108 protein-coding genes and 3 pseudogenes (2 of these 111 running past the window's edge) are annotated in these 110111 nt (G+C 64.3%); 61 read left to right on the forward strand and 50 right to left on the reverse strand.

Annotated elements, in window-relative coordinates; translation table 11 throughout:
- Nucleotides 1–585, forward strand: partial view of a response regulator gene (locus ACM6UT_RS00570; RefSeq protein ID WP_416795432.1) — the 3' portion only. The gene continues 120 nt to the left of window position 1, outside the view; the window shows 585 of its 705 coding nt (coding positions 121–705); its start codon lies off the left edge, out of view; its stop codon occupies nt 583–585.
- 33 nt (nt 586–618) lie between these two features.
- Nucleotides 619–1998: an ATP-binding protein gene (locus ACM6UT_RS00575; RefSeq protein WP_416795433.1), complete on the forward strand. Its 1380-nt coding sequence runs from the start codon at nt 619–621 to the stop codon at nt 1996–1998.
- Between the two features lie 45 nt (nt 1999–2043).
- Here ACM6UT_RS00575 and ACM6UT_RS00580 read toward each other — a convergent pair whose 3' ends face one another.
- The 4 genes from ACM6UT_RS00580 to ACM6UT_RS00595 all read right to left on the reverse strand — a co-directional run bounded on the left by ACM6UT_RS00580 (nt 2044) and on the right by ACM6UT_RS00595 (nt 4464).
- On the reverse strand, nt 2044–2403 hold the full coding sequence (locus ACM6UT_RS00580; RefSeq protein ID WP_416795434.1) for a tRNA-binding protein: 360 nt from the start codon (nt 2401–2403) through the stop codon (nt 2044–2046).
- Nucleotides 2400–3212, reverse strand: coding sequence for a pyrroline-5-carboxylate reductase (gene proC, locus ACM6UT_RS00585; protein WP_416795435.1), 813 nt, complete (start codon nt 3210–3212; stop codon nt 2400–2402). The genes ACM6UT_RS00580 and proC overlap by 4 nt, the downstream gene beginning before the upstream one ends.
- 3 nt (nt 3213–3215) lie before the next feature.
- Nucleotides 3216–3716 carry a type III secretion system chaperone family protein gene (locus ACM6UT_RS00590; protein WP_416795436.1) on the reverse strand — a complete coding sequence of 167 codons (501 nt, stop codon included), beginning with the start codon at nt 3714–3716 and terminating at the stop codon, nt 3216–3218.
- Between the two features lie 487 nt (nt 3717–4203).
- Nucleotides 4204–4464 carry an accessory factor UbiK family protein gene (locus ACM6UT_RS00595; RefSeq protein ID WP_114361346.1) on the reverse strand — a complete coding sequence of 87 codons (261 nt, stop codon included), beginning with the start codon at nt 4462–4464 and terminating at the stop codon, nt 4204–4206.
- Nucleotides 4465–4660: 196 nt separating this feature from the next.
- On the opposite strand from ACM6UT_RS00595, the gene lgt reads away from it, so the two are divergent.
- From lgt to ACM6UT_RS00630, 7 genes are all read left to right on the forward strand, one after another.
- A complete protein-coding gene (gene lgt / locus ACM6UT_RS00600; protein WP_416795437.1) occupies nt 4661–5500 on the forward strand; it encodes a prolipoprotein diacylglyceryl transferase in 840 nt (279 codons plus the stop codon).
- Nucleotides 5501–5520: 20 nt separating this feature from the next.
- Entirely contained in the window at nt 5521–6621 is a 1101-nt protein-coding gene (locus ACM6UT_RS00605) for a class I SAM-dependent methyltransferase (RefSeq protein WP_416795438.1), read from the forward strand.
- Between the two features lie 123 nt (nt 6622–6744).
- Entirely contained in the window at nt 6745–7539 is a 795-nt protein-coding gene (gene pgeF / locus ACM6UT_RS00610; RefSeq protein WP_416795439.1) for a peptidoglycan editing factor PgeF, read from the forward strand.
- Between the two features lies 1 nt (nt 7540).
- Nucleotides 7541–8692, forward strand: a complete 1152-nt coding sequence (locus ACM6UT_RS00615; RefSeq protein WP_416795440.1) for a M24 family metallopeptidase — start codon at nt 7541–7543, stop codon at nt 8690–8692.
- 97 nt (nt 8693–8789) lie between these two features.
- Entirely contained in the window at nt 8790–9530 is a 741-nt protein-coding gene (locus ACM6UT_RS00620) for a hypothetical protein (protein WP_416795441.1), read from the forward strand.
- A gap of 113 nt (nt 9531–9643) precedes the next feature.
- A complete protein-coding gene (locus ACM6UT_RS00625) occupies nt 9644–10576 on the forward strand; it encodes a ribose-phosphate pyrophosphokinase (protein WP_416795442.1) in 933 nt (310 codons plus the stop codon).
- A gap of 142 nt (nt 10577–10718) precedes the next feature.
- Entirely contained in the window at nt 10719–12998 is a 2280-nt protein-coding gene (locus ACM6UT_RS00630) for a methyl-accepting chemotaxis protein (protein WP_416795443.1), read from the forward strand.
- Nucleotides 12999–13059: 61 nt separating this feature from the next.
- Here ACM6UT_RS00630 and ACM6UT_RS00635 read toward each other — a convergent pair whose 3' ends face one another.
- From ACM6UT_RS00635 to ACM6UT_RS00645, 3 genes are all read right to left on the reverse strand, one after another.
- The gene (locus ACM6UT_RS00635) at nt 13060–13449 is read right to left on the reverse strand and encodes a DUF779 domain-containing protein (protein WP_416795444.1); all 390 of its coding nucleotides are present in this window, start codon (nt 13447–13449) and stop codon (nt 13060–13062) included.
- Between the two features lie 163 nt (nt 13450–13612).
- Entirely contained in the window at nt 13613–15127 is a 1515-nt protein-coding gene (adh, locus tag ACM6UT_RS00640) for an aldehyde dehydrogenase (RefSeq protein ID WP_416795445.1), read from the reverse strand.
- Nucleotides 15128–15263: 136 nt separating this feature from the next.
- A complete protein-coding gene (locus tag ACM6UT_RS00645; RefSeq protein ID WP_416795446.1) occupies nt 15264–16223 on the reverse strand; it encodes a helix-turn-helix domain-containing protein in 960 nt (319 codons plus the stop codon).
- 373 nt (nt 16224–16596) lie between these two features.
- Between ACM6UT_RS00645 and ACM6UT_RS00650 the strand changes: the two genes are divergently transcribed.
- The 5 genes from ACM6UT_RS00650 (at nt 16597) to ACM6UT_RS00670 (ending at nt 21798) form a co-directional block, all read left to right on the forward strand.
- Complete coding sequence (locus ACM6UT_RS00650; RefSeq protein WP_416795447.1) at nt 16597–17199, forward strand: 50S ribosomal protein L25/general stress protein Ctc; 603 nt, start codon at nt 16597–16599, stop codon at nt 17197–17199.
- 225 nt (nt 17200–17424) lie between these two features.
- A complete protein-coding gene (locus ACM6UT_RS00655; protein WP_416795448.1) occupies nt 17425–19794 on the forward strand; it encodes a putative bifunctional diguanylate cyclase/phosphodiesterase in 2370 nt (789 codons plus the stop codon).
- 29 nt (nt 19795–19823) lie between these two features.
- The gene (locus ACM6UT_RS00660; protein ID WP_416795449.1) at nt 19824–20540 is read left to right on the forward strand and encodes a substrate-binding periplasmic protein; all 717 of its coding nucleotides are present in this window, start codon (nt 19824–19826) and stop codon (nt 20538–20540) included.
- A 78-nt stretch (nt 20541–20618) separates the two neighbouring features.
- Nucleotides 20619–21335 carry an aminoacyl-tRNA hydrolase gene (pth, locus tag ACM6UT_RS00665; RefSeq protein WP_416795450.1) on the forward strand — a complete coding sequence of 239 codons (717 nt, stop codon included), beginning with the start codon at nt 20619–20621 and terminating at the stop codon, nt 21333–21335.
- A 4-nt stretch (nt 21336–21339) separates the two neighbouring features.
- Complete coding sequence (locus tag ACM6UT_RS00670) at nt 21340–21798, forward strand: GNAT family N-acetyltransferase (protein WP_416795451.1); 459 nt, start codon at nt 21340–21342, stop codon at nt 21796–21798.
- Nucleotides 21799–21807: 9 nt separating this feature from the next.
- On the opposite strand, the gene clpS is transcribed toward ACM6UT_RS00670, so the two are convergent.
- On the reverse strand, nt 21808–22119 hold the full coding sequence (gene clpS / locus ACM6UT_RS00675) for an ATP-dependent Clp protease adapter ClpS (protein WP_416795452.1): 312 nt from the start codon (nt 22117–22119) through the stop codon (nt 21808–21810).
- A 230-nt stretch (nt 22120–22349) separates the two neighbouring features.
- Between clpS and ychF the strand changes: the two genes are divergently transcribed.
- Complete coding sequence (ychF, locus tag ACM6UT_RS00680; RefSeq protein WP_416795453.1) at nt 22350–23453, forward strand: redox-regulated ATPase YchF; 1104 nt, start codon at nt 22350–22352, stop codon at nt 23451–23453.
- Nucleotides 23454–23534: 81 nt separating this feature from the next.
- On the opposite strand, the gene ACM6UT_RS00685 is transcribed toward ychF, so the two are convergent.
- Together ACM6UT_RS00685 and ACM6UT_RS00690 are read right to left on the reverse strand one after the other, a co-directional pair.
- Nucleotides 23535–23741, reverse strand: a complete 207-nt coding sequence (locus ACM6UT_RS00685; protein ID WP_129332347.1) for a YgaP family membrane protein — start codon at nt 23739–23741, stop codon at nt 23535–23537.
- A 112-nt stretch (nt 23742–23853) separates the two neighbouring features.
- Entirely contained in the window at nt 23854–24510 is a 657-nt protein-coding gene (locus ACM6UT_RS00690) for a Crp/Fnr family transcriptional regulator (protein WP_416795454.1), read from the reverse strand.
- A gap of 66 nt (nt 24511–24576) precedes the next feature.
- Between ACM6UT_RS00690 and ACM6UT_RS00695 the strand changes: the two genes are divergently transcribed.
- Nucleotides 24577–25047 (forward strand): MaoC family dehydratase, encoded by a 471-nt coding sequence (locus ACM6UT_RS00695; RefSeq protein ID WP_416795455.1) that lies wholly within the window; start codon nt 24577–24579, stop codon nt 25045–25047.
- Nucleotides 25044–25535, forward strand: coding sequence for a MaoC family dehydratase (locus tag ACM6UT_RS00700; protein ID WP_416795456.1), 492 nt, complete (start codon nt 25044–25046; stop codon nt 25533–25535). The genes ACM6UT_RS00695 and ACM6UT_RS00700 overlap by 4 nt, the downstream gene beginning before the upstream one ends.
- 27 nt (nt 25536–25562) lie before the next feature.
- On the opposite strand, the gene ACM6UT_RS00705 is transcribed toward ACM6UT_RS00700, so the two are convergent.
- The 6 genes from ACM6UT_RS00705 to ACM6UT_RS00730 form a co-directional block, all read right to left on the reverse strand.
- Complete coding sequence (locus ACM6UT_RS00705; protein WP_416795457.1) at nt 25563–26105, reverse strand: adenine phosphoribosyltransferase; 543 nt, start codon at nt 26103–26105, stop codon at nt 25563–25565.
- Nucleotides 26106–26224: 119 nt separating this feature from the next.
- Nucleotides 26225–27103 (reverse strand): cytochrome c1, encoded by an 879-nt coding sequence (locus tag ACM6UT_RS00710; protein WP_416795458.1) that lies wholly within the window; start codon nt 27101–27103, stop codon nt 26225–26227.
- Nucleotides 27104–27126: 23 nt separating this feature from the next.
- On the reverse strand, nt 27127–28395 hold the full coding sequence (locus tag ACM6UT_RS00715) for a cytochrome b (protein WP_416795459.1): 1269 nt from the start codon (nt 28393–28395) through the stop codon (nt 27127–27129).
- Between the two features lie 13 nt (nt 28396–28408).
- Nucleotides 28409–28987, reverse strand: coding sequence for a ubiquinol-cytochrome c reductase iron-sulfur subunit (gene petA / locus ACM6UT_RS00720; protein WP_416795460.1), 579 nt, complete (start codon nt 28985–28987; stop codon nt 28409–28411).
- Nucleotides 28988–29327: 340 nt separating this feature from the next.
- Nucleotides 29328–31241: an ABC transporter ATP-binding protein gene (locus ACM6UT_RS00725; protein WP_416795461.1), complete on the reverse strand. Its 1914-nt coding sequence runs from the start codon at nt 31239–31241 to the stop codon at nt 29328–29330.
- A gap of 113 nt (nt 31242–31354) precedes the next feature.
- Nucleotides 31355–33214 (reverse strand): ABC transporter ATP-binding protein, encoded by a 1860-nt coding sequence (locus ACM6UT_RS00730; protein WP_416795462.1) that lies wholly within the window; start codon nt 33212–33214, stop codon nt 31355–31357.
- Between the two features lie 384 nt (nt 33215–33598).
- Here ACM6UT_RS00730 and ACM6UT_RS00735 point away from each other — a divergent pair, with 384 nt between their 5' ends.
- From ACM6UT_RS00735 to ACM6UT_RS00745, 3 genes are all read left to right on the forward strand, one after another.
- Entirely contained in the window at nt 33599–34066 is a 468-nt protein-coding gene (locus ACM6UT_RS00735) for a tRNA (cytidine(34)-2'-O)-methyltransferase (RefSeq protein WP_416795463.1), read from the forward strand.
- 78 nt (nt 34067–34144) lie between these two features.
- The gene (gene soxR, locus ACM6UT_RS00740; protein ID WP_416795464.1) at nt 34145–34609 is read left to right on the forward strand and encodes a redox-sensitive transcriptional activator SoxR; all 465 of its coding nucleotides are present in this window, start codon (nt 34145–34147) and stop codon (nt 34607–34609) included.
- A gap of 81 nt (nt 34610–34690) precedes the next feature.
- Nucleotides 34691–35830, forward strand: a complete 1140-nt coding sequence (locus ACM6UT_RS00745) for a cell envelope biogenesis protein OmpA (RefSeq protein WP_416795465.1) — start codon at nt 34691–34693, stop codon at nt 35828–35830.
- 34 nt (nt 35831–35864) lie between these two features.
- On the opposite strand, the gene ACM6UT_RS00750 is transcribed toward ACM6UT_RS00745, so the two are convergent.
- Both ACM6UT_RS00750 and ACM6UT_RS00755 read right to left on the reverse strand, forming a co-directional pair.
- Nucleotides 35865–36821, reverse strand: coding sequence for a flagellar hook associated protein (locus ACM6UT_RS00750; RefSeq protein WP_416795466.1), 957 nt, complete (start codon nt 36819–36821; stop codon nt 35865–35867).
- A gap of 143 nt (nt 36822–36964) precedes the next feature.
- On the reverse strand, nt 36965–37225 hold the full coding sequence (locus ACM6UT_RS00755; protein ID WP_416795467.1) for a hypothetical protein: 261 nt from the start codon (nt 37223–37225) through the stop codon (nt 36965–36967).
- Nucleotides 37226–37389: 164 nt separating this feature from the next.
- Here ACM6UT_RS00755 and hemF point away from each other — a divergent pair, with 164 nt between their 5' ends.
- The 3 genes from hemF to ACM6UT_RS00770 all read left to right on the forward strand — a co-directional run bounded on the left by hemF (nt 37390) and on the right by ACM6UT_RS00770 (nt 38978).
- A complete protein-coding gene (hemF, locus tag ACM6UT_RS00760) occupies nt 37390–38304 on the forward strand; it encodes an oxygen-dependent coproporphyrinogen oxidase (RefSeq protein ID WP_416795468.1) in 915 nt (304 codons plus the stop codon).
- 102 nt (nt 38305–38406) lie between these two features.
- Nucleotides 38407–38679, forward strand: a complete 273-nt coding sequence (locus ACM6UT_RS00765; RefSeq protein WP_416795469.1) for a hypothetical protein — start codon at nt 38407–38409, stop codon at nt 38677–38679.
- Nucleotides 38680–38789: 110 nt separating this feature from the next.
- Nucleotides 38790–38978 carry a DUF1059 domain-containing protein gene (locus ACM6UT_RS00770; RefSeq protein ID WP_416795470.1) on the forward strand — a complete coding sequence of 63 codons (189 nt, stop codon included), beginning with the start codon at nt 38790–38792 and terminating at the stop codon, nt 38976–38978.
- A gap of 6 nt (nt 38979–38984) precedes the next feature.
- Here the strand turns inward: ACM6UT_RS00770 and ACM6UT_RS00775 are convergent, their stop codons facing one another.
- From ACM6UT_RS00775 to ACM6UT_RS00790, 4 genes are all read right to left on the reverse strand, one after another.
- A complete protein-coding gene (locus ACM6UT_RS00775) occupies nt 38985–40067 on the reverse strand; it encodes a CCA tRNA nucleotidyltransferase (protein WP_416795860.1) in 1083 nt (360 codons plus the stop codon).
- Nucleotides 39952–40407 (reverse strand): hypothetical protein, encoded by a 456-nt coding sequence (locus ACM6UT_RS00780; protein ID WP_416795471.1) that lies wholly within the window; start codon nt 40405–40407, stop codon nt 39952–39954. Before ACM6UT_RS00780 ends, ACM6UT_RS00775 begins: the two co-directional genes overlap by 116 nt.
- Nucleotides 40404–41051: a CoA pyrophosphatase gene (locus ACM6UT_RS00785; protein WP_416795472.1), complete on the reverse strand. Its 648-nt coding sequence runs from the start codon at nt 41049–41051 to the stop codon at nt 40404–40406. Before ACM6UT_RS00785 ends, ACM6UT_RS00780 begins: the two co-directional genes overlap by 4 nt.
- The gene (locus ACM6UT_RS00790) at nt 41048–41665 is read right to left on the reverse strand and encodes a DUF1285 domain-containing protein (protein WP_416795473.1); all 618 of its coding nucleotides are present in this window, start codon (nt 41663–41665) and stop codon (nt 41048–41050) included. Before ACM6UT_RS00790 ends, ACM6UT_RS00785 begins: the two co-directional genes overlap by 4 nt.
- Nucleotides 41666–41823: 158 nt before the next feature.
- Here ACM6UT_RS00790 and ACM6UT_RS00795 point away from each other — a divergent pair, with 158 nt between their 5' ends.
- The 4 genes from ACM6UT_RS00795 to ACM6UT_RS00810 are packed head-to-tail and all read left to right on the forward strand — an operon-like array spanning nt 41824 to nt 48638.
- Nucleotides 41824–42837 carry an AAA family ATPase gene (locus tag ACM6UT_RS00795; RefSeq protein WP_416795474.1) on the forward strand — a complete coding sequence of 338 codons (1014 nt, stop codon included), beginning with the start codon at nt 41824–41826 and terminating at the stop codon, nt 42835–42837.
- A 13-nt stretch (nt 42838–42850) separates the two neighbouring features.
- Complete coding sequence (locus tag ACM6UT_RS00800) at nt 42851–43768, forward strand: DUF58 domain-containing protein (RefSeq protein ID WP_416795475.1); 918 nt, start codon at nt 42851–42853, stop codon at nt 43766–43768.
- Nucleotides 43765–46566 carry a DUF4159 domain-containing protein gene (locus ACM6UT_RS00805; RefSeq protein ID WP_416795476.1) on the forward strand — a complete coding sequence of 934 codons (2802 nt, stop codon included), beginning with the start codon at nt 43765–43767 and terminating at the stop codon, nt 46564–46566. The genes ACM6UT_RS00800 and ACM6UT_RS00805 overlap by 4 nt, the downstream gene beginning before the upstream one ends.
- A 2-nt stretch (nt 46567–46568) precedes the next feature.
- Nucleotides 46569–48638 (forward strand): hypothetical protein, encoded by a 2070-nt coding sequence (locus ACM6UT_RS00810; protein WP_416795477.1) that lies wholly within the window; start codon nt 46569–46571, stop codon nt 48636–48638.
- 32 nt (nt 48639–48670) lie between these two features.
- Here ACM6UT_RS00810 and ACM6UT_RS00815 read toward each other — a convergent pair whose 3' ends face one another.
- Nucleotides 48671–49012: a nuclear transport factor 2 family protein gene (locus ACM6UT_RS00815; RefSeq protein ID WP_416795478.1), complete on the reverse strand. Its 342-nt coding sequence runs from the start codon at nt 49010–49012 to the stop codon at nt 48671–48673.
- 57 nt (nt 49013–49069) lie between these two features.
- On the opposite strand from ACM6UT_RS00815, the pseudogene ACM6UT_RS00820 reads away from it, so the two are divergent.
- Nucleotides 49070–49189, forward strand: a pseudogene (locus tag ACM6UT_RS00820) (GNAT family N-acetyltransferase); the annotation flags it as partial.
- 96 nt (nt 49190–49285) lie between these two features.
- On the opposite strand, the gene ACM6UT_RS00825 reads toward ACM6UT_RS00820, so the two are convergent.
- A complete protein-coding gene (locus tag ACM6UT_RS00825) occupies nt 49286–49786 on the reverse strand; it encodes a GNAT family N-acetyltransferase (RefSeq protein ID WP_416795479.1) in 501 nt (166 codons plus the stop codon).
- Between the two features lie 263 nt (nt 49787–50049).
- Here ACM6UT_RS00825 and ACM6UT_RS00830 point away from each other — a divergent pair, with 263 nt between their 5' ends.
- Nucleotides 50050–51075, forward strand: coding sequence for a glutathione S-transferase family protein (locus ACM6UT_RS00830; RefSeq protein WP_416795480.1), 1026 nt, complete (start codon nt 50050–50052; stop codon nt 51073–51075).
- Here ACM6UT_RS00830 and ACM6UT_RS00835 read toward each other — a convergent pair.
- A complete protein-coding gene (locus ACM6UT_RS00835; protein WP_416795481.1) occupies nt 51041–51535 on the reverse strand; it encodes an NUDIX domain-containing protein in 495 nt (164 codons plus the stop codon). The two genes, ACM6UT_RS00830 and ACM6UT_RS00835, sit on opposite strands and share 35 nt — an antisense overlap.
- A 40-nt stretch (nt 51536–51575) precedes the next feature.
- Here ACM6UT_RS00835 and ACM6UT_RS00840 point away from each other — a divergent pair, with 40 nt between their 5' ends.
- The gene (locus ACM6UT_RS00840) at nt 51576–52484 is read left to right on the forward strand and encodes a metallophosphoesterase family protein (protein WP_416795482.1); all 909 of its coding nucleotides are present in this window, start codon (nt 51576–51578) and stop codon (nt 52482–52484) included.
- 18 nt (nt 52485–52502) lie between these two features.
- Here the strand turns inward: ACM6UT_RS00840 and ACM6UT_RS00845 are convergent, their stop codons facing one another.
- The 5 genes from ACM6UT_RS00845 to ACM6UT_RS00865 all read right to left on the reverse strand — a co-directional run bounded on the left by ACM6UT_RS00845 (nt 52503) and on the right by ACM6UT_RS00865 (nt 57896).
- A complete protein-coding gene (locus tag ACM6UT_RS00845) occupies nt 52503–53294 on the reverse strand; it encodes an alpha/beta fold hydrolase (RefSeq protein ID WP_416795483.1) in 792 nt (263 codons plus the stop codon).
- A 3-nt stretch (nt 53295–53297) separates the two neighbouring features.
- Nucleotides 53298–55010: a 2-isopropylmalate synthase gene (gene leuA, locus ACM6UT_RS00850; protein WP_416795484.1), complete on the reverse strand. Its 1713-nt coding sequence runs from the start codon at nt 55008–55010 to the stop codon at nt 53298–53300.
- Nucleotides 55011–55367: 357 nt separating this feature from the next.
- Nucleotides 55368–56564: a benzoate/H(+) symporter BenE family transporter gene (locus ACM6UT_RS00855; RefSeq protein ID WP_416795485.1), complete on the reverse strand. Its 1197-nt coding sequence runs from the start codon at nt 56562–56564 to the stop codon at nt 55368–55370.
- Between the two features lie 160 nt (nt 56565–56724).
- Nucleotides 56725–57306, reverse strand: a complete 582-nt coding sequence (locus tag ACM6UT_RS00860) for an ATP-dependent Clp protease proteolytic subunit (protein ID WP_416795486.1) — start codon at nt 57304–57306, stop codon at nt 56725–56727.
- A 158-nt stretch (nt 57307–57464) separates the two neighbouring features.
- Nucleotides 57465–57896, reverse strand: coding sequence for an Lrp/AsnC family transcriptional regulator (locus ACM6UT_RS00865; RefSeq protein WP_416795861.1), 432 nt, complete (start codon nt 57894–57896; stop codon nt 57465–57467).
- Nucleotides 57897–58021: 125 nt separating this feature from the next.
- Between ACM6UT_RS00865 and ACM6UT_RS00870 the strand changes: the two genes are divergently transcribed.
- Nucleotides 58022–59125, forward strand: a complete 1104-nt coding sequence (locus tag ACM6UT_RS00870; protein ID WP_416795487.1) for a saccharopine dehydrogenase family protein — start codon at nt 58022–58024, stop codon at nt 59123–59125.
- 147 nt (nt 59126–59272) lie between these two features.
- Here the strand turns inward: ACM6UT_RS00870 and ACM6UT_RS00875 are convergent, their stop codons facing one another.
- The gene (locus tag ACM6UT_RS00875) at nt 59273–60736 is read right to left on the reverse strand and encodes a protein adenylyltransferase SelO (RefSeq protein WP_416795488.1); all 1464 of its coding nucleotides are present in this window, start codon (nt 60734–60736) and stop codon (nt 59273–59275) included.
- 287 nt (nt 60737–61023) lie between these two features.
- Here ACM6UT_RS00875 and ACM6UT_RS00880 point away from each other — a divergent pair, with 287 nt between their 5' ends.
- The 5 genes from ACM6UT_RS00880 to ACM6UT_RS00900 all read left to right on the forward strand — a co-directional run bounded on the left by ACM6UT_RS00880 (nt 61024) and on the right by ACM6UT_RS00900 (nt 65059).
- A complete protein-coding gene (locus ACM6UT_RS00880; protein ID WP_129332307.1) occupies nt 61024–61536 on the forward strand; it encodes a hypothetical protein in 513 nt (170 codons plus the stop codon).
- A 219-nt stretch (nt 61537–61755) separates the two neighbouring features.
- Nucleotides 61756–62328 (forward strand): HupE/UreJ family protein, encoded by a 573-nt coding sequence (locus ACM6UT_RS00885; RefSeq protein ID WP_416795489.1) that lies wholly within the window; start codon nt 61756–61758, stop codon nt 62326–62328.
- Nucleotides 62329–62572: 244 nt separating this feature from the next.
- A complete protein-coding gene (locus ACM6UT_RS00890) occupies nt 62573–63346 on the forward strand; it encodes an amino acid ABC transporter substrate-binding protein (RefSeq protein ID WP_416795490.1) in 774 nt (257 codons plus the stop codon).
- A gap of 280 nt (nt 63347–63626) precedes the next feature.
- The gene (locus ACM6UT_RS00895) at nt 63627–64307 is read left to right on the forward strand and encodes an amino acid ABC transporter permease (protein WP_416795491.1); all 681 of its coding nucleotides are present in this window, start codon (nt 63627–63629) and stop codon (nt 64305–64307) included.
- Nucleotides 64304–65059, forward strand: a complete 756-nt coding sequence (locus tag ACM6UT_RS00900; protein ID WP_416795492.1) for an amino acid ABC transporter ATP-binding protein — start codon at nt 64304–64306, stop codon at nt 65057–65059. Before ACM6UT_RS00895 ends, ACM6UT_RS00900 begins: the two co-directional genes overlap by 4 nt.
- Nucleotides 65060–65086: 27 nt before the next feature.
- Here the strand turns inward: ACM6UT_RS00900 and ACM6UT_RS00905 are convergent, their stop codons facing one another.
- From ACM6UT_RS00905 to ACM6UT_RS00920, 4 genes are all read right to left on the reverse strand, one after another.
- The gene (locus ACM6UT_RS00905; protein WP_416795493.1) at nt 65087–67309 is read right to left on the reverse strand and encodes a putative bifunctional diguanylate cyclase/phosphodiesterase; all 2223 of its coding nucleotides are present in this window, start codon (nt 67307–67309) and stop codon (nt 65087–65089) included.
- Between the two features lie 190 nt (nt 67310–67499).
- Entirely contained in the window at nt 67500–67964 is a 465-nt protein-coding gene (gene queF / locus ACM6UT_RS00910) for a preQ(1) synthase (RefSeq protein ID WP_416795494.1), read from the reverse strand.
- Nucleotides 67965–67976: 12 nt separating this feature from the next.
- Nucleotides 67977–68879: a cation diffusion facilitator family transporter gene (locus ACM6UT_RS00915; protein WP_416795495.1), complete on the reverse strand. Its 903-nt coding sequence runs from the start codon at nt 68877–68879 to the stop codon at nt 67977–67979.
- Nucleotides 68880–69018: 139 nt separating this feature from the next.
- A complete protein-coding gene (locus ACM6UT_RS00920; protein ID WP_416795496.1) occupies nt 69019–71208 on the reverse strand; it encodes an anthranilate synthase in 2190 nt (729 codons plus the stop codon).
- Between the two features lie 291 nt (nt 71209–71499).
- Between ACM6UT_RS00920 and ACM6UT_RS00925 the strand changes: the two genes are divergently transcribed.
- Nucleotides 71500–72300 (forward strand): extensin-like domain-containing protein, encoded by an 801-nt coding sequence (locus ACM6UT_RS00925; RefSeq protein WP_416795497.1) that lies wholly within the window; start codon nt 71500–71502, stop codon nt 72298–72300.
- Between the two features lie 124 nt (nt 72301–72424).
- Nucleotides 72425–72868: a MarR family winged helix-turn-helix transcriptional regulator gene (locus tag ACM6UT_RS00930; protein ID WP_416795498.1), complete on the forward strand. Its 444-nt coding sequence runs from the start codon at nt 72425–72427 to the stop codon at nt 72866–72868.
- A gap of 9 nt (nt 72869–72877) precedes the next feature.
- On the opposite strand, the gene ACM6UT_RS00935 is transcribed toward ACM6UT_RS00930, so the two are convergent.
- Nucleotides 72878–73288 carry an ester cyclase gene (locus ACM6UT_RS00935; protein WP_416795499.1) on the reverse strand — a complete coding sequence of 137 codons (411 nt, stop codon included), beginning with the start codon at nt 73286–73288 and terminating at the stop codon, nt 72878–72880.
- A gap of 195 nt (nt 73289–73483) precedes the next feature.
- Between ACM6UT_RS00935 and ACM6UT_RS00940 the strand changes: the two are divergent.
- The 3 genes and pseudogenes from ACM6UT_RS00940 to ACM6UT_RS00950 form a co-directional block, all read left to right on the forward strand.
- Nucleotides 73484–73622 (forward strand): annotated as a pseudogene (locus ACM6UT_RS00940) (extensin family protein); the annotation flags it as partial.
- 203 nt (nt 73623–73825) lie between these two features.
- On the forward strand, nt 73826–74464 hold the full coding sequence (locus ACM6UT_RS00945; protein ID WP_416795500.1) for a TetR/AcrR family transcriptional regulator: 639 nt from the start codon (nt 73826–73828) through the stop codon (nt 74462–74464).
- Entirely contained in the window at nt 74461–74913 is a 453-nt protein-coding gene (locus ACM6UT_RS00950) for a cupin domain-containing protein (protein WP_416795501.1), read from the forward strand. Before ACM6UT_RS00945 ends, ACM6UT_RS00950 begins: the two co-directional genes overlap by 4 nt.
- 226 nt (nt 74914–75139) lie before the next feature.
- On the opposite strand, the pseudogene ACM6UT_RS00955 reads toward ACM6UT_RS00950, so the two are convergent.
- Nucleotides 75140–75265 (reverse strand): annotated as a pseudogene (locus ACM6UT_RS00955) (formate--tetrahydrofolate ligase); the annotation flags it as partial.
- 82 nt (nt 75266–75347) lie between these two features.
- Here ACM6UT_RS00955 and ACM6UT_RS00960 point away from each other — a divergent pair.
- Nucleotides 75348–76187: a hypothetical protein gene (locus ACM6UT_RS00960; RefSeq protein WP_416795502.1), complete on the forward strand. Its 840-nt coding sequence runs from the start codon at nt 75348–75350 to the stop codon at nt 76185–76187.
- Nucleotides 76188–76314: 127 nt separating this feature from the next.
- On the opposite strand, the gene ACM6UT_RS00965 is transcribed toward ACM6UT_RS00960, so the two are convergent.
- Both ACM6UT_RS00965 and ACM6UT_RS00970 read right to left on the reverse strand, forming a co-directional pair.
- Nucleotides 76315–77991 carry a formate--tetrahydrofolate ligase gene (locus ACM6UT_RS00965; protein WP_416795503.1) on the reverse strand — a complete coding sequence of 559 codons (1677 nt, stop codon included), beginning with the start codon at nt 77989–77991 and terminating at the stop codon, nt 76315–76317.
- Between the two features lie 190 nt (nt 77992–78181).
- A complete protein-coding gene (locus ACM6UT_RS00970; RefSeq protein ID WP_416795504.1) occupies nt 78182–78952 on the reverse strand; it encodes an SDR family oxidoreductase in 771 nt (256 codons plus the stop codon).
- A gap of 134 nt (nt 78953–79086) precedes the next feature.
- Between ACM6UT_RS00970 and ACM6UT_RS00975 the strand changes: the two genes are divergently transcribed.
- Nucleotides 79087–79992 (forward strand): AraC family transcriptional regulator, encoded by a 906-nt coding sequence (locus ACM6UT_RS00975; protein WP_416795505.1) that lies wholly within the window; start codon nt 79087–79089, stop codon nt 79990–79992.
- Nucleotides 79993–80085: 93 nt separating this feature from the next.
- On the opposite strand, the gene putA is transcribed toward ACM6UT_RS00975, so the two are convergent.
- Nucleotides 80086–83205 (reverse strand): bifunctional proline dehydrogenase/L-glutamate gamma-semialdehyde dehydrogenase PutA, encoded by a 3120-nt coding sequence (gene putA / locus ACM6UT_RS00980; protein ID WP_416795506.1) that lies wholly within the window; start codon nt 83203–83205, stop codon nt 80086–80088.
- A gap of 110 nt (nt 83206–83315) precedes the next feature.
- On the opposite strand from putA, the gene ACM6UT_RS00985 reads away from it, so the two are divergent.
- Nucleotides 83316–83777, forward strand: a complete 462-nt coding sequence (locus tag ACM6UT_RS00985) for an Lrp/AsnC ligand binding domain-containing protein (RefSeq protein ID WP_416795507.1) — start codon at nt 83316–83318, stop codon at nt 83775–83777.
- A 160-nt stretch (nt 83778–83937) separates the two neighbouring features.
- Nucleotides 83938–84654 carry a helix-turn-helix transcriptional regulator gene (locus ACM6UT_RS00990; protein WP_416795508.1) on the forward strand — a complete coding sequence of 239 codons (717 nt, stop codon included), beginning with the start codon at nt 83938–83940 and terminating at the stop codon, nt 84652–84654.
- Nucleotides 84655–84711: 57 nt separating this feature from the next.
- Here ACM6UT_RS00990 and ACM6UT_RS00995 read toward each other — a convergent pair whose 3' ends face one another.
- The 4 genes from ACM6UT_RS00995 to ACM6UT_RS01010 form a co-directional block, all read right to left on the reverse strand.
- On the reverse strand, nt 84712–85821 hold the full coding sequence (locus tag ACM6UT_RS00995) for a DUF2333 family protein (protein WP_416795509.1): 1110 nt from the start codon (nt 85819–85821) through the stop codon (nt 84712–84714).
- Nucleotides 85822–86084: 263 nt separating this feature from the next.
- A complete protein-coding gene (locus ACM6UT_RS01000; RefSeq protein WP_416795510.1) occupies nt 86085–86942 on the reverse strand; it encodes a hypothetical protein in 858 nt (285 codons plus the stop codon).
- A gap of 190 nt (nt 86943–87132) precedes the next feature.
- Nucleotides 87133–87516: a c-type cytochrome gene (locus ACM6UT_RS01005; RefSeq protein WP_416795511.1), complete on the reverse strand. Its 384-nt coding sequence runs from the start codon at nt 87514–87516 to the stop codon at nt 87133–87135.
- A gap of 128 nt (nt 87517–87644) precedes the next feature.
- The gene (locus ACM6UT_RS01010) at nt 87645–88226 is read right to left on the reverse strand and encodes a thymidine kinase (RefSeq protein ID WP_416795512.1); all 582 of its coding nucleotides are present in this window, start codon (nt 88224–88226) and stop codon (nt 87645–87647) included.
- Between the two features lie 231 nt (nt 88227–88457).
- Here ACM6UT_RS01010 and ACM6UT_RS01015 point away from each other — a divergent pair, with 231 nt between their 5' ends.
- The 7 genes from ACM6UT_RS01015 (at nt 88458) to ACM6UT_RS01045 (ending at nt 95742) form a co-directional block, all read left to right on the forward strand.
- Complete coding sequence (locus ACM6UT_RS01015; protein ID WP_416795513.1) at nt 88458–89414, forward strand: choline ABC transporter substrate-binding protein; 957 nt, start codon at nt 88458–88460, stop codon at nt 89412–89414.
- A gap of 89 nt (nt 89415–89503) precedes the next feature.
- Nucleotides 89504–90376, forward strand: a complete 873-nt coding sequence (gene choW / locus ACM6UT_RS01020) for a choline ABC transporter permease subunit (RefSeq protein WP_416795514.1) — start codon at nt 89504–89506, stop codon at nt 90374–90376.
- Nucleotides 90376–91422, forward strand: a complete 1047-nt coding sequence (gene choV / locus ACM6UT_RS01025; RefSeq protein ID WP_416795515.1) for a choline ABC transporter ATP-binding protein — start codon at nt 90376–90378, stop codon at nt 91420–91422. Before choW ends, choV begins: the two co-directional genes overlap by 1 nt.
- 118 nt (nt 91423–91540) lie before the next feature.
- Complete coding sequence (locus ACM6UT_RS01030) at nt 91541–92290, forward strand: HugZ family pyridoxamine 5'-phosphate oxidase (protein WP_416795516.1); 750 nt, start codon at nt 91541–91543, stop codon at nt 92288–92290.
- Between the two features lie 115 nt (nt 92291–92405).
- Complete coding sequence (locus tag ACM6UT_RS01035; RefSeq protein ID WP_416795517.1) at nt 92406–92723, forward strand: ArsR/SmtB family transcription factor; 318 nt, start codon at nt 92406–92408, stop codon at nt 92721–92723.
- 370 nt (nt 92724–93093) lie between these two features.
- Entirely contained in the window at nt 93094–94422 is a 1329-nt protein-coding gene (aptA, locus tag ACM6UT_RS01040) for an omega-aminotransferase AptA (protein WP_416795518.1), read from the forward strand.
- Between the two features lie 213 nt (nt 94423–94635).
- On the forward strand, nt 94636–95742 hold the full coding sequence (locus tag ACM6UT_RS01045; RefSeq protein WP_416795519.1) for a branched-chain amino acid ABC transporter substrate-binding protein: 1107 nt from the start codon (nt 94636–94638) through the stop codon (nt 95740–95742).
- Nucleotides 95743–95855: 113 nt separating this feature from the next.
- Here the strand turns inward: ACM6UT_RS01045 and ACM6UT_RS01050 are convergent, their stop codons facing one another.
- Nucleotides 95856–96653 (reverse strand): SDR family NAD(P)-dependent oxidoreductase, encoded by a 798-nt coding sequence (locus ACM6UT_RS01050; protein ID WP_416795520.1) that lies wholly within the window; start codon nt 96651–96653, stop codon nt 95856–95858.
- 234 nt (nt 96654–96887) lie between these two features.
- Here ACM6UT_RS01050 and ACM6UT_RS01055 point away from each other — a divergent pair, with 234 nt between their 5' ends.
- The 7 genes from ACM6UT_RS01055 (at nt 96888) to eglC (ending at nt 103494) form a co-directional block, all read left to right on the forward strand.
- Nucleotides 96888–97289, forward strand: coding sequence for a rhodanese-like domain-containing protein (locus ACM6UT_RS01055; RefSeq protein WP_416795521.1), 402 nt, complete (start codon nt 96888–96890; stop codon nt 97287–97289).
- 80 nt (nt 97290–97369) lie between these two features.
- Nucleotides 97370–98239: an aldose 1-epimerase family protein gene (locus ACM6UT_RS01060; RefSeq protein ID WP_416795522.1), complete on the forward strand. Its 870-nt coding sequence runs from the start codon at nt 97370–97372 to the stop codon at nt 98237–98239.
- A gap of 4 nt (nt 98240–98243) precedes the next feature.
- The gene (locus ACM6UT_RS01065; protein ID WP_416795523.1) at nt 98244–98681 is read left to right on the forward strand and encodes an SAM-dependent methyltransferase; all 438 of its coding nucleotides are present in this window, start codon (nt 98244–98246) and stop codon (nt 98679–98681) included.
- A gap of 162 nt (nt 98682–98843) precedes the next feature.
- Nucleotides 98844–99656 carry a cyclase family protein gene (locus tag ACM6UT_RS01070; RefSeq protein ID WP_416795524.1) on the forward strand — a complete coding sequence of 271 codons (813 nt, stop codon included), beginning with the start codon at nt 98844–98846 and terminating at the stop codon, nt 99654–99656.
- Nucleotides 99656–100072 carry a carboxymuconolactone decarboxylase family protein gene (locus ACM6UT_RS01075; protein ID WP_416795525.1) on the forward strand — a complete coding sequence of 139 codons (417 nt, stop codon included), beginning with the start codon at nt 99656–99658 and terminating at the stop codon, nt 100070–100072. The genes ACM6UT_RS01070 and ACM6UT_RS01075 overlap by 1 nt, the downstream gene beginning before the upstream one ends.
- A gap of 162 nt (nt 100073–100234) precedes the next feature.
- On the forward strand, nt 100235–101929 hold the full coding sequence (gene ade / locus ACM6UT_RS01080) for an adenine deaminase (protein ID WP_416795526.1): 1695 nt from the start codon (nt 100235–100237) through the stop codon (nt 101927–101929).
- Between the two features lie 137 nt (nt 101930–102066).
- Nucleotides 102067–103494, forward strand: a complete 1428-nt coding sequence (gene eglC / locus ACM6UT_RS01085) for an endo-1,3-1,4-beta-glycanase EglC (protein ID WP_416795527.1) — start codon at nt 102067–102069, stop codon at nt 103492–103494.
- 37 nt (nt 103495–103531) lie between these two features.
- Here the strand turns inward: eglC and aac(6') are convergent, their stop codons facing one another.
- Nucleotides 103532–104035: an aminoglycoside 6'-N-acetyltransferase gene (gene aac(6') / locus ACM6UT_RS01090; protein WP_416795528.1), complete on the reverse strand. Its 504-nt coding sequence runs from the start codon at nt 104033–104035 to the stop codon at nt 103532–103534.
- A complete protein-coding gene (gene bglA, locus ACM6UT_RS01095; RefSeq protein ID WP_416795529.1) occupies nt 103975–105639 on the reverse strand; it encodes a beta-galactosidase BglA in 1665 nt (554 codons plus the stop codon). The genes aac(6') and bglA overlap by 61 nt, the downstream gene beginning before the upstream one ends.
- 185 nt (nt 105640–105824) lie before the next feature.
- On the opposite strand from bglA, the gene ACM6UT_RS01100 reads away from it, so the two are divergent.
- Nucleotides 105825–106871: a glycosyltransferase family 4 protein gene (locus ACM6UT_RS01100; protein WP_416795530.1), complete on the forward strand. Its 1047-nt coding sequence runs from the start codon at nt 105825–105827 to the stop codon at nt 106869–106871.
- 3 nt (nt 106872–106874) lie between these two features.
- On the opposite strand, the gene der is transcribed toward ACM6UT_RS01100, so the two are convergent.
- From der to ACM6UT_RS01115, 3 genes are all read right to left on the reverse strand, one after another.
- A complete protein-coding gene (gene der / locus ACM6UT_RS01105) occupies nt 106875–108299 on the reverse strand; it encodes a ribosome biogenesis GTPase Der (RefSeq protein WP_416795531.1) in 1425 nt (474 codons plus the stop codon).
- A 34-nt stretch (nt 108300–108333) separates the two neighbouring features.
- Complete coding sequence (locus ACM6UT_RS01110; protein WP_416795532.1) at nt 108334–109005, reverse strand: tetratricopeptide repeat protein; 672 nt, start codon at nt 109003–109005, stop codon at nt 108334–108336.
- A gap of 106 nt (nt 109006–109111) precedes the next feature.
- Entirely contained in the window at nt 109112–109690 is a 579-nt protein-coding gene (locus tag ACM6UT_RS01115) for an NnrU family protein (protein WP_416795533.1), read from the reverse strand.
- Between the two features lie 219 nt (nt 109691–109909).
- Between ACM6UT_RS01115 and ACM6UT_RS01120 the strand changes: the two genes are divergently transcribed.
- Nucleotides 109910–110111, forward strand: the start of a protein-coding gene (locus tag ACM6UT_RS01120) for a polysaccharide deacetylase family protein (protein ID WP_416795534.1). The gene runs 800 nt beyond the window's last position; 202 of the gene's 1002 nt are visible here — the first part of the coding sequence; it begins with the start codon at nt 109910–109912; its stop codon lies off the right edge, out of view.

Raw genomic sequence — 110111 nt, forward strand, 5'->3', positions numbered from 1 at the left:
GTCGCGGCGGATGCCGGAGAGGCGCGGCGCAAGCTGGAGGGGCTGAATTTCGACCTTCTGGTCCTCGACGTGATGATGCCCGGTGAATCCGGGCTTTCGCTGACGCGCAGCATCGCCGACGAAAAAGACATCCCGGTGATCCTGCTGACGGCGCGATCCGAGGCGGAATCACGCATCGCCGGGCTCGAAGCGGGCGCCGACGACTATCTCGCCAAGCCCTTCGACCCGCGCGAACTGGTGCTGCGGATTAACAACATCCTGAGGCGAAACGCCGTCGCCGATGCGCCGAAGATCGAGCAGGTCATGTTCGGACCCTACACCTTCTCGCTCTCCCGGCGGGAACTGAAAAAAGCCTCGGAGCTCATTCGCCTGACCGACCGCGAACAGGAGATCATGGTACTCTTCGCCAGCCGCGCCGGCGACACCATCCCCCGCCACGAGCTCGTCGGCAACGACACCGAGGTCGGCGAGCGAACGATCGACGTGCAGATCAACCGGCTGCGCCGCAAGATCGAGGACGATCCGGCCAATCCGGTCTGGCTGCAGACGGTGCGCGGTATCGGCTACCGCCTCAGCATGGACTAGGCGCCGAACGACACGACGGCAGTAAAGGACATCATGGCCCTGTTCGAAACCATCCGGCGAGATCAAGAGCGCTCCGGCGGCAGCGGCTACCGAGCGTTCTCGCGCTGGCTGCGGCACCGGCTGCCGACGGGGCTCTATGCGCGGTCACTGCTGATCATCATCCTGCCGATGCTGATCCTGCAGACGGTGCTCGCCTTCGTCTTCATGGAACGCCACTGGCAGATGGTGACGGACCGGCTTTCGGCGGCGGTGACGCGCGACATCGCCTCCATCATCGAGTTCATCGAGCTCTATCCGGGCGAGCAGGACCTCCAGAACATCGTGCGCATCGCCCGCGAGAAGATGAACCTCACCATCTCGCTGGAGCCCGACGGCGAACTCCCCGCACCGCGTCCGAAACCCTTCTTCTCCATCCTCGATCAGATCCTCAGCGACCAGATCGAGCATCAGATCAACCGGCCTTTCTGGATCGACACCGTCGGCGATTCCCGCCTCGTCGAGATCCGCATCAAGCTCGAGGAACGCACGCTCCGCATCTTCGCCCGGCGCAATCAGGCCTATGCCTCGAACACCCACATCTTCCTCGTCTGGATGGTCGGGACCTCGCTGGTGCTGATCGTCATTTCGATCCTGTTCCTGCGCGGGCAGATCCGCCCGATCCTGGCGCTCGCCCGCGCCGCCGAGAGCTTCGGCAAGGGCCAGAAGGCGGAGAACTTCGTGCCGCGCGGCGCCGACGAGGTTCGCCGCGCCGGTCTCGCCTTCATCCTGATGCGCGAGCGCATCGAGCGCCAGATGGAGCAGCGCACCGCCATGCTGACCGGCGTCAGCCACGACCTGCGCACGATCCTCACCCGCTTCAAGCTGCAGCTTGCGCTCGCGGGCGACAATCCCGAACTCGAAAGCATGAACAAGGACGTCGAGGACATGCAGTCGATGCTCGAAGGCTACATGGCCTTCGCGCGCGGCGAGGCGGAGGAGGACGTCGGCTCCCTGCAGCTCAGCGTGCTGTTCGAGAAACTGCGCAACGACCTCGCCCGCGAAGGCAAGGCGCTTTCCTATACGATCGAGGGCGAGGACGACGTGACGGTACGCCCGAATGCCTTCGCCCGCCTCGTCGGCAATCTCGTCTCGAACGCCAGCCGCTACGCAAATCGTCTCGAAATCGATGCGAAGCACAGCGCCAAATGGCTGACGATCACCTTCGACGACGACGGGCCGGGAATCGCTCCGGAGATGCGGGAGGAGGTCTTCAAACCCTTCTTCCGGCTGGACAGTGCCCGCAATCTCGATTCGTCGGGAACGGGGCTCGGCCTTGCAATCGCCCTCGACATCGCCCGCAGCCACGGCGGCAACATCACGCTCGGCGACAGCCCGCTCGGCGGATTGCGTGCCACCGTGCGCGTTCCAGCCTGACGGATGAGAGAAGTGGCGTGCGGCCTTCCGGCGCGCACCGGCAGATTACATCAGCTTGCGGCCGTTCGGCACCGGCCGCTCGACGGCGGCGAGCACGACGGCGCCGCTCTCGTCTTCGAAGCCCAGCGTCAGGACTTCGGACCGGAACGGTCCGATCTGACGCGGCGGGAAATTGACGACACCGAGAACCTGGCGGCCGACAAGCTCGGCGGCGCCATAGTGCACGGTGATCTGGGCCGAAGATTTCTTCACGCCGATCCCGGGGCCGAAATCGATCTTGAGCTTCCAGGCCGGCTTGCGGGCTTCCGGAAACGGCTCGACCTCGACGATCGTGCCGACGCGGATGTCGACCTTCTCGAAATCGCCGTAGCTGATCGTTTCGCCTGGTCCGCCCGCCTCGCTCATTCGGCAAGCTCCTCGGCGCGCTTGCGCGCCGCCTCGACCGCCCGGTCGAAGAGCGGCTGCATGCCGTCCTCGGCCATCAGAACGGAAAGTGCGGCCGCAGTCGTGCCGCCCGGCGAGGTAACGTTCTGCCTCAGACGCTCAGCGTCGTCTGGGGACTGGTGAAGCAGTTCACCAGCCCCAGAGACAGTCTCCCGTGCAAGGCGCATGGCGAGGTCCGCCGGCAGGCCCGCTTTGCGGCCTGCCTCAGCCATGCATTCCACGAGATAGAAGACATAGGCAGGGCCGCTGCCCGACAGCGCTGTAACGGCATTGATGTCGGCTTCGGAAGAAACCCATTCGACCGGACCGGAAACCTTGAGCAATCCGTCGACAACCTGCCGCTGGGCCTCGGAGACGCCGGCATTGGCGAAAGCGCCCGTGATGCCGCGACCGACCATCGCCGGTGTGTTCGGCATCGCGCGCACCATCGGCGCGGCGCCGAGATGGCTTTCCATGAAGGAGAGCGTCTTGCCGGCCGCGACAGAGACCACCACGGTCTCGGGACCGACGAGCGATTTCAGCGGCGGCAGAACCGCACCCATGACCTGCGGCTTGACCGCCAGGAAAAGAATACCGACCGAAAGCCCCAGCGGCACCTCGCTGGTATAGGTGGCGCCCGCTTCCCGGATCCGCGCCAGCATGGCTTCGGACGGACCCGGATCGATGACCGTGATCGAGGAGCCCGGAATGCCGCTCTTCAGCCACCCCGCCAGCATGGCGCCGCCCATGTTGCCGGCGCCGACGAGAACGATGTTGCCGGTCGCAGCCATGACTCAGGCCTCTCCGGCGGTTTCGAAGAGAACCGCGTCCATCGCGCTCTTGGCATCCATCCCCGACCACACGACGAACTGGAAGGCCTGGAAATAGGCCTCGCAGGCATCGACCGCGCTCGAAAGCAGGACTTCCACCTGGCGGTTGGTCGGCTCGGCGCCGCCGGCGAGCAGCAACGACTGGCGGAAGATGATGACATCTTCCTGACGCCAGATGTCGAAATGCCCCATCAGCACCTGTCCGTTGATGTAGGAGAGAAGCCGGATGACCTCGTTCACGCGGGAATCGGGAATACGGATGTCGAAGGCGCTGGCGAGATGGAGCGCCTCGAACTCTTCCATCCACGAGAAAGACACGTGGTAATCCGCCCAGCGGCCCTCGACCGTCATGGCGATCTCGTCCTCGCCGGAGCGCTCGAACGACCAGTCGTTGTTCGCTGCAACGAACTCGATCATGTCAACCGGATTGGACTGACGTTCAAATTCCATTTCCATAAGGCTCATGCAGCACCTTCTTGACCGGAGCGAAAGGCGACAATTCGCGTGGAGGCACACAAACGAACAGACATCATCCTGCCGGAAGCAACACTGGGAATGATTCCCCCGCAGCCATCAGGACACCATAAGCACCCTGCCCGAAACTTGTGATGGCCCGTTTCGAATCATCATTTAAAATCAGTGTATAATGGCGAGTTTGAAGTACCAGCCCAGAAATGCGTTTCGGCCGACGGGACTGTGGACAGGCTCTGTTGCACAATCTCGGCAAGCAGGCTTAAGCGACTCTGCCGATTGGCTTTTCGGCCGCTGTCCACATGTGGACAACGAGAACGATTATTTTCGCTTGCAACGAGGGGCGAATCCGACGGTCGGCGCATCTCCCGCCAAAACGCCCCGCCTCAGACGCAACCGCCGCCGAATCCCGCTGGAAGTTCGGCGACTTCCGGAGATTCGGCGGCGGTGTCGATCGTCGGTCGTGGAGGAGCCGAACGGCTCACTTGTCCTTGGCGTCGAGGCGTGCCTCGAGGGCAGCGATGCGGGCGAGCAGCGCATCGTTTTCCTCGCGCGCCTTCACCGCCATTTCGCGGACGGCCTCGAATTCCTCGCGCTTGACCACATCCATGCTGTTCAGCCAGCGCTCGGCCTGTGCGTGGAAGGCGGTCTCCATTTCCTTGCGAACGCCCTGGGCGGCGCCGGCAGCATCGGTCATCAGCTTGGCGAATTCGTCCAGAATGCGGTTCGGTCCGGTGGACATCGGGATCGGCTCCTCTTTGGCGGTCGACGCCTCTGCCGGCGCCCTTGTTCATGGTGTTTGAGGTAGGCATTTGGCGGGAGCGATGCAAGCCATAATCTTGCCGGGAGGGCCGGGCAGCTTGCCGGCCGTCCAGAATCCATCTTGACCGCCCCATCTCAGAACGCCATTTTCCGCCGACAGTAACGAAGGTGCAACCGTGCAGTCAGCCGCCGCCCTCCTTTCCATCGTCAGCTTTCCGGCAATCGATCCCGTGGCCATCGCCGTGGGGCCGATCGCGATCCGCTGGTATGGCCTCGCCTATGTCGCCGGCATCATGCTCGGCTGGTTCGTCGCCCGCCGCATGCTCGCCAACACGGCACTCTGGCCGAACGGCACGCCCCCCTGCACGCCCGCACACCTCGACGACTTCCTCGTCTGGGTCGCACTCGGCATCGTGCTCGGCGGCCGCATCGGCTACATCCTCTTCTACGATCTCGATGCCGTGCTCGCCGAACCCGTGCGCGCCATCCAGATATGGAACGGCGGCATGTCATTCCACGGCGGCTTTCTTGGCGCTACCATCGCGATGATCCTGTTTTCCCGCCGCCACGCGATCCCGCTCTGGAGCCTCTTCGACATCGTCGCGAGCGTCGCCCCGATCGGCATTTTCTTCGGGCGGCTTGCGAATTTCATCAACGGTGAACTCTGGGGCCGCATAACCGACGTGCCCTGGGCAATGGTCTTCCCGACCGGCGGTCCGATGCCGCGCCATCCAAGCCAGCTCTACGAGGCGGCGCTCGAAGGGCTCCTGTTGTTCATCATCCTGCAAATCCTCGCGCGCGCCTTCAAGGCTCTGCGCAGGCCGGGAACGGTGACCGGCGCCTTCGTCGCGCTCTACGCGCTCGCGCGCATCACGGTCGAGTTCTTCCGCGAGCCCGACGTGCAGATCGGCTACCTTGCCGGCAACTGGCTCACCATGGGAATGGTTCTGTCCCTCCCCATGCTTGCGGCAGGGCTCTGGGCGATCCTGCGCGCACGCCGGGCGAGCGGCCGTTGAGAAAACGAGAGGCGACGACCGTGACCACACCGCTTGCCACCAAGATCAAGTCACTCATCCGCGCCAACGGCCCGCTCAGCATCAGCGACTATTTCGCGATCTGCCTCGCGGACCCGGAACACGGCTACTACAAGACCCGCAATCCCTTCGGCAGCAACGGCGACTTCGTGACCGCCCCGGAGGTCAGCCAGCTTTTCGGCGAGATGCTCGGTGTCTTCATGGTGGTCGCATGGCGTCGCCATGGCGAGCCGCAGCCGGTGCGCTTCGTCGAGGTCGGCCCCGGCCGCGGTACGATGATGTCGGACATGCTGCGGGTGATCGCCCGCATCGCGCCCGCGCTCTACGAGGCGGCGACCGTCCATCTGGTCGAAACCAGCGCACGCCTTCGCGAGGTGCAGAGGAAGACGCTCGCCGGCTACGCGGGCAAGATCACTTGGCATGAAAGCTTCGACGAAGTGCCTGCCGGCTTTGTCCTCGTTGCGGCGAACGAACTCTTCGACGCGATCCCGATCCGCCAGTTCGTGAAGACGTCCACGGGCTTTCGCGAGCGCATGGTCGGTCTCGACGCCGACGACAAGCTGACCTTCGCCGTCGGCGTCTCGGGCATAGACCCCGCCCTCCTGCCGACGGCGGGCAATCTGCCGCCCGACGGCACCGTCTTCGAGATTGCGCCCGCCCGTCAGGCGGTTCTGGAAACGATGTGCGGGAGGCTGCGTGCCACGGGCGGAACTGCGCTCATCATCGATTACGGTCATATGGCCACGGCCTACGGCGACACCCTGCAGGCGGTGCTCGCCCATGAATTCGATCCACCGCTCGCCCATCCCGGCATGGCCGACCTGACCAGCCATGTCGACTTCGAGCAGCTTGCAATCACGGCAAGCGCCGCCGGCGTGCACGTCAACGGCTGCATGCATCAGGGCGATTTTCTCGTCGGCCTCGGCATCGAGGAACGCGCATCCGCGCTCGGGCGAGGCAAGGACGCCAAGACCCAGACGGAGATCGTGCAGGCGGTCGAACGGCTGGCCGGCGCCGGTGAAGGGCGGATGGGCGAGCTCTTCAAGGTTCTCGCGCTTTCGAGTCCCGCCGTGCCGCTTCCCCCCTTCAAGCCTGCGGATTGACAGAGGCGGCGGGCTTGGGTCACCATCCCGCCAAATCCGGCAGGGGCAGAAGGCGCCGTCTCTTTCACAAGACCCGGCAGGTGGACGAACATCACTCTCACCAAACGCGGACACCGGAAAGCCATGCAGAATCAAGCGTCTCCAGAGCCTATCGAAAGTGCGCTCCTCTCGAAGAACGGGAAGGATCGCTTTCGTCACGGCTTCTTCACCCGCAGGGGCGGCGTCTCGGAAGGCCTCTATGAGGGGCTGAACGTCGGGCTCGGGTCCAACGACGCGCCCGAGCGCGTGCGCGAGAACCGCAGCCGCGTCAGCCGCTGGTTCGGCCTGCCTGAAGAACGCCTCGCGACCGTCCATCAGGTTCATTCGCCGGACGTAATGGTGGTCGACGCCCGCTACGACGGTTCGCGCCCACAGGCCGATGCCATGGTGACTTCGGTGCCGGGCGTCATCCTCGGCGTCCTCACCGCCGATTGCGGGCCGATCCTCTTCGCCGATCCCGAAAACGGCGTCATCGGTGCGGCTCATGCCGGCTGGAAGGGCGCCCTCACCGGCGTCCTGGAAAACACGATCGCCGCTATGGAACAGCTCGGCGCCGCCCGCGAGAGCATCGTCGCCTGCCTCGGCCCCTCGATCAGCGCGCAGAACTACGAGGTCGGCCCCGAATTCGTCGCCCGGTTCCTCGAACAGGATCCGTCCTACGAAGCCTTCTTCTCCCCTTCGGACAGGGAGGGACATGCGATGTTCGACCTGCAGGGCCTCACCCTGAAACGGCTCACGGATGCCGGCCTCAGGGCCGAAAGCCTCGGCCTCTGCACCTATGCCGATCCCGGTTCCTTCTTCTCCTATCGCCGGACCACGCATGCCGGAGAGCCGGATTACGGCCGCCAGATTTCCGCAATCGCAATCACGGAGGACTGACATGGCGCTGCACTTCGACGCGAGCGAATACGCTGCCCGGCTCGACCGTCTGACGGCGCGCATGGCCGAAGAGAAGCTCGACGCATTGCTGCTCTTCGCGCAGGAGAGCATGTACTGGCTGACGGGCTACGACACCTTCGGCTACTGCTTCTTCCAGACGCTCGTGGTGAAGGCAGACGGCTCGCTGACGCTGCTCACCCGCTCGGCCGACCTGCGCCAGGCGCGCCACACCTCGACGATCGAGAACATCGTCGTCTGGGTGGATCGCGTGAATGCCGATCCGGCCGTGGACCTGCGCAACCTGCTGAGCGACATGGACCTGCTCGGATGCCGTATCGGCGTCGAATACGACACGCACGGCATGACGGGCCGCGTCGCGCGCCTCCTCGACAACCAACTCACGACCTTCGGGCAGATCCTCGATGCCTCATACCTCGTCAGCAATCTCCGGCTGGTGAAGAGCCCCGCCGAAATCGGCCATATCGAGCGCGCGGCAGAGCTGGCCGACGACGCGCTCGACGCCGCCCTGCCACTCGTCAGGGCGGGCGGCGGCGAGGCGGAAATCCTCGCAGCGATGCAGGGCGCCATCCTCGCCGGCGGCGGCGACTATCCGGCCAACGAATTCATCATCGGTTCCGGTGCCGACGCACTGCTCTGCCGCTACAAGTCCGGCCGCCGCACACTTTCCGACAAGGACCAGTTGACGCTCGAATGGGCCGGCGTCGACGCCCATTACCATGCGGCGATGATGCGGACGATCATCATCGGCGAAGTCACCGCACGCCACCGCGAACTCTACACGGCCTGCGAGGCCGCGATCCGCGAGGTCGAGGCGGTGCTGCGTCCCGGCAACACCTTCGGCGACGTCTTCGACACCCACGCCCGCATCATGGACGAACGGGGCCTCACCCGGCACAGGCTGAATGCCTGCGGCTATTCCGTCGGCGCACGGTTCTCGCCGTCCTGGATGGAGCACCAGATGTTCCATGCCGGCAATCCGCAGGAAATCCTGCCGGACATGTCGCTCTTCGTGCACATGATCGTCATGGATTCGGAGCGGGAAACAGCGATGACCCTCGGCCACACCTACCTGACGACGGAGGCTGCGCCGCGAGCGCTGTCGAGGCATCCGCTGGAACTCCTCGTCCGCTGAGCGGCCTCGTGAAATCCTGGGGAATTGACAGGCCCCTCCCCGGATCCGATAACAATGCGGACGAAGGCTTGACCGAACAGGAAGGGCAAATGGCCGGATGAAGTGGATCGCAGTAGCATCGACCGTGCTGATCCTGGCGCTTGCCCTCTCCGGCTGCAACACCACCGATGCCCTGACTCCGCAAGCCGATGTCGGCGGCGGAATGCAGGTGGCAAGTTCCCCCGTCACCCAATCCGACACCGACCGGATGGCCGGGGTCCCGGCAGGGCAGCAGCCGCTCGCCGGTCAGGGCTATACGACGCCGCCGCAGAATACGCTGGAAGCCCAGGCACAGGCGCTCGCCGCCGGCAACGGACCGATGCAGCCTCCCCCACCGGTGGGAGGCGTGACGACCGAACAGCAGCCAACGGCACAATCGTCTTTACCGTCGACACAGACGGCACCGACACAGACGGCCGCCCTCGCCCCTGCAAAGGGCACGATCCGCTTCCTGCCGATCATCGGCGCGCCGATCCAGGCCGTGACGCCGCTTTCACGTCAACTCGGGGCTGAAGCGCGGGCCAGCGGGCTGGTGATCAAGGGCTCGAACGATCCGGCGGCCGACCACATCCTCAAGGGATATTTCTCGGCCTTCTCCGAAGGCGGACAAGTCACGATTGTCTATGTCTGGGATATCCTCAACCAGAGCGGCAGCCGCCTGCATCGCATTCAGGGCCAGGAGGTCGTATCGTCGTCGGCGACCGAGGCCTGGGCCGGCGTGCCCGCCTCGCTCATGCAACAGATCGCAACCAAGACCATCAACGAATACACGAGCTGGCTCGCCGGACACGGTGGATGACGACTGGTCACAAACTTTTCACGAAATTCACCGGCCGCGACCGCAAGGCCTCTTGCATTCGGGTCCAAGGACGCTAAAAAGCGCCCATTCAGCATGACAACAGGCGGGCCAAAATGAAGGTTTTCGCGGGTAATTCGAACCGGCAGTTGGCCGAGGCGATCTGCAATTATCTCAATGTTCCTCTTGGGAAAGCCACCGTTCGGCGGTTCGCGGACCAGGAAATTTTCGTAGAGATCCAGGAAAACGTGCGTGGCGAGGACGTTTTCGTCGTCCAGTCGACGTCCTTCCCGGCCAATGACCACCTGATGGAACTGCTGATCATGATCGATGCGTTCCGTCGGTCCTCTGCCCGCCGCATCACCGCCGTGCTTCCCTATTTCGGCTATGCCCGTCAGGACCGCAAGCCGGGGCCCCGCACCCCGATCTCGGCCAAGCTGGTCGCCAACCTCATCACCGAAGCCGGTGCTGACCGCGTGCTGACCCTCGACCTGCATGCCGGCCAGATCCAGGGCTTCTTCGATATCCCGACCGACAACCTCTATGCAGTTCCGATCCTCGCCCGCGACGTGAAGGAGAATTACGACCTCAAGAACGTGATGGTCGTTTCGCCGGACGTCGGCGGCGTGGTGCGCGCCCGCTCGCTCGCCAAGCGCCTCGACTGTCTGCTCGCGATCGTCGACAAGCGTCGCGATCGTCCGGGTGAATCCGAGGTGATGAACGTCATCGGCGACGTGACCGGCAAGGACTGCATCCTGATCGACGACATCGTCGACTCGGGCGGGACGCTCTGCAATGCCGCGGAAGCCCTGCTCAAGAACGGCGCGACCAGCGTGACCGCCTACATCACCCATGGCGTGCTTTCCGGCGGTGCCGTGACCCGCGTCGCCTCCTCCAAGCTGCGCGAACTGGTGATCACCGATTCCATCCAGCCGACGACCGCCGTCCAGTCCGCCCACAACATCCGCGTGCTGACGACCGCCAACCTCTTGGGCGAGGCGATCAACCGCACGAGTGCGGAAGCCTCGGTTTCGAGCCTCTTCGACTGAGGCTCGCCTCCCTCTTGTCCTGAACAATGACGGATGCCAGCATCGTCGCGGCATCCGAACATTCGACAGTGTTTACTTAAGATTGCCGTAAGCAATTTCCGCGACACTTCCGCGCAATTTAGTTGCGGGAGGAGAATATTTGATGTCGCGCACCGATATACGGACGGACAGAATCCGTCCTCTGTCGTCCGTCAAGGCGAAATTCGCCGGCCTCGTCGTCGGCGCCACGCTGGTTTCTTGCATGGCGGTCGGCCTGTTGAGTTACCAGATCGGCAAGGTGGGCCTGATCGAGGCCAGCAAGCTCAGGCTGCAATCGGTCGCGGCAAACCAGTCGAAGGAGGTCACCGACTATCTCGACCGCGTAGGCCAGTCGCTGACCGAGATCGCGCAGAACACGGCGGTCGGCGAAGCGACGGAGATGATGGTCAACATCATCCCGGTCGAGGCACCGACGATCAAGAAGGTATTTCAGCCGGAAGGCTCGACCGTCGAACAGCGCATCGCCATCGACGGCAGCAAGCAGAAGCTGCTCTACGGGACGCGCCACGCGGCCATTCACGGCACGCTGTCGAGCACCTGGAAGAACACCAATGTCAGCGACATCCTGGTTGCCGACGCCAACGGGATGATCATCTACACCGTCACCAAGGGTGGCGAACTCCTGACGACGCTCGACGATCCGGCCAATGCTCGGCTCAAGGAACTCGCCGAGCGCGTGAAAGCCGGCGGCGACCGCGACGTCCATTTCTCGCCTTTCGGCGACTATCCTTACGAGGCAGGAGTTCCATCGGCCTTCATCGCGCAGCCGCTCGCCATTTCCGTCTGGGGGCAGACGCAGCGCAAAGGCACCGTCTTCATCCGCGTCTCCGCCGACAAGCTCACACAGACGATGACGCCCGACGACCTCGGCGCGACCATCGACGACGCCTTCCTGCTCAGCGATGATGGCAGCCTGCGCGGCGGCACGGTCACCGGCGGTAAGGACGCGGTCATCGCGCCCGAACTCGTGGCAGCGGCGAAATCCGGGGCGAGCGGTGCGATCTTCGCCAACTCGGCGAACGGCACGTCCTTCTACTCCTATCTCCCCGTCGATCTCTTCGGGCAACGGCACCTCCTCGCCATCGGCCAGGAAGACGCCAAGGTGCTGGCCTCGGCCAACGACCTCGCCAAATGGGCCTTCCTGGCGACCGTCGCCGTTCTCGCCGTGATGGGTTTGGTTGGAACGCTGGTCTCCTCGAGCCTCACCCGGCCGCTGACGGAGCTCGCCAAGCTGATGAACCGCCTCAATCAGGGCGACAAGAACATCGACATCCGGGCCGCCGGCAGACCGGACGAAATCGGCGTGATGGCGCGCGCCCTCGAAGCCTTCCGTACCAGTGCGCTGGAAAAGGACCGGATGGAGGCTGAGGCCGTCGAACGCGCCGACGAGATCGAGCAGGAGCGCCACCAGCGCGAAGCGGAGAAGGCCCGCAGCGCACAGGAGCTCGAATATGCGGTCTCCGCGCTTGCCGGCGGCCTGCAGGAACTCGCCGAAGGCAAGTTGAACGTTCGGATCGACACGCCCTTCGTGTCCTCGCTCGATCACCTCCGGCTCGACTTCAACCAGTCGCTCGAACATCTCGAACAGGCGATCCGTGCAATCAGCGAAAGCGCCGACACCATCCGCGGTGGCTCCGCCGACCTCAAAGCCGCATCCGAAGACCTCGCGCAGCGGACGGAACGTCAGGCGGCGTCTCTCGAGGAAGCGGCCGCGGCGCTCGGTGACATGACCGGCTCCGTCAACGACGCCCTGAAGCGTTGCGAGACGGCGGTGCAGGTCGCAGCCGAAAGCCTTGCCGGGGCGAAGACCTCGTCTTCGGTCGTCGGCGAGGCGATCACCGCCATGGAGCGCATCGAAAGCTCGTCTTCGAAGATCCGCCAGATCATCGACGTCATCGACCAGATCGCCTTCCAGACGAACCTGCTGGCGCTGAACGCCGGCGTCGAAGCGGCCCGCGCCGGCGAGGCCGGCAAGGGATTTGCCGTCGTCGCCCAGGAAGTCCGCGAACTGGCGCAGAGGTCGTCCGGGGCTGCCCGCGACATCAGCCAGCTCATCAACACGTCGACGGCGGACGTCGAAGGCGGCGTTGCTCTGGTGCTGAAGACCGGCGAGAGCCTGCAGCGGATCGAGACGAACATCGCCGCGATCAACGACCAGATCGGCGCAATCGCCACAGCCTCCCGCGAGCAGTCGATGCGGCTTGCCGAGATCAATGCCTCCGTCAATGCGCTCGACCAGGTGACGCAGCAGAACGCCGCCATGGTCGAGGAAACGACGGCGAGCGCCTTTGCTTTGGCAAACGAGGCGGACGGCCTCACGGGCCAGGTGAACCGTTTCGCGACCGACAGAACCGCCGCGACGGCGAGACGTCAGGCCGCCTGAAACGGCAACAACAACGACGACTGCAGCCCGCGGCGCCCGGTGCCCGCGGGCCTTTTCATGTTCAGGGTCGGGGCACGGCAGGAATGCCGCACGCGGGCTCGCCGGAACCGAACAGCCGCGACCGTGTGAGGAACCGACGCTCGCGGCCGTTGTCGAGCGAAAACATCCCACCCCTGCCGGGCACCACGTCGATGATGAGCTGGGTGTGTTTCCAGACCTCGTACTGGCTGCCGCTGATGTAGAACGGCACGCCGCCGATCTCGCCGAGCTTCACGTCGGTTTCCCCGACCCGGTATTCGCTTGCTGGATAGCACATGGGCGAGGAGCCGTCGCAGCATCCGCCGGACTGGTGGAAAAGGATGTCGGGGTAGTCCTGCTGAATCTCTGCAAGGAAATCGAGCGCCGCAGCGGTTGCGATCACGCGCGGTTCATCGACGGGATTCTCGGTCATCACAGTTCTCCCAAAGAGGTTGCAGACGCGCGAAACCCTCCCCTTGAGGGGGAGGGTCGGCACGCAAGTGCCGGGGTGGGGTGACCCTTTGTGGAGGTGCCGATCGCCCCACCCGCAGCCTTTGTGCGACCGCTCCCTCTCGGAGGGGGAGATGAAGGCCTCCTCAGAAGAAGCCGAGCGCCTTCGGGCTGTAGCTGACCAGCATGTTCTTGGTCTGCTGGTAATGGTCGAGCATCATCTTGTGGGTCTCGCGGCCGATACCCGACTGCTTGTAGCCGCCGAAGGCCGCATGGGCCGGATAGGCGTGGTAGCAGTTGGTCCACACCCGGCCGGCCTGGATGTTGCGGCCGAAGTGGTAGCAGGTGTTCGCATCGCGGCTCCAGACGCCGGCGCCGAGGCCGTAGAGCGTATCGTTGGCGATCGCGAGCGCTTCCGCCTCGTCCTTGAAGGTCGTAACCGAAACGACCGGCCCGAAGATTTCCTCCTGGAAGATGCGCATCTTGTTGTGGCCCTTGAAGACCGTCGGCTTGACGTAGTAGCCGCCGGAAAGCTCGCCGGGCAGCTGGTTGCGATAGCCGCCGGTCAGCACTTCCGCACCTTCCTGCTTGCCGATGTCGATATAGGACATGATCTTTTCGAGTTGCTCGGAAGAGGCCTGCGCACCGATCATAGTCGACATGGCGAGCGGATCACCCTGGACGACGGCTTCGACGCGCTTGATCGCCTTCTCCATGAAGCGGTCGTAGATCTTCTCATGCACCAGCGCGCGGCTCGGGCAGGTGCAGACCTCGCCCTGGTTGAGCGCGAACATCGCAAAGCCTTCGAGCGCCTTGTCGAGGTAGTCGTCGTCCTCGCGCATGACATCCTCGAAGAAGATGTTCGGCGACTTGCCGCCGAGCTCCAGCGTGACGGGGATCAGGTTCTGCGAGGCATACTGCATGATCAGCCGGCCGGTCGAGGTCTCGCCGGTGAAGGCGATCTTGGCGATCCGCGGGCTGGTCGCGAGCGGCTTGCCGGCTTCGAGGCCGAAGCCGTTGACGACGTTGAGTACGCCCGGCGGCAGGAGATCGCCGACGAGGTCCATCAGGACGAGGATGGAGGCCGGGGTCTGCTCGGCCGGCTTCAGCACGATGCAGTTGCCGGCGGCGAGCGCCGGGGCGACCTTCCATGCCGCCATCAGCAGCGGAAAGTTCCACGGGATGATCTGACCGACGACACCGAGCGGCTCGTGGAAATGGTAGGCGACAGTGTCGTGGTCGACCTCGCCGATCGAACCTTCCTGGGCGCGGACGCAAGCCGCGAAATAGCGGAAGTGGTCGATGGCGAGCGGGATGTCGGCGACCATCGTCTCGCGCAGCGGCTTGCCGTTGTCCCAGGTCTCGGCGCGCGCCAGAAGCTCGAGATTGGCTTCCATGCGGTCGGCGATCTTGTTCAGAATGTTGGCGCGCTCGGTGGTCGATGTGCGGCCCCATTTGTCCTTGGCGGCATGTGCCGCATCGAGGGCGAGATTGATGTCGTGCTCGTCGGAGCGGGCAACCTCGCAGAGCTTGCCGCCGGTCACCGGCGTGATGTTGTCGAAGTAGCGGCCGTTGACCGGATCGCGCCACTCGCCGCCGATGAAATTGCCGTAGCGCAGCTTGAACGGGCTCTGGGCAATGGTCTGGACTTGGATATTCATGAAGTCATCCTCCCTGGGTCGATGTCCCTCCTCGGGACCGATGGGAGAATGATTGCCGGCAAAGCCCTTCACGGATAGGGGGAGGACGGTATACCGCAGCGCACACTGTTTCAGTTCTGCGACACTTGCGGCGGCATCACTGAAGCGCGAAACGCTTCATCTTCCGGTGCAGGGTCGCACGGCTGATGCCGAGCACCTGGGCAGCCTGCGAGACGTTGCCGTTGGTGCGCGAGAGTGCCCGGCGAAGCGCTGCGCGTTCCGCCTCGTCGAGATCGGCAACACCCTCGCCCCTGCCTTCGCAGAGCGCGTCGGAGGCAGGCAGCCCTTGCGCGATCCGCTGGTCGTCGAGCCTCAGTGCCAGGCGCGCGGCCCGGGTCGCCCCGAGCACGAGGTCATCGCCGTCGACGGCGAGAAGCGCGACCGAACCGGCGCTCGCCGTCGGCACCATGACGATACGCGCGCCTGGAAAGGCAAGCCTGAAGAGCGTCGCCTCGACGCGGACGGCCGCATCGCGCACGGCTTGCGACAGGATCGCCAGGGTCATGTCGGTGACGTCGTTCCGGCAGGTCGAGATGTCGAGCGCCGCGGCCACCCGTCCCAGATGATCGCGGATCGGCGCGGTCACGCAGCTCAGGCCGGTGTTCGCACTCAGAAAATGCTGGTCCCGATGAATCATGACAGCGCGCTGATCGGCAAGGGCCGTGCCGATGCCGTTGGTCCCAACGCTCGCCTCGCTCCAGACGGCCTGCGGCCATAGCCCGAGCTCACGAAAGTCCGCATCATCGCCCGGCGCGCCGCGGCGGTCCAAAACCACGCCGTCGCGGTCGGAGAGAAGGATACAGCAACCCGACCGGCCGACGGTCTGGTAAAGTCGGTCGACCTCCTCACTGCAGGCGGAGACGAGATGCCCCGCCCTCTCGCGCGCCGAGCGGAAGACAGCTTCTTCGACGCGTTCAGGCTTGCGGCATTCCTCCGGCTGGAGTTGGTGAAGGTCGAGGCAGCGGCGCCACGAGGCCGCGATCGGCGAACTGGCGGCGGCAGAACTCTGCGTCGCTGTCCGGTAAACCAGGTCCGAATGGTTGGGCTGCCGAGGCATCTGCTCCTCCCAAAGCATACGACATCATGCCTGCGCGTGGACTATCTTTCAATCATCATCCGCTTATACAAGGCCGATGCGAATATCGCTGTCGCATCTGTCGCAGTTTTGAGACATACACGGGGACTTCGGGTCGCTTCTCGCCGCCTGGCAAGGCGAAGTGCGGGTGAATGTGCCGTCACCCCGGCGAAAAGCCCTGCAATTGCCGGCCTGCGCTTGCCTTTCACGGCCTTCTGGTCTATAGCGCCCCGGTCCGCGTAGACACCCTTGGAGGCAACGCGGATGAGGCCGTCGCAAGACACCTCGGTTTCGTGTGGCAAGACACAATCACCCTGCCCCGGAACTCTCCAAATAACCTTGAAAGGACAAAGCCATGAGCCACTCTTCTTACGAGCTCAAGGCCGTAGCACGCGAACGGGTTGGTAAGGGGTCCTCCCGTGAACTTCGCCGCAACGGTTCCATTCCCGCTGTCATCTACGGTGACAAGCAGGCCCCCATTTCCATCGTGCTCAACACGAACGAAGTCACCAAGCGCATCCATGCCGGCGGTTTCATGACCACGGTTGCCACGATCGAAGTCGGCAACGACAAGATCAAGGTCCTGCCGAAGGACTACCAGCTTGATCCGGTTCGCGACTTCGTTCTGCACGTCGACTTCCTGCGCGTCTCGGCCGACAGCCAGGTCTCCGTCCAGGTTCCGGTTCACTTCATCAACGAAGACAAGTCGGCCATCAAGATCGGTGGCGTCCTGAACGTCGTCCGTCACGAAGTCGAGCTGCACTGCCCGGCCGATGCGATCCCGGAATTCATCACGGTCGACCTCGCAGGTCACAAGATCGGTGACAGCCTGCACATCTCGCATGTGAAGCTGCCGAACGGCGTGACCCCGGTCATCGGCGATCGCGACTTCACGATCGCGACCATCGTCGCTCCGGCCGGCGGTGTCTCCGAAGGCGAGGAAGCTGCCGAAGCGTAATCCCGCGCCGGCAAGTTCCGACATCTGCAATCCCGTCTCCGAAAGGAGGCGGGATTTTTCGTTGCGCACCCGAAATGCAGGGCGGGCGCGGTGCCCGGAGGCCCGAAGCGGGCTTTAGCGAGATTTAATGATTTCATGTCAGCCTTCCCCTGTGCAGGGTGCGAGGGGGCATGACATCGTGACAGAAGCGTTATCCGGTCAACCGATTGCTGGCCGTGGAAAGCCATGACACGGTCGGTCGAAAGCCGTTTCCTCGCGATCATTGCAATCGCAGTCGGCATCCTCGTCATACCTCTTCTCGCGCTCTTCCTCGCCCTGTCGTCGGAACGCTCGGCCAGGGAGCTCAACGACCATGTCGAGATCCTCCTCGCCGCCAATGCACAGGCGCTGGCAAAGCCGCTCTGGGACTTCGATGTCGAGAGCGCCGAGCAAATCACCGCGGCGATCGTCTCCGACGACGCGATCACCAAGGTTCGGGTCCGCGACGTATCCGGTGGCATCAGCGTCTCCATGCCGCCTATGCCGAACTGGCCGAAGAGCGGCGTCCAGTCGCTCTCCCGTCCGATCGTCTACAAGACGCTGGACGGCCCGAAGACGGTCGGTTTGATCACCGTCTACTTCCACCGCCTCGGCGTCTTCTCGACGCTGCGGGAAGCGGAAGGCATCTTCATCGGCATCTTCATCATCGCGATCCTTGCAATGGTCGGCGCGGCTATCCTCGGCAACCGCATCATGATCGTCAAACCGCTGCTGAAGCTGACGGCTGCCATCGAGGCGACCCGCAGGCTCGGATCGCGCCACCACGTCGACTGGAATTCGAACGACGAGATGGGCCGGCTCGCGCAGAGCTTCAACGCCATGCAGACGCAGCTGGAGCAGGAGGAACGGGAGCTCAAGATCGCCCATCGGCGGGCGACGGACATCTACAACCTGACGCCTGCCATGCTGTTCTCTATCGACGAGAACGACCGGATTACCGACGTCAGCGATTACTGGCTGCTCGCCACCGGCTATGCTCGCGACGAGGTGATCGCCAGACACTTTGCCGAGCTCGTCGATGCCGAGGTGCGCGACGAGTATCTGGTTCACCGTGAGCGCCCGAGCGACCGCAAGGTCGTCGAGTGTACCACCAAGTTCGTCTGCAAGGACGGCCGCGTCATGGACGTTCTGATCGTCGAGAGCGGCAAGGCCGCCCGCGACGGCGAGACCGGCCTGTCTCTCAGCGTGATGACCGACGTGACGGAGCTCAAGCGGTCAGAAGCGAGAGTCCGACGCCAGGCGGTGACCGACCATCTGACCGGGCTCTTGAACCGGCAGGGCTTTGAAGGCGCTCTCGATGACGAAATCCGCGAAACGGATGCCCGCCAGGGCGAGCTCGCCTGCATCTTCGTCGACCTCGACCGCTTCAAGTGGATCAACGACAATCTCGGCCACCAGGCCGGCGATACGGTTCTGTGCCGGCTCGTTGAACTCATGGGGCGGCAGCTCCCGCCGGCGGCCATCGCCGCGCGCATCGGCGGCGACGAATTTGCGATCCTGCTTCGCTCCAATAATGCCGAAACGGACGCACTCGCCCTCGCCCATCGCCTCTGCGGCATGCTGGAAGAGCCCCTTTTCGTCAGCGGATCGACGGTGCGGCTGAGTGCTAGCATCGGCGTCGCGCTCTATCCCCGCCATGCGCACAATGCCGCGGAACTGCTGCAGAAATCGGACATGGCGATGTACACGAAGAAGCGCGACGGCAAGAACGGCGCGCTGCTCTACGACCCGCTGTTTCAGGACACGACGCGCCAGAGAGCGGAAATCGAGCAGGACATCGAGGAGGCGCTCAGGAACGACTGGTTCGAGGCCTATTTCCAGCCGATCGTCGACCTCGGGGACGGGCACGTGACCGGATACGAGGCGCTTATGCGCCTCAACCACCCACGGAAGGGGCTGCTGCCGCCCTCCGACATCATCAGGATCGCCGAAGAAACCGGCGCCATCGGCCGGATCGGCAATCGCGTGTTCGAAAAGGGGCTCGCCAACCTCGTCGCGCTGACGCAGGCGTCTGGCGACGACCGTGCGTATCTCGCGGTCAACTTCTCGCCGTTGCAGCTCGAGCCGGCGTTGCCGATGCTGCTGACGGCGCTCACCGCACGCCACGGGATCGATCCGCAACGCCTCGTCATCGAGATCACCGAAGCGACGCTTCTCCACGACAACCCGCAGATCCGCATGGTGCTCGACGAATTCAGCCGCATCGGTTGCCGTATCGCACTCGACGATTTCGGCACCGGCTATTCGTCGCTCAGCTATCTCAGCCGCTTCCCCGTCGACATCGTGAAGATCGACCAGTCCTTCATCCGCTCCCTCGCTTCCGGCGAGGCGGAATTGCGCGACAAGAGCCGTATGCTGGTCGAAGGCATCACCGCCATCTCCCACAAGATGGAGTGCTCAGTGACCGCGGAAGGCATCGAGACGACGGAACAGCGCGACCTCCTTCGGGAATTCGGCGTCGACTGCGGACAGGGCTATCTTTTCGCGCGACCGCAACCCGTGGAGCAGTTGATTGCAGCCTACGACACCACGCGAAAAGTCACCTCGGTCGCCTGACGCGGCTAAACGAGCAAGGATGGCATGACATGAAGAGACTTGCGTTACTCCTGCTGCTCGGCACGGCGTCAGCCGCCGGGGCCGAGACCGTCCACTTCACGACGGAGGAATACCCACCCTACAATTTCCGCGAAGGCAACGAGTATCGCGGCCTCGGCTACGAGCAGGTCGTCGCGCTGATGAAGGAAGCCGGCATCGACTACACGATCGAGATGATGCCGTGGGCCCGCGCGCTCGCGCTTGCCGAGAGCGAGCCGCTCTACTGCGTCTTCACGACCGCCCACATCGCCGAACGCAACAAGCACTTCAAATGGGTCGAGCCGTTGGCGATAGACCGCAACGTGATGGTGGCGAGACAGGGTGCCGGCATCAAGGCGCTCACCATCGCCGAGGCGCGCGAATACGTCGTCGGAACCCAGCGCAACGACTATACCCAGCAGTTACTGGAGCGGAACGGCTTCCCGAAGGTCGACCTCGCGACCGACCTCGAGCTCACGCTGAAGAAGCTCCTGAGCGGGCGCATCGACATGATGCCGATCTCGGAACGCTACTATCTCCAGCTGCGTGAAGAAGGCCACCCGATCGAGAAGCGCTTCGTGCTGACAGAACAGCAGTTCAGCATCGCCTGCAACCTGGACTTTCCCGAGGACCTGCTCCTGAAGATGCAGGCGGGCCTCGACAAGCTGATTGCCGACGGCACGCAGAGGAAGATCCTCACCAAGTACGGAATGCAGATCCTGAATTGACGGATGTACCGCAGGGGTTGACATCCGCGCGGTTTCGCGGTGGTGGATCACAGATCCATTCCAAAGGCGGACCGTCCCATGCTCATCATCGCCGGCCTCGGCAATCCGGGCGCCAAGTATTCGGAGAACCGGCACAATATCGGCTTCATGGCGGTGGACGCGATCCATCGCCGCCACCGCTTCTCGCCCTGGAGCAAGAAGTTCAAGGCGGAGATCGCCGAAGGCGAGATCGGCGGCGAGAAGGTGCTGCTGATGAAGCCGCAGACCTTCATGAATCTTTCCGGCGAGGCGGTCGGGGAAGCGATGCGCTTCTACAAGCTGAAGCCCGCCGACATCGTCGCGATCCACGACGAACTCGACCTTCCCGCCGGCAAGGCGCGGATGAAGACGGGCGGCGGCCATGGCGGTCATAACGGGCTGAAGTCGCTCGACGCCCATTGCGGCAAGGACTACCGCCGCCTCCGGCTCGGCATCGGCCATCCCGGCGACAAGGAGCGCGTGCACGGCCATGTGCTCGGCGATTTCGCCAAGGTCGATCGCACCTGGCTCGATCCGCTGCTCGACGCGATCGCCGACAATGCCGACCTCCTGCTCCAGCCCGACGAGTCGAAGCTCATGAACAAGCTCGCGCTCGCAACCGGAGGCAAGGAGGAGCCCACGAAAGCGAAAGCGGAGAAACCGGCCGGCCAGTCGCACATCCGTCAGGCCCGCAACAACGCCCAGCCGAAGAAGCTACCGGAGACGGGGCCGATGGCGGAGATGCTGAAGCGGATGTTCTCGAAGAAGGACGACTGATCCGATGGTGAACCCGGTCGAGGTTCGGGCGCTCGAAAAGGCAGATCTTGAAAGTCTGCTGGCGCTTTATGGCCAGTTGATCGAAAACGACCTGCCGCTGACGCCCGGACTTGCTGAGATACGCTTCGACGAAATCCTCGCTCGTGACGGTCTCACCGTATTCGGCGCCTTCGTCGACGGCACGCTAGCCAGCACCTGCACGCTGATCGTGGTGCCCAACCTCACCCGCGGCGGCATGCCCTACGCCTTCATCGAAAATGTCGTCACCGACACCGGACATCGCCGCAGCGGCCTGGGCCGGCGAACGATGCAGGCAGCAATCGACGCCGCCTTTCACGCCGGTTGCTACACCGTGCGATTGATGACCGGGGCCAAGCGCCCGGGCACGCTCGACTTCTATAGAAGCTGCGGCTTCGATACGACCAAGCACGGGCTGGAAATCCGCCGAATTCCGCCCCGCTGAATCGCGTCCTCACTCCTCCGGCTCGGTCGTGAACATCAGCGGAAAGCCCGCCTGCTTTCCGAGTTCCGTCCCTTCCCTGGCCTTGGTCTCGGCGATGTCGCGCACATAAACACAGACGACGCAGCTTCCCTTCTGATGCGCCGTGATCATCACCCGGTAGCACATGTCCTCGCTCATGCGGAAAACCGCCTTGAGCACGACGACCACGAATTCCCGCGGCGTGTAGTCGTCGTTGACGAGGATGACCTTGTAGAGCTTCGGCCGTTCGATCCTGGGCTTGGTGCCTGGTTTCACCTTGACCGCAATATCATTGCCACTCATCGGAACGCTCCCGCGATGACAGATGGATGGGCAAAGCGCCTGAAGGCACGATATTGCCTCGCCGGCGGGCGTCATTCAAGGATTTCGCTCCTGGCGCTACGGCAGACGACACCGCAAAGCCGCCGAACGGTGCTCCGATCGCCGCTCCGGCGACGACAGCCCTTGACCTTGCCCCGCCCATTTCGCAAAAGGCAGCAACGGAATTCTCAAGCTGAGCAGGTATTCAAGCCATGGGCTTCAAATGCGGTATCGTCGGACTGCCGAATGTCGGCAAGTCCACCCTCTTCAACGCGCTGACCAAGACGGCAGCGGCACAAGCCGCCAACTATCCATTCTGCACGATCGAGCCGAACACCGGTGAGGTCGCCGTTCCCGATCCGCGCATGCCGAAGCTCGCGAAGGTCGCCGGCTCGAAGGAAATCATCCCCACCCGCATCTCCTTCGTCGACATCGCCGGCCTGGTGCGCGGCGCGTCGAAGGGCGAAGGCCTGGGCAACAAGTTCCTCGCCAACATCCGCGAAGTGGACGCCATCGTCCACGTCCTGCGCTGCTTCGAGGACCCGGACATCACCCACGTCGAAGGCCGCATCGATCCGGTCGGCGACGCCGACACGATCGAGACCGAGCTGATGCTCGCCGACCTCGAAAGCCTGGAGCGCCGCGTCGAGCAGACCCGCAAGCGCGCGACCGGCAAGGACAAGGAGTCCATGGCGCAGCTTCCGGTCATGGAAGCGGTCATCAAGCTGCTACAGGACGGCAAGCCCGCCCGCCTGCTCCTGAAGACGCTCGGCGCCGACGAGATCCAGATCCTGAAGGAGCTGAACCTCCTCACCTCGCATCCGGTCCTCTACGTCTGCAACGTCGCGGAGGCCGACGCCTCGACCGGCAACAAGTACACCGAAGCCGTCGCTGAGATGGCGAAGGAGCAAGGAGCCGAGACGGTCATCATCTCGGCTGCCATCGAGGCGGAAGTGGCCCAGCTTCCGGAAGAGGAATCGAAGGAGTTCCTCGCCGCACTCGGCCTGGAAGAGGCGGGCCTCGACCGGCTGATCCGCGCCGGCTATCACCTGCTCGACCTGATCACCTACTTCACCGTGGGCCCGAAGGAATGCCGCGCCTGGACGATCGTCCGCGGCACCAAGGCGCCGCAGGCGGCCGGCGTCATCCACAGCGACTTCGAACGCGGCTTCATCCGCGCATTCACCATCGGCTACGACGACTTCATCGCCTATGGTGGCGAAGTCGGCGCCAAGGAAGCCGGCAAGGCCCGCGACGAAGGCAAGGAGTATGTCGTCAACGACGGCGACGTGATCCACTTCCGCTTCAACACCTGAGCGGAGCCGCTCCGGTCACACAACAAAAAAGGCATCGCCACCCCCGTGGCGATGCCTTTCTCTTTTGAGCGGCGGGAGCGCCTACGCCTTCTTTGCCGGGCAGGAGGAGATGCCGAGCATCGAATAGAGCGGGCAGGTTCCGAAGAGCCCCGTCAGCAGGGGCACGATCCCGATCAGCGCGTAATAGCGCCACCACGCGCCCGGATAGTAGAAAAACAGCGACAGCAGGACGAGGCCGACGACAATGCGAACGACCCGGTCGACCGTCCCGACATTCTTGGCGAACATTGGCTTTCCTTTCCGTGTTGGAAGACATTTCGCAAGATCGCAGCATAGCCGAACGCCGCACCGCGTCAGTGACTTAGTCACGTCGTCTGAAACATGAAGCGAAGCTAGCCGGTCAGTCGGCAGACGCCATCCGCCGAAGCTGCACGGGATCGAGGATGCGGATCTGCCCGCGTTCGCTGCTGACGACGCCGCGGGCCGAAAGCGCCTCCAGCCGCCGCGACACCACCTCGCGCGCCGAGCCGATCATCGCGGCAAGCTCCTGGTGGGTGGCAACGACGATCCCTTCCGGGCGCGCCCGCTCGAGCAGCGATTTCGCAAGACGCCGCTCCACCTTCACGAAAGCCACCTGCTCCAGCAGCAGCATCAGTTCGGACAGGCGGCTGGCGAAGGCACGGAAGACGAAGCCGCGAAAGGCGGCGGAGGTCGCAAGCAGGTCGTCGAACACCTGCGGCGGCACCATGACTGCCACGAGGTCCGTTTCGGCGATCGCCTCACCCGTATACGGCGCACCGCCGAGCACGCCGAGCGTCGTCTGCACGCAGGTCTCACCGGGGCAGACGGAATAGAGGAGAAGCTCGCGGCCGTTGCGGCCGGTCATGTAGACACCGATCCGGCCGGAGAGAAGAATGAGAAAGACCTCGGCCCTGTCGCCCGGCCGGAAGAGCGTCGTGCGCTCCGGCACGTGCTGCGGCCTCAGGCTGCCGAGATGCGCGCGGACCTCCGGCTCCAGCGTGTGGAGAAAGCCTGCCTGATCGAGCCAACCCGCCATGGACCCTCCAGCGATTCCGGGGCATAAGACGCATTGTGCACACTTGGCGGACAGAGGAAACAGCGGATGCAGGCCGAACGGCTCCACTACGAGGACTTCACGCCCGGGCGACGCTTCGAGCTCGGACCGCGGACAGTGGCGACCGCGGAGATCATAGACTTCGCCAAGGAGTTCGACCCACAACCAATGCATCTTTCGGAAGAGGCGGGCCGTGCGAGCATTCTCGGCGGACTGTCCGCCTCCGGCTGGCATACGAGCAGCCTCTTCATGCGCATGATGATCGACAGCTACGTGCTGAACTCCGCGTCCGAAGGCGCGCCGGGGATCGACGTCATGCAGTGGCGAAAGCCGGTCATCGCCGGTGATACGCTGAGCGGCCATTCGACGGTCGAGGCCGCCCGGCCGATGCGTTCGCGCCCCGGCCTCGCGATCGTCACCTTCGGCCACGAACTCTTCAACCAGCGCGGAGAGCTCGTCCTTTCCGCCCGCAATTCGATCATGGTGCGTCAGCGCAACTCCGAAAAGGCTTCCGCATGAGGATGCTCGACCTCTACCCCGCCGGTACGCGCCTCGTGCTCGGTTCGGCGACCTTCTCCGCCGAAGACATCATACGCTTTGCCGAAAAGTTCGACCCGCAGCCCTTCCATGTCGACGCGGAAGCGGCGAAGAATTACGTCTTCGGGGCGCTGTGTGCCTCGGGCTGGCATACCTGCGCCTGCTGGATGCGATGCTTCGTTGACTTCTGGAGGCGAGAGACGCAGCGCCTTGCCGCCGAAGGCATCGCACCGCCGAGCCTCGGCCCCTCCCCGGGGTTCGCCGAACTGCAATGGCTGAAACCCGTCTATGCGGGCGATGTCGTCAGCTATTTGCTCACCAGCCTCGACAGCCGTCCGCTGGCCTCCCGGCCCGGTCTGGTTCTCAACACCGGCCTCGCCGAAGGGTTCAACCAGAACGGCGAACCGGTGCTGCGGTTCAAGAGCAATATCCTTGAATTCCTGCCGGAAGACGACGCCAGCCAGCCATAGCCATCGGGGCTCTCCGTGCCTCCGGCTTCAGTGGCCGGAGAATTCCACCAGCGTGCGCACCTCGACCCCCAGCGCCTCGAGCTTCTTGCGTCCGCCGAGGTCCGGCAGGTCGATGACGAAGCAGGCGGAGACGACGTCGGCCCCGATCTGGCGCAGCAATTGGACCGCGCCGACGGCGGTGCCGCCGGTTGCGATCAGGTCGTCGACGAGGATCACTTTCTCGCCCGGCTCGACAGCGTCCACATGCATCTCCATCTCGTCTACGCCGTATTCGAGGCTGTAGGCGATCCTGACCGTGTCGTGGGGAAGCTTTCCCTTCTTGCGGATCGGCACGAAGCCGGCGGAGAGCTGGTGGGCGAGAGCGCCTCCGAGAATGAAGCCGCGCGCCTCCATGCCGGCGACCTTGTCGATCTTCATGCCCGCATAGGGTTGCACGAGCGCATCGACCGCCCGTCGGAAGGCCCGCGGGTTGCCGAGCAGCGTGGTGATGTCGCGAAAGACGATGCCGGGTTTCGGGTAATCGGGGATCGAGCGGATGGAGGATGCGAGCTCAAGCGCGAAGTTGCTCATGGTCTGTCCAGTGTCATTCTCATTTCGGGAAGATTACGCCGGACAGTAGCAAGTCCGGCTTTTCCGACCAACAAAAAAGGCGGCCCGAAGACCGCCTTTCGAAGCACTGATCGCGAGGATCAGTGTTCCTTGTTGGCATAGACCGACTTCTTCGTCAGGTAGACGAGAGCGGTGAAGATCGCGAGGAACACCATGACCATGAAGCCAGTGTGCTTGCGTTCTTCGAGGTGCGGCTCGGCCGCCCACATCAGGAACGCCGAGACGTCCTTAGCGTACTGGTCGAGCGTTTCCGGCGAACCGTCGTCATAGGTCACCTGGCCGTCACTGAGCGGCGGAGCCATGGCGAGCGACGCGGCAGCAGCGAAGTGCGGGTTGAAGTAGGTGCCGTCGGCGACCGTGACGCCTTCCGGCGCTTCCTGGTAGCCTGTTAGCAGCGAGTAGATGTAGTCCGGACCACCTTCCTGATACTGGGTGAAGATATCGAAGATGAAGGTCGGGAAGCCGCGTTCGATGCCACGCGCCTTGGCGAGCAGCGACATGTCCGGCGGAGCGGCGCCGTTGTTGGCGGCAGCTGCCGCTTCCTTGTTCGGGAACGGCGACGGGAAGTGATCGGACGGAACAGCCTTGCGGGTGAACATCTCACCATCGGCATTCGGGCCGTCCTGGACTTCGTATTCGCCGGCGAACGCCTTGACCTGCTCTTCCGAGTAGCCGAGGTCCTCGAGCGTGCGGAACGAGACCAGGTTCATCGAGTGACAGGCCGAGCAGACTTCTTTGTAGATCTTCAGGCCGCGCTGAAGCTGGCCCTTGTCGTACTTGCCGAACGGGCCGGCGAACGTCCAGTCGACGTTCTTCGGCTTGAAGATCGGGTAGTGGCCGGCGGCCGCGGCGTGTTCGGCCGCCGCAGCCACGTCGGTTGCTTCCTGCGCGACCGCGGAAGTGGCGCCGAAGCCCGCAATGGCGGCGATCAGCGCGATGCTCGTTACAAGCTTTTTCATCTTATGATCCCTCTTTCGCGCGCTCAGGCCTGGGTTGCGGCAGACTTGCCGCTCTTTTCGAGAACCGCCTCGGTGATCGAGTTCGGAACGCGGCGCGGCTTTTCGAACAGGCCGAGCAGCGGCATGATCACGATGAAGAAGCCGAAGTAGTAGAGCGTGCCGAGCTGGGCCATCAGCGTGTAGAGGTCCGAAGGCTGACGCGAGCCGAGCCAGCCGAGCAGGATGCAGTCGGCGACGAACAGCCAGAAGAACAGCTTGTACCACGGACGGTAGACGGCCGAGCGAACCTTGGAGGTGTCGAGCCAGGGCAGGAAGAAGAGGATGATGATTGAGCCGAACATCACCAGAACGCCGCCGAGCTTGGAGTCGATCGGGCCGACGTTGAAGGTGATGGCGCGCAGCATCGCGTAGAACGGCAGGTAGTACCATTCCGGAACGATGTGGGCCGGGGTCTTCAGCGGATCGGCCATCGTGTAGTTGTCGGGGTGACCGAGGTAGTTCGGCAGGTAGAAGATGAACCAGGCATAGACGATCAGGAAGACCGAAACGCCGAAGGCATCCTTGAGCGTCGCATAGGGAGTGAAGGGAACGGTGTCCGTCTTCGACTTCACTTCGACGCCGGTCGGGTTGGTCTGGCCGGTGACATGCAGTGCCCAGACGTGCAGGACGACGACGCCGGCAATCATGAAGGGCAGCAGGTAGTGCAGCGAGAAGAAGCGGTTGAGCGTCGGATTGTCGACCGCGAAGCCACCGAGCAGGAACTGCTGGATCCATTCGCCGACCCACGGGAAGGCGGTGAAGAAGCCGGTGATGACGGTCGCGCCCCAGAAGGACATCTGACCCCAGGGCAGAACGTAGCCCATGAAGCCGGTCGCCATCATCAGCAGGTAGATAACCACGCCGAGGATCCAGAGGATTTCGCGGGGCGCCTTGTAGGAGCCGTAGTAGAGGCCGCGGGCGATGTGGAGATAGACGGCGATGAAGAAGAACGACGCGCCGTTGGCGTGCATGTAGCGCAGCAGCCAGCCGTGGTTGACGTCGCGCATGATCTTTTCGACCGAGTTGAAGGCGATCGTCGTTTCCGCGCCGTAGTGCATGGCGAGAACCACGCCGGTCAGGATCTGCACAACGAGCATCACCGACAGCATGGCGCCGAACGTATAGGCATAGTTCAGGTTGCGGGGCACGGGATAGGCGACAAAACTGTCATAGACCATACGCGGCAGAGGCAGCCGCGCGTCGATCCACTTCCCGAGGCCGCTCGACGGCTGGTAGCTAGAATGACCACTCATATTATGTATCCCCTCAACCGATCTTGATCACAGAATCGGAAACGAATGCAAAGGTAGGAACGGCAAGGTTCTGCGGGGCAGGACCCTTGCGGATACGACCGGCCGTGTCGTAGTGCGAGCCGTGGCAGGGACAGAACCAGCCGCCGAAATCGCCTGCCTGGCCGAGCGGAACGCAGCCGAGATGGGTGCAGGAGCCGACCATTACGATCCAGTTTTCCTTGCCTTCGCCGGCCGAACGGGCGATGTCGGTCGCTTCCGCGGCGGGATCGACGTTGGCGTTGCGGGCGACCGGATCCTTGAGATCGGTGAGCGCGACCTGCTTGGCCTCTTCGACTTCCTTGTCGGTGCGGTTGCGGATGAACACCGGCTTTCCGCGCCACTTGACGGTGAGCGACATGCCGGGCTCGAGCGCCGAAACGTCCACTTCGATCGAAGCGAGCGCGAGCGTCGAGGCGTCCGGACGCATCTGGTCGATGAAGGGCCAGGCAACCGCAGCGGCACCGACCACACCGGCCATACCGGTCGTCAGATAAAGAAAGTCGCGGCGAGAAGGCTCGCCCAAGGTCTCGCTATTGATGTCGTGTTCGCTCACGGTCAAACCATCCTCTTCGCAAAATTCTGCGATAAACCGCATTGCCTCCGCGACAGGAAGCCTGCGCGCAGACACAGTTGCGCCACAGATTCCCCGCCAATTTGGCGCGTTCTAAGCCCGATAACAAAATATGTCCAGCCTTGGCAGGGGGATGGGGGCACATTGTCGCGGAAAATCTTGGGACAGGTCCTTCCGCGTCACACGAGGGGCTTTCAGGCGACATCGGGCCTCCTCCGAAAGGCGTAGAAGGCGCCTCCCCACCTGTCATTCGTCAGCTTCGCCGCCTCCGGCAAGCCGCGTTTGAGGCTGCGTCACCACCATTCCGGCGAGACTTCCATGTTCAGCGTCGCGGCGCCGGCCCCGAGGCGGCGGATGCCCCGCCCTCGCCGTCCTCGCGCTCGCCCGCGCCGAGAAAGCCGCCGGACTGGCGCGCCCAGAGGTCGGAATAAAGCCCGCCCGCGGCGACGAGCTCGGCATGGGTCCCCTCCTCCACGATCCGGCCCCTGTCCATCACCACCAGCCGGTCGAGGGCGGCGATCGTCGACAGCCGGTGGGCGATCGCCAGCACCGTCTTGCCCTGCATCAGCCGGTCGAGATTGGACTGGATCGCCGCCTCGACCTCGCTGTCGAGCGCCGAGGTCGCCTCGTCGAGCACCAGGATGGGTGCGTCCTTCAGCATCACGCGGGCGATCGCGATCCTCTGGCGCTGGCCGCCGGAGAGCTTCACACCGCGTTCGCCGACATGCGCATCGAAGCCGCGGCGGGCCCGCTGGTCCTCGAGCCTCCGGATGAAATCGAGCGCCTCGGCCCGTTCCGCCGCCCGTTCGAGCTGTTCTTCATCAGCGTCATGGCGGCCGAACAGGATGTTGTCGCGGATCGAGCGATGGAGCAGCGCCGTATCCTGCGTCACCATGCCGATCTGCCGGCGCAAGCTTTCCTGAGTCACCGTCGCAATATCCTGCCCGTCGATCAGGATGCGCCCGCCTTCGAGGTCGTAGAAGCGCAAGAGGAGGTTGACCAGCGTCGACTTGCCGGCGCCAGAGCGTCCGACGATGCCGACCTTTTCGCCCGGCCGGACGGTCAGCGTCAGGTGGTCGATGACGCCGCTCTTCCTGCCGTAATGGAAGGAGACGTCCTCGAAGCGGATTTCCGGCCGCGCCACCTTGAGTTCCCCGGCACCGGGACGGTCGACGAGCGCCAGCGGCTTCGAGACGAGCTCGGCGGAGTTCTGGATCGTGCCGATATTGCGCATGATGCTGTTCATCTGCGTCATCATGCGGCCGAGCAGCATGTTGAGGCGCAGCACGAGACCAAGTGTGAAGGCGACGCCGCCGGCGGTGACCGCGCCCTTGAACCAGAGATCCACCGAAAGGGCGGCGACCATCAGGATCATCACGCCGGAGAGCGTCGCAAGCGCCGCACGCACGCCGGTCAGGAGCCGGGCGAAAGGCGTGAGCGTCGCCTGGAAACGGTCGAAGCCGGCGCGGATATAATGGTCATTCTCGCGCTCGCGGCCGAAGAGCTTCAGCGTCTGGATGTTGGAATAGCTGTCGACGAGCCGGCCGTTCAGCATCGACGCGACCTCCGCCGTCGCCCGCGCATGGCGGCGGATGCGCGGCACGAAATAGCGCGCGAGCACGAGGAAGATGACAACCCAGCCGGCGATGATCGCCGCCAGCCGCCAGTCGAGCTGGGCGACGAGCACCATGGTCGACACCGTGTAGATGACCATGAACCAGGCGACCTGCAGCAGCGAGGTCATGAGATCGCCGGTCGCCTGCCCCGCAGACCAGACCTTGGTGACGATGCGGCCGGAAAAATCGTTCTGGAAGAAGGAGAGCGCCTGCCGCGCCACGTGCATATGCGCCTGCCAGCGCACGAGATTGAAGAAGTTGAGGACGATCACCTGTTCCTCGACCAGCGCGCCGAGTGTCACCACCACGAACCGCACGACGAGCACGGTCAAGGCCATAGCAGCGAGTTCCACGCCGTGCGCTGCGATCAGTCCGTCCCAGCCGCCTTCCCGCGGCACGGTGTCGAGGAGGTCGACCAGCCGGCCGACGAACCAGAAGAGCGCCGCCTCCAGCATTGCGACGGCGCCGCCGAGGACGGCCATGGCGACGAAGGCCCATTTCGCCTGGCGCACGTAGAACCAGATGAACGCCGCGGTCCCTTCCGGCGGACGGAGGTCGTCCGAACGCGCAAAGGGGTCGATCCAGTTCTCGAAGAGGCGGGCGATCGGACGAAACAGCATGAAAGGGATATAGGCGGATTCCCACGCCGCGGAAAGGACGGCTGCCGCCGCACCACGGATGGATGCTGCAGCAGCCAGGAGGCATGAGTCCGTCGTCTTTGCCGGCGGCGGAGTTACTCCGCCGCCTGCTCCGCCTCGTCGAGGTCGAGATCGGCGAGGAAGCCGCCGGACTGGCGGTTCCAGAGATCGGCATAGATGCCGCCGAGCGCCACCAGCTCCTGATGCGTGCCGGTCTCGACGATACGGCCCTTGTCGAGCACGATCAGCCGGTCCATCTGCGTCAGCGTCGACAGCCGGTGGGCGATCGCGATCACCGTCTTGCCTTCCATGAGCGAGAACAGGCTCTCCTGGATCGCCGCCTCGACTTCCGAGTCGAGCGCCGACGTCGCCTCGTCGAGCACCAGGATCGGCGCGTTCTTGAGGAACACCCGGGCGATCGCGATGCGCTGCCGCTGGCCGCCGGAGAGCTTGACACCGCGTTCGCCGACCTGTGCGTCGAGGCCGGTGCGGCCCTTGTAGTCGACGAGCCCTTCGATGAACTCCCAGGCATTCGCCCGCTTCGCCGCCTCGATCACCTCCGCGTCGGTTGCCTGCGGACGGCCGTAGGCGATGTTGTCGCGGATCGAGCGGTGCAGGAGCGAGGTGTCCTGGGTGACGACGCCGATCATCGACCGCAGGCTATCCTGCGACACCATCGCAATGTCCTGCCCGTCGATCAGGATCTTTCCCTTCTCGAGATCGTAGAAGCGCAGAAGCAGGTTCATCAGCGTCGTCTTGCCGGCGCCGGAGCGCCCGACCAGACCAACCTTCTCGCCCGGATTGACGACCAGCGAGAAGTCCTCGATGACGCCCTTCGCCTTGCCGTAGTGGAAGCGGACGTGATCGTAGACGATCTCCCCCTTTTCCACCGTCAACGCCCTCGCGCCGGGCGCATCGACGACGTCGTGCGCCTTGGTCATCATCTTCATGCCGTCATAAACGGTGCCGATGTTCTCGAAGAGCGCCGAGACCTCCCACATGATCCACTGTGACATGCCGTTGACGCGCATGGCGAGGCCGATGGCGATCGCAATCGCCCCGACCGAGATCGAGCCGCCCAGCCAGAAGGCGATCGACAGCGATCCGACGGCGAAGAGCGCGATACAGTTGTTGACGTAGACGAGGACGTGGAAGAGCGTCACCATCCGCATCTGCCGGTGCACGGTGACGAGGAACTCGTCCATGCCGTTGCGGGCATAGTCTTCCTCGCGACCCGCATGGGAGAACAGCTTCACCGTCGCAATATTGGTGTAGCTGTCGACGATCCGGCCCGTCATCATCGAGCGCGCATCCGCCTGATCGGCCGATACCTTCCGCAGCCGCGGAACGAAATAGCTGACGATCGACACGTAGACGACGATCCAGATGACGAGCGGCGTGACGAGCCTCAGATCGGCCGAGGCGACGATCACGATCATCGAGATGAAATAGGTGATGACGTAGACGAAAACGTCGAGCACCTTCATCACCCCTTCGCGCACCGCAAGCGAGGTCTGCATGACCTTCGTCGCGACGCGCCCGGCGAACTCGTTGGCGAAGAAGGTCATCGAGTGCCGAAGCAGGAAGCGGTGCATCTGCCAGCGCGCGATCATCGGCATGTTGCCGAGCAGCACCTGGTGCATGATGAGCGAGTCGATCGCCACGACGAGCGGCAGCCCGACGAGCACGACGAGCGCCATGCCGATGAGCCGCGGGGCCTCCGACTGCAGGAAGGTGTCGCGATCGGCCTTGGAGAGCCAGTCGACGATGTCGCCGAGGAAACGGAAGAGCGTCACCTCGCCGACGGCGATCAGCGCGGTGCAGATCGCCACCCCGAGGAGCCAGGGGGCCGCCGGCTTTGAATAATACCAGCAGAAGCGGAAGAGCCCTTTCGGCGGCAGCGTCGGAACGCCCGCCGGATAGGGATTGAGTCGCTGTTCGAACCAGCTAAACATGAATTTCTCCAGTCGTCTTGCCCCTGTCCACACCGGGCGGCGCGTGCCGCAACAAACGGAATCAGGGGTTTGAACGGACGGCGCAAGCCATCGAGAATGCGCCTTGAACAAAACGGAAAATCAGAAAAGGAGCGAGCTGATCGCTACCACGCCGCCGGATACATATCCGGGACCGGGAGGCAAATAACGCCAGTGGGTATCATCAATGCCTCCCTGTTGCGTGTTGAAGAGATGCGAAACGTAGCCGTCTCGCGCCGAATTGAAAAGCATCAATCTGCTCCTTCTGCACGCATCGCCGCGGCGGTGTTGCCCGCTGACCACAGATCGCCCGTCCTCCGAACCGGCACTTGAGCTTGCGGTTCCACCTGCCCTAAGGATGTCGCCATGACCTTTCTGCGCATCGCCCTCTACCAGCCGGATATTCCCGGCAACACCGGCACCATCCTTCGCCTCGCCGCCTGCCTCGGCCTCGGCGTCGATATCATCGAGCCGGCCGGCTTCGACATCTCCGACCGCAACCTGAGGCGCGCCGGCATGGATTATCTCAACGCCGTCTCGCTCGCCCGCCACGTCAACTGGGAACGCTTCGAGGCCTGGCGGGCGACGACCGGCCGCCGGCTGGTCCTCGCATCGACCAGGGCCGCAACGCCCTACGCCGACTTTGCCTTCCGTCCCGACGACATCGTTCTCTTCGGCCGGGAAAGCGCCGGCGTTCCCGATCTCGTCCATGACACCGCCGAGGCGCGCATCATCATCCCGATGGTGCCGGGCCAGCGGTCGATCAACGTCGCGATGTCGGCGGCGATGATTGCCGGCGAGGCCCTGCGGCAGACCGGGTTCGCGCAAGGCTGACCGCCGGCCGGCACTTCCGCCACCCTTGGAAAAACGCTTGTCTCACCGTATAAGACCTCAACCAATATTGAGGTCAACATGGTCGCGAAAAAATCATATCCCGAAATGCCGCGGCGCGAACTGAGCGTCGGCGAGGTCGCCGAACGCAGCGGCGTTGCCGTCTCGACACTGCATTTCTACGAAGCCAAGGGTCTGATCCACAGCAACCGCAATCGCGGCAACCAGCGCCGTTATCCCCGCTCGGTGCTCCGGCGCGTCGCCGTCATCAAGGTTGCACAGAAAACCGGCATTCCGCTTGCCGAGATCGGCGAGGCGCTCTCCGTGCTGCCGCACGACCGGCCACTGACGGCCGACGACTGGAGGCGGCTTTCTGAACGCTGGCGCGATGCGCTCGATCGGCGGATCGATCAGCTGCAGTCGCTGAGGGACCACCTGACCGGCTGCATCGGCTGCGGTTGCCTGTCGATGAGCGACTGTCCGCTCAGGAATCCGATGGACGCACTGGCCGAAAAAGGTGGAGGGCCGCACCTGCTCGAAAGTTGAAGACGACTGCGGCAAACACGCGCTTGGCGAAGTCCGGCCGCTGTGTCATGCTGCAGCGCGAAAGAACGACGAGGTGGCCTTATGTTCGATACGGCATTCACCCTGGGCTTGACGCAGTTCGCGCGCAGCCTGAGCTTTCCCGAAAGACTGCAGCGCCGGCCGTTCCGCAACGTGGCGCTGGAAGCGCTGAGAGCCCGCAACACCGGTCTCGACGCTCTCTTCTATGACGTGAAGGCGCTTTCGTCCGAGGAGGTCTTCTATATCAGCGACTCCATCACCGCCGAGGGACTGATCATGATCGTTCCGCCGACCGGCGGCGGAATGCTGACCTTGTGCGACAGCGTCGACGAATACCTCCTGCGCGGCGGCAAGGACGTCCATGTGCTGGCGATCGCCGGCGTCGGCGGTTCGGCCATAGGCGCGGCGGCCTTCGCCCGCAATGTCGCGGACGCGGTCGACGCGCCGGTCGCGGCGATCGTCTCCGGCTATGGCCTCGGAGACGTCGTCGTGGAGACGATGGGCGGAAGCTTCTTTTTCGGCTGGCTCGGACATTTCCGCAGCCAGATGGAAACGCTGGACGATGCGGTCGGCCGCCCGCAGCTCGGCGCCTATGCACAGCGCCACCTGAAGCCGGGGACCGGGCACCGCTCCTGCCTCGACGCGGACACGGCGGCCGAACTGCTCGGCGATCCGCGCCTTTCATTCCACATGCTGGCTGCCCATTCGAGCGGCAACCGGGCGCTCTCCGAAGCGCTCTACCGGCTGCGGCGCACCAACCGCCAGCGCCTCCGCACGCTTGCCGAGGGACTGCGCATCGTGACCTTCGGCGGACGCATCGTCATGCCGCCGGAGTTCACCGACGTCGTCGACGTGGTCGGCGAACTCGACTGGTATGGCGAAGTCAATTCGCGTCCGCAGATCGGCACCGATATCCGCGTGCCGCTTGCCGGACATTCGACGAACACGGACCTGCCGGGTTCGCTGCAGGTCACAAAGGTATTGCGGGAGATCGTCGGGAAGAGCCTGCCCGCCGTCGTCGAGACCGCCGCGCCGGCTCCGGCGGACGTGCAGCCTCTTGCAGAGAACATCCCCGTCGAGGAAGCCGCCGACACCGCGAAGGACGAGGTGGTCCCGACCGCGCCGGAAAGCGCCCCCGTCGCAGCCGCCAAACGGAGAACGGCCGCAAGGCGCAAGCCTTCGAAGACGGATTCCATCCACTGACGGATGTCCCGGGCCTGACGGCCGAAAGAAGTCGTCAGCGGAACAGGTCGGACAGTGCCCGCATGTCGCCGTTGGCGATATTGAGGCCGGCCGCCTGAAGCTGGTCGCGAACCTGCAGCGCCGCACGCATGGCCTCTTCCCCCGTCATTGCGGTTTCGATGCGTTCACCGACGGCGCTTTCGGTCAGCTCCCGAATGCCGTCGAGCAAGCGGTCGTCGCCGGCAATGTCCTTGCGCATCGAGCCGAGCGAGGCGCGGGCCTCGTAGAGACCGGTCAGCATGCTGTCGACGGCGGCGATCATTCCATCGAGCTCCGCCGAACTGGTACTGTCGGCAAGAGCGACCTCGCGCACCGGCGAGGAGGTTGGAACGGCGGCGTTGGCGTCGAGAAGGAAATAGGCGTAAGTGCCGCCGCTGCGGGTCAGCCCGGCATGGGCGCGCGTGAGAACACCGTCGGCCGCGTTCTCGCTGCTGGTGACCACGGACCGGCCGGTATCGAAGTCCGCGAGGTTGACGGCAAGCTCGCCCGGTCCCGACCATGACACCGAGGCGATGACGGAATGCACCTTCGGCCGCTGCCCCGCCTCGAGATGGAGCCAGTTCTGTCCGTCATAGGTGCTCGAGGCGGCGGTCGCCGCCAATTGATCCTTGAGCACGACGATCTCCGCATTCAGCGCATTGCGGTCGGCGCCTGGCGAGCGGGCCTCTATCAGCCGGTCGCGGATGTCCATGACGATGCCGGTGGTCGTTTCGATGCCGAGAGCGGCGATATCGGTCAGCGCGGCGGCACGCCCCGTCGCGTCCGCGGCGCTCGACAGCGACAGGCCTCCCGTCCCGAGGCTTGCGGTAATCGACCAGTAGCCGTCGTTCTCGGCGGGCGCGTCGACCTTCCGCGCGGCGACGGCGCGAGCCGGCACGACCGCGGATGTCGTGACGCGTTCGCTGGCGCGCGCGAACGTTGCGGCTGGGGACAGGGGCTGCAGGAGACTCATTCTCTCTCGGTACTTTCCGGAATCATGGCGGACGGATGCCCGGAGAGTGGCAAGCGGGCCTTTCGAAAAGTTTCAGACCATGGATAAAGTTTTATCGATCCCTGCCGCCGGCAGGACAAAACGCCGGATAGAACCAGAAAAGGTCAGTCGGAGGATGGAAGGCGCCGCATGGTGAACTCGATGCGGTCGCCGTCGAGCTGTCGCCAGCTTTCGACCTCGGTCCAGTAGGCGGCCTTGGGAAAGGCGTCGAACCATTCCTTGGCCTTGGCTCTCGCTTCCTCCCGCGACAGGCAGAAGGTCTCGCGAACAAAATGCCCGGTCTCGGAACGGGACTTCGCCCGCCGATGTTTGGCAATTTCCTTCCTGAGACCGTCGAGCGGCGGCAAGCCGGGTATCTTCGTCATGAAACACCTCGCCTGCCTTGAAATGTAGTCGCGCAGCCGCCTGTTTGCGAGTCGAAATTCGGGGGATGGCGGGGAGCGTCTCTGGCTCGCCGTCGGGTGACCTGCTAAGCCATGGGGCGATGCGGCCGACTCGTCAAGGACGGCCGGAGACAAGGATTTGCAGAATGGAAAGACCCGACCTGCCACGGGAATTGCCCGAGAACATCGAAGAGAAGAAGAACGAGGCGCGCGCCTGGTTCGAGACGCTGAGGGACACCATCTGCGCCTCCTTCGAAACGCTCGAACAAGAGCTGGCGGGACCGCTTTCCAACCAGCCGCCCGGCCGGTTCGTCGGCAAGGACTGGCTGCGCGAAGGCGGTGCCGGCGGCGGTGGCCGGATGTCGATGATGGAAGGCCGCGTCTTCGAGAAGGTCGGCGTCCACACCTCGACCGTCTACGGCGAGTTCTCGCCGGACTTCCGCAAGCAGATGCCCGGCGCCGAGGAAGATCCGCGGTTCTGGGCTTCCGGCATTTCGCTGATCGCCCATCCGGTCAATCCGAACGTTCCCGCCGTCCACATGAACACCCGCATGGTGGTCACGACCAGCCAGTGGTTCGGCGGCGGTGCCGACCTCACGCCGGTGCTCGACAGACGGCGAACACAGGAGGACCCCGACAGCCGCCTCTTCCACCGGGCGATGGAGATCACCTGCAACAAGCATGCCGCCGTTGCGGATTATCAGCGCTTCAAGACCTGGTGCGACGAATACTTCTTCCTCAAGCATCGCAACGAGCCGCGCGGCATCGGCGGCATCTTCTTCGACTGGCTGCATTCCGGGCCAGAACAGGGCGGCTGGGCGGCCGATTTCGCCTTCGTGCAGGATGTCGGCCGTGCCTTCAATCTCGTCTATCCGCGCATCGTCCGCTCGAACTTCAACAACGACTGGACGGAGGCCGACCGCGACGAACAGCTCGTCCGGCGCGGACGCTATGTCGAGTTCAATCTTCTCTACGACCGCGGCACGATCTTCGGGCTGAAGACCGGCGGAAACGTCGAGTCGATCCTGTCCTCGATGCCTCCGGTCGTGCGCTGGCCGTGAGCACTGCCCCGGCAACCAATTCACGGCTTCTAACAAAATTTATAGTTTAGTGATCCCTAATGCCATGCTATCCTTCCCGCAGTCTGCAGGAGGAGAAATGCAATGGCTCGTTCGATTGGCACTGCCACTCCGAAGAACAAGGAAAACGCTGCCGAAGCCGAACGCATCATCGACCTTCTCGCCGAAGAACTCAGGGCCTCCGGCGGAGTCGACCTTCCCCACTCCTACTTCGTGGAACAGGTCAGATTGCGTCTTGCGGGGCGCGATTTGAGCACGCTCGACACGGTAGACACGGCACGAGCGCTGATCCGCGGCTGGAAGCCGAGGGCGGCCCCATCAGTGTTCAACGCCTGGGCCATGCCCGAGCAGGTCTAGCCGCTTATTCCGGCAGCCCTTGCCGACCGTCGTGCCGGCGGGAGGGAACCTATGACCAATCCCGCCGATTATAATGAATTGGTCGAAACCAGAACAAAGAGGAGAAGGCCATGAAGCTGTTTGAATGCGGTTCGCTCGTACCCGGCTGCCCGTGGCATACCCGGGCGGACGAGGAGGCGGAGGTTGTCCGCCGCGCGGTCGAGCATATGCGGACCACGCATGGCGAAACCATCATCCGCGAGAACATGATCGAGAACATCAAGGCCCGCATCGTCACCACGGAGAAGGCGACGGCCTGACCCCGCTCAGGAAATGCTCATCTCTTCCAGCCGGGCGAGCAGCCTCGCCCGGTCCATAGAGAAATTGCCGGCAACCCATTCCGATTCCAGCGCTTTCAGCGTCCTTCCAACCGCCGGTCCGGGTGGAATGCCGGCGGCGAGCAGGTCCGCGCCGCTGATAGGAAACGACGGCTTTTCGAAGGCTTCGGCCCGTTTCAGAAGCGCCGAGAGTCGCGCCACCCGTGACATCACCGCCGGATCGTCCTCGCCCTTTGCCCGCACCGTCGCAAGCTCGAGCTTGAGGACCGTCGTGAGCCCTTCCCTGCCATGACGGTAGAGGTCGCGATCGAAGGCGGCATCCTTGACTGCGACGTCCGGCTTCGGCGCATGCGCGAAGTGATCGAGGAAGCGCGCCTCCGCCTTCGACATCCGCAGCCGCTCGGCCATGGCGGCGAGCCGCGCGGCATCCTTCGGCACGATTGCCGCAAGCCTCAGCATCGGATCGGGATGCCAGCCGAGCGCCGGTTCGGCGGAAACCAGTCCGTGGATCGCGTCGATCCCCCACTTCTCCGTCTCCGGCAGGATCTCGGTGAGTACACCGGACTGGCGCATCCACAGAAGCGCACGACTCGGGTCGGAGGCCTTGAGCAGTTTCTTCAGTTCCGACCAGATCCGTTCGGCCGAAAGCGTTGCGAGCTTGCTGCGCGCGCGCATGCAGGCCTTGAGCCCTTCGGCGTCAGGCCGTCCGGCGCCGTAATGAGCGAAGAAGCGGAAGAATCGCAGGATGCGCAGGTAGTCTTCGGCAATGCGTTTGTCGGCGTCGCCGATGAACCGCACCGTCCGCGTCTCGACGTCCGGGAGGCCGTTGACGAGGTCGATCACCTCTCCCGCCCGGTCGACGTAGAGGGCGTTGATCGTCAGGTCCCGCCGCTCCGCATCAGCCTGCCAGTCCGCACCGAATTTGACCGTCGCCCGCCGCCCGTCGGTCTCCACGTCATGGCGAAGCGTCGTCACCTCGAACGGCTTGCCGTCGACGACCAGCGTCACCGTGCCGTGGTCGATGCCTGTCGGCACGGACTTGATGCCGGCGGCCTTCGCCCGCGCGATCACTTCCTCCGGCTCCAGCGTCGTCGCAATGTCGATATCGGCGACGGGAAGCCCCATCAGGCTGTTGGGGGGGGNCGAACGGCTTGCCGTCGACGACCAGCGTCACCGTGCCGTGGTCGATGCCTGTCGGCACGGACTTGATGCCGGCGGCCTTCGCCCGCGCGATCACTTCCTCCGGCTCCAGCGTCGTCGCAATGTCGATATCGGCGACGGGAAGCCCCATCAGGCTGTTGCGGACGGCGCCGCCCGCAACCCGCCCCTCGCCGCCCTCTGCATTCAGGAGGTCCATGACACGGATGAGTGCCGGGTCGCGAAACCAGGGCTCCTGCGACAGGTTGGTCATGCATAGAGCCTTTCATAAAGCGTGCGGATGATGCCGGCGGTGATGCCCCAGATGTAGCGCTCGCCATAGGGCATCACATAGTAATGGCGGAGGATACCGCGCCAGTCGCGGCTGTCGCGCTGGTGGTTTTCCGGGTTCATCAGGAAGGAGAGCGGCACTTCGAAGACGCTTTCCACCTCGTGCGGATTGGGCGTGATGGTGAAGCCGCGGCTGACGACGGAGAGCACAGGGATGATGCGGAAGCCGGTCGCCGAGAGATATTGCGGAAGCCGTCCGACCGTTTCGACATAGGTGGGGTCGAGGCCGATCTCCTCCTGCGCCTCGCGCAGCGCCGCCTCCTCGGGCGAGATGTCGGTGTCGTCGATGCCGCCGCCGGGAAAGGCGATCTGGCCGGAATGCTTGCGCAGCCGCGTCGTCCGCTGGGTGAGGATCACCTTGGCACCATCGTCGCCGTCGTCGACGACCGGGACGAGCACCGCCGCATCCTTGAACTGAAGCCCTTCGATCTCCTGCAGCGTCTCCGGATTGAGCAGATGGTCGCCGTGCTCGCGCCAGGCATGTTCGAGCGGTGCGCCGATCTGGTTCAGCGCCCTGTGCCGGAAGTCGGCGGCGGAAAAGCGGGGGGTGAGCGTCGAAAGGGTCATCGCGACAGCATGTCCAGTTCGTCCGCCCGCATGACGGGAAAGATTTCGCCGGCGGAGCGGACCGCAAACATCTCCACCCCGTCGATTTCAATCACCTCGCCGCGCTCGACGAGATCGTACATGACGGCGCGCGACACCAGCGCCTCCAGCCGGCCGCGCACGTTGAGATAGGGCTTCAATTCATGGTTCTCGCCGTGAATGACGAAACGCAAGGGGTGGTCCGGCCCCGCCTCGACGACGTCGCCGACATTGGTGCGGAAGGTAAGCACCGGTTCGCCGTCGCGTTCGCCGGACACCATCTCGACAGCCAGGAACGGCGCATCCTCGACCCGGATGCCGACCTTCTCGACGGGGGTCACCAGATAGGTTTTGCCGTCCTCGTCCTTCCTCAGAACGGTCGAGAAAAGACGCACCAGCGCCTCGCGTCCGATCGGCGTTCCCATGTAGAACCAGGTCCCGTCGGCGCGGATTTCCATGTCGATGTCGCCGCAGAACGGCGGGTTCCAGCGCTCGACCGGCGGCAGCCCCCTGCCCGCGGTCTGCGTGGAAGCACGCGCGACCAGCGCCGCCAGTCCCGCCGCATCCGTCGTTGCCTTCAGGGTTTCGCCTGCCATTTTTGCGTCCCGGTTTGCCGATATTCGCTGTCTGTCACGAGATAGTCATTCCGCGCACGCTTGTCAGCCGCCGATTGGGGAATAACTTCTTTTAGATGCGACGGAAGAACGGCGGCATGGTACGAATGTCCTGACGCCGGAACCAGAGGGAGAAGATCATGGGCATGATGAAGTCGGCCGAACCCTTGCTCGACGAAAAGGCCATCATCGCCGCGGCCGAGAAGGCGCTGTCCGACATCGCCGAGGTGCGCCGGGAAGTCTCCAAGGTGATCTTCGGCCAGGAGCGCGTCGTCGAAAACACGCTGCTCGCCATCCTCTCTGGCGGCCATGCCCTGCTCGTCGGCGTACCGGGCCTTGCCAAGACCAAGCTGGTCTCGACGCTCGGCAGCGTGCTCGGGCTGGAGGCGAGCCGAATCCAGTTCACCCCCGACCTGATGCCCTCCGACATTCTCGGCACCGAGGTCATGGACCAGGACGAGACCGGGCGGCGATCCTTCCGTTTCGTCAAGGGTCCCGTCTTCGCACAACTCCTGATGGCCGACGAGATCAACCGCGCAAGCCCGCGCACCCAGTCGGCACTCTTGCAGTCCATGCAGGAGTACCACGTGACCATCGCCGGACAGCATTACGACCTGCCCTCGCCCTTCCACGTGCTCGCGACCCAGAACCCGCTGGAGCAGGAAGGCACCTATCCGCTTCCCGAAGCGCAGCTCGACCGTTTCCTGTTGCAGGTCGACGTCGGCTATCCGGAGCTTTCGGCGGAACGGCAGATTCTGCTCGAAACCACCGGCGTCACCGAGGCGAAGCCGTCGAGCGTCATCGATGCGGCACGCCTGATCGACATCCAGAAGCTGATCCGCCAGATGCCCGTTTCCGAGACCGTGGTCGACGCGATCCTGGCGCTCGTCCGCTCCGCCCGCCCGGGCCACGGCAACGCCGGCACCGACAAGAACGTCGCCTGGGGTCCCGGCCCGCGCGCCGGTCAGGCGCTGATGCTCTGCGCCCGTGCCCGCGCGCTCTATGAGGGGCGGCTCGCCCCCTCGCTCGACGACGTCATGGCGCTCGCCGAGCCTGTTCTCGAACACCGCATGGCGCTGACCTTTGCCGCCCGCGCGGAAGGCATGACGGTGCGCGACGTCATCCTCGACCTCGTGAAGCAGGCGCGGGGCTAGAAAGGCGGTCAGCGTGGCAGCAATCGGCCAGATCGTCGAGCAGACCTCCGGAAGCGATGCCCTGACGCGTGCGCGCCAGCGCGCCGCGCTCGTTCCCGACTGCATGGTCGAGGCGCGGCGGATCGCCAACACGGTGATCGCCGGCTGGCACGGTCGCCGCAAGCGCGGCATCGGCGAAAATTTCTGGCAGTTCCGTCCCTATGCGGAAGGCGAGAGCCTCTCGCGCATCGACTGGCGGCGCTCGGCCCGCGACGACCATACCTATGTCCGCGACCGCGAATGGGAGGCCGCGCACACGGTCTGGCTCTGGGCCGACATGTCGCCATCGATGATGTACCGCTCGTCCTTCGCACCCGTCTCGAAGGAAGGGCGCGCACTCGTCATCATGCTGGCGCTCGCCGAAATCCTCGCGCGCTCGGGCGAGCGCATCGGGTGCCCGGGCGTCATGGATCCCGTTTCCTCGCGCAATGCCGCCGAACGCCTCGCCGCCGCGATCATGCACGCGCCGCCGACCGCGGGCCTGCCCGAAACGGCGATGATCCGCGGGATCAGCGACATCGTGCTCATCGGCGATTTCCTCGACGATGCCGACCGGATCATGGAACGGATCGCCCCGCTTGCCCGGCGCGGGTTGCGCGGCCACGTCGTCGAGGTCGCCGACCCGGCGGAGGAATCCTTTCCCTATAGCGGGCGGACGATCTTCACCGACCCGGAAACCGGCGAGAAGCTGGTCTCCGGCCGCGCCGAACGGCTGCAGGAAGACTATCGCCGCGCCTATTTCGCCCGACGTGAAAGCCTCGGCGAAGCGCTCAGGCGGCTCGGCTGGAGCTTCGTCGCCCACCGGACCGACCAGCCCGCCTCGCAGGCGCTCGTCGCCGTCCATATGTATCTCTCCGGCAATCCGCCGCAGCCTGCGGGAGGAGCGCGATGAGCTTTCTTCCCCTCGCCTTCGGGACGCCGGCCGTCCTCATCGCGCTCGCAGCACTGCCGCTCATCTGGTGGCTCCTGAAGCTCACGCCACCTCGGCCGCGGACGGAGGTTTTCCCGCCGCTGCGCATTCTCGCGACCGTCCTGAAGCGGGAGGAAACGCCGGACAAGAGCCCCTGGTGGCTGACGCTCCTCCGGATGGTGATCGCCGCCCTCGTGATCCTCGCGCTCGCCGATCCGGTGCTCAATCCGCGGACCGCATCCGTTTCGGGCGACGGCCCGCTGGTCCTGCTCGTCGACAACAGCTGGGCGGCGGCCGCCGACTGGGATCGCCGCGTTGCGACGGCCGAGGGACTGATCGCCGAGGCTGACGGCGAAGACATTCCGGTCGCGATCGCCTTTACTGCCGACGCCACCCACGACGCGGTGCCGGCGACGGCCGCCGCCGCGCTGAAGAAGCTGCGCGCCGCCGGACCGAAACCGCTGAAACCGGATCGTCCGCGCGCCGTGACAGCTCTCAAGGAGGCGCTCGACGGAACCGCGCCCGGCTCGCTCGTCTTCCTCAGTGACGGTGTCGCCGCCACGGCCGACGACGACACGGTCACACAGCTCGCCGCGCTCGCGCCCCGGCAACTGCGCCTCGTCGAAGGCGACGGACGCGGGGCCGTCGCGATCACCAACGCCGTGAACGGTGCAAACGAACTGGACGTCACGGTTTCCCGGCTGCCTTCCGCCGGCGAGAGCCGCCTGACGATCGATGCGCAGGACCGGCAGGGGCGCGCGATCGCCACCGGCGAGGCACGCTTTTCGGCGGGCGAGACGATCGCCAAGGCGACCGTCGCCGCCCCGTTCGAACTGCGCAACGACTTCACCCGGCTAACCGTCACCGGTGCCGCCAATGCCGGCGCCACCCATCTGCTCGACGACGGCTTCCGCCGCCGGCGCGTGGCGATGATTTCCGGCGAACCGGACGACGGCTTCCAGCCTTTGCTCTCGCCGCTCTATTACACCGAGCGTGCGCTCGCGCCCTATGCCGACCTGATCCGCTCGAACAATGCCGATCTTGCCGCCGCGATCCCGGAACTGCTGGCGCAGAACCCCTCGGTGATCATTCTCGCCGACATCGGCCGCTTGCCCGGCGAACTCTACGAGCCGCTCCAGCGCTGGATCGCCAAGGGCGGCACCGTCATCCGCTTTGCCGGCCCGCGGCTCGCCGCCGCCCCCGCCGATGATCCGCTGTTGCCCGTCGTGCTAAGGCAGGGCGAGCGCGTGCTCGGCGGGGCCATGTCCTGGGCCGAGCCACAGCCGCTCGCCGATTTCCCAAAGACCGGTCCGTTCGCGGGCATGAAGAAGCCGGAAGGCGTGCTGATCAAGCGCCAGGTGCTGGCCGAGCCTACCCCCGATCTTCAGGAACGCACCTGGGCGAGCCTCAACGACGGGACGCCGCTGGTGACAGTCAAGGAGAACGGCGCCGGCCGCATCGTCCTTTTCCACGTCAGCGCCGAGGCGACCTGGTCCGACCTGCCGATCTCGGGTGAATTCGTCGAGATGCTGCGGCGGATCGTGCAACTGTCGCACGCCGCCGCGGGCGCCGGGGACAACGGCACAGTCGCGGCGACGCTGCCACCCTACCGGCTGCTGACGGCGCGCGGCGCGATGACCACCGACACCGCGACGGCGAAACCGATCAATCTCGGCGCCGGCCGCCCAGCCGCCGCAACCTTCGACAATCCGCCCGGCCTCTACGGCAGCGAGGATGGCTTCGTTGCCCTCAACCTCCTCGAACCCGGTGCCGAACTCCTGCCGCTCCCCGTCGATCCGGCGGCTGCCGTGACCCGCGAGACGCTCGCCGGCGATGCCGCGACGCCGCTGAAGCCGACGCTGCTCGCGCTCGCCTTCCTCCTGCTTCTCGCCGACAGCCTCATCGTGCTCTTCATGAACGGCGTCTTCAGCGGCAGGCGCCGCCGCCAGGGTCTCGCAGCGGTGTTTGCCCTGACCACGGTCCTCGCCTTCCACCCCGACAGCAGCCACGCCGCCGATGCCCGTCCCGGCGACGAAAAGCTTCTGGAGCGGCTCGACAACACCCATCTCGCCTATGTCGTCACCGGCGAACAGGACGTCGACAGTCTCTCGGAGCGCGGACTTGCCGGGCTCACCGAATTCCTGACCTACCGCACCACGCTCGAACCCGCCGAGCCGGTCGGGCTGAACCTCGAGACCGACGAGCTGTCCTTCTATCCGATCATCTTCTGGCCGGTCTCGGCGACGGCGCCCATGCCCTCGGCCGCCGCGATCAACCGGATCGACGCCTATATGCGCGCGGGCGGCACCGTCCTCTTCGACACGCGCGACCAGTATGCGAGCTTCGGCAACGAGGAAGGCCCGAGCGCGAACGGCGAGCGGCTGCGGGCGATCCTTGCCAACATCGACATTCCGCCGCTCGAACCGGTGCCGTCGGATCACGTGCTGACGCGCTCCTTCTACCTGCTGACGGGCTTTCCCGGCCGCTACAGCGGCAGCCCGCTCTGGGTGGAAGCACGCCAGGAGGCGCGAAACAGCAATAGCGGCGTGGTTTCATCGGCTGACGGGGTTTCGCCCGTCCTCATCACCGGCAACGACCTGCTCGGCGCCTGGGCGATCGACGCCAACGGCGCCTCGATGCTGCCAACCGTGCCACCCGATGAAAGGCAGCGGGAACTCTCCTTCCGCGCCGGCGTGAACATCATGATGTACATGCTGACCGGCAACTACAAGGCCGACCAGGTGCACATCCCCGCCCTGCTCGAACGGCTGGGGCAGTGACGATGACGATCGAGTTCGCCCCCTTCCTGCCATTCCCCTTCCTCGCCGCCCTCGCGGTCATTTCGCTCGCCCTTGCGGCACTCGGCTTCCGCGCCTCCGTTCGGGGGACGGCGCTCCGCTTCCTCGCCGCGCTCGCCGTGCTCGCCGCACTGGCCAACCCGCTGCTTCTCCAGGAAAACCGCGAGCAGCTAACGACCATCGTCCCGGTCGTCGTCGACCGCAGCCAGAGCCAGGAGACGGCCGGACGGCGGGAGATGACCGACAAGGCGCTCGCCGCCCTCAAGGAACGTCTGGCGCGCTTCCCGCTGATCGAGCCGCGCATCGTCGAGGCTGGCGCCGCGGAGAATTCGGATTCGCCCTCGACCCGGCTCTTCGAGGCGCTGAACTCGGCGATTTCCGACGTGCCGCCGGCGCGGGTCGGCGGCGCGATCCTGCTGACCGACGGCCAGGTGCACGACGTGCCCGGCGCCGGCCAGTCGCTCGGCTTTGCGGGGCCGGTGCACGGCCTCGTCACCGGCAAGGCCGACGAGCACGACCGGCGAATCGAGGTCTTGCGCGCACCCCGCTTCGGCATCGTCGGGGAAGAGCAGGAACTGACCTTCCGCGTCTTCGACGACGGGCGCTCGACCAACGCGCCGGCACGCGTGACCGTCTCGATCAACGGTGAGCAGACGGCGACCGTCGACGCGACGCCGGGAGTGGAGACGCCGTTCCCGTTCAAGGTGCCGCGTGGCGGCACCAACGTGGTGGAGCTTGCGGTCGATCCGGTCGCCGGCGAGGTGACGGAAGCGAACAATCAGGCGGTCCATCTCATCCAGGGCATCCGCGAGAACCTGCGCGTGCTGCTCGTCTCCGGCGAGCCGCATGCCGGCGAGCGCGCCTGGCGCAACCTGCTGAAATCCGATGCCTCGGTCGACCTCGTGCACTTCACCATCCTGCGGCCACCGGAAAAGCAGGACGGCACGCCGATCAACGAGCTGTCGCTGATCGCCTTCCCGACGCGGGAGCTCTTCGTCGAGAAGATCGAGGATTTCGACCTCATCATCTTCGACCGCTACCAGCACCGCGGCGTGCTGCCGATCCTCTATTACGACTACATCGCCGAATACGTCCGCAAGGGCGGCGCGCTGCTGATCGCCGCCGGCCCCGAGCATGCAAGCGAGGATTCGATCGCGCTGACACCGCTGGAAACGGTGCTGCCGGCCGCACCCCTCGGCACCATGCACGAGGTGGGCTTCTATCCGCGCCTCTCCGACAAGGGCAAGCGCCACCCCGTCACCCGTGGCCTCGACGGGTCCGCCGTCGAGCCGCCGCACTGGGGCCGCTGGTTCCGCACCGTCGACGTCGAGCCGCCGAAGGGCGAGACGGTGATGACCGGCGACGGCGACCGCCCGCTCCTCGTTCTCGACCGCGCCGGCGAAGGCCGCGTCGCCATGCTGCTCTCCGACCAGGGCTGGCTCTGGGCGCGCGGCTTCGAGGGCGGCGGCCCGCACGTCTCGCTCTATCGCCGCATCGCCCACTGGCTGATGAAGGAACCGGAACTGGAGGAAGAGGCGCTGACGGCCAGAGCTTCCGGCCACCTGCTCGAAGTGACCCGCCAGACGATCGGTGACGCGCCGGGCGCAGCAGTGGTCGAATCCCCCTCCGGCAAGACAGAGAACCTGCCGCTCACCGAGATCGCCCCCGGCCTCTACCGCGGCGAAAAGCGGATGGACGAGACCGGCCTCTTCAAGATCACCAATGGCGAGCTCTCGACGCTCGCTCATGTGGGCGCGGCCGACGCGCAGGAATTCAAGGCGATGATCTCGACCACCGAGGCGCTGGCGCAGGTCGCAGAGCGCAGCAAGGGCTATCTCGGACGGCTCGACGATGGCCGCGGCGTCCTCAAAATTCCCGACATCCTGCCGGTGAGGAGCGACATCCGCGTCAGCGACGACAAGCGGATGTTGATCCGCATGACCGACGAGACGGTGCTGAAGGGGATCGACACGCTGCCGCTCTTTGCCGGTTTCGCCGGCCTTGCCGTGCTGCTGCTCGCGATGTCGGCCATGTGGTGGCGGGAGGGCCGGTAAAGCCGCCCGCCCCGCCCGAAACCCGATGTCGGTCAGCCCTGGTTCGGCGACTGCTGATGATGCGCAATGCGCCAGGTGTCGCCCTCTCGGACGTAGGTGGACGTACAGTAGGCCTCGTAAGCCCCGCCGCCTTCGCGATCCGCCCGCGCACGATAGGCCAGGATCACCACCTTGCCGCCATGCTCCCGCACCATCTGCTCCGACATCGCGACGGAGGACCAGCGCGGCGCGGCCCGGATACTCTCGACGATCCGGTCGCGCTCCAGAATCCCGACAGGACCGAACACCATGATGCAGTCCCCGGTCATCAGCTCTTCATAGGCCGCCGCCCCCTCGCGCCAGAGACGCTCCTCCGTCTTCCAGAAATCCATCATCCCGACCTCCTTTCATGTCCTTGAAAGTGTCGGGAGGGCGAGGATGTTCCGGAGCGCCTGCGCGGACAGGGCCTCGCAGGCCGGCTGCTGCAGTTGGCCGAGGACGAGGCGAAGGCGCGCGGCTGCACCGGCGCCTACATCGACACGATCAACCCGGATGCCCGCCGCGCCTATGAGCGGCAGGGCTACGAGGTTTTCGGTGCGCTGGAGAATTTCATCGGGGACTTTTCGATCACCTGGATGAAGAAGCGGCTCGCCAGAGAAACCGGCGCCTCAGGGGCGCCAGGCGATCACGCCCTTGAGCCTCTCGTGGGCATCGGCGGCAAGCGGCACGGCGAGCACCCGGCCGGGGTCGACGGGTCCGGGAAATTCCAGCGCCTTCCACGCCACCTTCTCGAAGCCGAGCGGCATATAGTAGGGCGGGTCGCCGACGAGGATGACGGCTTCCGATCCGGCGCGCCGCGCCGCATCGACGGCGATGCGGACGAGTTCGCGGCCGATCCCCATGTTCTTGTGGGAGGGGCGAACGGCGAGCGGTCCGAGCAGATGGCCCTTCACCGAGCCGGCGATCACCGGCGTCATGCGCACCGAGGCGATCGTCTCGCCACCGTCGGCGCAGATGAAGGAGAGCGCCCGGTCATGCGGCCCCTGCTCGCGAATGCGCGCGGCGGCACGGGTGTGCCGGCCGGGGCCGAAGGCTTCTTCATTGATGAGTTCGATGACGGCGTCGTGCGACGCATCCTCGGTGAGGTAGACAAGCTGGTGATTTTTCATGGGAAGACCAGGACCGGCAGACAGACAGGGACAAATGGTTCACGGGACGCGCATGAAGCACGTCGGGTAAAACATCAGCGTCGTCGCAGGGTCCGGGTTTCGGCCATCGGTTGTCTTTCCAGATGAGGTATCGACGCCGATAGCAGCATTTTTTTTTGCCGTCTATCGGAAAAACGCAGTGTTCAGCAATCGGCATCTCGCAATTGCCGGCCCATGGCATATTTTCCCGGGCAAGAGACCGCAAAGCAGGAAGGAAATCTGTCATGGGCATGCTCGTCGAGGGCGTCTGGCACGACGTATGGTACGACACCAAGGCGACCGCAGGACATTTCCGGCGCAGTGAGTCGGCCTTCCGCAACTGGGTGACGGCCGACGGCGCACCGGGTCCGAGCGGCACGGGCGGCTTCGAGGCGGAAGCCGGCCGTTACCATCTCTATGTCTCCTTTGCATGTCCCTGGGCGCACCGCACCCTCATCTTCCGCAGGCTGAAGAAGCTCGAGGACCTGATCCCGGTCTCGGTCGTCGATCCGCTGATGCTGGAGAAGGGCTGGGAATTCAAGGACCGCGACGGCGGTACCGTCGATCACCTGTTCGGCGCGAAAACACTCGCGGACATCTACGTGAAGGCGGACCCGTCCTATACCGGTCGCGTGACCGTGCCAGTCCTTTGGGACAAGAAGCGGCAGACGATCGTCTCGAACGAGTCGGCCGAGATCATCCGCATGTTCAACCGCGCCTTCGACGGGCTGACAGGCTCGACCGACGACTTCTGTCCGGAGGAGCTGCGCGCCGACATCGATGCGATCAACGCGAAGATCTACGATACCGTCAACAACGGGGTCTACAAGGCGGGCTTCGCCACCACGCAAGAAGCCTATGAGAGCGCCGTGCTGCCGCTTTTCGAGACGCTCGACTGGCTGGACGACCGGCTTTCGACGCAACGCTATCTCTTCGGCGACCGGCTGACGGAGGCCGACTGGCGGCTCTTCACCACGCTGGTGCGCTTCGATGCCGTCTATGTGGGCCACTTCAAATGCAACATCCGCCGGATCGCCGACTATCCGAACCTCTCGGGCTACCTGCGCGATCTCTATCAGGTGCCGGGCGTCGCCGGCACCGTCAACATGGCGCACATCAAGGCGCATTATTACCGCAGCCACAAGACGATCAACCCGACCGGCGTCGTGCCCGTCGGACCGGAGCTCAACCTCGACCGGCCGCACGGCCGCGAGGCGCTCTCCGAAGCCGCAGCATTCACCAGAGATCGTCTGGCGGGACCTCGCCGCTGAGTTCCCGCAGGCGGCGCTGCGTCGCCGGCGTCACGCCGTGCGGGAGGTCGTGGAGGGCGAAGAAGCCGCTTTCGACGATTTCCAGATCGGGCTTGCGCGGCGCCGTCTGCACCACGTTCGCCCGGTAGAACAGCACGTGGTCGCGGCGGCTGACACGGGTGTTGAAATAGACGTGGAAGAGCTGCGCCGGGCCGGCCAGTTCGAGGTTGCCCTCTTCGCGCAGCTCCTTCGAAAGCGCCTGCAGCGCCGTTTCCCGCCGCTCGACGCCGCCGCCCGGCATGTGCCAGCCGGGCACATAGGAATGGCGCACGAGGAAGATGCGGCCGGCCTCGTCGTAACAGGCAGCCCGCACGCCGAGCGTCATGCCGCGGGAAATCGCGAAATAGCCGTGCAGCATGCGTGTGACCAGTCGGGCGGCGGCGCTGCGTTTCTCTTCGGTCGTCCTGTCGTCCTGCCCCATCGGGCTTGCTCCGGGTCTGCTGCGCCTTTATGAAGGCGCCATGTTCAAGCTCGCGCATATCTCCGACGTTCACCTCGGGCCGCTTCCCGCCCTGACCATCCGTGAACTCGCCTCGAAGCGCATTACCGGATATGTGAACTGGCACCGCAACCGACGCAAGCACCTTTTCGCCAATGCACTTGATCTGATACTCGCGGATCTGCGCCGCCACGCGCCGGACCACCTGGCGATCACCGGCGATCTCGTCAATCTCGCCTCCGGCATCGAGATCCGCCGGGCCGCGGAATGGCTGAAGGAGGCGGGCGCACCGCTCGACACCTCGGTGGTTCCCGGCAACCACGACGCCTATGTTCCCGGCGCGCACGACGAAGCCATCCAGGCCTGGTACGACTACATGCGCGGCGACGACGACCCGCTGATCTGGCGCAAGGGCCACAAGCTCTTTCCCTATATCCGCCGGCGCGGCCTCGTCGCCCTGATCGGCTGCTCCACCTCGCTCGCCACCCCGCCCTTCTCCGCCACCGGCTATTTCGGCAAGCGCCAGGCGCGCGAGACGGCCGAACTGCTGAAGGCCGCCGGCGAGGAGGGCCTCTTCCGGGTGGTGATGATCCATCATCCGCCGATCCGCGGCGCAACCTCCTCGCACAAGCGGATGATCGGCATCCGCCGCTTCGCCGCGGCGATTTCGGTCGGCGGCGCCGAGCTCGTGCTGCATGGGCACACCCATCTCAACACAGTCTACTGGCTGGAAAGCCATGGCCGCAAGGTTCCGGTCGTCGGCATCGCCGCCGCCTCGCAGGGGCCGGGCAGCCATAAGCCGCCCGCCGGCTACAACCTCTTCTCCATCAGCGGAGAACCGAATGCCTGGCGGCTGCAATGGGACCGCCACTGCATCGCCGGTGCGAGCGGCCAGATGACGGTCGATCACCACCAGTTCCTGATCGAATAGCCCGCCCGACCCCTTCGTTCAGGCCGCCGCAGCTCCGATCGCGGCGGCGAGAACGCGCGCCACCTCCTCCGGATACACTTCCGGCAGCATGTGCCCCGCCGTGGGCAAGAGCCGGATCGTCGCCGCTCCTTCGAGCGACTGAGCCTGCCCGACCGGCAGGATGCGGTCCTCAGGCCCCCAGAGAAGATATTTCGGCATCGGCAGGCCGCGGAGATCGCCGACCGGCAACATGCCCTGCCGCGGCTCGCCGGCCTCCGTCGTTTCGGAAAGGATCGCCTTCAGGACCGTCCCGAGCGCTTCGCGTGCACCCGGCGCGCGCCGTGCAGCAAGCATCGCGGCCACCGCTGCCGTCGGTATCGCATGGGCCGGCGCGACCATCGCCTCCATGGCGGTCCGCATCTCCTCCGCCGTGCCGGCAGAGGCGAAAGCGGAAAGGACGGCGCCGTTGATTTCCGGTCCGAAGCCGCCCGGTGCGACGAGCGTCAGGCTCGCCACCTTGTCCGGCGCCTTCAGGGCGAGGATCGCGGCAATCGCCCCACCGAGGGAATGGCCTGCGACATGGAAGCGCTCGATCCCGCGCGCGGCAAGATCGGCGGCGATCGCCTTCGCCATCCGACCGGCGCCGCCAAGGCCATCGGCCTCAAGCGAAAGCCCGTGGCCCGGCAGGTCATAGGCAAGGACGGGGATCGAGGGCGGAAGGTGCCGCAGCACCTCCGCCCAGATGTCGGACGTACCGCCGAAGCCGTGCAACAGCACCAACGGTGCCGCCGCAGCTCCGACGTCGCCCCGGACCTCCGCGTGAAGGCCCATCGCTCAGGCCTTCGCGCGTTCTTCCAGCACCCGGTTCGCCGCCGAGATGATCGCCTCGAGCGAGGCCGCGACGATGTTGGTGTTGATGCCGACGCCGAACAGCGTTCCACCGGGATGGGAAACCTCGACATAGGCGATCGCCGAGGCGTTGGAGCCGTGCTGCAGCGAATGCTCGGAATAGTCCTGCACCGACATCTCGAAGCCGAGATAGGTGGAGAGCGCATTGATGAAGCCGTCGATCGGGCCGGTTCCCCTGCCCTCGATGCGCTTCACCTCGCCGCCGTCGGTGATCTCCGCCGCGACGATGCGCATGCCCTTGTGCGCGGTGTCGGGATAGGTGTGGTGGTCGACGAATTTCAGCCGCGCCTCGGGCTGCGTCACGTAGCGTTCGAGGAAGCGCTCGTAGATGCGCTTCGACGGCAGCTCGACGCCTTCCTCGTCGGTGATCCGCTGGATGTCTTCACGGAACTCCACCTGCAGGTTGCGCGGCAGGTTGATACCGTAGTCCTCCTGCAGGATGTAGGCGATGCCGCCCTTGCCGGACTGCGAGTTGATGCGGATGATCGCCTCGTAGGTACGGCCGACGTCCTGCGGGTCGATCGGCAGGTAGGGCACTTCCCAGACCGGGGAATTGGCCTTGCGGATCGCCTTCATGCCCTTGTTGATCGCGTCCTGGTGAGAGCCGGAGAAGGCCGTGTAGACGAGCTCGCCGACGTAAGGATGGCGCTCGGGAATGACCATCTGGTTCGAATATTCGTAGACCGCCTTGATCCGTTCGATGTCGGAACAATCCAGTTTCGGATCAACCCCTTGCGTGAACATGTTCAAAGCCAGCGTGACGACGTCGACATTGCCGGTGCGCTCGCCGTTGCCGAAGAGCGTGCCTTCGACGCGGTCGGCGCCGGCCATCAGGCCGAGCTCGGTCGCGGCGATGCCGGTGCCGCGGTCGTTGTGCGGATGCAGCGAGACGATGACGTTCTCGCGGTTGTCGATGTTGCGGCACATCCACTCGATCATGTCGGCATAGATGTTCGGCGTCGACATCTCGACGGTGGACGGCAGGTTGAGGATCAGCTTGTTGTCAGCCGTCGGCTTGATGATGTCGATGACGGCATTGGAAATCTCCAGCGCGACGTCCAGTTCCGTACCGGTGAAGCTTTCCGGCGAATACTCGAAACGGTAACCGCCGCCGGCCTTGGCCGCCATGTCGGAGATCATCTTCGCCGCATCGACGGCGATCTGCTTGACACCGGGAACATCCTTGCCGAACACCACGCGCCGCTGCAGCTCGGAGGTCGAATTGTAGAAGTGGATGATCGGCTTGTGTGCGCCTTCCAATGCCTCGAAAGTGCGGGTGATCAGTTCGGGCCGGCACTGCACCAGCACCTGCAGCGACACATCCTCGGGCACATTGCCCTCTTCGACGCACCAGCGGGCGAAATCGAAATCCGTCTGCGAGGCCGAGGGGAAGCCGATCTCGATTTCCTTGAAGCCCATCTCGATGAGCAGCTGGAACATGCGGGCCTTGCGATCATGGCCCATCGGGTTGATCAGCGCCTGGTTGCCGTCGCGCAGGTCCACCGAGCACCAGACCGGCGCCTTGGTGATGGCCTTGCCCGGCCAGGTGCGATCCGGAATGTCGATCTGCGGATAGGGCCTGTACTTCACCGCGGCTTCCGGCATGCCCTGCTTGGCGATGTGGGTCTTGATGTTCATGGTCTTCTTCCTCTTCCGCATTCACCGCCGCTCTCGAAGGCCAGACAATCGCGGCCGGAGCGAACGGAAAATGCTTGGGTCCCGTCGGGACTGCATTAAACTGGTTTCATGGATTTTTCGAGGAGCTGAGCCGGACGGGCTTATCGGCCGCCGGGCGCTCCTCAGTGGACCCGGCAACCGCGGATAAGGCCAAGAAGAAGCGAGTTTAGGGCGAGCACCGGCACGCCGGCCGGGATGCGGCAGGCGGCGGGAACGGTCGTAATCGTGTCGCCCGAAATCTTCATGCCCGTTATATACCGGGCCGATCTACGCGTTGCAAGCGCCTGATGCGCACCGCGCCTCGACAAATGCATGGCTCTATCGCTTCTGCCCATCGCGCCGATGGCAGACAAGCGCCATCAGCGCCATCATCAGACCACCGGCGACAAGCCCCCAGAAGGCGCCCGAAATGCCGCCGAAGGAGACACCGGAGGCAGTGATCAGGAAGGTGACGGCGGCGGCCTCCCGCGTGTCGACCTCCTTGAAGGCGGCGACCGCCGAACCGGAGAAGGCCGCAATCAGCGCAAGCCCGGCAACCGCCTGGATGAGGATCGGCGGCGCGAGCGAGACGAAGGCGGTGACCGCACCGGCGAGCAGCCCGAGCACGACATAGCCGAGGCCGCAGACGACCGCCGCCCAGTAGCGCCTCTTCGGGTCCGGATGCGCATCCTCGCCGGCGCACATCGCCGCCGTGATCGCTGCAAGGTTCACCGCATGGCCGCCGAAGGGCGCGGAAAAGAGCGAGAAGAGGCCCGTCGCCGCAAAGAGCGGCCCCGGCATCGGGTTGTAATGATTGACCTTCAGTACCGCGATGCCGGGAATGTTCTGCGAGGCCATGGTGACGATGAAGAGCGGCAGCGCAATCGAGATCAGCGACGGGACCGTGAAGGCCGGCATCACCAGTTCCACAGGCGGCGCAAGCGAGGCCGCCCAGCTCGCCATCGCCCCTTCCGGCAGGTCGACGCCGAAGGCGATGACCAGCGCGAAGGCCGCAAGTGCGGCCGGCACGGCATAGAGCCGCTTGAAGGCCGCGACCACCGCCCAGGCGGCGAGGATCGGCAGACCGAGCCGGGGATCGAAGGCGATCGCCTTGAACGGCGCAAAGCAGAGCCCGAGGATGACACCGGAGAGCATGGCATTGGCGAGCGGCGCCGGAATTGCCGCGACCGCCCGACCGAGTGGCCGGAAGAGGCCGGCGACGACGATGAGCACGCCACAGACGAGGAAGGCCCCGACCGCAACCGGAAAGCCACCCTCCGGCACGCCGGCGGTCACCAGCAGTGCGGCGCCCGGCGTCGACCAGGCGATCGACACCGGAAGGCGGGTAACGAGGCTCAACACCACGCCGCAGAGGCCCATGGAAACGGACAGCGCCATCAGGCCCGACGCGGCCTCGAGATCGGTCGCCCCGACTCCCTTCAGCCCCTGCAGAACGACGGCAAACGAGCTCGCAAAACCGACGAAGGCGGTGAGCAGTCCCATGAACACGCTTTGCGCGGAAAGGTCTTTCAACATGGCGCGACTCGGCAATGGCGGATGGAGAATGCCGATGGAAGATCAAAAAAGCCCGGCCTTGGCAAGGCAGGGTTGCGACAAACGGGTACGGAGCCCCCCAAACACAACCCCCCGCCGGATGTCTCCGACGGGGGCAAATTCAATCTCCGGGCCTATCGGCTCAGATGTCCGACTGGCTCTCGATAATGCGGGAGACGAGGCCGTATTCCTTGGCCTCCTGCGCCGACAGCCAGTAGTCGCGGTCGGTGTCCTTGGCGATCTTTTCGACCGGCTGGCCGGTGGCGGCTGCGAAGATCTTGTTGAGCCGCTCGTTCATCTTGATGATTTCGCGGGCCTGGATCTCGATGTCGGAAGCCATGCCACGGGTGCCGCCGGACGGTTGGTGCAGCAGGAAGCGGGTGTTCGGCAGGCAGAGGCGCTGTTCCTTCGGAACCGAGACGTAGATCAGCGCGCCGGCGGAAGCGACCCAGCCGGTGCCGATGATCCAGACCTTCGGCTTGATGAACTTGATCATGTCGTGGATCGAATCGCCCGACTCGACATGCCCGCCCGGCGAATTGACGAAGACGCGGATGTCCTCGTCGCTGGCGGCGGCCAGTGCGACGAGCTGGGTGCAGACCTTCTGGGCGAGTTCCTGGGTGATCCCGCCATAGATGAAGATCGAACGCGACTTGAAGAGGTTCGCTTCCGTTTCCTTGCCGAGCGGCAGTTCCTTGCTCTTTTCGTCGTCGTCTTCATTCATCGGACATTCTCCACTTGGGGTTCACTCTCCCGCACATAGTGCGACTCAAGTCCTAAAACAATGCGGGAAAAAGGGGAAGCTCCGAACCGGTGAACAGGCGGTTAGCGCGAGGAAAGCGCGAGAGACACGCGACGGTGCCCCCTGCCCGCCAATGACGGCTATCGCGATATCCGCGTCGAGAGAATGATCGAGGAGAGCGTGCGCTCGACGCCTGCCAGTTCGCCGATCCGGTCGATCAGCCGGTCGAGCTCGGCGATCGAGGCCGCGGCAATGACGGCGATCAGGTCGAAGGGACCGTTGACCGAATGGAGCGTCGTCACCTCACGGATCGCCGCAAGCTCGGCGGTGACCGCCGAGAGCGACTTCGGCGCGATGGTGATCAGCACGTGCGCGCGCACGAGCCCGCTCAGATAGGCGTCCGAAAGCTTCAGCCCGTAGCCGGCAATGACACCGTCGCGTTCCAGCCGCTCCAGCCGTGCCTGCACGGTCGTCCGCGACAGGCCGAGCCGGCGCGCCAGCGTCGCGACCGGCATGCGGGCATTCTCGCCGAGCAGCGCCAGCAGTTCCTGATCCTTGGCCGAAATTTGCATTTTGTCCATTTCTTTCGCCGATCTGCCGATACAAGCACATCATATCGCACAATCCGCCGCTATGAAACGATCAATCACGGCGTCATTCTGATGCTATTCAATTTCATTCTTCCAAGGGGACATCAATGAAGGACATTGTCGTAATCGGCGCAGGCAAGATCGGCGGCGCAATCGCCCACATGCTCGCCGCGACGGGCGACTACCGCGTGACGGTATCCGACCGCAGCCGCGAACAGCTCGGCGCGATCGCCCCGCACGAAGCCGTTTCCACCGCCGCCGTCGACATCTCCGACAGCGCCGCGCTGGACGCCCTGCTTTCGGGCAAGTTCGCGGTCCTGAGCGCCGCGCCGTTCCACCTGACGGGTGCGATCGCCGAGGCCGCCGCCCGCACCGGCATCCACTATCTCGACCTGACCGAGGACGTCGCCACCACCCGCAAGGTGGAAGCCCTCGCCAAGGGCGCGAAGGGCGCCTTCATTCCGCAATGCGGGCTCGCCCCGGGCTTCATCTCGATCGTCGCCCATGATCTCGCGACCGGCTTCGACACGCTGGACAGCGTGCGCATGCGCGTCGGCGCCCTGCCGCAATATCCCTCGAACGCGCTCAACTACAACCTGACCTGGAGCACCGACGGGCTGATCAACGAGTACATCGAGCCTTGCGAGGCGATCGTCGAAGGCAAGCTCGTCACCGTTCCGGCCATGGAAGAACGCGAGGAATTTTCGCTCGACGGCGTCACCTACGAGGCCTTCAACACCTCGGGCGGCCTCGGCACGCTCTGCAAGACGCTTGAAGGCCGCGTGCGGACGATGAACTACCGCACCATCCGCTATCCGGGCCACCAGTCGATCGTGAAGGCGCTCCTGAACGACCTCAACCTCAAGAACCGCCGCGACGTGCTGAAGGACCTCTTCGAGAACGCGCTGCCGGCGACGATGCAGGATGTCGTGGTGATCTTCGTCACCGTCTGCGGCGCCCGCGAAGGCCGCTTTATGCAGGATACCTACGCCAACAAGGTCTATGCCGGCGTCGTCGCCGGGCGCAAGATGAGCGCGATCCAGATCACCACCGCCGCCGGCATCTGCACCGTGCTCGATATGCTGGCAAACGGCGAACTGCCGCAGCAGGGCTTCGTCCGCCAGGAGGAAATCAGCCTCGAACGCTTCCTCGCGAACCGCTTCGGCCGCGTCTACGATCCGGAAACCTTGCGCCTGCCGAAGGCTTCGTAAGCCGCCGCATTTCGCTCCGACGAATCAGACATCCGGGTGAGAGTGTCCGCACTCTCACCCGTTTTCGTTTCCGAGAGGCCTCTCATGCGGAAGGCGCCCGGTTGAAGGTGCCGACGCCCGGTCGCCGTGTTTGCATTCTGGGGGCGGTCACGTCCCGCAAAAGGTCCGGGCGACCCGTTCTTCCGGCTTCGGCGGTGCCATGAAGGCGGCAAATTCCAGCCGTTCCTCGTAGGGTTTCGCCGTGGCCTCCAGCATCCCCTCGAAAGGCGCGAAATCACCGGCGAGACCGGCGGCGATCACCTCTTCGATGCGGTGGTTGCGCGGGATGACGGCCGGGTTGACCCTCTCCATCGCCGCCTGCCGTGCAGATGGCGCAAGCGGTTCCGCGTTTGTCCGCGCACGCCAGCGGGAAAGCCAGTCCGCGACACCCTCCGCATCTGTGAAACGTTCCAGCAGGAGCGCGTCCGGCCCGCCGCCGGCGAGCTTGGCAAGCGCCCGGAACGTCAGCGTGAAATCGGCCTCGCCCCCGTGCATCAGCGCGAGCAGGTCATTGACGAGCGGGAGGTCCTCCGGGTCGTCTCCGGTGAGACCAAGCTTCTCGCGGAAGGCATCGAGCCAACGCGCCTGGAAGACCCGGCCGAACTCGGCGAGCGCCTCGTTGGCCGCTTCGACGTTCTCGTCCTCGCGTCCCCCCATCAGCGGCAGCAAGGTCTCGGCAAACCGCGCCAGATTCCATTGGGCGATGCCCGGCTGATTGGCATAGGCGTAACGGCCGCGCTGGTCGATCGAGGAGAAGACCTTGCGCGGATCGTATTCGTCGAGGAAGGCACAGGGGCCGAAATCGATGGTCTCGCCGGAAACGGTCATGTTGTCGGTGTTCATGACGCCGTGAATGAAGCCGATCGACATCCACCGGGCGACGAGCGCCGCCTGGCGGACGGCCACCGCCCGGAAAAGTGCGAGATAGGGATCCTGCAGGTCCGCAAGCTCGGGATAATGCCGGGCGATCACATGACCGGCAAGCGCGCGCAAACCGTCGATGTCGCCACGGACGGCGAAATACTGGAATGTGCCGATGCGGACATGACTCGCCGCGACCCGGGTCAGGATCGCGCCGGGCAGCGCCGTTTCGCGATAGACCGGCTCACCCGACAGAACCGCGGCGAGCGCCCGCGTCGTCGGAACGCCGAGAGCGTGCATGGCTTCGGAGACGATATATTCCCGCAGCACCGGTCCGAGCGCCGCGCGACCGTCACCCTGCCGGGAGAACGGTGTCTCGCCGGCCCCCTTGAGCTGGATGTCGCGGCGGACCCCGTGCCGATCGAGCACCTCGCCGAGCAGGATCGCCCGGCCGTCGCCGAGCTGCGGCACGAAATTGCCGAACTGGTGACCCGCATAGGCCATGGCAACCGGAGCGGCTCCTTGCGGCAGCGCATTGCCGCTGAAAAGGCGCGCAAGTGCGTCGTCGTCGAGTGCGCCGAGATCAAGGCCGAGCTCGTCGGCGAGAGGTGCGTTGAACCGGATGAGGCGCGGTGCAACGACCGGGCGGGGCTGCACGGGCCTGAAGAAACGCTCGGGCAAACGGGCATAGCTGTTGTCGAAGGCAATCAAGCTTGTGTCTCCTTCCCCGAATCCATGCACGCGGCCAGACGGCTGACATCCCGAATATGGGGTCGCTGGCCGGCGGGGCAAGCGGTGAGTGGTGGAAAGCCGCCGTCGGTCGCTTTTCCGGGGGTTGTATCGCCCTTTTTTGGGCGGACCGGGCACGCCCTGTTGTCTCGCCTTTTGCCGGCGAACTAACGTCGCCGACACAAGCCGACAGATGGAGAGGGCCCCGCGGCCATGCATGCGACGGGAACAGTCTGCCGGATGGCTGGGAAACGACAGGGGTATCCGACATGAAGATCCGTCTCGCCGCACTGGCGCTTGCGGCTGCAACGCTCGCGGGCTGCACAACCACCGAAGAAGCCAATACCGTCATCCAGTCGCGCTGGATCGGCCAGCCGGCCGAACTCTTCTTCTCCCGCTACGGGCCACCGGTCTCGGAATTCCGTACCGGCACCGGCAACACGATCTACACCTGGCGCGGCGGGGAGAAGACGCAGTACATTCCCGCACAGTATTCCACACCGGCCGAGCAGCCGGTCTACGGCAAGACGGTCACGAAGACGACGAGCCGCGAAAAGGAGCCCGGCGTCACCGTCACCAAGACCACGACGAGCAGCATGGGCGTCTACGTACCGCAGCAGCCGCAGATGATTTCTCCCGCCCGCGTCGAGGAACTCTTCTGCGAGGTGCAGATCACCGTCGACGCGACCGATCGCATTCGTGCGATCCGGGCCAGCAACGACACGACGGGCGAAGGCCTCAGCCTGTCGCGTTGCGCCGAGGTTCTCGACGCCCAGAAGTAAGGCGGACCGCCGCGGCGTTCCGCATACGATGTCGCAATTGCCGATCCCGGCGCCGCAAGGGCTCCGGGATCGTTCTTTCCGGTGTGCATATCTTCGCGGGAACGAAAATTGCCGCCGAACCGGACTGACCGGCTTACGTCAGACGTTCGGATGGCCTATAGCTTCAGGCAGGCGCGACCGATGTCCGGGCGCCGTGTCGACCAAACCGAGGGACAAGAGATGTTCAAACGCCTTTCGCTTTCCGCCGCCTTCCTCGCCGCCGCCGCGGCTCCGGCCTTCGCACATCTCGATCCGGCCGAGCACGGCTCGCTGATGGCCGGCGTGTCGCACCCCCTCGGCGGTGTCGATCACGTGCTGGCGATGGTCGCAGTCGGCCTCTGGGCTTCACAGATCGGCGGGCGGGCGCTCTTCGCCGTTCCCGCAGCCTTCGTGACCACGATGGCCGCAGGCTTCCTGCTTGCGGTTTCCGGCATCGGCCTGCCCTTCGTCGAGCCGGCCGTGCTCGCCTCCGTCATCGGCCTCGGCCTGCTGGTCGCAACCGCCGTCCGCCTTCCGGCCGCGGCATCGGCCGCGATCGTCGGCGTCTTCGCTCTCTTCCACGGCCACGCCCATGGTGGTGAACTCGGTGCTGCCGGCGCCGTCCAGTTCGGCCTCGGCTTCCTCGTCTCCACCGCGCTGCTGCATGCAGCGGGCGTCGGCCTCGGCATCTCGCTGTCCCGCATGGGAACGATCACCACCCGCCTTCTCGGCGCCGCGACCGCGCTCGGTGGCGCTGCTCTCATCTTCGGCTGATCCGACACGGGCGGCAGCGGCCGCCCTCTCCTATAGCCGCTGCGAAGGCCGGGTTCGCCCGGGAACCTTCGCGGCGGTTTTGCGTTTGGGCAGTCCGGCAGCGCCATGACGAAGCAGCAGGCGTGTCGGCGCGTGAGCAAAATATTCTCATTTGCTCGTTCAATTCGCGCTTTTCTCTCCTCCCAACGCAATTCCGATCTGACATTAAAACGCCATCCGAAGAGTGACCCGAAAGGAAAACACGATGAGCTGGCTCAAGACGATCGCCGCGGCGGCAGCGCTGCAAACACTGACCCTCGCGCCCGTTCTGGCGGGTGAAAACCTCGACCAGATCAAGTCGGCCGGCGTCTTCAAGATCGGCACCGAAGGCACCTATGCGCCGTTCACCTTCCACGATGCCGAGAACAAGCTCGTCGGCTTCGACGTCGAAATCGGTGAAGCCGTCGCCGGGAAGCTCGGCGTGAAGGCGGAATTCGTCGAAGGCAAGTGGGACGGCCTCATCGCCGGGCTCGACGCCAACCGCTACGACGCCGTCATCAACCAGGTCGGCATCACCGAGGCGCGCAAGCAGAAATACGACTTCTCCGATCCCTACATCGCCTCCAAGGCCGTGCTGATCGTCAAGGACGACAATACCGACATCAAGGGCTTCGCGGACCTCAAGGGCAAGAAGTCGGCCCAGTCGCTCACCAGCAACTTCGGCAAGCTTGCCGAGGAAGCCGGTGCCGAACTCGTCGGCACCGACGGCTTCGACCAGTCGATCCAGCTCGTGCTGACCGGCCGCGCCGACGCCACGATCAACGACAGCCTCTCCTTCCTCGACTTCAAGAAGCAGAAGCCGGATGCGCCGGTGAAGATCGTCGCCGAGAAGGCCGATGCCGACTATTCCGGCATCATCGTCCGCAAGGGCGATCCGGAGCTCGTCGCCGCGATCAACAAGGCGCTCGCGGACATCAAGGCCGACGGCACCTACCAGAAGATCTCGGAGAAGTATTTCGGCGCCGACGTTTCGAAGTAGCGGCCCTCCCCTTGTGGGGATGATCGGACCGAAGGTCCGGAGTGGGGTGACCACGCCGGACCTTTTTCTCTCGGCTGGAAGGGTTTCACTCCACCTGCAGCTTCGCAGCGACCTCCCCGTCGAAGGAAGGTGGGGAGCGCCTCCGCCGCCTGCACAACACGCCGATCGGACACGCCTTCGCTCTCGGGGCTGCCTCTCCGACCTTGACTGACACGCGGCAGGGGCGTTGGTTCGCCTTTGCCGCAAAACCACTTTAGTCCGCTCCCACAAGGACGATGCCATGCCGCACTGGCTGCAACTGATGATCGATTCGCTCCCGACCCTGCTTTGGGCCGGTGTGAAGTTCACCATTCCGCTGACGCTTCTCTCATTCGTTCTCGGACTGTCGCTCGGCCTCGTCGCCGCGGTGACACGGCTCTTCGCGCCGAAGCCGCTGGTGCTTGTCGCCCGCTTCTACGTCTGGGCGATCCGCGGCACGCCGCTCTTGGTGCAGCTCTTCGTGATCTTCTACGGCCTGCCGAGCATCGGTATCCTGCTCGACGCCTTCCCGGCCGCGCTGATCGGCTTCACGCTCAACGTCGGCGCCTACACCTCCGAGATCATCCGCGCGGCCATTGCCTCGGTGCCCAAGGGACAATGGGAGGCAGCCTATTCCACCGGCATGACCTGGAGCCAGGCCATGCGCCGCACGATCCTGCCACAGGCGGGCCGGGTCGCGGTGCCGCCGCTTTCCAACACCTTCATATCACTGGTCAAGGATACCTCGCTCGCCGCCGCGATCACCGTGCCCGAACTCTTCCAGTCGGCGCAGCGCATCGTCGCCACCACCTATGAGCCGCTGATCCTCTACGTGGAGGCCGCCTTGATCTACCTCGCCATGAGTTCGGTTCTCTCGGCGCTGCAATCACGTCTCGAAGTCCGTTTCGGCCGCTACGGCGGCATGCTGGAGGCCAACCGATGATCGAACTGTCCAACATCGTGAAGCACTTCGGCGAGGCGGTGATCCTCAACGACATCTCGCTCACCTTTCCCGAAGGCAGCGTGACGGCGCTCGTCGGCCCCTCCGGCGGCGGCAAGAGCACGCTGCTTCGATCGATCAACCTCCTCGAACTCCCTACCTCCGGGTCCGTCCAGGTCGGTGACGACCGGGTGGAGTTCGCGCCGGACCGTAAGGCGCCCTGGATGGCGATCCAGAAAATCCGCTGCGAGACCGGCATGGTCTTCCAGAACTTCCAGCTCTTCCCGCACCGAACGGCCATCGAGAACGTCATGGAGGGACTTCTCGTCGTCCAGAAATGGTCCCGCGAAAGGGCGCGCGCCCGCGCAGTCGAACTGTTGACCAAGGTCGGCATGGCTCACAAGGCGGATGCCTGGCCCGCCAATCTTTCCGGCGGCCAGCAGCAGCGCGTGGCGATCGCCCGCGCGCTCGCCCCCTTCCCCAAGGTCCTCCTCTGCGACGAGCCGACATCGGCGCTCGATCCGGAACTCGCGGGCGAGGTCGTGGACGTCCTGAGCAAGCTTGCGAGCGAAGGTACGACCATGGTGATGGCGACGCATGATCTGCGCCTTGCCTCGCGGATCGCCAATCAGGTGGTCTTTCTGGATGCCGGTCAGGTGGTGGAGAAGGGGAGCGCCGAACAGATCTTTCGCGATCCGCAACGCGAACGCACCCGCCGCTTCGTCTCCTCGATCAGCGCCGCCCAGACGCTCTGAGCGGCAACGCCGCGCCACTGGCCTCGGTCATGACTGCGGGCGTGCCTGCGTGCGACTGCCGGCCAGCAACTTGTCGATGTCCCTGACCGAGACGGGTTCCGAAAACAGGAAGCCCTGCAGTTCGTCGCAGCCGATCGCCGTCAGGAATAAGCTCTGCTCCTGCGTCTGCACACCCTCGGCGGTCGTCTTCACTCCCCTGGCGTGCGCCATGTTCACGATCGCCTGTACGATCGCTTCGTCGCCGCGCGACTTGCCGAGCCCGTCGATGAAGGACTTGTCGATCTTGATGTGATCAACCTCGGTGTCAAGCAGGCGGCCGAAGGTGGAGAAGCCTGTCCCGAAATCGTCGAGCGCGATGGCAATGCCGAGCTCGCGAAGAGCCTTTATGTTCGCGACGCAGGTGGAAGTGCTGTCCATCCAAGCTGTTTCGGTGATTTCGAGCTCCAGTCGATGCGGATCGAGACCAGTCGCCTCCAGGATCGACTTGACCTCCGACGCTAAGCCAGGGGTACGCCACTGGATCGGCGAGACGTTGACCGCCACGCTGCCGATCTGCCATTTCGCCGCCGCCCTGCAGGCCTCCTCGAGGACATGGCGCCCGAGCGCTCGTATGAGGCCTGTCTCCTCGGCGATCGGGATGAAGAAGGTCGGAGACAACCAGCCGCGCGTTGGATGATACCACCGCACCAGCGCCTCGACGCTGATCAGGTCGCCGGTCTGCGCCCGGTACTTCGGCTGGTAGAGAACCTCGAACTGGCCGGTTTCCTTGAGCGCGGTATGGAGATCGCGCTCGATCTCCGCCCGTTCCCTGATGATGACGTCCATGTGAACGCCGAAGGCGGTAAAGCGTCCCCGCCCACTCGCCTTGGCATTGTAGAGCGCGACATCCGCCTTGCGGGTGAGTTCGCTGCGGTTCGTACCATGAAGAGGCGAATAGGCCGCACCGACCGAGACACCGGCGAAGGTGGTCTTGCCCTCTACGACGAAGGGTTCGGCGATCGAGGCGACGATCCGCGCGCCGAGCGTTTCCACCTCGGACACCTCCACGAAGGGCACGAAGATGTTGAACTCGTCGCCGCCGACGCGGCAGAGACGTCCGTTCTGCGGCAGCAGTGCGCCGATCCGCTTCGCCACCTCCTGGATGACACTGTCGCCGGCACCGTGTCCCAGCGTGTCGTTGATCTGCTTGAACCGGTCGAGATCGAGATAAAGCACGGCGATCTGCGGCACCACGCCCTTGCTCGGCGTCAGCGCCGCGTCCAGTGCGCGTTCGAAGGCCGTGCGGTTCAGTAGCCCGGTCAGGGCGTCGTGATTGGCGAGGAAGCGAATACGCTCCTCCTGCGCACGGTTCACCTTGAGGCGCCGATAAAGGGCGAGAAGAAAGAGCGCGAGCGTGATGATCAGCAACACCAGTGCACCGACGAGCGCCGGTGAGATCGAGGCGAGGAATGCCGAGCCCGGGCGGTAGGGACGCCAGTCGAAATAGCCGACGAGCTGCCCACTGTCGGCGACGACCGGCAACTCGGCCGTGCCGGGCAACTTCTGCGACACCGGCGAGAAGAAGAGACCGTGGAAGCCGTACTCGGTCGAAAGTTCCTGCAGAAAGTCGCTGTCGAGATACTTCACGGCGACGTGCAGATACTCCTCGCCCGGAACCTGCTCGATCTCGCCGCTGTCGGACACCACGGGCTTGACGCTGACGATCGCCGGATGCTCGCCGACCCTGCTGAAATCACTGACGCCCGGAGAGAGCACGCGATCGCTGACCTGACTCTTGTCCTGCCGGCGCAGGATATCGCGCAGACGCGCCGCCAGCGGCTCGGCGACCGGGCGGAAACGCTCGAACGTCTCCGGACCGCCGATCTTGCCGTCCGCATAGGCGTAGATCGGTCGATCGGTCGCATCGAGGACGAAAGCCGCGTCGTGGCCGAAATACGTGATCATCCACCTGCCGAGATTGCCGTCGATCCACTCGTCGCGTTCCTGGCTCGGCGGCTCGCGCATCTTCTCCACGGCCTCGTCCCAGACCGTTGAGCTTTCCTGGTCGTGGGCGACCTGCGAACGCAACTGGCCGATGACGTGGTCGGCGATCTGGACCTGTCGGGCTTCCGACTGAGTATCGATGACCCGGGTGGCCCAGGTCAGGAAGACCTGCGCGGCGATCACCAGCGCGATTATCCCGCAAACGGTGAGGAGGACCACTTTGAGGGGAAAGGTCGCGATCCTGCGACGGTCGGCGCCTCGTTCCATGCCTGTCCATACCTCCCTGACCCTGCAGCCATCGCACGCCAGTTGTTAACGGGCGGCTTCCGTTCACGGTTTATGAAGTGCTAACGCAAGATGTTGGGGAGAAAGACGAAACGGTCCGCCCCCTGCCGAGCTCGCACCGTTTCGCGCAGGTCGGCAGACACTGCCGCGGCCTCCGGCCGGTGCTCACGATTCAGCCGCGGCCGCGATAGGTCGGAACGCCCTGGTCGGGAAGCCATACGCCGGCGGGCGCCTCGCCCGTCTGCCAGAACACGTCGATCGGGATGCCGCCGCGCGGATACCAATAGGCACCGATCCGGAGCCATTTCGGCTGCAGGAGGTCGACCAGCCGCTTGGCGATGTAGATTGAGCAGTCCTCGTGGAAGGCACCGTGATTGCGGAAGGAAAAGAGGAAGAGCTTCAGCGACTTCGATTCTACCAGCCAGTCGCCGGGAATGTAGTCGATGACGATATGGGCGAAGTCGGGCTGGCCCGTCATCGGGCAAAGCGAGGTGAACTCGGGCGCGGTAAAGCGGACGACGTAGTCTGTCCCGGCATTGCCGTTCGGCACGCGCTCAAGGACAGCCGACTCCGGGGTCGTGGGCGCTTCGACGGACTGACCTAGCTGGGTCAGGCCGGAAACGTCGGTCTTGCTCATCATGAAACTCCTTCAGATTTCGACGCCGTTGCCGTGCGCCATTTCATTCTCCGGCTCGACATGGATCGTGACGCGCGTCCCGGGCAAGGCCTTGTGCAAGGCCATTTCCAGCCGGTCGCAGATCACATGGGCCTCACCCACGGTCATCTTGGAGGGTACCACCAGGTCGAAGGCGACGAAGGTGGCGGCACCGGCGCGACGTGAGCGGAGATAATGCACCCCGAGCGAGCCCTCGCAATTCTCCTTGATCGCCTGCTTGATCGCCTCTTCTTCCTCGGGCTCGACGGCCTGGTCCATGAGGCCGGCAACGGAGTGGGAAATCACCTTCCAGCCCTGGAAGATGATGTTGAGCGCAACGAGAATGGCAAGCAGCGGATCGAGGATCGCGTAGCCGGTGACTATGGCAAGCACAAGACCAATCAAGACGCCACCCGACGTCACGACGTCGGAAAGCACGTGATGGCCGTCCGCCTGCAAAGCCGGGGAGCGATGCCTCTTGCCGACGCGAATGAGCGTCAAGGCCCAGGCGCCGTTGATGGCAGCGGCGAGCGAGTTGATCGCAAGACCGAGCACCGGCGCCTCGAGAAGCTTCGGATTGGGGAGAGCAGCGACTGCTTCCTGAAGGATGAGCAACGCCGCGACGACGATCAGCACGCCTTCGAGAACGGCGGAGAAATACTCCGCCTTGTGGTGGCCGTAGGGATGGCTCGAATCCGCCGGCTTCTGAGCGTAGCGGATGACGAAGAAGGCGACCACAGCCGCCACCACGTTGACCGTCGATTCCAGGCCGTCGGAGAGCAGCGCGATCGACCCCGTCACCTTCCAGGCGACGAGCTTCAGCCCCATGACCCCGATGGAAAGGGGGATACCCCAGAAGGCCAGGCGCTGTACCAGACCGTTGCTCTCTGTCGTCATCTTCCGTCGCCCCTGCACTTGCAAGCGAATTGCATTCGCTACTTCCACAACGACGAAACCGCCCACGGGCGGTGGACGGTTTCGCAATGAGGTCTCTAGGACAGACGGAGGTGCGGGGTCAAGCGCCCCGCCATCATCCTCACGCCGCCTTTTCCTTCGCACGCCGTGCGAGATGCGCGACCACGTTCTCGATCATCCGCATGCCGGCGTCCTGCCCAAGCGTCATGATCGATTCCGGATGGAACTGCACCGCCGCCACCGGTTCCTTGGTGTGCTCGATACCCATGATCGTGCCGTCCTCGCTCTCCGCCGTAATCATGAAGTCGCGGTCGAGCGTCGCAGGATCGGCGAAGATCGAGTGGTAGCGGCCGACGGTCACTTCCTTGGCAAGGCCGGAGAAGACGATGCCGGGTTCCAGAACGCGGATGCGCGAGGGCTTGCCGTGCATCGGGATAGCAAGCTGGCGCAACTCGCCGCCATAGGCTTCGGCAAGCGCCTGCAGACCGAGGCAGACGCCAAAGATCGGCAATTGCCGCGCCCGTGCCTTTTTGATCGTCGCCTTGCAGTCGAAATCCTTCGGACTGCCCGGTCCGGGCGAAAGCACCACGAGGTCGGGATTGAGGCGATCGAACACCTCGTCGGCGACCGGCGTGCGCACGGTCGTCACGGTGGCGCCGGTCTGGCGGAAATAGTTGGCGAGCGTGTGGACGAAGCTGTCCTCGTGGTCGACGAGCAGGATGTTCACGCCCTTGCCGACGGCGGCGACACCGCGCTTCGACTTCTCGTCGTTTCCGGATTTCGCATCGCGAATGGCAGAAATCATGGCGGATGCCTTCAGTTCGGTTTCGGCTTCTTCCTCTTCCGGAATGGAATCGTTCAGCAGCGTCGCGCCGGCGCGCACCTCGGCGATGCCATCCTTGATCCGCACGGTCCTGAGCGTCAAGCCGGTGTTCATGTCGCCGTTGAAGCCGACCATGCCGATCGCCCCACCATACCAGGCGCGCGGGCTCTTCTCATGCGCCTCGATGAAGCGCATCGCCCAGAGTTTCGGTGCGCCGGTGACCGTGACAGCCCAGGCGTGGGAGAGGAAGCCGTCGAAGGCGTCCATGCCGTCGCGCAGACGCCCCTCGATGTGGTCGACGGTGTGGATGAGGCGCGAATACATCTCGATCTGGCGGCGGCCGATGACCTTGACCGAGCCCGGCTCGCAGACGCGAGACTTGTCGTTGCGGTCGACGTCCGAGCACATGGTGAGCTCGCTCTCGTCCTTCTTGGAATTCAGAAGCTTCAGGATCTGCTCGGAATCGGCGATCGGGTCGGCGCCGCGCTTGATCGTGCCCGAGATCGGGCAGGTCTCGATGCGCCGGCCGGACACGCGCACGAACATCTCCGGCGAGGCCCCGACGAGATATTCCTGGTTTCCGAGATTGATGAAGAAGGAATAGGGAGACGGGTTGATCTCCTTCAGGCGCTTCGAAATCTCGGACGGCTTGGACTCGCAGCGCTCCATGAACTTCTGGCCCGGCACCACCTCGAAGAGGTCGCCGCGGCGGAAGCTCTCCTTGGCCTTGACCACGAGCTCGGCATATTCGCCCGGGCGATGGTCGCCGCGCGGCGGGATCGTGTCGGTGGCCTTGAACGGCTCCGGCGCGATTGCGTCAGCCTTGCCCTCGGTCGTCACGCCGTCCTTCTCGAAATCGTAGCGGTCGATCCAGGCCCTGGCAGAATAGTGGTCGACCACGAGGATCTCGTCCGGCAGGAAAAGCACCATGTCGCGCTGGTCTTCGGGACGTTCGAGCGACAGCTTGATCGCGTCGAACTGGAAGGCGAGATCGTAGCCGAAGGCGCCGAAAAGGCCGATGGAGCTGTCCGCCTCGGAATGGAAAAGATCGGTGATCGCGCGAAGCACGGTGAACACCGTCGGGATCTTCGAGCGTTCCTCCTCGGTGAACACCCGGTCCGGCTCGCTGACCGTCAGATCGAGGCGACGCGCCGTCGCGGCGCCCAGCGTGATTTCCGCGACCGTGCGCAGCCTTGCGGCGATGAAGGAGAGCAGCACCTCGCCGCGTTCGTTGTACGCCTCGATCCACATCTTGCGGCCGAAGCAGGAAATGCCGAGCGGCGGATCGACGATCGCCGTGTCCCAGCGCGTATAGCGGCCAGGATATTCGTAGTTGGAGGAGAAGACCGCACCGCGGTGCTCATCGAGCCTGTCGATGTAGCCGTTGATGGCATCGGCGTAGGGCGCCGCCCGGCGCGAGCGCGTCACCTTGATGCCGCCGCGGGTGGTATAGGTCTCCCCGCCATCATCCCGAATGATCGTCGTCATGCTCTCTCTTCACTCCGTCGTTCAAGGCCCGGATGGAGGCGCCTGAATACAAAAAAGCCGCCTCAGATTTTCCGGGCGGCTTTGGGTCACTTGTCTCTGGACATGACTGGTCAAGGCCGCGTTAGCGAGCCCACCACCAGTTACCGATGTTCAAAAACGTCGTCATGAGAAAACTCATACCGTCAACCCGGCAGCCGCGCAAGAGGCCTTGGCGCGCCGCCGTGCCTCCATCGATGAAACCAAATACGCCGCCGGCCGTTGTCGACAGACCCGACAACGGAGACAGGACGGTTGCCGAGACTTCTTCTGCTGGCGGCAGTGCTCGCCGCCACCACCGCCATCGCTGCGCCGGACAATCCTCCGGTCCCCCTGCCGAAACCGTCTGAGGCCGAACGCGCGCCCGCCGCCGAACCGGCCGTACCCGCTGAAAAGCCGAAGGAAAGGCAAGCGCCGGCGGCACCGGAACCGGAGAAGAACGAAGAACCGGCCGAACCGCCACCTCCTCCTCCGCCGCCACCGGTCGAAACCGAAGACAAGGCCGCATTCGAGGCCTGCATGACCGAACTGACCTCGCTCGGCGCAGCCTTCAGGACGCTCCCGCGCATCGACGACGGCAATGGCTGCGGCATCGACAAGCCGGTTGCGATGACGCGACTCTCGTCCGACGTCACAATCGAACCCGAGGTGACGGCGCGCTGCGAGACGCTGCTGCAGCTTGCCCGCATGACCCGCGATCTTGTCGGGCCTGCGGCACGCCTCGGCCTGCCGGAGATGGGCAAGCTCAAGGCCGTTCACCAGGCATCCGGCTATGTCTGCCGCAAGCGCAACGGCGCCGATACGGGCAAGATTTCCGAACACGCCCGCGGCAACGCCGTCGACATTTCCGCACTCGAATTCGACAAAGGCCCGGTGCCGATGAAGATCGTCGCAAGCGAGGTTTCAGACCTCGCCGCCGCCTTCCAGCGGGCGCTGAACGCCGCCGCCTGCCTCTATTTCACCACCGTCCTCTCGCCGGGCAGCGACGACGCCCACCGCGACCACATGCATCTCGACGTGATGAAGCGGGCGGGCGGCTATCGGTATTGCCGGTGAAGGCAGCGGAGGATGGGGCGTGGGAGATGGATTTGGGGAACGGAAGGGGGCTCGAGATATTTCACTCATGGCGCATGGCAGTGTATGCCGGAGGGAACTGCGTTCCCCACTGAGGCAAGGGCAGATGGCCAACGATCGAGCAAGTTCTGAAAATCGTACGGATGCGCTTGAGCTGGCGGAAGATCTTCGTGCCACGCTTGGGCGATTTGTCCGTCTCGTCAAGAACGAGGCGAATACGCCGACCACGTCTCAGTCAGAGACGCTGTCGCTTCTTGATCGAAGCGGTCCGCTGAGTGTTGCCGAACTGGCAAACCTCCGCAATGTCAGACACCAGAGCATGCGATTGGTCACCGCACAGCTGGAGCTTGACGGACTGGTTGGCAAACTGCCCAATCCGGCCGACGGGCGCAGTCAACTTCTTTCCATCACCCAGAAGGGACGGGAAGAATTGTCGCGCTCCCGCGAAGCCCGGACCTTGAAGATTGCGGCCTTGATCGATGAGCGGCTATCCAACCAGGACAAACAGACGCTTCAAGCCGCAATCCTCGTAATCGAACGGCTCATGTAGCCGAAACCGCTACGCCTTCGACAGCGCGGCAAGGACATTCGACAGGGTGTTTAGTCCCCAGTGCTCGGCATATCTGCCGTCCTCCACCCGGACGATGTCGATGACACTGATGGCGACGTCCCGGCCTGTGGCGGGAATTCCCATCAATGTGCCGGAGTGTACGCCGCTGATCGTCTTTCGTGTTGTCACCTTGTCACCCTCAGCAATCTGATCTTGGATTGTTACCTTCAGGTCGGAAAGGGCGGGGCGAAGGACATTCTGGAATGTGTTCCACATGCTTTCAGGACCATTCGGCATTCCCGGCGGCGCTGAATGGTTGACGAAATCCGGAGCCATCAGGGCATGAAACTCGGCCTCGTTCCCGTTTTGAATGACCTCGCTGTTGAAGCGGCGAACCACCTCCTTGTTGTCGGCAGACATGATTGATCCTTCCCGTGAAGCTATCGCGTCAAAACTATACAGTTAAACTGTATAATTTTGACTTATCCGCTGCGGCACCGGTTTTCAAGTGATGTCGTGGATGGAATATGATCAAGCGCGCATCATGAGATGTCCGCTTCGATATCGGCCTCGGTGTCCGTGCCGAAATGGTTGATCTCGACGATCACCATCGCCGCCTTCCAGCGCGCGCTCAACGCCGCCGCCTGCCTCTACTTCACCACCGTCCTCTCCCCCCGGCAGCGACGATACCCACCGCGACCATATGCATCTCGACGTGATGAAGCGGACGGGCGGGTATCGCTATTGCCGGTGAAGGGCGGGAGATGGGGCGCGGGAACGGACATAGGGTCAGCCATGATGAACTTCCGACCGGGGGCCGGAAGGCGACGCTCCGCGCAACGCGCGATTGCCCGATCATGCCTTCACCAGATAAATTAACGTCACTTGCAGTGTCATCAATTGACAGGCCTTACATTTGATGGCACATGACGTGACATCAAATTCGGAGGACCTGCAATGTCCGGCACCACACGACCCTACAACAGTCCGTTGCGCGAAGAAAAAGCGCGCCAGACGCGCGAGACGATCCTTGCCGCGCTCTACACACTGATGAGCGAGACCAACGCACCCGACGAGATCGGTATAGAGGCAATCGCGCAGAAAGCCGGCGTGGAGAGGCGTACGATCTTCCGCCACTTCGCCACCAAGGAGGAACTGATTTGCGCATTCTGGCCGTGGCTCAATGCCAAGATCGGGGCGTCCCCGTCCCCGCACAGCGTGCGTGACGTGGTCGACGGTCCGCGCGAGGCCTTTCCGCGCTTTGATGCACATGAGGCGGCGATGCGCGCCGCGCTCCATTCCCGCACCGGGCGCGAGATGCGCCTGGATACCGTCACTGGACGGCGCGCGCTGTTCGCCGGTGCGCTGGAGCCTGTCCTCTGTCAACTTCCGCCAGCCAAAGCCCGCAAGGTCGAGGCGCTGGCGCACCTGCTCTTCTCGGCTCCCGCTTGGGAAGTCTTGAAGGACTATGGCGGTCTTACCGGCGCCCAGGCCGGCGAGGCCGCATCCTGGGCGCTCGAGTTGATCCTGTCCGCGGTCGACCCGGGCCATGCAGAGGCGGACGTCCCATCGCAAACAACGGAGAAAAAACCATGAATCTCGACGTCATCCCCGCGAATGGAGGCGAAACCCTGTGGGTTGTCGCCGACCGCATCCGCTTCCTCGGCGGCCTGCCCGGATCAAACCTCGAACTGCTCGACATCGAGGTGCCGGCGGGCTCCGGCACACCGCCTCATACGCATGCCTCGTCCGAAATGTTCTACATCCTCGAGGGCGAGCTCACCGTGCGCAATTTCGGTGCCGATGGGGCGCCGCAGGTGGTGTTGGCAGGTCCCCGCACGGCGGTGCGCATTCCGCCAATGGCGCCGCACAACTATTCCAATGACAGTGGCAAGCCAGTGCGCATGCTGGTGCTGATCGAAAAGTCGATGATCGCCTTCTTCCGCGACATCGGCACTGTCGAGCCGCAGGCCGAACCTGACTTTGCAGGAATCGGTGCCGCCATGCAGCGCCACGGCATTGAGCCGATCACCATGGCCGCGTGAGACGGCTTGCGCCAAACAATGAGCCGGTCGCGGACATAGTTGGTGTCGTGACCGGCTGACAACAGAACTGCGGTTGCCGTCAGTTCAACTGCACATTCTCCGTGAGGCTATGGTCTGGCGGAACGCCAAATGAGCGAACGAACGGCTGAAACGGCGGCACAAAGCCTCCCTCCAGCGATCGAAGCCTCCACTTCCGCTTCGCGCCGACACCCGCCCCAACTTCCCCTCAGAACAGCCCCTCGATATAGCCCTGTTCGTTCAGGAAGATCCGCTCGGCGGCGGGCGATTGCGGCAGGCCGGGCATGGTCATGATCTCGCCGGTGATCGCCACAACGAAGCCGCCGTTCGTAGCAGTCGCCGCAAACGTGGGGACACTTGTTGAAACTGAATATTAGTAAAATGACTAAATTTCAAGAATACGCTATTCTATCCTCATGTCTCGATTCTCACTTCCCGCTAGGTTCGCAGATCATCCAGATCTTATTGCCGGGCATCGCCAGAAGCTAATAGAAGAAATTGAACGTACCCTTTCCCTCGCGGAAGTACGATCGCTACCATTCGATGAGTTGCTGAACAGCATTGAACACCTGCCGGACATTAGCAACTCTGCGGAAATTGTCTTTCGCGCATGCGAATATGCGCCTTCACTCAATCAAGCGTACGCCCTCGCGGAGTCCGTTCGGCGATTGGCGGAATCCGTCGACGGATTGCCCAGTCGTCGCAAACCACCCTACGACAGAGCGATCATGCGAATTCTGTCACGGCTTCCCGCGGAAGCCGCGTGGCCTGTTGTCGACCCTTGGCTTGAGCACAACAGAAAATTCAGGAGAGAAACGGCCTACGCAATTCTTCGCAAAACGGGAATCGATGAGAGGGCTGGCTTGCGTTTGCTCGAGGTTTTCGAAAACACCGGTGATCAGAAGGCACTGGAGTTGATAGCCAGAAACCCGTCGGCCACTAGGACCTTAGATATTAGGCAGATTTTACCGCTGTTCGAAGATGAATATTGGCGTATGCGACTAGTCGAGGCCGTATTGGTAGACGATGAGCCCAGGGCTCTGATTCTGGCGTCAGACTTTCCTCGAGAATTTACACATGCTGTCGGACGCCAAAAACAAAAGAGGCTAGTGCCGAACCTCAGAAGCCTTTTCGACCTGCAATCCGAGAATCTGGATTTCCTTTCAATATACGCCTGGGCGCTAGGTCAGCTTGGAGCGTTGGACGAAATCGGCAGGCTTCGAGAGCATATCGAGCGAATGAAACGATTAGCTTAGTCAGTTGTGTCAGTTTTCCGGATGTTATCGGGAACTGACGAACGATCACAATATAGGCACAAAGCCTCCCTCCAGCGATCGAAGCCCCCATTCCCGCTTCGCGCCGACACCCCGCCCCAACTTCCCCTCAGAACAGCCCCTCGATATAGCCCTGTTCGTTCAGGAAGATCCGCTCGGCGGCGGGGGATTGCGGCAGGCCGGGCATGGTCATGATCTCCCCGGTGATCGCCACGACGAAGCCGGCGCCGGCGGAAAGCCGCACCTCCCGCACGTTGACGACATGCCCCTCCGGGGCGCCGCGAAGGCCAGGATCGGTGGAGAAGGAATACTGGGTTTTCGCGATGCAGACCGGCAGCCCGCCATAGCCCTGCTCCTCCCAGAGCCGCAATTGCTCGCGCACCTGCTTGTCGGCCGTCACCTCGCCGGCGCGGTAGATGTCGCGGGCGATGCGCTCGATCTTCTCGAAGAGCGGCAGCTTGTCGGGATAGAGCGGCGAGAAATGCGCCGTGCCGGCATCGGCCAGATCGGCGACCCGCGCAGCAAGTTCCGTGATGCCGGCCGAGCCCTCCGCCCAGTGCCGGCAGAGGATCGCCTCGGCGCCCTGGCGGGCAGCGCAGCGCTTGACCGCCTCGATCTCGGCCTCGGTGTCCGAGCCGAAATGGTTGATCGCGACGACGACCGGTACGCCGAACTTGCGGACGTTCTCGATGTGGCGGGCAAGGTTTTCGGCGCCTGCAACGACGGCCTGGACATTCTCCTGCCCGAGGTCCTCCTTCTTCACGCCGCCGTTCATCTTGAGCGCCCGGACGGTCGCGACGATCACCGCCGCCGACGGCTGCAGGCCGGCCTTGCGACACTTGATGTCGAAGAATTTCTCCGCCCCGAGATCGGCGCCGAAGCCCGCCTCGGTCACCACGTAGTCGGCAAGCTTCAGCGCCGTGCGGGTGGCGACCACCGAATTGCAACCGTGAGCGATGTTGGCGAAGGGCCCGCCGTGGACGAAGGCCGGATTGTTTTCCAACGTCTGCACGAGGTTCGGCTGCATGGCGTCCTTCAGGAGCACCGCCATGGCGCCGTCGGCCTTGATGTCGCGGGCACGCACCGGGCTCTTGTCGCGGCGATAGCCGATGATGATCTCGCCGAGACGCTGTTCAAGGTCGGCGAGATCCTCGGCAAGGCAAAGGATCGCCATCACCTCGGAGGCGACGGTGATGTCGAAGCCGGTTTGGCGCGGGTAGCCGTTGGCCACGCCGCCGAGCGAGCAGACGATCTCGCGCAGGGCCCGGTCGTTCATGTCCATCACGCGCCGCCAGGTCACGCGGCGGCTGTCGATGGCCTGTTCGTTGCCCCAGTAGATGTGGTTGTCGATGAGCGCGGAAAGCAGGTTGTGCGCCGAGGTGATCGCGTGGAAATCGCCGGTGAAATGGAGGTTCATGTCCTCCATCGGCACGATCTGGGCATAGCCGCCGCCGGCCGCCCCGCCCTTCACCCCGAAGCAGGGCCCAAGCGAGGCTTCGCGGATGCAGACCATCGCGTTGCGGCCGATGCGGTTCATGCCGTCGACGAGGCCGACCGTCGTCGTGGTCTTGCCCTCGCCGGCCGGCGTCGGGTTGATCGCGGTGACGAGGATGAGCTTGCCGTCGGGACGATCGGAGAGCCCCTTGATGAAGGCGGCCGAGATCTTCGCCTTGTCGTGGCCATAGGGGATGAGACTTTCCGGGGGGATTCCGAGCCCCGCCCCGATCTCCTGGATTGGCCGTTTGCTGGCCGCGCGTGCAATTTCGATGTCCGATGCCACTGTCATCTTTCCCCCTGCCTTTTGCTGGTCGGAGAATCGGACGGCGCGGCCCAACTGGCAAGCACGGCAGCGGACTTTTTTTTCGAGAAGGTGGCCGGGAATGCGAGGGATGCCGAGACCCCTCTCATCTTCCGGCGGGAAACCGTGCATTCAAACAAGGTCCACTCCGGGAGAGGGATGTCTCCCGGAGCCTGGATCAACGGCCCCGTTGTAAGATGCCCTGCCCGCCCGAGACCTCGATCCTCTGGGCGTTCACCCAGCGATTGCTCTCCGCCAGCAGGCTCGCGATCATCGGGCCGATGTCATCAGGCAGGCCGACACGGCCGAGTGCCGTAATATCGGCAAAATAGGAGTTGAATTCCGGCGTGTCGCGAACGGCGCCACCAAAGAAGTCGGTCTCGATCGCGCCCGGCGCCACGGTGTTCACGGCGATCCCGCGTGCGCCCAGTTCTTTCGCCATGTAGACTGTCAAAACTTCCACCGCCCCCTTGACCGCCGCATAGGCTGACCAACCCGGCGCCGAGACGCGGGTCAGGCCCGACGACAGGTTGACGATACGCCCGCCGTCCGCGATGTGCGGCAAGAGCGCCTGGGTGAGAAAGAAAACACCCTTGAAATGCACATTCACAAGAGCGTCGAACTGCTCTTCGCTGGTTTCGGCGAAGGCTGCGAAATCGCCGTGCCCGGCATTGTTCACCAGGTGATCGAAGCTGTCGCGCTGCCATGTATTGCGCAGTGCGTCCTTGACCGCGGTCGAAAAGGCGCCAAAGCATGCGACATCGCCGACATCGAGCTTCACGGCAACGGCCTTGCGTCCGAGTGCTGCTATCTCGCCGACCACTTGCTGCGCGGCATCGGCGCGACTTTGATAGGTGATGATGACATCGCTTCCGGTGCGGGCGATGTTGAGTGCGGTGCTGCGGCCGAGACCACGGCTACCGCCGGTGACGAGGGCGATCTTAGTCATGGGAAAACTCCTTCTGATTGCGAAGGGAGAGATATGCCCGAGCGCGTTTTGAGTCGTTGCCGAAACCGCGTAGATACTTGCCTATTCGTCCGACGCTGTTTCATCCGGGCCCGTTCTGGCGTAAAAACGGTTCGATGAACGCTCATTCAAACCCCAACCGTCTGCTCGAAACGGTTCTGCGCCATGTCGGGCACCTATCCGCCTCCTTACGGCCCCTCGACACGGGATTTCCCGGCGTGAGCATCGTGCGGGCCGACGAGCCAAGCGACATTGACTGCGCCGTGTCGCGCCCCTTGTGCTGCCTCGTTCTTCAGGGCCGGAAGCAGGTGACCATGGGCACCGAGGTGTTTTCATTCGGCGCAGGCGACACCCTTCTGATCACCGCGGACGTGCCGACCGTCAGCCAGATCACGACGGCCGAGCCCGGCAGACCCTATGTCTCGCTGGTCCTGGAACTGGATCCGGTCATAATCTCTGAACTATCGGTCGAAATCAGCCAGACGAGCGTCTCGGCACCGCCCGTGCGCGTCGACCAGACAAATGCTGAAGTCGCGGACGCCGCGTGCAGGCTCATTCAGCTTCTCGACCGCCCTGAATCGGTAGCGGTTCTCGGCGCCCAGAGATTGAGGGAAATCTACTACTGGTTGCTCGCCGGCGAGCGGGGTTCGGAGATAAGCCGCCTCGGCTGGCCGGACAGCCACAGCCAAAGGGTCGCGAGGACCGTCGCCCTATTGCGGGCGGACTATGCCAAGCCCTTGCGGATCGGGCGGCTCGCATCTCTGGCTGGCATGAGCCGCTCCACCTTCCACCAGCACTTCCGGGCCGTTACCTCGCTGTCTCCCCTGCAGTTTCAGAAGCAGATGCGGTTGATCGAAGCCAGGCGCCTGATGGTGTCGGAGGGGCAGAGCGCCAGCAGCGCTGCCTTCTCCGTAGGCTATGAGAGCGTCTCCCAGTTCACACGGGAATATGGCCGCATGTTCGGCCGCCCGCCTGCCCGCGATGCCGAGTCCGTCCGCAAACAGAGCGAGGCCGCAGCCTAGAGGACAGTTGAGCCGCCGAAGGTGCAAGACCTCCGGCGCTGGGCTCTGAGGCAGGTGGCCGAACGCGAAGCCCCGTCCGCAATCCGAGCTTCCTCACCCCTCGCCGATCGCGATCAGGCTCGCATTGCCGCCGGCGGCCGCCGTGTTGACCGAGACCACCTGTTCCTGCGCAAAGCGCATCAGGTAGGCCGGACCACCCGCCTTGAAGCCGGTGCCGGAAAGGCCCGAGCCGCCGAAGGGCTGGGTGCCGACGACCGCGCCGATCATGTTGCGGTTGACGTAGACATTGCCGGCGTCGAGGGTCTCGGCGACGGTGCGAACCGTCGCCTCGATGCGGCTGTGGACGCCGAGCGTGAGCCCGTAGCCGGTCGCCGCGATCGCCTCGACGACCTTCGGCAATTCCTTCGCCTTCCAGCGCACGACGTGCAGGACGGGACCGAAGACTTCCTTGGTCAGCGCCTCCGGCCGGTCGAGCTCGATGATGTGCGGGGCGACAAAAACGCCGGTATTCGGGACCGTTCCGGCATAGCGGACCTTCTGTGACTTGCGCATGTCCTCGATATGGCCGGTCAGCATCGCCTGCTGCTTCTCGTCGATCACCGGACCGACATCGGTGGTGATCCGTGCCGGATCGCCGAGGTTCAACTCGCGCGCAGCCCCTTCGATCATCTCCAGCATGCCGTCGGCGATGTCTTCCTGCAGATAGAGGATCCTGAGCGCCGAGCAGCGCTGGCCGGCCGAGCGGAAGGCCGACATCACCACGTCGTCGGCGACCTGTTCGCCGAGCGCGGTCGCATCGACGATCATCGCGTTGATGCCGCCGGTCTCGGCGATCAGCGGCACGATCGGCCCGTTCTTGGCGGCAAGCGAGCGGTTGATCGCCTGAGCGGTCCCGGTCGAACCGGTGAAGGCGAGCCCGCCGAGCTTCGGATGGGCGGCGATCGCCGCCCCGACATCGCCGGCACCCGGCAGCAGGCAGAGCACGTCGGCCGGAACGCCAGCCCTGTGGAAGAGCCGGACCGCCTCGTAGGCGACAAGCGGCGTCTGCGGAGCGGGCTTGGCGAGAACCGCATTGCCGGCAACGAGCGCCGCAGAGACCTGCCCGAGGAAGATCGCCAGCGGGAAGTTCCAGGGCGAAATGCAGGCAAAGACGCCGCGGCCGCGCCAGAGCAGGCGGTTGTCCTCACCGGTCGGACCGGGCATGGCTTCCGGCTCGGCGAAGAGCCGCCGCGCCTCGTCGGCGTAATAGCGGCAGAAATCGATCGCCTCGCGCACCTCGGCAATGCCGTCGTCGAGCGTCTTGCCCGCCTCTGCCGAAAGCAGCGCGACGAACCGGACGCGATCGGCTTCGAGAAGGTCCGCCATCCGTTCGAGGCAGGCGGCCCGCGTCTCGACCGGCTCGCGCGACCACGCGACAAAGCCCTTGCGGGCGGCGACGAACGCCTTGTCGACGTCCGCGGCTGTCGCGTTCACCACCGTGCCGATCTGACGCGACCGGTCGGCGGGAGCAAGCACCGGCTGCGCTTCGCCGGCAGGCGCCACACCCGGCACAAGCGGCACGGCGGCGATGCCGAAGTTCGCAGCGGAGAGGTCGTTCACCAGTTGCGCGAGGCTCTCGCGATGGCCGAATTCGAAGCCGGCGCTGTTCTTGCGGGTGCCGTAGATCTGCAGCGGCCGCGGGATCTGGCTGTGGCGGACGCTGCGGCCCTGATCGAGACCGAGCCGCTCCGCCGGCCGTTCCAGCAGTTTCGCGACCGGCACGTTCTTGTCGCCGGCAACCGCGACGAAGGAGGAATTGGCGCCGTTTTCCAGCAGTCGTCGGACCAGATAGGCGAGCAGGTCGCGATAGCCGCCGACCGGCGCATAGATGCGGCAGGCGACGCGATCCTCGCCGGAAAGAAGGCTGTTGTAGAGCGCCTCGCCCATGCCGTGGAGGCGCTGGAACTCGAAGCCGGAACGGTCGGCGCCGGCAAGCTCCAGAATGCTCGAAACGGTGAGCGCGTTGTGGGTCGCAAACTGCGGGAAGATGCGTGCCCGCTTGGCAAGCAGCCGGCTCGCACAGGCGAGATAGGCAAGATCCGTCGCCGGCTTGCGCGTCCAGACCGGATAGTCGTCGAGCCCCCGCTCCTGTGCGCGCTTGATCTCGGTATCCCAATAGGCGCCCTTGACGAGGCGAACCATCATCCGCCGGCCGTGAGCCGTGCAGAGATCGTCGATGTAGTCGATCACCTCAGGCGCACGTTTCTGGTAGGCCTGGATCGCCAGACCGAAGCCGTCCCAGCCGGCAAGCGAGGGATCGGCGAAGACGGCGGCGATCACGTCGAGCGAAAGCTCAAGCCTGTCGGCCTCTTCCGCGTCGACGGTGAAGTTGAGCTCGTGGGCCTTCGCCATCTGCGCGAGCTTCAGCAGATCGGGCACCAGTTCGCGCATCACGCGGTCGCGATGGGTCGCGAGATAGCGCGGATGCAGCGCCGAGAGTTTGACCGAGATGCCCATGCGGTCGGGTAGCCGCTTGCCCTTGCCGTTCTTCGCCATGAAGGCGCCGATCGCCTCGATCGCATCGGCATAGGACTGGAAATAGCGCTTGGCGTCAGCCGACGTCCGGGCACCTTCGCCCAGCATGTCGAAGGAATGGCGATAGCCCTTCTCCTCGCTCTTGGCGGCGCGCGACAACGCGTCCTTCATCGTTTCGCCAAGCACGAAGTGATGGCCGAGGAAACGCATCGCCTGCTTGGTGGCGCTGCGCACCGTCGGAAGCCCCAGCCGCTTGACGAGACCACGCACGACGCCCTCCGGCGTTTCGCCCGGACGGATGACGCGGGCGGACAGACCGAGCGCCCAGGCGGACGCCGAGACGAACCAGCTGTCGCCGTGCGCCTCGTGCTCGCTCCAGCCGCCTTCCTTGAGCTTGTCCTCGATCAACCGGTCCTGCGTCAGGGCATCGGGCACGCGCAGCAGCGCCTCGGCAAGCACCATCAGCGCAAGCCCCTCGCGGGTGGAGAGCCCGTATTCGCGCAGGAAGTCCTCCACCCCGCCGATCGAGCCAGAATTGTCGCGGATCGCCTCGATAAGGCGTGTCGCGCGGCGGTCTATCGCGGTATTCTGGGCAGGCGTGAAAGAAAGTTCCGAGGCGAGTTGCCCGAGAAGGATGTCGTCATCTCCCGCGAAGGGAGCGCTGAAGGGGGGAATTGCGGGAATGCCTGCGTTGACCATTGTTACCTCCGTGTTATCGGCAACATATCGACAACATACTAGCGATACTCGCCGTATTTTGATATACAGTCCGTGAAATTATCCACGAATGGCGATATCTGTAGGAAAAGATGAAAGAGCTGGACCGCCTCGACCGCAAGATCCTCCGCGCCCTCCAGCAGGAAGGCCGGCTCACCAATATCGAACTGGCCGAACGCGTGAACCTGTCGCCGACCGCCACGGCGGAGCGGGTGAAGAGGCTTACCCGCGACGGCTTCATCACCGGCTATATGGCGGTCCTGTCTCCACAGAAACTCGGCCGCAGCCTGCTGGTGTTCATCGAAGTCAAGCTCGACCGCACCACGCCTGACGTGTTCGACGCTTTCGCGGCCGCCGTAAAGCGCAGCGACGATGTGATTGAATGCCACATGGTCGCCGGCGGCTTCGATTATCTCGTCAAGGCACGCGTCGGCGGCATGGAGGCCTACCGGCAGTTTCTTTCCGAAGTGATTCTGCCACTCCCGGGCGTGCGCGAGACACATACATATGCCGTGATGGAGGAAGTGAAAGCCGGTTCACTCCTTCCCGTCTGACACGAGAAAGATAACATATTGGGATTTAACGATGAATCGAATCAGCCCAAAATTGTTCCTATCACCGGTTAACGACACCGCTAAAAAAAACTGACTTTTCAATCATTCTGCTATATTCGCTAAGGTTAACATTACAACAGTCCAATCCGAACCCGTTCAGATGATAGCCGCCCAACGCCAGTCGCTCCTCAGCAGCGAAATTTCGAACATCGAGACACGTTCCGAATTCATGGCGTGCATGATGCGGATCGCAGAGCGGTTCGGGCTGCAGCATGTTTCCGTGCTCACCGTCCCTTCAGCCGACGACGAGTTCCTAGCCCCGCACTTCCTCGAAACCACGCTTCCCGCTCAGTACATCCGCGAGTTCGACAGCAACCGTCTGCTGCGCTGCTGCCCGGTCCTGCCGCAACTCAGCCGGTCTGTGATGCCGCAGTGCTGGATCGTGGATGGCGACGGCGCCCGCGACTTCGACTTCCCGGCGGCCATGCTCGACCTCCTGCGGAAATACGGCCTGAAGGTGGGCCTCGTCTTTCCGCTGACCTCGGTCGATTCCAGCCGCTACTACTTCCGCTATGACGGCGGCCGTTCGCCGCTGAGGCAGGCGGAAATCAACGAACTGGGCATGATCACGCTGCAGGCCTTCGACAGGTTTGACAGCATCCGCCGTGCCGAGAAGGCCTGCGCCAATCTTCTCTCGGCGCGCGAACTCGAAGTGCTTCGATGGACTGCACAGGGCAAGACATCGGTGGAGATCGGACAAATCCTCTCCCTCTCCGACCATACGATCAACGCCTATATGATGAACGCGATCAAGAAGCTCGACTGCGTCAACCGCACGCATCTCGTCGCCAAGGCGATCCGCCTGAAGCTGATCTGACGCCCCTCGTCTCCCGGCTCCCGACGAGGTCTGCCCCGCCGAGCCCTGGCGCCGGCCTCAACGATCGAGCACCGAACGCAGCTCCACCATGTTAGAGCGGACGCGAAGCAGGTAGAAGCCCATGGTGGCGAGATGCGTCGGCATGATCCAGCCGTCCTCGCTGCCGTTCGAGATGATCGCCGGCTGAATCTTCAGCGCCGCCTGCAGCTGTTTTTCCATCTCCGTCCATATGGCCGTCAGGTTGCGTTCCCGGATCACGTCGACGAAGTCGGCCCGTGCCGCCCGCAGCACGGCATACTGGCCGTAAAGCTGACCGTATGCGAACCAGAAACGGTCGTCGGCGCGCGTATCGAACCAGCCGGCGTTGAACTCCTCGGAGCGGCGACGCAGGATGTCGGAGGTGCTGCCGAGATCGCTGGCCATACGATCGAGGAGCTGGACGAGATTGTCGGCGCGCGGGTCGAAGACGGCATTGCACGAGGCGAGATCCGCATTGAACTTCGTCCAGTTGCGGATCGCTGCGCGATAGAAGCTCGGGGTCGGCGTCTTGAAGCCGAACGGACTGGTTCCGAAGTACCAGGTTCCCTCGTCGAACTGGATGTTGCCGCGGGCCTCCTGCAGATCGTTGTTGATGCTGGAGGTGCCTCGCACGCGCCCCAGATTGTCGACGAGTTCGATGGCCATGCGGCGGGCGACCTGGTTCACGCCGCGCTGGAAGGACGCCTTGTTGTCGAAGAACGGTGTGTGATCCCAATCGACGCCGAAAAAGCCGAGTTTGTAGAACAGCGTCGAGGATATCCAGACGTTCTTGTTGACGTTGGTATCGGTGAGGTCGGAGACGATGCTGACGATCGCGGAACCTTCGCAGGTGCCGGGCTTTTCCGCGATCGGCTGGCCGGCGGGAACCGTTCGCTCCTCGAACTTGTAGGCCTGGACGAACTCCGGATCGAAGTTGTACCAGACCTGCGTGCGCCAGAAGAACTGGGCATAGAAGCCGATGACGATGATCAGGAGCAGGAGAATGGGGCCGCGGATCAGCCAGGTGCGGCGCGAGTACCAGCCATGGACCGCGAGGAACGGCCACAGCAGCGCCGCGACCACCAGCCCCACGCCCCGCCCGACAGCGCTGAAGACACGATGGAAGAACGCGATGATCGGATCAAGCATGGTCGTCTCCTTGTGCCGTCGCAGCCTCGGCGAAAGCTTTCTCTCGTCAAGCAGATACGTCGCCGCGGTGCGGGATGCAACAGCCCGGCGACGCTCGCGCCAACCGCATTTGACCGCATCATAGAAGCAGTCTCGGCCGAGACCAAGCGCGACACAGCGTCCCCCGCAAGCTCGGGTGACGCCGTTCCGCACAGACACGGACGGGAGAAACCGCCTTCATTTGGTTCCGACGAAGGGAACGGCGCGGCCGCCCTCTCGAACTCTTAACCGGACGTGTCGAGCTTTTCCAGAACCCCGCCGAAACGGCGGGCGACGGCATCGTCGGCGCGAGCCTTGCGACGCTGGATGTCGCGGGCCTGCTCGCTTCCACCGGCGGCGTGAACGTCACCTGCGACCTCCGGCCCGACGCCCGCGAGGCCCCAGCCTTCCACCGCCCGGCAGAGGAAGAGGCGCTGCCTTCCATCAACCGCCAGCTTGGCGAGCAGTGTCTGCAGGGAAGCGAGCCTGTCGTTCAGCGACTCGACCAGCGTCCGGAACATCGAGGTGGAACGCTCCAGCAGCGCCTCTTCGGCGAAGAGCCCGGCGTCTCCGGCCTGGGCCGCCGCGAGGTCGAGCAGACTTGCCGTTCCCTTCCGGCGTTCGATCAGACGGACGAGGTCCGCCTCCGCCTTCTGCTGCTCTCTGCGCGCAAGCGCACGCTCGCCCTCGAGCACGTGAAGAATTTCGCCGGACTTCGAAAGCAGCTCCTCGAGCCTTGCGGAAAACAGATGCTTCATCGTGCGCGTATGCTGCATTCGTCGGGCCTTCCGCATCGAGAAGAACGCGACAAAGTGCTCGAGACGCGTGAACCGCTTAATACCGTCCAAGGCGACAGCGGTGTCCCCGGTCGCTTCGTCGAGGCGGAGGACGAGGTCGGCGGCCGTGGCCAGGATTGCCTCCTGACGCCGGATGGCCTCGGCGAGGCGGCTGTTTTCTATGTCGAGCTCGGCTTCATCGATGGCCGTTTCGGCCGATGCGATTCTCCCGAGCAGATCAATCGAGTGCTCCGTTTCCTGCCGCAGGTCCTCGAAGGCAGCCCGGACCCTCTCGACCTTCGTGTCGAAAACCTGAAGCCTCGCCATCGCCCTCGCCTCCCGCAATCTGCCGGCCGACCAACGGTTAGCACGGAGCGCCGCCGAAGATCAGCAGAAATCTCCGACCCGCCCCTGCTCCGCATGCCCGACCTCCCCCCCCCCGGAGCCGGGCAGCACGCAAAGAAAAACCCCGCCACCGGCGGGTGACGGGGCTTAGCTCCCATACAGCAAGCGCGGCTTACTGCGCGGCGGCCGGGTCCTTCAGGTAGGCGATGACGTTCTTGATGTCGTCTTCCTTCTTGAGGCCAGCGAAGGTCATCGTCGTGCCCTTCACGAGATCGCGCGGCTTGGGAAGGTAGTGCTCGAGAAGGTCCTCGGTCCAGGTCTTGCCGTCAGCTCCGAAATCGGTCATGGCCTTGGAATACTTGAACCCCTGAACGGTGGCGACCGGACGGCCAACCACGCCCTGAAGCGTCGGACCGACCTTGTTCTTGCCATCGACCGTGTGGCAGGCAGCGCATTGCTTGAAGACCTTGGCGCCCGCGACCGGGTCGCCGTCGGCAGCGGCGAAACCTGCAGGCAGGACCAGCGCAGCGGCCAGGACAAGACAGTTGATTTTCATAGAATACCTCTCTCCACGTCGTTGATGCCCCTGGTTGAACAGTGACGACGGGAAGATAGACCATTTTAAGGCCTTTGCCACTGGACGGGTTGCCGCGGCGGCGGGCAACCTCCGAAACGCTTGAAAATTCAGCTGCAATTGAACTTTTCATCCCAGTGCCGGCGGCAATAGGAGACATATTTCTCGTTGCCGCCGACGTCGATCTGCGCGCCTTCCCGGATGAGGTCGCCGGCGCCGTCGTAGCGGGCGACCATCGTCGCCTTGCGGCCGCAATGACAGATCGTGCGGATTTCCCTCAATTCGTCGGCAAGCGCGAGCAGCGCCATCGAACCGGGGAAGAGCCGCCCCTGAAAGTCGGTCCTCAGCCCGTAGGCCATGACCGGAATGGACATCCGGTCGGCGACCCGCGCCAGCTGCCAGACATGCGCTTCGGTGAGAAACTGCGCCTCATCAACGAAGACGCAGGCGATCGCCCCCTCCCCGGCAAGCGCCTCGATTGCGCGGTAGAGGTCGGTTTCCGCATCGAAGGTCAGCGCATCCATCGAAAGCCCGATTCGCGAGGCGACCTTGCCGCTGCCGCTCCGGTCGTCGAAGGCTGCGGTGAAGATCACCGTGCGCATGCCTCGCTCCTGGTAGTTATAGGAGGCCTGCAGGAGCATCGTGGACTTGCCCGCGTTCATCGATGCGTAGTTGAAATAGAGCTTTGCCATGCTTGCGTCTCCGATCACCGCCGGTTTCGGGAAAAGCTCGCCCGAATGGAAGCCCGTAGAGCGGAGAATCACAGCTTTTCGACAGGCGGCGCCCGTCGCCCTTTCCGGTGGAATAAATTTCGAACGTCGCAAAGGGGGTGGGGAAGGCGGCGCAAACGCGCAGGTGCGCTTGCTTTTGTGTTGTATAGATTGTTGACTTGGGAACATTAGAAACAAAAGGGAGTACCACCAATGCAAAAGACCAGACTGCGCCGTCTGTCGATGGCCACGGCTGCCGCCGTGTTTGCGCTCGGAGCCGCCTCGGCCTCCGCCGCAGAGCCGGAGAGCTGTTCCGCGGTTCGCTTCTCCGACGTCGGCTGGACGGACATCACCTCGACGACGGCCACGGCATCAGTCATCCTGAAGGCGCTCGGCTACGACACCTCGGTGACCGTGCTCTCGCTTCCGGTCACCTACACCTCGATGAAAAACAAGGACATCGACGTGTTCCTCGGCAACTGGATGCCGAGCCAGAGCAACGACATCAAGCCGTACCTCGACGACAAGTCGGTCGAATCCTTCGGCCCGAACCTGGAAGGCGCGAAGTACACGCTCGCCACCAACGCCAAGGGCGCCGAGCTCGGCATCAAGGACTTCGCCGACATCGCCAAGCACAAGGACGAACTCGACGGCAAGATCTACGGCATCGAGCCCGGCAATGACGGCAACCGCCTTGTTCTCGAGATGATCGAAAAGAACGACTTCGGCCTCGAAGGCTTCGAAGTGGTCGAGTCTTCCGAACAGGGCATGCTGGCCCAGGTCGCCCGCGCGGAACAGGAAAACGCGCCGGTCGTCTTCCTCGGCTGGGCTCCGCACCCGATGAACTCCAATTTCAAGCTGACCTACCTGACCGGCGGCGACGCGACCTTTGGTCCGAACTTCGGCGGTGCCTCCGTCTACACCAACATTCGCGCCGGCTACCTCGACGAGTGCCCGAATGTCGGCAAGTTCCTCAAGAACCTCGTCTTCTCGCTCGACATGGAAAACGTCGTGATGGGCAAGATCCTGGACGAAGGCAAGGATCCGGAAGTGGCCGCGACCGAGTGGCTGAAGGCCAACGGCACGGCACTCGAGCCCTGGCTCGCAGGCGTCACCACCAAGGATGGCGGCGACGCTATGGCGGCAGCGAAGTCGGCGATCGGTTTCTGATCCGTTCGTTGAAACAAGCGCGCGGGAATGGCAGCATTCCCGCGCGAGCTTTATGAGCGTTTGTTTGGCGCGAGATTCCGGGAACATTCATGAACTTCTTGACCGAATACAAGATCCCGATCGGGGTTGGAGCGAAGGAAGTGGTCGCCTGGCTGACCACCAACCTCAAGATCGTCTTCGATGCGATCGCCGCTGTCCTCAACGCGTCCATCAACGCCATGCTCTTCGTCCTCCAGGCGCCGTACCTGAAAGGGACCGGGTTCGAAGACCTCTATCCGCTCCTCATGATCGCCGTCTTCACGGCAGTCGCCTGGTTCATCAGACGTTCCGCGGGTGTCGCCACCTTCACGCTCGTCGGCCTTCTCATCATCTACAACCAGGGCTACTGGAAAGAGACGATGGAAACGCTGGCGCTGGTGCTCGCAGCCACCGGCGTGTCCATGGTGGTCGGCGTCCCGACCGGCATCGCTTGCGCGCGCCGCCCCTGGCTCTATGCCGGTGTGCGCCCGATGCTCGACCTCATGCAGACGATCCCGACCTTCGTCTACCTGATCCCGGCTCTCATTCTCTTCGGCCTCGGCATGGTCCCGGGCCTCATCGCGACCGTCATCTTCGCCATTCCGGCACCGATCCGCCTCACCCGGCTGGGCATCATCTCGACGCCGCCGTCGCTCGTCGAAGCTGCCGAAGCCTTCGGCGCCACCAAGACGCAGGTCCTGACGAAGGTGGAGCTCCCGTTCGCCACGCCGCAGATCATGGCAGGCCTCACGCAGACCATCATGCTGTCGCTCTCGATGGTGGTCATCGCCGCCCTCGTCGGCGCAAGCGGCCTCGGTGTGCCGGTCGTCCGCGCGCTGAACACCGTCAACATCGCCAAGGGCTTCGATTCCGGTCTCTGCATCGTCATTCTGGCCATTATTCTAGACCGTATATTCCGGTCCTCCGATGAAGGAGACGCATGATGACCGCGGTCAAGTTCGACAACGTCTCCATCGTCTTCGGCGCCAACCCGGAACGGGCGCTCGCACTGGTCGACAAGGGCAAGACGCGCGACGAAATCGGGGCCGAAACCGGCCTGGTGCTCGGCGTCGCCAATGCCTCGCTCACCATCGAGGAAGGCGAAATCCTGGTGCTGATGGGGCTCTCGGGCTCCGGCAAATCGACGCTGCTGCGCGCCGTCAACGCGCTCGCTCCGGTGGTGCGCGGCGACGTCAGCGTCTCGAACCGGGGCAAGTTCACCAATCCCTACAAGTGCGGCCCGGCCGAACTGCGCGACCTGCGCATGCATTCGGTCTCGATGGTGTTCCAGCAGTTCGGCCTCCTGCCGTGGCGGACCGTTGCCGAAAACGTCGGCTTCGGCCTCGAGCTCGCCGGTGTCTCTGATGCCGAACGCCGCCGTATCGTCGGCGAACAGCTCGAACTCGTGAACCTCACCGCCTGGGCGGACCGTAAGGTGCAGGAACTGTCGGGCGGCATGCAGCAGCGTGTCGGTCTCGCCCGTGCCTTTGCCACCGGTGCGCCGATCCTGCTGATGGACGAGCCGTTCTCCGCGCTCGACCCGCTGATCCGCAACCGCCTTCAGGACGAACTGCTCGAGTTCCAGAGCCGCCTGAAGAAGACCATCCTCTTCGTAAGCCACGACCTCGACGAAGCCTTCCGCATCGGCAACCGCATCGCCATCATGGAGGGCGGACGGATCATCCAGTGCGGCACGCCGCAGGAGATCGTCAAGAATCCGGCCGACCAATACGTTGCCGATTTCGTCCAGCACATGAACCCGATCAACATGCTGACGGCCCGTGACGTGATGCGCGTGGGCATCGACGGCGCCGCAACACGCGGTGCGGTGATGGGCACGGCAAAGCCGGAAACGCCGCTCGTCGACATCCTCGACGCGATGGCGCGTCAACCTGGCGCAATCGGCGTGGTTGACAACGGCGCGATCATCGGCTCGATTTCCGCCGAGGACATCGTGGCCGGGCTGACGAGGCATCGGCAGAGAGGCTGAACGGCGCGAAGACAAACGTCGGTGTCGCAGCGTTCGGCGGCACCGGTACGATCGGGCGCCGGGCGAAAGACGAGGCAACTGCCGCCGGCCTTTCGAACGGGACAGGCGAGCGGAAGACATGACGGACAAACCATCGGTCATTCGGGAAACCGACGACGAGGCGCGCAGCCTCGCCCGGCGGCTGCTGCGCTCGGCACGCTATGTCGCCCTCGCCGTCCTCGACCCGGAAACGGGTTTCCCCTTCGTGAGCCGCGTGCTGCTCGGCACGGATACCGACGGCTCGGCCATGATCCTCGTCTCGGCGCTCTCGGCGCACACGCGGGCCCTGAAAAACGATCCGCGCGCCTCGCTCCTGGCAGGCGTTCCCGGCAAGGGCGATCCCCTCGCCCATCCCCGCGTGACGGTCCAGTGTCTCGCCGAAGCCGTCGATCGCGACAGCCCCGAGCATGCACGGATGCGGGCGCGCTTCATCGCCCGCCATCCGAAGTCCGGGCTCTACATCGACTTCGGCGACTTCGGCTTCTTCCGGCTCATACCGCAGTCGGCAAGCCTCAACGGAGGGTTCGGCCGCGCCTATCTGTTGACCGGCGAAGACTTCCGGATCGTCGCGCCGGAGGCCGGAGACATCGCCGGACACGAGGCGGAGGCATTACAAGATTTAGCTGAAACGGCGCCGGAACTGGCCAATGCGATCGCCACCGCCAGATGCGGTCAAAAGCCCGGAAAATGGGCGTTTTGCGGGCTCGACATGGCCGGAATCGACCTGACGTGCGGCGATTCACTCATTCGTTACGAATTCGGTCGCTTAATTACCAGGCGCAAGGATCTGTTATCAGCCCTGGCTAATACAGAAAAACCGATACCTTAAATTTAGGCATATACAATTTTTCTTGGATCGCTAGAGTTTCGTCGTGGCTTATTTCACTGATTGTAAATGACGCCTTCACAACTGGAAGGCGTCATGCATAGGGAAGACTGAACGTATGAAGACCAAATCATTGTCAGAACAATCGACCGTTGCAGCAGGACTTCTGTCCGCGATGGCAAACCCCAAGCGACTTATGATCCTCTGCAGCCTCGTCAAGGGCGAGGTGCCGGTTGGGGTTCTCGCAACCCAGGTTGGGCTCAGCCAGTCGGCGCTGTCCCAGCATCTGTCGAAGTTGCGTGCGCAGAAGCTCGTGAAGACGCGGCGCGACGCACAGACGATTTACTATTCCAGTTCCTCGGAATCCGTCATCAAGATTCTCGAGACGCTGGAAGACATTTATTGCCAGAAAACTACTAACAAGACGGCCGCATAAGCAAGAAGCCCGCATGAGGGGACGAAGATGCTGTCGAGGGCGGTGAACGCCGAACTCGATACAGCGGCGATTTCAACTGACGAGCATGCTAACGACGCTGGCCGGCGGATCCGCGATCTGCCGGCCATTGTTTTTCGCGGCGCTACGTCGAGGCGGCGGACGGCAACCGCCGATCGCGGCGAAGGCCCGCTCCTTCCAGTGATTTCCGCAGCCATCCATAACCGCCGAACAGGGCATTCATGACGTTTTGTGATGGCGGGTTGACGCTCGTCCATGCCTTGATAATTTGACGCTGCCATTCGCTTTTTCGGCAGTTTTGCAGCCAATCGGGAAATGGCCGCCCGCCAAATCAACGGCCATGGAGAGCATCATGTCCAACCGCCTGAATTCCACCCCCAACGATCTGCGCGCCTTCTGGATGCCGTTCACGGCAAACCGGCAGTTCAAGAAAGCGCCGCGCATGTTCGTCGGGGCGAAGGATATGTACTACACCACACACGATGGACGACAGGTGCTCGACGGCACCGCCGGTCTTTGGTGTGTGAACGCCGGCCACTGCCGTCCGCAGATCACCGAGGCGATCCGCGAGCAGGCAGGTGAACTCGACTACGCACCGGCCTTCCAGCTCGGCCATCCGAAGGCCTTCGAGCTCGCCAACCGGCTGGTCGATATCGCCCCGGACGGCATGAGCCACGTCTTCTACACCAATTCCGGCTCTGAGTCGGTCGACACCGCGCTCAAGATCGCGCTCGCCTACCAGCGCGTGAAGGGTGAAGGCACGCGCACACGCCTGATCGGCCGCGAACGTGGCTATCACGGCATCAACTTCGGCGGTATGTCGGTCGGCGGCATCGTCGGCAATCGCAAGATGTTCGGCACACTGCTCGCCGGCGTCGACCATATCCGCCATACCCACCAGCCGGACAAGAACGCCTTCACCAAGGGGCAGCCGGAATACGGCGCCGAACTCGCCGACGATCTGGAACGTCTGGTCAACCTGCACGACGCTTCGACGATCGCAGCCGTCATCGTCGAGCCGGTCGCCGGCTCCACCGGCGTCCTGATCCCGCCGAAGGGTTATCTGCAGCGCCTGCGCGAAATCTGCGACAAGTACGGCATCCTGCTGATCTTCGACGAAGTCATCACCGGCTTCGGCCGCCTCGGCACGCCGTTTGCGACGCAGTATTTCGATGTGAAGCCGGACATCATCACCACCGCCAAGGGGCTTACCAACGGCGTGATCCCGATGGGTGCCGTCTTCGTCACCTCCGAGATCCACGACGCCTTCATGAGCGGCCCGGAGCACCTCATCGAGTTCGCCCACGGCTACACCTATTCCGGCAACCCGATCGCGTCCGCGGCCGGTATCGGCACGCTCAACACCTATCGCGACGAAGGCTTGCTCACCCGCGCCTCCGAGCTCGCCCCCTACTGGGAAGAACAACTCCACGCCCTGCGGGACTGCCCGAACGTGATCGATATCCGCAACATCGGCCTCATCGGCGCAATTGAGCTCGCGCCGATCGCCGGCGAACCGACCAAGCGCGCCTTCAACGCCTTCCTCAAGGCCTATGAGGATGGCCTGCTGATCCGCACCACGGGCGACATCATCGCGCTGTCGCCGCCGCTGATCATCACCAAGGACCAGATCGATGAGCTCTTCGGCAAGCTTCGCAAGGTGCTGCTGAACAACATTTGATCCACAAGTTACCTCCCCCGCCCGGCGGGGGAGGCGCCCCCCGCGGCATCTTTGCGCGCACGGCACGTTACTTTTCCTCGCCTTTCGCACTATTGTCGCATCCGTGACTTCGATAACCATCAATGAAGCACCGACCCGGCGGCTCCAAACTGGGAACTGCCGGAGACAAACGGTGCCGAGCCAGGGCCGGAGTGCCCATCCAAGGAGACGAAAATGAACCTGAAATTCTTGACGGGCACTGCCCTGGTTGCCTCATTGGCATTCACACAGGCAGCCCATGCCGAGATTGTCCTCGGCCTGATTGCACCGCTGACCGGTCCGGTCGCCGCCTATGGCGAGCAGGTGAAGAACGGCGCCGAAACCGCCGTTAAGGAGATCAACAAGAAGGGCGGCATTCTCGGCGAACAAGTCGTCCTGAAGGTCGCCGACGACGCCGGTGAACCGAAGCAGGGCGTTTCGGCCGCGAACCAGCTGGTCGGCGAAGGCGTCCGCTTCGTCGTCGGTCCGGTGACCTCGGGCGTCGCCATTCCGGCCTCGGACGTGCTGGCCGAAAACGGCGTGCTGATGGTCACGCCCACCGCGACCGCTCCGGACCTGACCAACCGCGGCCTCACCAACATCCTGCGCACCTGCGGCCGTGACGACCAGCAGGCGGAAGTCGCCGCGAAATACGTGCTCGGCGCGTTCAAGGACAAGAAGATCGCCATCATCAACGACAAGGGTCAGTACGGCAAAGGTCTCGCCGATGCCTTCAAGAAGACGCTGAACGAAGGCGGCATCACTGAAGTCTTCAACGACGCACTCACGCCTGGCGACAAGGACTTCAGCGCGCTGACCACCCGCCTCAAGACGGAGAACGTCGACGTCGTCTACTTCGGCGGCTACCATCCGGAGGCCGGCCTGCTCGTCCGGCAGATGCGCGACGTCAACGTCAACGCGACGCTGATCGGCGGCGACGGCCTGTCGAACACCGAGTTCTGGACGATCGGCACCGACGCCGCGGCTGGCACCGTCTTCACCAACGCCTCCGACGCACTGAAGAACCCGGACTCGAAGGCTGCCGCCGATGCGCTCGCCGCGGCCAACATTCCGGCCGAAGCCTTCACGCTCAACGCCTATGCGGCCGTCGAAGTGCTGAAGGCCGGTATCGAGAAGGCCGGAAGCGCTGAAGATGCGGCAGCCGTCGCAACCGCGCTGAAGAGCGGCGAACCGATCGCAACCGCGATCGGCAAGGTCACCTACGGCGAGAGCGGCGACCTCACCTCGCAGGCCTTCTCGCTCTACAAGTGGGAAGACGGCAAGATCGTCTCGGCTGAGTAAGGTCGCGAAACGACAGAGAATCGGGAAGGCGGCTGGCGACAGCCGCCTTCTTGCGTTTCGGGCGAGGCAAGACCCTGAGTAAAGATCGGATGCGGTGGCCGGCTGACGCCCCCTCAGTCCGCGATCATGCCCGAGGTGAGGTTCACATATGCGGCCGTCATGGCCCGCGCCCTATCCGACATCAGGAAGACGGCCGTTTGGGCAACGTCCTTCAGCGTGGGCAAGCGTCCGAGCATGGTCGTTCCGGCCGCAGCGCCGAGCCATTCATCAACGGTCATGCCCATTGCGGCCGCCTTCGGCGCAAACAGCTTCGTGGTGTACGAACCGGCCTTCGGCGCATCCGCGAGCGCGTGCGGACCGAGACAGATTGCGCGGATGTTGCGCGAACCGAGCTCGGCGGCGAGCACCCGGGTAAATGCCTCGACGCCAGCCGACGCGACGCTGTTTCCAAGATGGCCCGGCACGGCGGTGCGGCCTCCCGGGGTCGTCAGCGTCAGCACGAGACCCTGGCGCGTCTTGCCCATATGCGGCAGGGCCGCCTTCGTCGTGTTGAACAGCGAAGCGAGAACGCCATCGACCGGGACCATGAAGGTGTCGACATCGAGAGCGTCGATCGGGGTACCCTGGTCATGCGGCACACTCGTCGCATCCATGACGACATCGATTTCGTCAACACCCGCCGCGATCCCGGCGACCGTCCGACCGACCAGATCGGGCTGCTTCGTGTCCACCACGAAGGTTTCGAGCGTCCCCTGCCCGGCGTCGAGCGCGCAGGCCGCTGCTGCAAGCCGCCCGGCATCGCGTCCTCCGATAAAGACCCGTGCGCCCTCGGCGAGGCAGGCACCGGCGACAGCGGAGCCGATCGCTCCCGAGCCTCCGAATATGACAATGTTCTTGTTAGAGAGAAGCATGAGGACCTCCAGGGGCTGGGGCACAGGGCAAGGTTTGCCACCGTCACGGATTTAATTCAACCATATGGTTGAATATCTCCTTTCATAGATCGCAACAGGAAGATAGTCAACCATATGGTTGAATGTGCTGTACCACGTTCGACCAAGGCATCCGGTGACACCGTCGGCCGGGCTGCTATGGTCCCATGTCGAGACAGACCGGCAGACGGCGTCCCTGCACCGGAGGAGGACAGAATGAAGAAGGGTTACAAGGCGTTGCTCGAAGAGGCGAATGCGGTTGTCGAGGTGATCGACGCTGCAGAGGCGAAGACGCTGCACGGCCAGAGCGACGTTGTCTTCGTCGATCTGCGCGATCCCCGGGAGCGCGAACGGGAGGGCACGATCGAGGGTGCCTTCTCCTGTCCTCGCGGCATGCTGGAATTCTGGATCGACCCGGAAAGCCCCTACCACAAGCCGGTTTTCGCTGGAGACAGCCGCTTCGTCTTCTTCTGCGCCAGCGGCTGGCGCTCCGCGCTCGCGACGAAGACGGCGCAGGACATGGGGTTGGAGCGCGCCTGTCATCTGGATGGCGGCTTCACCGCATGGCGGGCCGCCGGCCATCCGGTCGAGGCGGTGGTGGCGAAGCCGCGGACGTGAACCGGAACGGGCCGCTCGTTGCCGCTGGCGATGACGGCCACGCTTGCGCTATGGTCGATGCGTGAAAGGCGGGTGTCACCATGTCCGGGACGATTCTGATCGAGAACGAAGAGCTTGCCGTGGAGGTGCGACACCTCGGCGCCGAGATGCAGTCGCTGCGAACTGCAGACGGTCGCGACTTTCTCTGGAACGGCGATGCCCGATGGTGGACGGGCCGTTCGCCGATCCTCTTCCCCATCGTCGGAAAGGCGCCGGGCGATCTCATCGCTGTCAACGGCAAGACCTATCCCATGGCGCAGCACGGCTTTGCCCGGCGGCAGGTCTTCGACCTCGTCGATCGCACGAAAGCCGCCTGCCGGCACCGCCTCGCCTCGACGGAGGCGACGCGCGAGGTCTATCCCTTCGATTTCAGCCTCGTGGTCGAGCATCGCCTTGATGGCCGCAAGCTGACCGTCACCGCCGAGGTGAACAATCCGGGAGACGGGCCGCTGCCCTTCGGCATCGGCTTCCACCCGGCGTTTCTCTGGCCCCTGCCCGGCGCCGCCGGCAAGGCACATCGGGTAGTCCTCGACAACGGTGCCGAACCGGGCGTCGTGCAACTGGAAAACGGCCTCATCGGAAAGACGCTGCACGGCTCGCCCTTCGAGGCAGGGCGGCTGGAACTCGCGCCCTCGCTCTTCGAGAACGACGCCCTGATCTTTCCCGAAGGCGCCGGCACCGGCCTCACCTACGGCACAGACGACGGACCGACGCTGCATTTCACCTTCGAGAACCTCCCCATTGTCGCGCTCTGGCAGAAACCCGGCGCGCCCTTCCTCTGCATCGAACCCTGGCATGGCATGGCGGCGCATGCCGGCGGCACGGCCGAACTGGTCGAGCGTCCCTATACGGTGGCTCTCGCCGCGGGTGAGAGCATGCGCTTCGGATTTGCGGTGGAGATCGGGGAGTAGGTCAATGGCGACACGGGCATCGCAACGTCTCATCGAGATCGCCGATGCCCTGCCGCTGACGTGCGGCATGCGTATCCTCGAGATCGGCTGCGGACCGGGTGTCCTCGCCCGTCTGATCGCCGAGCGGCTGTCGGGCGAATGCTTCGTTCTGGGTATAGACCGCTCCGCCAAGGCCGTGGCGGCGGCGGGCGCGTCGGTCACCGCCTTTGCCTTTCCGGCTGCCTTGTCGTTCCGGCAGGCGAGCGCGGAGGAGTTTGCACTGGGCGAAGGCGAGGACCCGTTCGACCTTGCTGTGGCGATCCGCGTCGGCGCCCTCGACGGCCGCCACCCCGAAGCCGAGGAGCAAGCGTTGAAGAGGATTGCCGCCGCTCTCGCACCGCATGGCAGGCTGTTCATCGACGGCGGTCATCCGCTGACGGAACTGGCACGTCCACTCGCCTGACCCGGTTCGAACCCGACAGCTCGAAATAGCTTGGCACTTTTTGCCTTCTGTTGAGAAAGCCCTTCCTCCCGACCTGCTCTGGGGGCAGGCCCTGCCACTTGCCGAACCTTCCCCATCCGCTACTCTCATTCCTGCCAGTCCACTTGGAGAGGATGAAACCCGATGTGCAATCATTGCGTGATCGAGAATGTGAAGCAGAACATGCTGTCGCGACGCTCCCTGTTCAAGGGCATGGCGATAGCGGGCGCCGCGGTCGTAGGGAGCGGCGTGAAGACGCCTGTCCTCGCGCAGCAGAGCACGAGCAAGGTGGTCGACCTGACCCACGCCTATGACGGGTCCTTCCCGACCTTCGACGGTAAACCGGGCATCGAATACGAGTGGGCGGTGGAGATCGCGAAAAGCGGCTACCAGTTGCACAAGCTGACGATCATCGAACACACCGGCACGCATGTCGACGCGCCGTTCCATTTCAGCGCCGACGGCGCAAGCGTGGACCAGCTCGAACCGCAGAAGCTCGTGGCGCCGCTCGCCATCATCGACATCACCGACCGGGCGAAGGACGATGCCAACGCGACGGTCGAGGCCGCAGACATCGAGGCCTGGATCAGCGCCAACGGCGAGCTCCCGGCGGGCGCGGTCGTGGCATTGCGATCCGGCTGGTCGAAGAAGGTGACGGACCCGTCCTTCCGCGGCGACGCAGCCGGAAACTTCGCCTTCCCCGGCTTTGGCAAGTCGGCGACAGATCTGCTCGCGACGCTCGACGTCACCGCCATCGGCGTCGACACCCTGTCCCTCGATCCCGGCAACTCGGCCGATTTCGCCGTGCACAACTCCTGGCTGCCGGCCGGGCGCTACGGGATCGAATGCCTGAACAATCTCGAGGAACTGCCGGTCAAGGGCGCGACGATCGTCGTCGGCGCGCCGAAGCACAAGGGCGGAACCGGCGGCCCTGCTCGCGTCCTGGCGCTTGTCTGATGGCGGTCTTTCCCCTGCTCACCGACGAGGAGGCGAGTGCGGAAGCGCTCGCCGTCTTCAACGAGATCCGCGAACGCCGCGGGACCGATTACGTCAACAACTTCTGGCGGGCGCTGGCCCATGATCCGACCCAGCTTCGGGCCGTCTGGGAGAAGGCGCAATCGGTCATGGCACCGGGTGCGCTCGACCCTCTGGTCAAGGAGCTGATCTATATCGCCGTGTCGGTCGTTAACGGTTGCAGCTATTGCATCCACTCCCATTCGGCGGCGGCCAGGGCGAAAGGTCTGACACCGCAGATGCACGCCGAGCTTCTCGACGTCATCGCGCTCGCCAGCCAGACGAACGCGCTCGCGGTCGCGCTCGGCGTCCCCGTCGACGCCCGCTTCGATGCGACGCAGGCCGACGCGGACCGATAGGTCGGGGCCGGTTCCGGCGGAAGCCGATCCGAAGTGGCGCCGGGAAAACGGTGCCGCACGCGGGTGTATCCACGCCATGCGAACGTCGAGACGACGCCCCTTCCCGATGCCCCTCGCCAGCCGCTACACTGATGCCGGATGGACAAGAATCGGAGACGCCGCATGACCGACCTCGAACGCCGCATCGACCAGGGAACGGGACGCGAGCCGGCCGACATCGTGCTCAAGGGCGGGCGCTTCTTCGACCTCGTTACCGGAGAGCTCGTCGCATCGGACATCGCCATCTGCGGCGAAACGGTCGTCGGCAGCTGCGGCGATTATCGCGGACGCGAGGAGATCGATATTTCCGGCCGCATCGTCGTGCCGGGCTTCATCGACACCCATCTCCACATCGAATCCTCGCTGGTGACGCCGCACGAGTTCGACCGCTGCGTCCTGCCCTACGGCGTCACGACGGTGATCTGCGATCCGCACGAGATCGCCAACGTCCTCGGCACGGAGGGCATCCAGTTCTTCCTCGACAGCGCGCTCGAAACGATCATGGACATCCGCGTCCAGCTCTCCTCCTGCGTGCCGGCGACCCATCTCGAAACTTCCGGCGCTGACCTGCCGATCGAGCGGCTCCTGCCCTTCCGCAGCCACCCGAAGGTGATCGGGCTTGCCGAATTCATGAATTTTCCGGGCGTGATCCACAAGGATCCCGTCTGCATGGCGAAACTCGAAGCCTTCCAGGGCGGCCATATCGACGGCCATTCGCCGCTTCTGTCCGGCAACGACCTGAACGGCTACCTCTCCGCCGGCATCCGCACCGATCACGAATGCACCACGGCTGCAGAAGCGCTCGAAAAGATCCGCAAGGGCATGCACATCCTCGTGCGCGAGGGATCGGTGTCGAAGGACCTGCACGCCCTGATGTCGATCCTCACCGAGCGGCTCTCGCCTTTCCTGGCGCTCTGCACCGACGACCGCAACCCGCTCGACATCGCCGAACAGGGCCATCTCGACTACATGATCCGCGAGGCGATCAGAAACGGGGTCGACCCGGTCGTCGTCTACCGCGCCGCCTCGATTTCCGCCGCACGCGCCTTCGGGCTTCGCGACCGCGGCCTCGTCGCGCCGGGCTGGCGTGCCGACCTCGCGGTCGTCGACAGCCTCGAAAACTGCAAGGCCGAGATGGTGTTTGCCGCTGGCCGGCGTGTGACGCCCGAGCTCTTCGCCACCCGCAAGCCGGTCGCCCCCGTCGGCCTCGACAGCGTCAAGGCGCGGATCGTGAAGGCGGCCGACTTCGGCGTGCCGGTCACGGAGGGCGAGACGCCGGTGATCGGCGTCCTGCCCGGTAAGATCATCACCGAGCACCGCCGCTACCGCCTGCCCTCCATCGGCAACCAGACCGCCGTCGATCTCGACCGTGACATCATCAAGGTCGCCGTCATCGAGCGTCACGGCAAGAACGGCAACCAGGCCAACGGCTTTGTCCAGGGCTTCGGGCTGAAACGCGGTGCGATCGCCTCGACCGTCGGGCACGACAGCCACAATATCTGCGTCGTCGGCGTCGGCGAGGACGACATGGCACTCGCCGCCAACCGCTTGGGCGAGATCAAGGGCGGCTTCGTGGTGGTCGACGGCGGCAAGGTGACGGGCGAAATCGCCCTCCCCGTCGCCGGGCTCATGAGCCTCGAACCGTATGAGACCGTGCGCGACACGCTCCATCATCTCCGCCAGGCGGCCTATGCGCTCGGCACCACGCTGCAGGAGCCTTTCCTGCAGGTCGCCTTCCTGCCTCTCCCCGTCATCCCGCATCTGAAGATTTCCGACCGCGGCATGGTCGACGTCGACAAATTCATGCTGCTCGGGTGAGACAACGCGCCGGGTGCCGCTGAGAGAACCTTTTCGCACCTGCGAGATTTTCTTCGGCAAGCATACTGACGAACGCACATCCACATGCTACGGTTGTGCAAGGTGGGCTCGGGAATCACAAACGCAAGAGGTATCCCATGGCCCGATCCGTCGAAAACGCTCTCGGCATCCCCCTCTATTACAGCGGCTCCTCCACCGCCTGGTTCTCCGCCACCGGCTCCGGCCCGAGCCTTTACGGCACTGCAGGAAACGATTCGATCTGGGGGGACAGCTCCGTCAACGTCACCATGTACGGCGGAACCGGCGACGACATCTACTATCTCTACTCGACGATCAACCGCGCCGTGGAGGCGCCGGGCGAAGGCATCGATACGATCAACACCTGGATGAGCTACACGCTGCCGGAGAATTTCGAGAACCTCACCGTCACCGGTGACGTGCGCCACGCCTTCGGCAACGACCTCGACAACATCATCAGCGGGTCCTCGAACCGGCAGACCTTCGACGGCGGTGCCGGCAACGACGTACTGAAGGGTGGTGGCGGCGCCGACATCTTCATCGTCGACAAGGGCAACGGCAGCGACCTCATTACCGATTTTCGCGCCGACGACACGATCCGACTCGAAGGCTATGCCTTCACCTCTTTCGCCCAGGTCTCCTCTCACCTGACCCAGGAAGGCACCGACGTCCGGCTCGATCTCGGAGACGGCGAAAGCCTCGTCTTTGCCGACATCTCGGTCGGGGACCTTAGCGCGAACCAGTTCCGGCTCTCCCTCGATCGCTCCCAGCTGACGCAAACCTTCTCGGACGACTTCAACACGCTCTCGCTGAACGACGGCAATGGCGGGACATGGGACCCGAAATTCTGGTGGGCGCCGGAGAAGGGAAGCACCCTGCCCGGCAACGGCGAACTGCAGTGGTACATCAACCCGGCCTATGAAGGCACATCAAAGGTCAATCCCTTCTCCGTGGAGAACGGCGTCCTGACGATCACCGCCGAACAGGCATCGCCTTCGATCCAGGCGGAGATCGACGGCTATGACTACACATCCGGCATGTTGACGACCCATTCCTCCTTCGCGCAGACCTACGGCTATTTCGAAATCCGTGCCGACATGCCGGACGAACGGGGAACCTGGCCGGCCTTCTGGCTACTGCCGGCCGACGGCTCCTGGCCGCCCGAACTCGACGTCGTGGAGATGCGGGGACAGGACCCGAACACGATGCACGTGAGCGTTCACTCGAACGAGACCGGCCAGCGTACGACGACGTCGACGGCCGTCCAGGTCTCGGGCACCGAGGGCTTTCACAATTACGGCGTGCTTTGGACGGAAGAGGAAATCGTCTGGTATTTCGACGACGTAGCAGTCGCACGCGCCGATACGCCGACCGACATGCACGACCCGATGTACATGATCGTCAACCTCGCCGTCGGCGGATCGGCCGGAACACCTCCCGACGGACTTGCGGGTGGTGCCGAGATGCAGATCGACTACATCAGGGCCTATGCGTTGGACGACGTCATGCCGGCGCAGCAACAGCATACGTCGGAATGGCTGGTTTGAGCAGCGCCTGTCGACGGGAGACGGAAAGCGGAACCGGTCACAGCTCCTTGCGGAAATAGACCACCCGCTCCGTCTCCTCGAAGCCGAGGTCTCTGTGCATCGCGTGCGAGATTGTGTTGGCGAGATCGGCGTCGGAGGCAAGCTCCCGCACGCCGATCTCCCGCGCCCAGCCCTCGACGGCGGCAACGAGCCGTCCGGCGACGCCGCGACGACGGTGCTCGGGCGCGACGAAGATGCCTTCGAGAAAGACGACCGGCGAGGTTTCGCAACCGTTGACGTAATCGTGGCGAAGGCTCGCCTCGGCCAAGCCGGAAACAACGCCGCCCTCCTCCCACAGGAAGACAGCGCAGCGGTCGGCGGCCTCCAGCATGGCCACCTGCTCCGCGGAAAGCGCGTCTGCCGGGATGTCCGGCCAGAGCTGCAGGCGCAGCCTCCCCCATGCGTCGAGATCGTCGACAGTTGCGCGGCGGACCTCCATGCTCATACCCTCATGCAGCAGCCGTCGAGGGCGCCGAGCCGCAGTTGCCCCTTCTCGACGCATCCGGAGCAGCCGGGCAGCGCCAGCACCTCCTTGATCGTGATATGAGCCGGCAGCGCCACCTCCTGCGGTCCACGGCGCATGTTGAAGACGAAGAGCAGCCGTTCCTTGCCCTTGTCGCGGATGAAGGCAAGCACGTCCTCTTCCAGATCGACGAAGGTCAGGCCGCCTTCGATGACCGCCGCATGCGCCTTCCGGAAGGCGATCGTCCGGCGATAGAGGTTGAGGAGCGAATCCTCATCTCCCTCCTGCACCTCCACCGACAGGGCCTTGTGCTCGCGCGGCACCGGCAGCCAGGTCTTGCGCCCCGACGAGAAGCCCGCATGGTTGCCGCCGGAGGTCCAGACCATCGGCGTGCGGGACCCGTCACGCCCCTTGTAGGCCGGCCAGAAGCGGATGCCGTAGGGGTCGCGCAGGTCCTCGAAGGAAAGCTCCGCCTCCGGCAATCCCAGTTCCTCGCCCTGATAGAGGCAGATGGAGCCGCGCAGCGCCGCGAGAATGCTGATCGAGAGCCTGGCCACGGCCTCGCGCTCGTCGGCCGATTGCGCAAAACGGCTGGCATGGCGGATGACGTCGTGATTGGAAAACGCCCAGCAGATCCACCCGTCGGAGATCATCTTTTCCGCCGCGCCGACGCAAGCGCGGATGTGGTTCGCGGTGAAGTCCGGCGAGAGGAGGTCGAAGGTATAGCACATGTGCAGCTTGTCGCCGCCGCCGGTATAGGCGGCGACCGTCTTCAGCGAGCGGGCGCCGTCCCCCACCTCCCCGACCGTCGTGCGTCCCGGATAGCGATCGATCAGGGCCCTCAGCCTTTCGAGGAAGACGAGGTTCTCCGGCTGCGTCTTGTCGTAGAGGTGGTTCTGCATTCCGTAGGGGTTGACGTCGGGCGCATCGAGGCCCGGCGCATCGTCGTCCTTCACCATCGCCGGATTGTCCCGGAGTTCCCGGTCGTGGAAGAAGTAGTTGACCGTGTCGAGGCGGAAGCCGTCCACTCCGCGTTTGAGCCAGAACTCGACCACCTTGAGGAGGGCCGCCTGAACCTCCGGATTGTGGAAGTTGAGGTCCGGCTGGCTCGCGAGGAAATTGTGCATGTAATACTGCTTGCGAACGCCATCCCACTCCCAGGCCGGCCCGCCGAACACCGAAAGCCAGTTGTTGGGCGCCGTGCCGTCCGGCTTCGGATCGGCCCAGACATACCAGTCCGCCTTCGGATTGTTGCGGCGGGAGCGGCTTTCTTCGAACCAGGGGTGCCGGTCCGATGTATGCGACAGCACCTGGTCGATGATGACCTTGAGGCCGAGACGGTGCGCCTCCTTCATCAGTTCGTCGAAATCGCCAAGCGTCCCGAACATCGGGTCGACGTCGCAATAGTCCGCGACGTCATAGCCCATGTCGGCCATAGGCGACGTGAAGAACGGCGAGAGCCAGATGGCATCCACCCCGAGCGAGGCGATGTAGCCGAGGCGCTGCGTCACCCCCTTGAGATCGCCGATGCCATCGCCGTTCGTGTCCTGGAAGGATCGCGGATAGACTTGGTAGATCGTGGCGCCCCGCCACCAGTCCGGTCGGCTGGTTCGGGCACTGCCTTTGCGGTCGGGAGAGGGCATCGAGGTTCTTTCGGTTCGCGCCGGTCGGAATTCCTTGCAGGCAGTATAGGCGAAGGCGGAAACGAGGCCAGCACCCGCCGTTGTCAACAGGCGTATGACATCAACCTGTAACACTGCGGCCACATAAAGCCTGAAGAAAGCGGAAGGTTCCCGCCTTCCGGCGCCGTGGAGAAGTTCGTCCGGGCATGCCCAGAATTGTCATCGTCACCGACGCATGGCGGCCGCAGGTCAACGGCGTCGTCCGGTCCATCGAGAACACCAATCGCGAACTCACGCGCATGGGCGTCGACGTCGCGATGGTCACGCCGGACGCCTATCCGAGTATCCCGATGCCGACCTATCCGGAGATCAGGCTGTCGATGGCGCGTTACGGTCGTGTCGCCCGCGCCATAGAGAGCCACGCGCCGGATTACGTCCACATCGCGACGGAGGGGCCGCTCGGGCTGATGGCGCGCCACTGGTGCCTGAAACACGGCATGGGCTTCTCGACCACCTACCACACCCGCTTTCCGGAATATGTCGCAGCCCGCATTCCGGTGCCGATGTCCTGGCTCTACGCCTATGTCCGCTGGTTCCACAACGGCGGCGGCGTCTGCATGGTGGCGACGGAGAGCCTGAAACAGGAGCTCGAGGGGCACGGGCTCGACAATCTCCGCCTCTGGAGCCGCGGCATCGATCTCGACCTCTTTCACCCGAGGCCTCGCACGGAGCGCCCCTTCGGCCTGCCGCGACCGATCTTCATGACGGTCGGGCGAGTCGCGGTGGAAAAGAACCTGCCGGTCTTTCTCGATCTCGACCTGCCGGGCTCGAAGGTGGTGGTCGGCGACGGTCCCGAACGGGAAAACCTTCAGAAACGCTATCCGGACGTCACCTTCACCGGTGCGAGGTTCGGCGAAGAACTCGCCGCGTCTTATGCGCAAGCCGACGTCTTCGTCTTTCCCTCCCGCACCGACACCTTCGGCAACACCATCCTGGAAGCCCTCGCCTCCGGCGTGCCGGTTGCCGCCTTCCCCGTCACCGGGCCGGTCGACATCATTCCGGGAGACGGCAAGGCGGGCGTTCTGAAGGAGGACCTCCGCGCGGCCTGCGAGTCGGCACTCGCCTGCTCCCGCGACGACGCGAGAGCCCTTGCCGAGACGTTTTCGTGGGAGCGGGCGACGCACCAGTTTCTCGACAATGTCAGGGCCGCCAAGGTGCGGCCGCCACGGCATTGTGCGGCGGTGGCCGGTTGAGGCCTACCGCTTCTTCTTTTTGCCCTCGAACGGATTTTCGGACGCCCGCAGGTGGATGCGGATCGGCACGCCCGGCATCTGGAAATCGTTCCGGAGCCCGTTCGTCAGGTAGCGAAGATAGGATTCCGGCAGCGCTTCCGGACGGGTGCACGAGATCATGAAGGCCGGAGGCCGGGCTTTCACCTGCGTCATGTACTTGAGCTTCACCCGGCGTCCGGAGACGGCCGGCGGCGGATGCTGCACCTGCTGGCTTTCGAGCCAGCGATTGAGCTTCGCCGTCGAAATACGGCGGTTCCAGACGCGGTCGGTCTCGACCACCGACTGCATCAGCCGGTCGAGGCCGTAGCCGGTTTGTCCCGAGATCGGCACCGCGCGGATGCCGCGCACCTGCGGCAGCAGCCGCTCGGTCTTCTCGCGGAGATCCGCAAGAAATGCCTGCGGGTCTTCGATCAGGTCCCACTTGTTGAAGGCGAGCACCGGGGCACGGCCTTCGCGGGCGACGAGATCGACGAGATGCAGGTCCTGCTTCTCGAAGGGGATCGTTGCGTCGAAGACGATGATGACCAGTTCGGCGAAGCGGATCGAGCGCAGGCTGTCGGCGACGGAGAGCTTTTCGAGCTTCTCCTGCACCCTCGCCTTCTTGCGCATGCCGGCGGTGTCATACATCCTGATGGTGCGGCCGCGCCACTGCCATTCGACGGAAATGCTGTCACGGGTGATGCCCGCTTCCGGCCCGGTCAGCAGGCGATCCTCGCCGAGGAAGCGGTTGATGAGCGTCGACTTGCCGGCGTTCGGACGGCCGATGACGGCGATCCTGAGCGGCTTCGTCTCGTCGTATTCCTGCTCGACCTCCTCGTCCTCGGCAGCGCCGGCCGGCTCGCGCACGTCGACGTCGGTGACGGCCTCCTCGTCCGCTTCCGGGAAGGCGCGTTCCTCGCCGATCGCCGCGACGATCGCGTCGCGCAGGTCGAGCATGCCCTGACCATGTTCGGCCGAGATCGGGCACGGCTCGCCGAGCCCGAGGGTGAAGGCGTCATAAAAGCCGCCATCGGAGCCGCGGGCCTCCGACTTGTTGGCGACGAGCACCACCGGCTTGCCGCTCTTGCGCAGCATTTCGGCAAGCGTCTGGTCGGCCGGTGTCAGCCCGGCCTTGGCGTCGACGACAAAGAGGGTGACGTCCGCCTCGTCTATTGCGGCGCGGGTCTGCGCCCACATCCGGCCCTGCAGGGTTTCGGGGCTGGATTCTTCGAGACCGGCGGTGTCGATGATGGTGAAACGCAGGTCGATAAGCTTCGCCGCGCCGGGACGGCGGTCGCGCGTCACACCCGGCGTGTCGTCGACGAGCGCCAGCTTCTTCCCGACCAGACGGTTGAAGAGCGTGGACTTGCCGACATTCGGACGACCGACGATGGCGACGGTAAAACTCATGGACCTTGCTTTCTGGCTGCCGCCGGTGTGCCGCTTACGGCGCCTTGCCGGAGGCGACGATGTTGTCGAGCATCATCTGCGCGCGACTGGAGACGTTGCCCGGGGTTTCGTTGTCTTCGGTGATCTGCTCGAACCACTCGCGGGCCTTCGCCATGTCGCCGGCCTTGTAGGCGGCGAGCCCCAGCACTTCGCGGGCCGAGTGGCGCAGCGCCTCGCGCGGTGCTGCAAGCACCTCGACTTCGGCGGAAACCTGTTCGTAGGTGCCGGTGTCGACCAGCAGCCACGCGGCGCGAAGGTGCGCGACGTCACGGATCACCTGCGGAACGGAGTTGTCCTTGCCGATCGCGGTAAACGCGTCGATCGCCGCTTGCGTCTCACCCTTTTCTGCCTGCACGGTTGCCGCCCGCATGCGCGCGAGCACGCTGTAGGCGCCGTAGCCCTCCTTCTCGAGCGCGGCGAGTGCGGCAAGCGCCTCGTCCCGCTTGCCTTCGCTGGCCAGCGTCAGGGCCGCCAGGAACTGGTCGCCGGCGGTCGAGGACTGATGATCCTGCCAGTATTCGTAGCCGCGATATCCGGCCGTGCCGACCACGATCAGGACGGCGGCGCCGATGATGTATTTCCCGAAGCGGCGCCACACCTGCTTGACCTGATCCGAGCGAAGCTCTTCGTTCACTTCGCGGATGAAGCTGTCGTTGTTCTCAACCATGGTTGTCTCCGGCCTGACGGCCATTCATGCCTTTATGTTCGTGAGCGGCCTTCTACCCGATTTTTCGGGCCTTGTAAGTGGGAATGCCGCGAATCCTTTGCAAAGCCTACATGACGATCGGCGGAACCCCGATCAGCAGCGCATGCAGCCTGGCGATGAAGAGGCCCCAGACGATCGCGCCGATCACGATCGCCAGAAGATCGTAGCGGGCGGAAACGAACGGCCGCGGCCTCAACTCGCCCGCCTTTTCCCGCCGCTTCAGCGAAATGCGGACGACGACGCCCCAGGCGAGAAAGGCGCCGAAGAGCAGGACGGAGCGCAGGTCGCCGTTCGCCAGCAGGTGGGCGAAGGCCCAGATCTTCACCGAGAGCACCATCGGATGTTTGGTTCTGGCGGCGATGTGCCCCGCCGGAAGCAGGCTAGCCACGAGCACGATCATCGCGAGCAGCATCAGCGTCAGCGTCAGATGCGCTGTCCAGACCGGCGGATAGTAGAGGTCGACGATCGGCGCGTGCGCATAGCCGTAGACGAGCAATACCAGCGCCGCGAAACTCGCCAGCGAATAGAGCCCCTTCCAGCGCTGCTCGCCGAGCTTTGCGACCATCGCGTCGCGGAAACCGGGCGCCACGATCCGCGTCAGATGTATGCCGAGAAACAACACGATCCCAAGGATAAGCAAAGCCATCGTTCCGAACCCCGTTTTGATTGTTACCAATGGAATAGAGTGCAAGGGACGAAATTGCCAGCACGTTCAAAGCTTCGCCCCAATTTGATGACAGGAAATCCGCTCCCCCGCGAGGGCTCCGGGCAGGACGCGCAGCGCCTTTCGTCCGGCATCGCCCGAAAATGAGACAAGGCGCCCGGCGGCTCGAATGCCGCAAGCCGCCCCATCGTCAGGATCGTCATGTACCGCTCGCTTCTTCTCCTCTCAACCGCCCTCCTCCTGCCCGTGACCGAGGCTGCAGCCGTCGACCAGCCGCTCTCTGTGAAGCGTCCGCAGATTCTGGTGATCTCCTTCGACGGGGCTGGCAGCAACGAGCTCTGGGCGAGGAGCCGGGCGATCGCGAAGAAGGTCAACGCCGAGTTCACCTATTTCCTCTCCTGCA

Source organism: Ciceribacter azotifigens, from assembly GCF_048159625.1.
GTDB lineage: Bacteria > Pseudomonadota > Alphaproteobacteria > Rhizobiales > Rhizobiaceae > Allorhizobium > Allorhizobium azotifigens.

What these genes read in the sequence shown, in the direction of transcription:
- ACM6UT_RS00575 (WP_416795433.1), top strand. Translation starts at nt 619, where the DNA reads ATGGCCCTGTTCGAAACCATCCGGCGAGATCAAGAGCGCTCCGGCGGC.
- ACM6UT_RS00580 (WP_416795434.1), bottom strand. Translation starts at nt 2,403, where the DNA reads ATGAGCGAGGCGGGCGGACCAGGCGAAACGATCAGCTACGGCGATTTC.
- proC (WP_416795435.1), bottom strand. Translation starts at nt 3,212, where the DNA reads ATGGCTGCGACCGGCAACATCGTTCTCGTCGGCGCCGGCAACATGGGC.
- ACM6UT_RS00590 (WP_416795436.1), bottom strand. Translation starts at nt 3,716, where the DNA reads ATGAGCCTTATGGAAATGGAATTTGAACGTCAGTCCAATCCGGTTGAC.
- ACM6UT_RS00595 (WP_114361346.1), bottom strand. Translation starts at nt 4,464, where the DNA reads ATGTCCACCGGACCGAACCGCATTCTGGACGAATTCGCCAAGCTGATG.
- pgeF (WP_416795439.1), top strand. Translation starts at nt 6,745, where the DNA reads ATGCAGAATCAAGCGTCTCCAGAGCCTATCGAAAGTGCGCTCCTCTCG.
- ACM6UT_RS00615 (WP_416795440.1), top strand. Translation starts at nt 7,541, where the DNA reads ATGGCGCTGCACTTCGACGCGAGCGAATACGCTGCCCGGCTCGACCGT.
- ACM6UT_RS00620 (WP_416795441.1), top strand. Translation starts at nt 8,790, where the DNA reads ATGAAGTGGATCGCAGTAGCATCGACCGTGCTGATCCTGGCGCTTGCC.
- ACM6UT_RS00625 (WP_416795442.1), top strand. Translation starts at nt 9,644, where the DNA reads ATGAAGGTTTTCGCGGGTAATTCGAACCGGCAGTTGGCCGAGGCGATC.
- ACM6UT_RS00630 (WP_416795443.1), top strand. Translation starts at nt 10,719, where the DNA reads ATGTCGCGCACCGATATACGGACGGACAGAATCCGTCCTCTGTCGTCC.
- ACM6UT_RS00635 (WP_416795444.1), bottom strand. Translation starts at nt 13,449, where the DNA reads ATGACCGAGAATCCCGTCGATGAACCGCGCGTGATCGCAACCGCTGCG.
- adh (WP_416795445.1), bottom strand. Translation starts at nt 15,127, where the DNA reads ATGAATATCCAAGTCCAGACCATTGCCCAGAGCCCGTTCAAGCTGCGC.
- ACM6UT_RS00645 (WP_416795446.1), bottom strand. Translation starts at nt 16,223, where the DNA reads ATGCCTCGGCAGCCCAACCATTCGGACCTGGTTTACCGGACAGCGACG.
- ACM6UT_RS00650 (WP_416795447.1), top strand. Translation starts at nt 16,597, where the DNA reads ATGAGCCACTCTTCTTACGAGCTCAAGGCCGTAGCACGCGAACGGGTT.
- ACM6UT_RS00655 (WP_416795448.1), top strand. Translation starts at nt 17,425, where the DNA reads ATGACACGGTCGGTCGAAAGCCGTTTCCTCGCGATCATTGCAATCGCA.
- ACM6UT_RS00660 (WP_416795449.1), top strand. Translation starts at nt 19,824, where the DNA reads ATGAAGAGACTTGCGTTACTCCTGCTGCTCGGCACGGCGTCAGCCGCC.
- pth (WP_416795450.1), top strand. Translation starts at nt 20,619, where the DNA reads ATGCTCATCATCGCCGGCCTCGGCAATCCGGGCGCCAAGTATTCGGAG.
- ACM6UT_RS00670 (WP_416795451.1), top strand. Translation starts at nt 21,340, where the DNA reads ATGGTGAACCCGGTCGAGGTTCGGGCGCTCGAAAAGGCAGATCTTGAA.
- clpS (WP_416795452.1), bottom strand. Translation starts at nt 22,119, where the DNA reads ATGAGTGGCAATGATATTGCGGTCAAGGTGAAACCAGGCACCAAGCCC.
- ychF (WP_416795453.1), top strand. Translation starts at nt 22,350, where the DNA reads ATGGGCTTCAAATGCGGTATCGTCGGACTGCCGAATGTCGGCAAGTCC.
- ACM6UT_RS00685 (WP_129332347.1), bottom strand. Translation starts at nt 23,741, where the DNA reads ATGTTCGCCAAGAATGTCGGGACGGTCGACCGGGTCGTTCGCATTGTC.
- ACM6UT_RS00690 (WP_416795454.1), bottom strand. Translation starts at nt 24,510, where the DNA reads ATGGCGGGTTGGCTCGATCAGGCAGGCTTTCTCCACACGCTGGAGCCG.
- ACM6UT_RS00695 (WP_416795455.1), top strand. Translation starts at nt 24,577, where the DNA reads ATGCAGGCCGAACGGCTCCACTACGAGGACTTCACGCCCGGGCGACGC.
- ACM6UT_RS00700 (WP_416795456.1), top strand. Translation starts at nt 25,044, where the DNA reads ATGAGGATGCTCGACCTCTACCCCGCCGGTACGCGCCTCGTGCTCGGT.
- ACM6UT_RS00705 (WP_416795457.1), bottom strand. Translation starts at nt 26,105, where the DNA reads ATGAGCAACTTCGCGCTTGAGCTCGCATCCTCCATCCGCTCGATCCCC.
- ACM6UT_RS00710 (WP_416795458.1), bottom strand. Translation starts at nt 27,103, where the DNA reads ATGAAAAAGCTTGTAACGAGCATCGCGCTGATCGCCGCCATTGCGGGC.
- ACM6UT_RS00715 (WP_416795459.1), bottom strand. Translation starts at nt 28,395, where the DNA reads ATGAGTGGTCATTCTAGCTACCAGCCGTCGAGCGGCCTCGGGAAGTGG.
- ACM6UT_RS00725 (WP_416795461.1), bottom strand. Translation starts at nt 31,241, where the DNA reads ATGCTGTTTCGTCCGATCGCCCGCCTCTTCGAGAACTGGATCGACCCC.
- ACM6UT_RS00730 (WP_416795462.1), bottom strand. Translation starts at nt 33,214, where the DNA reads ATGTTTAGCTGGTTCGAACAGCGACTCAATCCCTATCCGGCGGGCGTT.
- ACM6UT_RS00735 (WP_416795463.1), top strand. Translation starts at nt 33,599, where the DNA reads ATGACCTTTCTGCGCATCGCCCTCTACCAGCCGGATATTCCCGGCAAC.
- soxR (WP_416795464.1), top strand. Translation starts at nt 34,145, where the DNA reads ATGGTCGCGAAAAAATCATATCCCGAAATGCCGCGGCGCGAACTGAGC.
- ACM6UT_RS00745 (WP_416795465.1), top strand. Translation starts at nt 34,691, where the DNA reads ATGTTCGATACGGCATTCACCCTGGGCTTGACGCAGTTCGCGCGCAGC.
- ACM6UT_RS00750 (WP_416795466.1), bottom strand. Translation starts at nt 36,821, where the DNA reads ATGAGTCTCCTGCAGCCCCTGTCCCCAGCCGCAACGTTCGCGCGCGCC.
- ACM6UT_RS00755 (WP_416795467.1), bottom strand. Translation starts at nt 37,225, where the DNA reads ATGACGAAGATACCCGGCTTGCCGCCGCTCGACGGTCTCAGGAAGGAA.
- hemF (WP_416795468.1), top strand. Translation starts at nt 37,390, where the DNA reads ATGGAAAGACCCGACCTGCCACGGGAATTGCCCGAGAACATCGAAGAG.
- ACM6UT_RS00765 (WP_416795469.1), top strand. Translation starts at nt 38,407, where the DNA reads ATGGCTCGTTCGATTGGCACTGCCACTCCGAAGAACAAGGAAAACGCT.
- ACM6UT_RS00770 (WP_416795470.1), top strand. Translation starts at nt 38,790, where the DNA reads ATGAAGCTGTTTGAATGCGGTTCGCTCGTACCCGGCTGCCCGTGGCAT.
- ACM6UT_RS00785 (WP_416795472.1), bottom strand. Translation starts at nt 41,051, where the DNA reads ATGACCCTTTCGACGCTCACCCCCCGCTTTTCCGCCGCCGACTTCCGG.
- ACM6UT_RS00790 (WP_416795473.1), bottom strand. Translation starts at nt 41,665, where the DNA reads ATGGCAGGCGAAACCCTGAAGGCAACGACGGATGCGGCGGGACTGGCG.
- ACM6UT_RS00795 (WP_416795474.1), top strand. Translation starts at nt 41,824, where the DNA reads ATGGGCATGATGAAGTCGGCCGAACCCTTGCTCGACGAAAAGGCCATC.
- ACM6UT_RS00805 (WP_416795476.1), top strand. Translation starts at nt 43,765, where the DNA reads ATGAGCTTTCTTCCCCTCGCCTTCGGGACGCCGGCCGTCCTCATCGCG.
- ACM6UT_RS00810 (WP_416795477.1), top strand. Translation starts at nt 46,569, where the DNA reads ATGACGATCGAGTTCGCCCCCTTCCTGCCATTCCCCTTCCTCGCCGCC.
- ACM6UT_RS00815 (WP_416795478.1), bottom strand. Translation starts at nt 49,012, where the DNA reads ATGATGGATTTCTGGAAGACGGAGGAGCGTCTCTGGCGCGAGGGGGCG.
- ACM6UT_RS00825 (WP_416795479.1), bottom strand. Translation starts at nt 49,786, where the DNA reads ATGAAAAATCACCAGCTTGTCTACCTCACCGAGGATGCGTCGCACGAC.
- ACM6UT_RS00830 (WP_416795480.1), top strand. Translation starts at nt 50,050, where the DNA reads ATGGGCATGCTCGTCGAGGGCGTCTGGCACGACGTATGGTACGACACC.
- ACM6UT_RS00835 (WP_416795481.1), bottom strand. Translation starts at nt 51,535, where the DNA reads ATGGGGCAGGACGACAGGACGACCGAAGAGAAACGCAGCGCCGCCGCC.
- ACM6UT_RS00840 (WP_416795482.1), top strand. Translation starts at nt 51,576, where the DNA reads ATGTTCAAGCTCGCGCATATCTCCGACGTTCACCTCGGGCCGCTTCCC.
- ACM6UT_RS00845 (WP_416795483.1), bottom strand. Translation starts at nt 53,294, where the DNA reads ATGGGCCTTCACGCGGAGGTCCGGGGCGACGTCGGAGCTGCGGCGGCA.
- leuA (WP_416795484.1), bottom strand. Translation starts at nt 55,010, where the DNA reads ATGAACATCAAGACCCACATCGCCAAGCAGGGCATGCCGGAAGCCGCG.
- ACM6UT_RS00855 (WP_416795485.1), bottom strand. Translation starts at nt 56,564, where the DNA reads ATGTTGAAAGACCTTTCCGCGCAAAGCGTGTTCATGGGACTGCTCACC.
- ACM6UT_RS00860 (WP_416795486.1), bottom strand. Translation starts at nt 57,306, where the DNA reads ATGAATGAAGACGACGACGAAAAGAGCAAGGAACTGCCGCTCGGCAAG.
- ACM6UT_RS00865 (WP_416795861.1), bottom strand. Translation starts at nt 57,896, where the DNA reads ATGCAAATTTCGGCCAAGGATCAGGAACTGCTGGCGCTGCTCGGCGAG.
- ACM6UT_RS00870 (WP_416795487.1), top strand. Translation starts at nt 58,022, where the DNA reads ATGAAGGACATTGTCGTAATCGGCGCAGGCAAGATCGGCGGCGCAATC.
- ACM6UT_RS00880 (WP_129332307.1), top strand. Translation starts at nt 61,024, where the DNA reads ATGAAGATCCGTCTCGCCGCACTGGCGCTTGCGGCTGCAACGCTCGCG.
- ACM6UT_RS00885 (WP_416795489.1), top strand. Translation starts at nt 61,756, where the DNA reads ATGTTCAAACGCCTTTCGCTTTCCGCCGCCTTCCTCGCCGCCGCCGCG.
- ACM6UT_RS00890 (WP_416795490.1), top strand. Translation starts at nt 62,573, where the DNA reads ATGAGCTGGCTCAAGACGATCGCCGCGGCGGCAGCGCTGCAAACACTG.
- ACM6UT_RS00895 (WP_416795491.1), top strand. Translation starts at nt 63,627, where the DNA reads ATGCCGCACTGGCTGCAACTGATGATCGATTCGCTCCCGACCCTGCTT.
- ACM6UT_RS00900 (WP_416795492.1), top strand. Translation starts at nt 64,304, where the DNA reads ATGATCGAACTGTCCAACATCGTGAAGCACTTCGGCGAGGCGGTGATC.
- ACM6UT_RS00905 (WP_416795493.1), bottom strand. Translation starts at nt 67,309, where the DNA reads ATGGAACGAGGCGCCGACCGTCGCAGGATCGCGACCTTTCCCCTCAAA.
- queF (WP_416795494.1), bottom strand. Translation starts at nt 67,964, where the DNA reads ATGAGCAAGACCGACGTTTCCGGCCTGACCCAGCTAGGTCAGTCCGTC.
- ACM6UT_RS00915 (WP_416795495.1), bottom strand. Translation starts at nt 68,879, where the DNA reads ATGACGACAGAGAGCAACGGTCTGGTACAGCGCCTGGCCTTCTGGGGT.
- ACM6UT_RS00920 (WP_416795496.1), bottom strand. Translation starts at nt 71,208, where the DNA reads ATGACGACGATCATTCGGGATGATGGCGGGGAGACCTATACCACCCGC.
- ACM6UT_RS00930 (WP_416795498.1), top strand. Translation starts at nt 72,425, where the DNA reads ATGGCCAACGATCGAGCAAGTTCTGAAAATCGTACGGATGCGCTTGAG.
- ACM6UT_RS00935 (WP_416795499.1), bottom strand. Translation starts at nt 73,288, where the DNA reads ATGTCTGCCGACAACAAGGAGGTGGTTCGCCGCTTCAACAGCGAGGTC.
- ACM6UT_RS00945 (WP_416795500.1), top strand. Translation starts at nt 73,826, where the DNA reads ATGTCCGGCACCACACGACCCTACAACAGTCCGTTGCGCGAAGAAAAA.
- ACM6UT_RS00950 (WP_416795501.1), top strand. Translation starts at nt 74,461, where the DNA reads ATGAATCTCGACGTCATCCCCGCGAATGGAGGCGAAACCCTGTGGGTT.
- ACM6UT_RS00960 (WP_416795502.1), top strand. Translation starts at nt 75,348, where the DNA reads ATGTCTCGATTCTCACTTCCCGCTAGGTTCGCAGATCATCCAGATCTT.
- ACM6UT_RS00965 (WP_416795503.1), bottom strand. Translation starts at nt 77,991, where the DNA reads ATGACAGTGGCATCGGACATCGAAATTGCACGCGCGGCCAGCAAACGG.
- ACM6UT_RS00970 (WP_416795504.1), bottom strand. Translation starts at nt 78,952, where the DNA reads ATGACTAAGATCGCCCTCGTCACCGGCGGTAGCCGTGGTCTCGGCCGC.
- ACM6UT_RS00975 (WP_416795505.1), top strand. Translation starts at nt 79,087, where the DNA reads ATGAACGCTCATTCAAACCCCAACCGTCTGCTCGAAACGGTTCTGCGC.
- putA (WP_416795506.1), bottom strand. Translation starts at nt 83,205, where the DNA reads ATGGTCAACGCAGGCATTCCCGCAATTCCCCCCTTCAGCGCTCCCTTC.
- ACM6UT_RS00985 (WP_416795507.1), top strand. Translation starts at nt 83,316, where the DNA reads ATGAAAGAGCTGGACCGCCTCGACCGCAAGATCCTCCGCGCCCTCCAG.
- ACM6UT_RS00990 (WP_416795508.1), top strand. Translation starts at nt 83,938, where the DNA reads ATGATAGCCGCCCAACGCCAGTCGCTCCTCAGCAGCGAAATTTCGAAC.
- ACM6UT_RS00995 (WP_416795509.1), bottom strand. Translation starts at nt 85,821, where the DNA reads ATGCTTGATCCGATCATCGCGTTCTTCCATCGTGTCTTCAGCGCTGTC.
- ACM6UT_RS01000 (WP_416795510.1), bottom strand. Translation starts at nt 86,942, where the DNA reads ATGGCGAGGCTTCAGGTTTTCGACACGAAGGTCGAGAGGGTCCGGGCT.
- ACM6UT_RS01005 (WP_416795511.1), bottom strand. Translation starts at nt 87,516, where the DNA reads ATGAAAATCAACTGTCTTGTCCTGGCCGCTGCGCTGGTCCTGCCTGCA.
- ACM6UT_RS01010 (WP_416795512.1), bottom strand. Translation starts at nt 88,226, where the DNA reads ATGGCAAAGCTCTATTTCAACTACGCATCGATGAACGCGGGCAAGTCC.
- ACM6UT_RS01015 (WP_416795513.1), top strand. Translation starts at nt 88,458, where the DNA reads ATGCAAAAGACCAGACTGCGCCGTCTGTCGATGGCCACGGCTGCCGCC.
- choW (WP_416795514.1), top strand. Translation starts at nt 89,504, where the DNA reads ATGAACTTCTTGACCGAATACAAGATCCCGATCGGGGTTGGAGCGAAG.
- choV (WP_416795515.1), top strand. Translation starts at nt 90,376, where the DNA reads ATGACCGCGGTCAAGTTCGACAACGTCTCCATCGTCTTCGGCGCCAAC.
- ACM6UT_RS01030 (WP_416795516.1), top strand. Translation starts at nt 91,541, where the DNA reads ATGACGGACAAACCATCGGTCATTCGGGAAACCGACGACGAGGCGCGC.
- ACM6UT_RS01035 (WP_416795517.1), top strand. Translation starts at nt 92,406, where the DNA reads ATGAAGACCAAATCATTGTCAGAACAATCGACCGTTGCAGCAGGACTT.
- aptA (WP_416795518.1), top strand. Translation starts at nt 93,094, where the DNA reads ATGTCCAACCGCCTGAATTCCACCCCCAACGATCTGCGCGCCTTCTGG.
- ACM6UT_RS01045 (WP_416795519.1), top strand. Translation starts at nt 94,636, where the DNA reads ATGAACCTGAAATTCTTGACGGGCACTGCCCTGGTTGCCTCATTGGCA.
- ACM6UT_RS01050 (WP_416795520.1), bottom strand. Translation starts at nt 96,653, where the DNA reads ATGCTTCTCTCTAACAAGAACATTGTCATATTCGGAGGCTCGGGAGCG.
- ACM6UT_RS01055 (WP_416795521.1), top strand. Translation starts at nt 96,888, where the DNA reads ATGAAGAAGGGTTACAAGGCGTTGCTCGAAGAGGCGAATGCGGTTGTC.
- ACM6UT_RS01060 (WP_416795522.1), top strand. Translation starts at nt 97,370, where the DNA reads ATGTCCGGGACGATTCTGATCGAGAACGAAGAGCTTGCCGTGGAGGTG.
- ACM6UT_RS01065 (WP_416795523.1), top strand. Translation starts at nt 98,244, where the DNA reads ATGGCGACACGGGCATCGCAACGTCTCATCGAGATCGCCGATGCCCTG.
- ACM6UT_RS01070 (WP_416795524.1), top strand. Translation starts at nt 98,844, where the DNA reads ATGTGCAATCATTGCGTGATCGAGAATGTGAAGCAGAACATGCTGTCG.
- ACM6UT_RS01075 (WP_416795525.1), top strand. Translation starts at nt 99,656, where the DNA reads ATGGCGGTCTTTCCCCTGCTCACCGACGAGGAGGCGAGTGCGGAAGCG.
- ade (WP_416795526.1), top strand. Translation starts at nt 100,235, where the DNA reads ATGACCGACCTCGAACGCCGCATCGACCAGGGAACGGGACGCGAGCCG.
- eglC (WP_416795527.1), top strand. Translation starts at nt 102,067, where the DNA reads ATGGCCCGATCCGTCGAAAACGCTCTCGGCATCCCCCTCTATTACAGC.
- bglA (WP_416795529.1), bottom strand. Translation starts at nt 105,639, where the DNA reads ATGCCCTCTCCCGACCGCAAAGGCAGTGCCCGAACCAGCCGACCGGAC.
- ACM6UT_RS01100 (WP_416795530.1), top strand. Translation starts at nt 105,825, where the DNA reads ATGCCCAGAATTGTCATCGTCACCGACGCATGGCGGCCGCAGGTCAAC.
- der (WP_416795531.1), bottom strand. Translation starts at nt 108,299, where the DNA reads ATGAGTTTTACCGTCGCCATCGTCGGTCGTCCGAATGTCGGCAAGTCC.
- ACM6UT_RS01110 (WP_416795532.1), bottom strand. Translation starts at nt 109,005, where the DNA reads ATGGTTGAGAACAACGACAGCTTCATCCGCGAAGTGAACGAAGAGCTT.
- ACM6UT_RS01115 (WP_416795533.1), bottom strand. Translation starts at nt 109,690, where the DNA reads ATGGCTTTGCTTATCCTTGGGATCGTGTTGTTTCTCGGCATACATCTG.